This is a genomic window from Nocardia sp. NPDC057227 (assembly GCF_042669725.1).
GTDB lineage: Bacteria > Actinomycetota > Actinomycetes > Mycobacteriales > Mycobacteriaceae > Nocardia > Nocardia asteroides_A.
Map to the genome: position 1 here is coordinate 115,344 of NZ_JBHUXA010000013.1, position 106,346 is coordinate 221,689.

A 106,346-nucleotide genomic window follows, 5' to 3' on the forward strand; every position below is an offset into this window, starting at 1 on the left:
AGCCCGGCGCCGATCTGGCCCGGCTGCACCGCGAGCTGCTGCGCGACGAGCCGCCCCCCGCGCCCGCCGAGCCACCCGCCCCGGTGATCCCCGCGCAGCTCCCCGCCGACCTGGTCGATTTCACCGGCCACGCCGAGGTGGTCACCCAGCTCGCCGCGCGGCTCCGCCGCCCCGACCCGCACGGCGTGCCCGCGGTGGTGATCAGCGGCATGGGCGGGGTCGGCAAGAGCAGCCTGGCGATCCACGTCGCGCACCGGATCCGCGACCACTTCCCGGACGGCCAGCTCTACGCCGACCTGCACGGGGCCTGCTCCGCCCCGGCCGCGGCCGACGTGCTGCTCGGCGGCTTCCTGCGCGGCCTCGGCGTCCCGGAGGGCGAGCTGCCCGCCGCCGTCGTCGACCGGGCGGCGCTGCTGCGCAGCCTGCTCGCCACCCGGCGGGTGCTGGTCGTGCTCGACGACGCCCGCGACGTCGACCAGGTGCGCCCGCTGCTGCCCGGCACCACCGGCACCGCGGTCCTGATCACCAGCCGGACCGCGCTGAGCGAGCTCTCCGGCGCGCACCCGCTCCGGCTGCCGGTGCTCCCCCGCGACGACGCGCTGCGGCTGCTCGCGAAGATCGCGGGCCCGGAGCGGATCGAGGCCCAGCTCGCCGCGGCGCACCGCGCGGTGGAGGGCTGCGGCTTCCTCCCGCTCGCGGTGCGGATCGTCGGCGCGCGGCTGGCCGCCAGGCCCGGCTGGAGCGTGGCCAGGATCAGCGACCGGCTCGCCGACCAGCGCTCCCGGCTGGCACTGCTGCACGTCGGGGAGCTGACCGTCGCGCGCGCCTTCCAGCTCGGCTACGACCAGCTGAACTCCGCGCAGGCCAGGGCTTTCCGGTTGCTGGCGCGGATCGGGATCCCGGAGATCCCGCTCGCGGTCTGCGCCGCCGTGCTGGACTGCACCCTGGAGCGGGCCGAGGAGATCTGCGAGGCGCTGGTCGATCTGAGCCTGCTCGACACCCCGCGCCCCGACCGCTACCGCTTCCACGACCTGATCCGGCTCTTCGCGCTGGAGCAGCCGGAGCCGGAGGGCGCCGCGGCGGTGCCGAGGGCGCTCGACCACTACCTGGCGACGCTGAACCGCCTGCACCGGGTGTTCCGGAGCAGCGCCGTCCGCGACTGCCTGCTGCCGACCACCGCGAGCGGCAGCCCGATCGCCGACAACGAGGCGGGCCAGGCCTGGCTCGACCTGGAACGGGCCAACCTGATCGCGCTGCTGCGCGCCGCCGCGGCGGCGGGCGTGGTCCGGGTGGCCGCCGACGTCGCCTGGGCGCTGGTCAGCCTCTCCGACCTGGGGACCAACCCCGGCGAGACGCTGCGCGCGCTGGAAGCCGTGCTGCACGAGGCGGAGTCGCTCGGCGACCGGCCCGCGCAGGCCAGGCTGCTCGCCGCCGCGGGCGGGTTGCAGACCGTCGGGCTCGGGCAGTTCCTCGCGGCGGTCCCCCGGCTGCGCCGCGCCCGCACCCTGGCCGAGACCGAGGGCAACGGCAGGCTTCGCGCCTGGGCCGACGTGTATCTCACCCTCATCGACTGGCACCTCGCCCCCGCCGCCGAGCTGGCCGACCGGGTGGCGGCCGCCGTCGCGGCCTTCGACGGCACCGGCGTTCCCTGGGCCGAGTGCATTCTCCGGGTCGCCGCCGCGCAGGCCTACCTCGCCGTCGGCGCGCACGAACCGGCGGGCAGCCAGGCCGAGGCCGCCCTGAGGTTGGCGAGCAGGGCGGGGTTCGGCGAGATCGAGGCATTCGCCATGCAGGAGGCTGGCGCCGCACTGTCGGAGGCGGGCGAGCACGACCGCGCCCTCGAATTCTGCACCGCCGCACTGCGGCTCGCCCGCAGCCACGGCCCCCGGTTGCAACAGGGCTGGGCGCTGACCCCGCTGGCCCGCGCCAACCTCAATGCCGGGCACCTGGAGGCGGCCGAGGCGCAGGCGGCCGAGGCGGTGCGCATCCTCACCGGCTGCGCCGACATGTTCAACCGCGGCCGGGCGCTGGTGACCCACGGCCGGGCGCTGGCCGCGCTGCACCGCACCGACGAGGCCGTCACGGTCTTCCTGCGCGCCTGCCGCTTCTACGCCCGAATACGCAGGCGCGACATGGTCGATCAACTCCGTACCCTGCTGATCACCGACTTCGGAGTGCCACCGGACACCGACTTCTCCGGCACGCTTACCCGGCGCCAACCCAGCGCCAACGAGTACTGAGAAACTACCCGGATGCGCCCCCGCCCAGCCCCCGTCTCCGGCACGACGGGGGCTGGGCCGCCCGAACCGGGCGAATCGCCCGAATCGCCTGCATGCCGCGCGAATTCGGGACCACGCGCAGCGTCGCGCACTAGTGTCCGTTGTACACCTGTCGACTGGTTTCCCGGTGTCGGTCGATCAGTGGATACCGGTCCGAAAGGCAAGCCGATAATGGTTCACGACGTCCACCCGAGTACCGAGACGGCGCCGCACCCGCTCGACTGTCCCGCCCGCCCCGGCCTGCTGACGCCGTACCTCGACGCCTGGGCGGCCAACGACGCCGACGCGCTCGCGCACTGCTACACCGAGGGCGCCGTCGCCACCATGCCCGGGATCGTGCTCGCGGGCCGCGCGGCCATCCGCACCGAGATGTCGATCGTCTTCGCCCGCGGGCTGCGCGGGAGCCGCTCGGTGGTCGACCTCGATGACGTCCGCTACCTGGGTGCGCACTGCGACGTCGCGCTGGTCACCGGCCGCAGCAACCTGGTCTTCGCGAGCACGCTGCCGCACCCCGATGCCTGGGCACAGGACACCTGGACCCTCACCCTGCGCGACGGCCGCTGGCTCATCGACGCCCACCACCGCTCCGTCTCCGACTTGGCCTGAATCCTTCCCTGACCCGATAAATCGGCTGCCGTGCAATAGATTCCAGCCTTCCACGACCGGAAGGCCGCCCGTGAAATCCCGCATCATCCGAGTGCCGACCGAAGCCGGGCACGCCCTGTTCCTCGGCGCCCTGCGCGCCGTCGTCGGCCCGTCCCACGTCCTGACCGACCCCGCCGCGACGCGGCGCTACACCACCGACGCGACCGGCCACTGGAGCGGCCGCGCCCTTGCGGTCGTGCGCCCAGGCAGCACCGACGAGGTGTCGGCAGTCGTCGCCGCCTGTTTCGACGCGCGGGTGCCGATCGTCCCGCAGGGCGGCAATACCGGCCTGGTCGGCGGGACAGCGCCCGCCCCAGGGTCGATCTTGCTGAGCACCGGAAGACTGGACCGCATCGAGGTGAACGACCACACCGTCACCGCGGGCGCCGGGGTGACGGTCGCCGCCGCCGACCACGCCGCCACCGCCGAGGGCCTGCGCTTCGGCATCGACCTCGCGTCCAGGGATTCGGCGACGCTCGGCGGCATCGTCGCCACCGATGCGGGCGGCCCCCGCCGCATCCGGCACGGTAGCGCCCGCGCCCAGCTGCTCGGCATCGAGGCGGTGCTCGCCGACGGCTCGGTGCTGTCCCGCTCGACCGCGGCCGCCGCCGACAATATCGGCTACGACCTGCCCGGCCTGCTCGCGGGCAGCGAGGGCACGCTGGCCGTCGTCACCGGGGTCTCGATGCGGCTGGTCGCCCCCGCCCCCGACCCGCACGTCCTCGTCGCCGCGCTCGACACCGTCGACGCCGCACTCCGGCTGCACGACCGGATCCGCGAGTCCGAGCTGATCACCGAGGCGGCCGAGCTGATGACCCGCGGCGGCGTCGCGCTGGTGCGCGCGCACACCGGCGCCGGGCACCCGTTCCCCGTCGATACCCCTTACTACGCGCTGTTCGAGCTGTCCAGCCGGAACGGCACCGAACGCTCCGCGCTCGAACTCCTCGCCGCGAGCGGCGACCTCATCCGCGACGCGGTGCTCGCGCCCGCCCCCGCCCGCCGGCTCTGGCAGCTGCGCGAGGCGCACACCGAGGCGATCGGGCGCGAATCCCGCACCGCACCGGTCAAACTCGACGTCGCGCTCCCGCGCGCCGGGCTCAGCGCCTTCCTGGACGCCCTCCGCCCCCTGCTCGCCACCGACTTCCCCGCCGCCCGCCCGATCCTGTTCGGCCACTTCGCCGAAGGCAGCATCCACGTCAACCTGCTCGACGTCGCCCCGGCAGCGTCCGAGGCCGTGACCGACGCCGTGTTCACGCTCGTCGCCGAGCACGGCGGCAGCATCAGCGCGGAGCACGGAATCGGGCGCGCCAAGGCGCCGTGGCTGCACCTCGGCCGCAGCCCCATCGATGTGCACGCCATGAATCGGATCAAGGCGGCGCTCGACCCGCGCGGAATCCTCAACCCCGGCGTCCTGCTACCACGCTGACCCGGCCGCCCAAACAGCGCTTGAATCACTGATTGAAACATGTTCTACTTCCGGGCGTGAGCGAGAAGAGTGTGTTCATCACCGGCGCGGGCGGCGGACTCGGCGGCGCGACGGCGGCGCTGTTCGCGCAGCGCGGCTGGCGGGTGTTCGCGGCCGACCTGCGCCCGCCCGCACCCGCCCCGAACGTGATCCCGCTCGAACTGGACGTCACCGACGCGGCGGCCACCGCGGCAGTCACCGAGCGGGTCGAACGGGAGAGTCCGGCCGGGCTCGGCGCGGTGGTGACCTTCGCGGGGACGATGTTCGCCGCCCCACTGGTGGAGGCCGACGAGGCGGATATGCGACGGATCATCGACGTCAACGTCCTCGGCACATACCGGGTGGTGAAGGCGACGTTCCCGCTGGTGCGCCGTGGTGGCGGCCGCGTGATCACGATCAGCTCGGAAACCGGCCGGCAGAAGGCGCTGATGCTCAACGGCCCCTACGCTCTGACCAAGCACGCGGTGGAGGCCTACTCCGACGCGCTGCGCCGCGAACTGATGTTCCTCGGCGTCCCGGTGAGCATCGTCCAGCCGGGCCCCTTCCGCACCGACATGGTCGGCGGCATCCGCGCCACCTTCGACCGGGCCCGCGAGCGATCCGGGCTCTTCACCGAGCTGATCGCGAAGGTGGGCGCCCTCGCCGAGGGCGAGCAGCGCCGCGCACACGACCCCGCCGTGCTCGCCGAGGTCGTCTGGCGGGCCGCGACCGCCCGCCGCCCGCGCCGCCGCTACTCGGTGCGCCCCGACCCGCGCCGGGTCGCGATGCACCACACCCCGGACGCGATTCTCGACCCGCTGCTCACCCGCCTCCTCGGTGGCAGGCGATGATGCCGATCGCCGGACGAGTCTTCGTCGTGACCGGCGCAGGCAACGGCATCGGCCGCCGCGTCGCACTGGAACTGCTCGGCAGGGGCGCTGTCGTCGCCGCCGTCGACCGGGACGAGCGAGCACCGGCCTGCCTTGCCGGACACGCGCGATCGTCCACGCACGTCCTCGATATCGCCGACCGCGCGGCGATCCGGCCGAGGTGCTCGCACGGCACGGCCGAGTCGACTACGGCCTGGCCCAGGTCGGCCGCGTCTTCTACCGGCGCGGGTCCAGCAGCGGCGCCGGCTGGTGCTCACACAGACCTATCACTTCTCGGGTCGGGCCATGCCAGGTGTTCCCCCGAGCGCGACGGCTGAGTCACGGGAATTGTCGCGGACGACGGTGGTAGGTATACGGCGTGGATTACAGCGAGGCGCGTGAGCTGGTGCGCCGGGAGTTCGAGCCGACGTGGCAGCTCGGGACGTTCTGTCTCGACGACCGCAGGATCGTCGAAAACGACCGGTTCTGGGTCTTCACCATCGGCGCTTGGGAGTGGATCGTCGAAGTCGACCTCGATTACGCGATACCGGGCCCTGGTGTCGTCGTATACAAGACCGACGGCCGGATCGGCTGGGTACACACGGTCGACCTGGCCTCCGACGACACCATCCGGAGCAGACCGAACCCGAACCCGACCCTGCTCGAACACGGCGCGGGCGAGGTCTCGGAAACCCCCGGAAGAACCACACCGACGCAGGCCCGCACTGCCTCTCGTTCCCGCTGCTCACAGCCGTGAAATCGATGGCTGCGGTGCGCGGTCAGGCCAGTCCGTGCCGGACCGCGTAGACCGCGAGTTGCACGCGGTTGCGGGCACCGGTGCGGGCCATGGCATTGGCGAGGTAGGACTTCACCGTGGTCACCGCGAGGTGCGTGGCCTGCGCGATCTGCTCGTTGGTGAGCCCGGTGCCGACCAGGTGCACCAGTTCGCGCTCGCGGGGCGTGAGGTCGGCGGCGGCCGCGGGCCGGGTGGTGACGGCGCGGGCGACCAGGCGGCGCAGCACGTCCGGGCTGAACGGGCTCTCGCCGCCGGCGGCCTGCCGGATCGCGGCGAGCAGCCGCGGCGGCGGGCAGCCCTTGGCGAGGAACCCGGAGGCGCCGGCCTCCAGCGCCGGGTAGAGGTGATCGTCGTCGTCGAAGGTGGTGAGCACGACGACCCTGGCGCCGGGGTCGGCGGCGAGGATGCGCCGGGTGGCCTCGATTCCGTCCATGCCGGGCAGGTGCAGGTCCATCAGCACCACGTCGGGGCGGGTCTCGCGGGCCAGCCGGACGGCGGCGGCGCCGGTAGCGGCTTCGCCGGCGACCGACAGATCGGGGGCGCTGCGGCAGAGCATGCGCAGCCCGGCGCGGACCAGCTCCTGGTCGTCGACCAGCAGGACGGCGGTCATCGGCCCGGCGCCGGAATCGTCGCGCGGACGAACCAGCCCGACTCTTCGGGGCCGTAGTCGACGGTGCCGCCGACGGCGTCGATCCGCTCCCGCATCCCGGTCAGCCCGAAACCGCCGGGGCGGGGCGCGGCCGCGCGGCGGTCGTTGCGCACCGCGACCGCGACGGCGCCCGCCGCGTCGAGCTCCGCGCGCACCGCAACCGTCGCACCGGCCCCGGAGTGCTTGACCGCGTTGGTGATCGCCTCCTGCACGGTGCGGTGCACCACCAGCGCGCGCACCCCGGTCACGGTGGCCAGCGCCGGGTCGATGACGGCGCTGACCCGCAGCCCGGCGCGGGCGGCCTGCCCGATCACCTCGTCGAGCAGTGCGGGCACCGTGGTGCCGCCGCCGGCCAGCAGGGCGCCGACCCCGCCGGGTTCGGGGTCGCGCAGCAGGTGCAGCAGGCCGTGCAGATCGCGCAGGGCGCTGTCGGCGGTGGCGTGCACGTCGGCGAGGACCTCGGCGGTCTGGGCCGGGTCCAGATCGGGCACGTGCCTGGCGGTGCCCGCACGCACCAGGATGGCCGAGACGTGGTGCGCGACGATGTCGTGCAGGTCACGGGCGATGCGTTCGCGCTCACCGCGGCGCGCCGCCTCGGCCCGCAGCCAGGCACTGCGCTCGGCCTCGGCGGCGCGGCGCCGCAGCGCCTGGATGTAGCCGCCGGTGAGCAGCGGCAGCACCACCAGCACCAGGAGCCGGTAGGGCAGCGGCACCGCGCCCTCGGTCCGGTCGCCGAACTCGAGTGCCACGTACGCGGCGGTCAGGATCGCGGCGCCCGCGAGCTGAGCCTGCGGCCGGGCGCGCAGCGCCAGTTCGGCCAGCGTCAGCGCCGCCCACACCTTCACCCCGCCGCCCGCCGCCTGGCCGAGTTCGTGCGCGGCGACCAGCAGCAGCGCCTGCCCGGCCACCGCGGTCAGCGGCCACCGGGCACCGGCGACGAGCAGCGCGCCGGAGCAGACCGCGAGCACCGGGTCGGCGCTGTTCGGTTCGCGTACCAGCACATACAGCAGGCCGAGCGGGATCGCCGCCGCCCGCACCCACAGCGGCACGATCGATGCGCTCACCCCGGAACGCCCGGCGGCATCCGCATCGCGCCACCACCGAGCGGGCCACCACCCACCAGCACGGTCGAACCGGCCAGATAGCCGAAGTCGTCGGAGCACAGGGCCACCATCGCACGCGCGATCTCCCTCGGTGTCGCCATGCGGGCGAGCCCGGACACGTTCAGCGGGCCCCAGGCGTCGCGGAACTGGTTCCACACCGCGTCCGGCAGGCCGGGCGGGCGCACGAACGCCGTGTCGGTGGTGCCCGGCGCGATGGCGTTGACCCGGATGCCGCGGGTGCCGTAGTCCTGCGCGACCGCTGCCACCAGGCCCTGCAGCCCCAGCTTGCTCGCGCTGTAGGCGGCGCCGCCCGGACGCCGCGATTCCGACGCCGTGCACAGGATGGCGCCACCGCCCGAGCGCAGCAGCAGCGGCACCGCGTGTTTGACGGTCAGGAAGGCACCGCGCAGGTTCGTACCGAGCACATCGTCGAAATCGGCGAGCGCCAGCTCGGCCGCCGGGGCGGTGCGGGTGATCCCGGCATTGGCCACCGCGACGTCCAGCCGCCCGAACCGCCGGTCCACCTCGGCGAAGAGCGCGGCGACGTCGTCCGGCTCCCGGACGTCGGCGCGCACGAAATGCGCCGCGCCGGGCAGTGATCCGGCAACCGCGCGGCCCAGGTCCTCCCTGCGGCCGCAGAAGACCACCGCGGCGCCCTCGGCCGCGAACTCGCGCACCGCCGCCTCCCCGATACCCGAGGTTCCGCCGGTCAGCACGACGACCTTGCCGCTGTAGCGGCCCGCGGCGGCGGTTGCCGGGAGCGGCGCGGCCGGAGTCCGCAGGTAGGCGGGCACCGTGGTGCCCGCGGTGACGGCGACCGCGCCCGCCCCCGCGGCGGCCAGGCCGAGGAAGGCGCGGCGGGTATTGCTGGATCGGCCCGCGGTGTCCTGGTTTTCGCTCATGGCTCGATGGTCACCGTGGCGGTGCGGGCGCCGGTACCTCCTTTCGGCCGGGATTCCACCGCTCAGCCGCCGGTGGCGGAGTCGAGCAACCGGCGCACCTGTTCTGCCACGTGCTCGAGGAGGGACGGGTCGTTGTGCAGTTTGGCGAACAGCAGCGCGCCCTCCAGTTGAGCGAGCACCGCCCGAGCGGTGGCGATCGGATCCTCGGCGTCGAGCTCGGCCACGATGTCGGCGGTGATCGCGGTCTGTTCGCCGAAGATCTCCCGAACCCGCTCGCGGACAAGGGGTTCCCGGTCGGTCAGTTCGATCCCGAGGTTCGCCAGCATGCAGCCGCCGAGGTTGCCGGTGGCCTCCCGGTAGGCGCGCTGGGCCTCGAGCTGGGCGCCGATCAGGGAGTCGAGGCGCGACTTCGGATCGCCCGCGCGGTCTCTCGCCGCCAGCCACGCGGGCCGCTGCCCCTCCCAGTAGGCATCGACAGCGGCGACCGACAGCGCCTCCTTGGAGGCGAAGAAGTGGTAGAAGCTGCCCTTGCGCACGTCCGCGCGCGCGCAGATCTCCGCGACACCGATCGCGGCGTAGCCACGCCGGTGCAGCAGATCCCCCGCCGCGTCGAGCAGCCGCTGCCGCGCATCGCTGGTCCGTCCCATCACCGCAGAGTAGACGACCGGTCAACTTCCTATTTATAGTTGACCGGTCGTCTAGTTCGGAGGTTCGAATGCCCGAAATACCCGATGCCGTGGCCTTTCACAGCGAATACCAGCGCACCAGGGCCGAACAGGGTTGGAGGGACACGGCCCGTCTGGGGCGCCGCGTCGCCGAACACACCAGGACCGTGGTGCGCGGCCGGCGGGCGGTGGCCCGGTGAACCCCTTCGCCGACCTGACCGGAATCGACCATCCCATCGTGCAGGGACCGTTCGGCGGGGGACTCTCGACGGTCGACCTGCTGGCGACGGTCAGCGACGGCGGCGGGCTCGGCTCCTACGGGGCGCACATCCTCGACGGGCAGGCCATCGTCGAACTCGTTGCCGCGTGCCGAGCACGGACCCACCGGCCCTTCAACATCAATCTGTGGGTGCCCCAGCCCGGTGAACCCGCCACCTTCACCGCCGCGGACACCGACCGGCTCCAGCCCTACTACACCGAACTCGGCATCGAACCGCCCCGCGAGATCGCGGCACCGGACTACGCCGGACAGCTCGCCGCGGTCCTCGACGCCGCTCCCCCGGTCGCGAGTTTCGTGATGGGCATCCCCGACCCCGGCTTCCTCGCCGCGGCCCGCGAGCGCGGGATCGTGACCATCGGCACCGCCACCACCGTCGAGGAGGCGATCGCCGTGCAGGCCGCCGGGATGGACGCCGTTGTCGCCTCCGGATCCGACGCCGGTGGGCATCGCGGCGCGTTCCTGCGCCCGGTCCAGGAATCGCTTGTCGGCACCTTCTCGCTGATTCCCCAGGTGGCGCGGGTGGTGTCCATACCCGTCGTGGCCGCGGGGGGCATCGCCGACGCCCGCACGGTCGCCGCCGCGCTGCTCCTCGGCGCGCACGCGGTGCAGATCGGCACCGGCTTCCTGGTCACCGAACAGTCCGGGGCGAGCACGGCGCACCGGACCGCGCTGCGTTCGCCCGCGGCCCGGACCACCGTGCTCACCCGGCTGTTCTCCGGGCGCACCGCCCGGGGCATCGCCAACCGCTTCACCCGCGAGATGGGCGCGTTCGAGGCCGATGTTCCCGCCTACCCCGCCCAGAACGCCCTCATGGCACCGATCCGCGCCACCGCCGCGCACCGCGGCGACCCAGACCTGCTCAACCTGTGGTCGGGACAGGCCGCGGCGCTGGCGACCGGCACCGATGCCGGTGCGTACCTCGCCGAACTCACCGCGCGGCTTCCCGATTCGGCGCGCGCGACATGCTGACGCTCACGGCCGGCAGCCACAGCTCAGTAGACCGCCCAGGGTGGCGGTGGTGCCCCAGCCGTTGGCGGCGTAGAAGTCGGCCGGGTGGTTCCCGAAGTACATCGACGGCACGAACACCAGCTGCAGCGATGTAGGTGCCGCTCACCGTGATGGTCGGGTCGATCGGCTCGGCGGCCTCGAGCACCGCCCCGGCCTCGAGGCCGGTGGAGACGAACGAGACGGTGAGTCACATCAGCCCCGCCGCCGTCGCGAGCCCGCCCACCCACTCGTAGCTCGGCGCGCGATCCCGCACCAGGTAGCGGATGCCGGACGGGAACACGACGAACAGCGTCAGCCCGGTGAGCCCGAACATGCTGCGGGTGAGCAGGGCACCGATCAGGCCCGCGGTACCGGTGACCTGCCGAATCGTGCTGCTGTTCATAGCTTTCTCTCAGTTCGTCCCCCGACCTTCCCGACGATCTCGCCCGTCTCCGGCGGCTCCGGAAGAGCTCCCGGCTCGGCCGTCCCGCCGGTCTGAACGTGGAGCGGGTGGTCCGCGTCGCCATCGACCTCGCCGACCGCGACGGCCCGGCCGGAGCCACCCTGCCCAGGATCGCCGCCGCCCAGCGCCGATCCGACCGGCGACGATTTCCGCTCCGGGCTGGAGCTGTTCCTGGACGGTGTGGCCGTCGCCATCGCCCGACGCCAGCCGGTAGCACTGTTCCGCACGAGCCATCAGTTCATCGCACGGTGTTTACCCCGTTCGCGCTCGGGTAGCGACGAGACAGGAGTTCGGCCCCGGATCAACCGGGCAACCCTGCCCTGCTCACTAAATCTATTGGCAGACAATCGATTACAAACCCAGGGATGGGTTTGAGCGGCAAAGTGCGAGGTAGGTCGCCGGTCCGGGGGAATCCAGGACTACACCCGTGGAGGCCGAATGTTCCGCCATACCGATTACCTACAGTTCGACGCCAAACCGGAGAAGCCCGACCCGGTGTACGCCCGCAAGCTCCAGGAGCTGATCGGCGGCGCCTACGGCGAGATGACGGTGACGATGCAGTACCTGTTCCAGGGCTGGAACTGTCGCATGCCGGGCAAGTACAAGGACCTGATCATGGACATCGCGACCGAGGAGATGGGGCACGTCGAGATGCTCGCGGTCATGGTCGCCCGGCTGCTGGAGGGCGCACCGGCCACGCACTCCACCGAGGCCGCGGCCGGTGATCCGGTGGTGGCCGCGGTACTGGCCGGGATGGACCCGCAGCAGGCGATCGTCTCCGGTGGCGGCCCGACGCTGGCCGACAGCAATGGAATTCCGTGGAACGGCCGCTACATCGTCGCCAGCGGCAACCTGCTCGCCGACTTCAGGGCCAATGTCGCCGCGGAGTCACACGGCCGGTTGCAGACCGCCCGGCTGTACAACATGACCGACGACCCGGGCGTGAAGGACATGCTCCGCTTCAACCTCGCCCGCGACACCTACCACCAGAACATGTGGCTGGCCGCGATCGAGGAGCTGAAGGCCGACGGCGTCGAGGACGTCGTGGTACCGGCGGCGCTTCACGACGAGGAGTACACCGAGCACGCCGAGACGCTGTGGCACCTCTCCGACGGCACCGCATCGGATCAGGGCCGCTGGGCCTCCGGCACCGCGCCGGACGGCAAGCACGCGAATCGGTTCCTGCCCGATCCGCAGCCGCTCGGCCCGAAGGCGTCGGCGCCCGCGCCGGATCCGCTGCTGTACAGCACCTACGACGGGGCGATGGGCAAGCCGCGCTCGACGGCTGTCGGCACCGAGGGCGGCCTGGTCGGCAAGATCAAGGACACCCTGGACCCCAGCAAACCCTGAGGTGCCGCACCTCTGACAGCCCTGGTCCTCACCTTCGGCGGGGCCGGCCTGGCGCACGCCGCACCGGCACCCGCACCGGAGTTGCTCGCCCAGGACGGCACCGTCACCGAGGAGCACGACGACGACAGCGACAAGACCGGGCTGTGGGGCCTGCTCGGGCTGCTCGGCCTGGCCGGACTGGCCGGACTGGCGCGGCGCAAGGAGCACCGCCCCGTCGACAATCCGGGCGCCTACCCCCACCGGCCGGGAGTCTGACGCCTCCGGGCGCCAGGGGCCCGACCCCAGGTATTGCCGGGCACCCCATCTCTTCGATGGGGTGCCCGGCTCGGTGCGTACCGGGAGAAGCGAGATCGGCGCGATGCCCCGGAAACCCCGGCTTCGCGCGGCGACCGACCGGGATCTCGAAAGCTCCGGCGCGGGCGGGGTTCAGGCTGCGGCAGCGGTCATGCCTGCCGGGCTCGTCGAAGGGTCGGCACGCCGATCGAGTCGACCGTTCGCCGGGCGTGCCGGGGCGTGATCGGCAGGCCGCGCACCATGCGGGCCAAGAGCGCGGCGTGGCGCAGGTGGCCGCGCGCCGCGCGCTTGGTCGCGGCCAGTGACCAGACGGTCCTGGTCACACCCGGTCGCAGTTCCGCGCCGTCGAAGCGGTCCGCGATCCAGTCCATGGTCGCGGGCGTGCCCAGGTAGAGCAGGGTGAGGTGCAGGCTGAGCCGGTCGCGCAGGTAGTGGATGTTCGCGCCGGCCCGGCGGTATCGGTCGACCAGGCGGTCCACGTCGGCGACGGTGACGAGTTCGTCGTTGACCGCCTGGATGATCAGGACCGGCATGGCGGGGGGCGAGTCCGCCGGGGCGGATGTCGTCGAGCACCCGCCGCGTCTGCGGGTGCTCGAACAGCTCGGCGAAGGTCGATTCGCTGTAGTTGTCGAGGTTCTTGCCCGCGAGCCGGGGAACCAGCGACAGCGTGGTGCGCGATGCCGCCTGCGCGAGCACAGCGTCGAAGGAGGGTTTGGCGTCGGTACGAAGGACCAGGTCCAGTTCGGGGTACGCCCGCCGCAGCGCCGCGACGCAGATGGTCGAGAACGCCGAGAGCAGCGTGCCGTTGAGCCGGACGAAGGCGGCGCCGGGGTCGCCGACGGGCGATCCGGCCACCGCACCGGCGATATCGAGTTCCGGTGCGTAGCCGGCGGCCATCTCCGCGGCCCATGCCGTGGCGAGCCCGCCGCCGGAGTAGCCCCACAGCCCCACCGGCGTGCTGCGATCGAGCCCGATCGGCTCGAAGTCCATGGCCGCGCGGATGCCGTCCAGGACGCGGTATCCGGGTTCACGGGCGACCCCGAAGTGTCCGCCCATGCCACCGTGGTCGGGCACCGAGACCGCCCAGCCGCGCGTCAGCGCCTCGGCGATGGTGGGTAGCTCCAGCTGGGGAATCGCGCCGAGTGCGCGGGCGCCGCGGCGCAGCGCGTAGGAGGGGAAACAGTTCGAGCTGACGCCGTCGATGGCGGACTGGAACGACAGCAGGGGGCGCCGCGAAGCCGAGCCCGCCCCCGCGGGGAGCAGGACCGTGGTGACGGCGCCTTCCGGGTCGCCGTTCAGATCGGTGCTGCGGTAGAGCAGCTGCCAGGCCCGCAGCTGCTGCGGGATGACGCCGAACAGCGCGACGTCGACGACCCGGCTCCGCAGGACGGTGCCGGGCGCACACCGTTCGAAGCCGAGGGGCGGGCGGTAGAAGTCGTCGTTCTCCGGCCGCGGCGGAGCGCTCGTGCCGGATGGTTCGACGGTCACGGGCACAGCGGGTGCCGGTCGGTGCAGGTCATGTGGTGTTCCCTCTCGCGCGGCGCGGCCGGGTAGTGCCCGCAGGAGACGAACGTCGGCTCCGGAGCTGTCAGCGATGTCGGCACCCGCGGTGATACGTGACTGCCGGGGTCAGGGACAGCAGGAAAGGGTGCACGGTAAACGAACGGTCGTGCCCTCAATACAGCCTAACAGCGATCGCCGCCGGATGAGATCTTCCGGCATTCGGGGGTAATGCCTCCCCAGATGGTGCTGATGGCCGATCTTCGCCTCGGAGCGCCGCGACGAACCGCCTATTGCACGCAGTAGTGCCTCGACACATTTATGTAGCCCTGACCTGCACAAACAAAGTGGTCCCAGCTGGTTTCGAACCAGCGACCTTCCGCGTGTGAGGCGGACGCTCTCCCGCTGAGCTATGGGACCGGGTACGCTCGGCCGCGAGCGGCTGAACGAGTCGAAACATTAGCACGGGCGCCCCGCGCGGCACCAAATCGCGGCCCGACCTGGGGAAATTCGGGAGTTAGGCGTCCGACGTCGGCATTGTCGCCCGCACAAGCCGTCTACCAGCGGATTTGTACCTTGCAGCGCGGGTGGGCTAATGTTCTGCTCGCACCACGGAGCGCCGAAAAGCCTTCAAGGTGGCGAAATGCGGATGTAGCGCAGTGGTAGCGCATCACCTTGCCAAGGTGAGGGTCGCGGGTTCGAATCCCGTCATCCGCTCGAGAGGTAGGGCCAGGTAGCGAAAGTTACCGTCCCCCTTGCGCGGTGGAGTGGCCGAGTGGTGAGGCAACGGCCTGCAAAGCCGTGCACACGGGTTCGATTCCCGTCTCCACCTCGCGCGATTAGCTCAGCGGGAGAGCGCTTCCCTGACACGGAAGAGGTCACTGGTTCAATCCCAGTATCGCGCACCACCAGATCAGCCCCGGTCCTCGGACCGGGGCTGATCTGTTTTCTAGTGCGGGTCGTCCGCGGGGGCGGTCAGCTCGCGCGGGCCGTCGAGCATCTGGACCATGCTGTCGCGGACCTGGACGAGCCCGTCGAGGACGCCGCTCGCCAGGTCGATTCCATCCTCCACCTGGGTGAGGAACAGAATGATGCCCGCCATGGCGGTGGCCGTGCGCTTGGCCAGCGAGGGGCGGCGGCTCATGGTGCTGACGCCGGTGCCGAGCAGCTGGCTCGCGGCGGTGACGACGGGTTCCGCGCCGAACAGCTCCACGTTCTCCAGCAGCCATTCGATGTGGGCGACCTGGTGCCGGATCTGGGTGGCGAGGGTCTCCGGCAGGGCGGTCTCGTCGAGCAGGTCGCGCCAGGCGTGCAAGGATTCGCGGAGCCGCTCGAGGGCCGTCCGGTCGACGGCGGTGCCCGCCTCGCGATCCTGCAGGTCGAAGATGTCGCCGACGCTCTCCAGCAGGCCGAGCACCGGCGACTCGATCAGGTCCGAGGGCGGTACCTCCGGGCTCTGCCAGTGCTCGCGCGGCACCACCACGTCGTACCAGCTGGGCAGGTACTGCAGGCTGCGGCTGCGTGCGCGGTCGCCCTCGGGCAGGCCGAGCAGCCGCTGGTGTACCGCGGTGAAGAGCCGGACCACCTCGCAGTGGCGCTGGATGAACTCGTGCGAACCGATCGGCGCCTCCAGCGCCGCCGACCAGCTCTTCGCGATCGTGCTCTCCCTGGACCGCACGACGCGATTCAGGATCTCGTACAGCGCGGACGCCGGATTGTTGATCGCAATCATTCTGCCCCCTCCGGACTTTCGGACTCGCCCGAGCCGCCCATGCTACGGATAGGGGATGGTGACGGCCTCGATTCCGCTGCCGATCGGGGAGCCGTTCCCCGCCGTGGTGAAGGTGAGCTCGCCGCTGCAGCCGGGCACCCGGTGGCCGCTGTTGATGTTGTCGAACGCCACGGCCACGTTCCCGCGCGGCGGGATCCGGCCCTCGCTCGCCATCCGGACGGCGAGCGTGGCGGTGAAGACCGCGTCGTGCGCGAGGCAGGTGTAGGCGTCGGAGTCGCCGGCCGAGAAGCCCTCGGCGGTGAGCGCGTGCAGGAACGGGTCGTAGCCGGGCGGCCGGGCGGCGGCGCCGACGGGCCAGGTGTGCGGGTCGGTGACGCCGCCGTAGACCAGGGTGAGCCCGCCGTCGCGCAGTTGCTGCTGCTGGGTGCGGTCGACGGTGGTGAGCGCGGCGGCGCCGGTCATGACGAGCAGCGGGCGTTCCCGGCAGGCCCGGGCCGCGAGCGCCTCGATGAAGGCGGGCAGATCGATGACCCGGCCCGCGAACAGCACCACGTCGGCACCGGATTGGCAGGTGTTGATGGTGGGGGTCGCGAACATCTGCGGCCACACCTTCTCGGTGGGGATGCCCGCACCGACGAAGCTCTGCTGGGGGCGGTTGCCGATCCACGGCGCGAGCTGCTCGGCGAAGGCCTTCCGCAGCGAGCCGGCGAAGAGGTCACCGCGCCGGTCCGAGTTCTGGTCCCACACCACGATCGCGCGGCTCTCCGGGCGGTTCGCGCGCAGGTATCCGGCGAGCGTGGAGACGTAGTCGCCGGAGGTCGGCGAGACCCGGATCAGGCCGGGCAGGTCGCGGGAGTTGAACTCCTCGGCGGAGGTGATGGCGCCGATCATCGGCATCTCGGCGCGCGCGAGTTCGGCCGCGGCGGCGCGGGTGTGGTCGAGGCTGGTGCCGAGCAGGACGGTCGCGACCAGCCGCGGGTCGGGGCGATCGGCCCGCTCGATCAGCTCGCGCACCGGCGTCTGCCAGTGGTCCTGGTAGCCGCCGGTGTTGGCGAGGACCAGCCGCACCGCCGGGCGCGGATCGCGGACCAGGGCCGAGGTGTTCACCCGCTGCTGCGCCACGGCGGCGCCGATCAGCATCTGCCGCACCTGGTTCGGGTCGAGCTGGCCGGGGCTGCCCGCCTCCGCCAGCCGGCCGAGCGGGCCGAGCAGAGCGATCTCGACGGCGTCCCCCTCGACCGCGCGGTTCTGCTCGGCGATCCGGTCCACGATCTCGGCGACGGACGGGTCGAGGCCGGGGAAGACGCCGTCGGCCACGCCGACGCACTGGCCGCTCTCCTCGGTCAACCCGGCGGCGGCGCAGTCGCTCTCGTCCGGTAGCGCCGCACGGACGGCGACCGCCGCGCCGACCAGCACCGCGACCGCCGCCCCGATGGCGAGCAGCCGCTTGCCGTGCGGGCGAGGCGGTGCGGCCGTCTCGGCGACGGGTTCGGCCGCGATCACCACGCCGCTGTCCTCGACCTCCTTGGCGGCGCGCCACAACCGGAGCCACTGCGCGACCGCGTCGTCGAGCTCGGCCTCCGAGATCCCGGGGTGCTCCCGCCGCAGGCAGGCGACGATCACCGGTTCGGCCACCTTCCGCCACGGGGGGACGGTGGCGCCCTTGGTGGCGAGCAGCAGCTCGGCGGCGGAGATCGGCACCTCGGCCAGCAGCTCGGCCCTGGTCGCGAAGGCACGCAGGATCAGCCTGCGCAACCGATTCTTGAAGATCTCGATGGCATCGCCCGCACCCGGATTGCTCACCGCACCCCTCCCCCGCGCATAAGGTACCCGCCAACCATGCCCCGGCCACCGACGGTGAATCAAGGGGCGCCGCCCGGCTGCGCGCCGGACGCGGGCTGTCGGCAGCTGCGTCTAGGCTGTGGCCGGTCGAGGCGAGGTGAGGTGCGGGTGGCGGTGTACGCGGAGGAGTGGGGCGAGACCGATATCGCCGGTGCCGTCGGGCTCGAGCACGAGGAGATGGCCGAGGTGGTCGCCGCGCTCGTCGCCGAGCACGCGGAGCGCAGCGCGCGCGAGGCGGAGATCGTCGCGCTCCGGCTCGGTGTCGGGGCGGCGGCACCCGCCACGCTCAGCCGGATCGCCGCGCGGCAGGACATCTCCCGGGATCGGGCGCGGCAGCTGCACACCAGGGCGGTCGGGCACATCCTGCGCGCGCACCCGCCCGGCGGCCCGGCCTTCGCGGTGTTCGCCCGCGGGTATCCGCCGGGCACGCCGGACCAGCGCCTGGTCCGCACCCTGCTGGCCGAGATCTACGCCACCGACGCCGACCTCGCCGCCAACGAACTCGCCTACCTGCGGCTGCGGCTGGCCGGGCACCCGCAGGAGGACGCGCGCCGGATCGCGGGCTTCGTCATGCAGCGGATCCTCGGCTGGCGGAAGAAGACCAGGCGGCTGCTGGCCGGGCTGCACGAACCGGACCCGGTCGGCGGGAGCGTGCTCGGCGGGGTCGAATGGGCGGACGGCGGCACGCAGGCGCCGCTCCCCGGCCGGTCCGCGCGGCCGGATGCCGACGACGACGGGCGCGGGCGGTTCTACCTGGACAGCGTGGGGCGGGACGTGGCCTTCGACTCGGGGTTGCGGGCCCGGCTGCTGCGGCTGCTCGACGCCGATCCGGCGGTGCAGACCTTTCAGGAGGATCCGGTCGCGGTCGAGTTCGAGGGGGTTTCGCTGTATCCGGGGGTGGCGGTGCGGGGTGTCGACGGGCGGGTCGCGCTGATCGATGTGCAGCCGCTGAGCCGGGTGGCGCTGCACCCGAACCGGGTGCGGTCGCGGGTGCTGCGGGCGTGGGCGCACCGGAACGGGTGGGGGTGGCTGGTCTGGACCGGCAGTGAGATCGGGGTGGGCGAGCTGGCCGCGCGGGCGGTGAGCGCGCCGGAGGCGCTGGTCGAACGGTTGCGGGAGGGTCCGGTGGGGTGGGCCGGGTTCGCGGCGGCGACGGGCGGGCTGGAGCTGCTCGACCTGGCGGCGCTGGTCGTGCGCGAAGGGTGGCGCTGGGAGCGGGCGCCGTTCCGGCTCAGCGCGGGAGCCGATCGGTTGCCCGGCCCGAGCTGACGGCTTCGCCTGCGCGAACGGCGTCGCCCGCCGACGGGCTCAGCGCAGGACCACGGCGGCGGCGATGAAGGTGACGATCAACATCATGGCGCAGCAGGTGATGAGCTGCCAGTGGTTGATCGTCTGGCTCACCGTCTTGAGCTGGGCGCGCAGGCTGTCGGTGCGCCGGATGTGGTCGGCGATGGTGCGCTGGGCGCGCGCGAGTTCGTCGGCGCGCTCCTCCTGGGTCTGCTCGGCGCGCTCCAGCCGGGTGTGCAGCTTGCCGATCTGCTTCTGCTTCTCCCGCACCGTCTGCCTGGAGACCGCGAGGGCGGTGCGCTGATCGACCAGTTCCCTGCGCTGGCGGGCGATGATCGCCGCCTGGGTCCTCGTATGGTGCTCCCAGTCGCTCACCGTCGCCCATCCTCCCGTCGAGACGTCCCGATAACCCCACACGATGTCGCCGTCGACCCAGCCGGCGAGGAAGTCGCGCAGCTCGTACGGCTCCTGCCTGGCCGCGACCACGGCGGTGCAGGCGGTGTCGAACATGCCGCTCTCGATCTCGTAGTCGCAGCCCGGCGGGGCGAAGTCGGGGATGCCGAGCGCGGGCAGGTGCGCCACCCAGAAACCGGGCGGGCACAGCCACAGCACGCCGGCCAGCCCGGCATCGCGCAGCCGCTGGGTGTGCTGCAGCGCGAGGGTGCAGTCCAGCGGGCCGCTGCGCACCTCGATCGCGAAGCGGCGCTCGCCGATCCGCCAGTACACATCCACCGGGATGCCGTCGACCCGGTGGCCGACCTCGGCCTCGTCCGCGCCGAGCGCGAGCAGCCTGCCGCGCAGCCAGTACTTGAAGCGTTCCAGATTCCACTGGTTGCGAGTGCAGTCCGGGCAGCGGCAGCCGTACCCGGCCCGTTCGCCGGGGGCTCGGCGCGGGCCGTTCGAGATTCCGAGCTCGGCCAGCAGCGCGCGCCGTCCACACGACGGCGCCTCGACCCGCTGCTCGCTGCGCACCACTCCGACCACACCTCTAAGCCTGCGACCCGCGCGCGGGCAGGGCCACCCGCGCTCACTACCAGAGTGCGCCCTGATGGGTGCATCCCGCCACTCCCCTCCGCACCCGCGGCCGGATGCGCCGCGACCGCGGCGGGATGACCAATGTTGTACCCCAACGGATTCGAACCGGCACGTCGCGCCGCGCCGGGCCGTCCGGGCGAGAACGGCGCTCCACCTGCGGTGGCTTGTTCGGAAACGCACTGCTACAGCATGTTTCGGCATTCGGCGCGGGCCGGGAGGCGAACTTTGCTTCGCCTGCCGAACGGCATCGTGATCACACCGTTAGAATCTCCCCGGCCGCGCGCTCAGCCGGACCGATCGGGGAAGAAGGTAGTGGATGGAGCACGTCGAGGACGGCGCCGAGTCGATCGGCGCGATGCTGTCCGATATCGCGGAGTCCCTCCGGGAGGTGAGCCGGAAGCTGGACCTGGTCGCCGCGCGCGTCGATGTGCCGCTGCCCGTGCCGATGCCGGCCGACGACCGTGACGTCGCGACGCGGCTCGCCACGATCGAGGCGTGGGCCTTCCGCACCGATCGGGATGTCGCCGATCTCGGGCGGCGGCTGGACACGCTGCAGAGCGTTGCCGACGCGCCTGGCACCGGGCGGCGGCACGCGCCCGAGCCCGGCGGGCGGCGGGCGGTCGAATCCGACGCGGCGCCGTCGGGGCGGCGTTCGGCGGAGGACGGCGAGTCGTCGGGGCTGCGGGCGGGCGGTGCCGAGCCGGCGGTGAGCACGGGGCGGCGGGCTGCCCCGGACGACGTCGCGCGGCCGGAGGGCGAGGGCAGCGGGCTGCCCGCTCGGCGGCGGGCCGCCGACGGTGCCGTCGAGCCGGGGCGGCAGAACGGGACGTCCGCGCACCGGGCGGCCGCTGCCACGTCGTCGCCCGCGGACACAGCGGTCCCGAGGCGGCGGGCGGCCGAGAACGGGCCGGCCGATGCCGCGTCGTCGCCCGCGGACACGGCGGTGCCGAGGCGGCGTGCGGCGGAGAACGGGCGGGCCGACGGCGCGGGCGCGCCCGGCGTCGATCCGGCCGGTGCGGGCAGGCGGGCGGCCGAGGCGAACGGGAGCGGTGAGTCCGGCGACATCCCGCGTCGGCGTCGGGCCGCGGAGGAGAGCGCCACCGACACGTCGGGATCCGGCCGCCGCGCGGCCGAGCCGACCCGTGCCGAGAACACCGTGGCCGAGCGGAACACCGTGGCCGAGCGGCCGCCTGCCGCGTACGGCCCGCCCCGCAGCGGCATCCAGCCGGCCGCGGGCCCCGAGGCGCCGAGCGAGACCGCGGCGCCGCGTGTCCCGCGCCCGCGCTACGCCGCGGGCTCGACCAGGCAGCGCATCGCCGAGGCGCGCGCGGAATCCGCGGGCCGGGCCCCGGCGGACCAGAGCGAGCCGTCCGCTCCCGGACACTCGGCAGACCGCAGCGAACCGGTCGGCGGAGCCCGCCGCTCGGCCGACCGGAGCGAGCTGTCCGCCCCCGCCACCCACTCGGCGGACCAGGGTGAACTGCCGCGCCGCGCGGCCGAACCCGGCGAGCACGGCATCCCGTCCCGGCTCTCGGCCCCGGCCGAACCCGAACCGGCCGCGCCGACCACCGACGACGAACCCGCGGGCCCGAACCTGCGCGCGGCGGTGGAGGCGCGCCGCGCCTCCGGACGCCTCCCGCAGCGCGGCACGGCCCCCTCCCCGACCCCGCCGGGCGCGGCGGCGAACCAGGCCACGCCCACCCCGGAGCGCACCGAACTCACCGGAGCGGACGAACCGGACCGGTGGAGCGGCCCGCGCCGCAACGGCAGCTCGCTCGGTCTCGGCGAGACCGTCGCCGCCGCCTACGACCAGGGCCTGCGCGACGGCTTCACCGGCCAGCAGGACGGCTACCGGCAGGCCCCGGCCGCCGGCTACCCGCTGGAGGAACCCGGCGACGACTTCGCCCCGTTCGCCGACCGGCAGACCCCGGACGCGCACACCGAGCAGGTCAGCCGCCCCGGCCTCACCTCCGGCGCGGTCGAGCGCCCCGGCAACGGTCAGGGCGACCGCCCCGCCTACGATGCCCAGGTCGATCGCTCCGGCTACGGCGATTTCGGCAACGGCTTCACCGGCGCGACCGCCGAGGAGACCGCGCACGCGGACAAGGTGCAGGCCATGCTCGACGAGCTGAAGCGCACCGCCGCCGCCATGCCGTTCGGCCCGCCGACCGGGGAGCGCCCGGACCAGCGGTAGTCAGGCGATGCGCTCGGCGGCGTCGTGCGCGGCGCCGGTGATCGCCTTGCCGACGGTCACCCGGTTCTCGGCGCGCAGCAGCCGCCGCGGCCTGGCCTCGGGCGCCCGCTGCGCCAGCAGCAGCCGCTCGACCAGGTCGCGCAGCCAGCGGTGCCCCTCGTCGGCGGTGTGCCTGGGATGCCAGGCCAGGCCGATCGGCACCTCGGGCAGCGGCAGCGGGATCTCGAAGGCGCGCAGCCCGAGCGGGCCGAGCAGCGAGGTCACCGCGGAGGCTGGCGCCGGGCACACCGCGGTGCCGCCGCGCACCGCGAGCAGCGCGGTGGTGAGGTCGGGGACGGTGCCGATGACCCGGCGGGTGCGGCCGTGCAGCGCGAGCCGGTCGTCGATGGCGCCGCGCATCCGCCCCTGCCTGCTCACGCTCAGGTGCGCGGCGGCGGCGTAGGCGGCGACCGTCACCGGCTCGGTGACCAGCGGGTGGTCGGCGGCGGCGACCCCGATCAGCCGGTCGCCGTAGAGCCGCCGCAGCACGGTCTCCGGGTCGCTGCGCTCGATCACCCCGGCCCGCAGGTCGGTGCGGCCGTCGCGGAGCGCGCGTGGATCGTCTTCCGAGCCTGCCACCAGGTTCAGCGTGACGCCGGGCGCCTCGCGGCGGACCGCGGCCAGCAGCGGCCCGGCGAGCTCCGGCCTGACCTCGTCGCCCGCGCGCAGCGTGAACCCGCGGCGCAGCGTGCCCGCGTCGAACGCCGGGCGCGGCGTCAGCAGCCCGCGGCCCTGCTCGACCAGCCCGTGCACCTGGTGCCGCAGCTCCAGCGCGCGCGGGGTCGGCACGAGCGCCCGGCCGGAGCGCACGAGCAGCGGATCGCCGAGCACCTGCCGCAGCCGCGCCAGGGTGCGGCTCATGGCGGGTACCGAGGTCTGCATCCGCTCGGCGGCCAGCGTGACGCTGTTGGTCTCCAGCAGCGCGTCCAGGGCCACCAGCAGGTTCATGTCCAGCCGGTCCACTCCCGAATTATCCCCGCATCCCGGCCGCTGCCGGCGCGTTGCCACGCCGGTCGTTACCCGTCAGTGTTGAACGGCGGCCACGTGGTCGACCGGGCGCGGCTGGGTGTTCAGCTCCGGCTTCGGCGCGCCGATCACCTTCAGGTCGTCCGGGGTGACCGGGCGGAACCACTGGGCGAAGCGCTGCCTGGCCGGGAACTCCGCCTTCAGGTCGGCGAGGAGCTCGTCGATGTGGTGCACGCCGAACGGCCCGGCCTCGGTGCCGTGCGTGCCGCCGCCGGTGCGCTCGGCGAGCCAGCTCAGCCGCTCGTCCAGCGCCTCGCCCATGGCGGTGGGGCCGGGCAGCTCGAGCCGGTGGGTGAGCAGCGCGGCGGTCCAGTGCGCGCCGACCTCGGCGGAGATCGCGCTGAGCGCCGAGCCGCCGTACCCGGCGAAGCTGAGCCGCGGCACCGTCGGCGGCAGGATCTGCCGGTAGAGCCGGAAGTTGCCGTCGTCGTCGGTGAGCCTGCGCTGCACGAACGGGGTGAGGAACGGCACCCGCTGCTGGTACCCGGTGGCGCAGATGACCAGGTCGGCCGGGATGGTCTGGCCGTCCGAGAGGTGCGCGACCGGCACCTTCTCGGCGCCGAGGGAGCTGATCGTGGTGTCCCGCACCACCGTGAGTCGCCCGGCCCAGACCTGCTCGGTGAAGCCGTCGACCGCGAGGTCGACGGTGCCGTGCGCGACGGTGCCGAAGGGCTCGTCGGGGACCAGCTCCAGCTCGCGCAGGTGCAGGCTGCGGATGGTGCGCTCCTGGATGAGGTCCAGGTTGCTGTCGCGCACCGAGCGGGCCGGGCCGTTCAGGAACTTCTCCGGGCGGCGCTGCTGCTGGTAGCCGAAGTGGCTCTCGCCGAAGCGGCTCTGCAGCAGCCGCTCCGCGTCCAGGAACCGGCCCGCGCGGCGCGGCAGCTTCCAGCGCAACCTGCGCGCGACGACGGTGGTGGAGGCGGCGACGTGGCTGACCGCCTCGGCGATCTCGCAGGCGGCGGTGCCGTAGCCGACGACCACCACGTTCCGGCCGCGCGCCGCCCCCAGGTCGGAGAGCAGCGAGCTGTGCCCGAGCTGGCCGCCTGCGCGGTGGAAGTCGGCGCTGCCGGTGAACTCGGGAACCAGCGGGTCGGAGTGCACGCCGTTGGCGATGATCAGGTGGTCACAGGAGGTGCGGTGCACGCCGGTGCCGTCGCGCACCTCGAGCAGCCAGCCGCTGTCCACCGGGTCGGCCGCGACCACCTCGGTGTTGAGGCGCAGCGCGTGCCCCAGGTCGAAGCGGCGCACGTAGCTCTCCAGGTAGGACTGCATCTGCGCGCCGTCGAGGCGGTCCGGGAAGTCGTCGGGCATCGGGTGGTCGGAGAACCGGTACGTACGGCTGCTGCTCTGGGCACGCAACCCGGGGTAACGGCGCGTAGCGCTCCACACGCCACCGACATCCGGCGCCCGGTCGAAGACCTCGACCGGAAAGCCCTCCTGTCTCAGCACTTTCGCGCAGGCCAAACCCGCTATTCCGGCGCCGACGATCGCGACACGGCTCCTGCTGGTCATGCGGCAGAGACTACCGGCTCCCCCGGACCCGCACGGCGCGGCTGCCAGGAAAGCGAGATCGGACAATCCCGCCACCCGTGTTTCACTGGACGAATGAGTGAAACGACGCTCGTCGTCGGCCCGGCCGGGCTGTGGGACGCCGAGGCGCTCGGCGACGTCGCCGCCGCCACGTTTCCGCTGGCCTGCCCGCCGGGGACGGCTCCGGAAGACATCGAGACCTTCCTCGCCGCGATGCTCTCCGCGGAGCGGTTCGGCGAGTACCTCGGCGACCCGGACCGGATCGTGCTGCGCGCCGCCGAGGACGGCGAGCTCGTCGGCTACGCCATGCTGCACGTCGGGACGCCGGAGGACCCGGCGATCGCCGAGGCGGTGGAGCTGCACCCGGCGGTCGAGCTCAGCAAGCTGTACGTGCTGCCGGGCAGGCACGGCAGCGGCGTCGCCGCGGCGCTCATGCGGGCCGCGCTGGAGCACGCGGCCGCGGCCGGTGGGGCCGGGGTCTGGCTCGGCGTGAACCAGCACAACGCGCGCGCCCAGCGCTTCTACGCCCGCAGCGGCTTCGAGCGCTGCGGCACCAAGACGTTCCGGGTCGGCGCGGAGCTGCACGACGACTTCATCATGCGGCTGCGCTTCTGAGGCCCTAGACCGCCGGGACCCGCTCCGCGGCCAGGAAGTCGACGAGCGCCCGGTGGAAGTCCGGGGAGGTGACGGCCATCAGGTGGTCGCCGGGGACGGTGACGAGGTGCGCGTCCGGGAGCGCGGCGGCCAGCCGCTCCGGCTCCGCGGCGAGCGGATCGGCGTCCCCGGCGAGGACGAGCACGGGCAGCGTGAGGTCGGCGAGGTCGCCGATGGGGCGCTCGTCGAGCCCGGTCATCAGCGCGGCCATGGCGTCCCGGTCGGCGTGCACGGCGTCGGCGAGCAGGCGGAACGGCCTGGCCCGCGCGGTGGCGGCGCTGCCGTCGCCCGCCATGGCGGCGCGCAGGTCGTCGGCGTCGACCACCCGGCGATCCACGCCGCCGCAGTCGATGACGCCGGAGCCGACGCCGCCGATCGCGAGCCTGCGCACCCGCGGGTCGTCCCCGGCCACCAGCAGCGAGACCACCGCACCCATGGAGTAGCCGACCTGGTCGAACTGCTCGCCGCCGAGCTCGTCGTAGAGCGCCCGGACGTCACGGGCCATGGCCTGCCAGGAGTAGGCGGCGGGCTCGTGCGGCTTGGCCGACCGGCCGTGGCCGCGGGCGTCGAGCGAGACCACCGGCCGCCCGGTCGCGCGCAGCGCGTTCACCACGCCGGTGCCCATCCAGTTGGCGTTGGTGTCGGCGACGACGCCGTGCTGCAGCACGATCGGAATGCCGTCGCCTTCCCACACGCGATAGCTGAGTTCCAGGCCGTCCCAGGTGTTGAAGGTGGTCATGCCCGCGATGGTAGGCGGCCGCGGGTCAGCTGGTCGGCACCTCGAAGCGGGAGAGCGCGAGCAGGCGGGAAATGGCGCGCAGGTACTTCTTCCGGTAGCCGCCCTCGAGCATGTCGGCGGCGAAGATCTGGTCCAGCTTGGCGCCGGAGACGGTGACCGGGGTGCCCGCGTCGTAGAGCCGGTCGGCGAGCACCACCACGCGCAGCGCGACGGCCTGGTCGGTCACCGGGGCCACGTCCTCCAGGAAGACCGCGGAGACCCCGGCGATCAGCTCGCGGTACTTGGAGGGGTGCAGGGTGGCCAGGTGCGCGAGCAGTGCGCCGAACTCGTCCAGGGTGGCGTCCGGGGTGGCGGCGGCGCGCTCGCGCAGGGCGTCGGTGGCGCTCGGCTCGGGGGCGGGCGGCAGGTCGCGGTGCCGGTAGTCGGGGCCGTCCACCCGGACCGCCTCGAAGATCGAGCCGAGCTTCTTGATCTCGCGCAGGAAGTCCTGGGCGGCGAAGCGGCCCTCGCCGAGCTGGCCGGGCAGCGTGTTCGAGGTGGCGGCGATCGAGACGCCCGCCGCGGAGAGCTCGGTGAGCAGCCGGGAGACCAGCATGGTGTCGCCCGGGTCGTCGAGCTCGAATTCGTCGATGCAGAGCACGCTGTTGCCGGAGAGCCGCTCGACGGTGGTGGCGAAGCCGAGCGCGCCGACCAGATTGGTCACCTCGCCGAAGGTGCCGAACGACTTCGGCGCGGGCGCGCTGTGGAAGACCGAGGCGAGCAGGTGTGTCTTGCCGACGCCGAAGCCGCCGTCCAGGTACAGCCCGGCGCCGCTCACCTGCTTCTTCCTGCCGAACAGGGACTTCTTGCCCGCGGCCTTGGTGATCCGCGCGACCTCGCCGGCGAACTCCTCCGCCCTGCGCACCGCGGCGGCCTGGCTCGGCTCGTTCGGGTCCGGGATGTAGGAGGAGAAACTGACCTCGTCGAACATGGGCGGCGGCACCATTTGGGCGACGAGCTGGTCGGCCGGAACCTCCGGGTGGCGGTCGACGAGGCGTGCTGGCATGGACGAAGCCTAGAGATGTGGTGTGAGCTGTCCCTATGCAGCGTACGCACAATGCGATCCAGCTCACAGCCATCGACGACGACGAGCTGGCGCGGCTCTACGCCTACCCCCGCCAGCTCGACGCGCCGTGGCTGCGGGCCAACTTCGTCTCCAGCATCGACGGCGCCGCGACCAGCGGCGGAGTCTCCGGCGGGCTCGGCACCCCGGCCGATCGCCGGGTCTTCGGCACGCTGCGCGAACTCGCCGACGTGGTGCTGGTCGGCGCGGGCACGGTGCGGGCGGAGAACTACGGCGGCGCGGCCACCGACCCGGAGCGGCGCAGGGCGCTGGCCGCGCTCGGCTACGGCGGCGACGCCGACGGCGCGCCGCCGCCGATCGCGGTGGTGACGGCGAGCGCGTCGCTGGATCCGGAGTCGCGGCTCTTGACCGACACCGATGTGCCGCCGATCGTGCTCACCACCGCCTCCGCGCCGTCGGATCGGGTGGCGGCGCTGATCGCGGCCGGGGCGAAGGTGGTCGAGGTGGGCACCAATGCGATCACCCCGCGCGGGCTGCTGGACGCGCTGGCCGAGCTGGGGCTGTACCGGGTGCTCTGCGAGGGCGGGCCGCACCTGGTCGGCGAGCTGATCGACGCGGACCTGCTCGACGAGCTGTGCCTGACGACGGCGCCGATGCTGGTCGGGGGCTCGGGCGGGCGAATCGCGCTGTCGTCGGGGGAATCCGCGCATCCCATGGTGCGGCGGCACGTCCTGCTCGACGACGACGGGACCGTGCTCACCCGCTGGGCCCGCCGCTGACGCCCGAGGTCAGCGGCGCCGCACTGCCCCGTTCGTGAAAGAACCGTCGGGATACGGCAGGCTGTAACGCATGCGCTGGACCCGGGCCGCCGTGCTCGCCACCTCCCTGACGTTCGTGCTCGCCGGTTGCGGGGCGGGGCCGTCGGATCGGCCGGGCGTCGCCGTCGAGCACCCGGTGGCCCCCGGCGGCGGGGCCGGTACCTCGAGCGCGCCGCCTGCCCCGCCGCGGGCCGAGCCGCCGGTCACCGATCTGGCCTGGTCGGACTGCACCCGGGGCACCTTCGACCAGCTCGGCCTCGGGGCGCCGCCGAACGGTGTGCTCCTGGAGTGCGCCGAGTACTCCACCCCGATCGACACCGCGGGCACCGTGATCGGCAACTTCCGCAATGGCGCGGTGCGTGCCCGGCTCCCGCAGACCCCGGCGGAGGCACCGCCGCTCGTCCTCACCTCCGGCGCCGACCGCGCCTCCTCCGCCACGCTCGCCGCGCTGGCCGCGGGGCCGCCGAACGGCATCCTGGCCACCCGCCCGATCGTCGCGGTGGACCGGCGCGGCATCGGCACCTCGCAGCCGGTGGACTGCCTGCCGGTCGAGGTGCGCCAGGGCTTCGCCGACAATGCCCAGTTCGCCCGGATCGGCGACGCCGCGGCCCAGGCCGAGGCGCTGGTCGGGTTCAGCCAGGACGGCACCATCGCCTGCCGGGACTTCCTGCAGCCCTACGAGAACACCTTCGACGTCGGGCACGCGGCCGACGACATCGAGCAGCTGCGCAAGGAGTGGCAGGTCGACCACATCGATCTGCTCGGCACCGGCAACGGGGCCGAGGTCGCGGTCAGCTACGCCCGCAAGTTCGGCGACCACCTCTCCCGGCTGGTGCTCGACTCCCCCACCAGCCTCGGCGCGGACGCCGCCACCGTCGGCGAGCAGCGCGCGCAGGGCGCCGAGGCGGCGCTCACCGCCTTCGCCCAGCGCTGCACCGCGCTCGGCTGCGCGCTCGGCCCCGACCCGAGGGCCGCGATCACCGACCTGATGAACCGGGCCGCGGCGGGCCAGCTCGGCGATCTCTCCGCGAACGCCGTCACCACGGCGCTCACCGGCTTCCTCGGCAGCCCGCGCGCCGACCAGGCCGACCGGGTGCCCGAGCTGGCCGACGCGCTGGCCGCCGCCGGGCGCGGCAACCGCGGCCCGCTGCTCGCACTGATCCAGCGGCAGTCGGCCGCCATCGCCAACGACGGCGAGTTCGTGAACCGCTGCGCCGACGTCAGGCAGCCGCCGACCCCGAGCCGGGCCGTCGAACTCGCCGGGGACTGGGCAGGCAAATATCCGGTGTTCGGCCGGAGCGCCGCGCTGGCGCTGCTCACCTGCGCCGCCTGGCCGGTGGGGACGCCGCCGTCGGCGATCGCGGACTTCGCGCTCCCGGTGCTGGTGCTCGACGGCGCCGCCGACCCGGTGGCCGGCGGCGTCGGGCAGGCCGCGGTGACCGGCGCGCTGGCCGGTGCGGGCGCCCGCACCGCGGTGCTGCGCTGGCAGGGCTGGGGGCATCCGGTGAGCGCGCGCTCCGGCTGCGGGCAGCGCGCCGTGGTGGAGTACCTGAACGAGGCGCGGCTGCCGCAGGACGGCTCCGCCTGCCCCGCCTGACCCGGGCGTAAGCCGCCGCCGGGCCGATCCCGGCAACCACCCCCGCCCGGTTCCGGTGTACCGTGCCCGGGTGCTCCTTCGACAGCTCGAGCCACGCACGGCTCGCACCACCGCCGAGGTGATCCGGTTCGCCCTGTGGCCGCTGGCGGTCATGACGGTGCTGCACCGGGTCTTCATCAAGGCTGTCAACGGATTCGTCACCGACGACTACCGGCCGGTGTACAACGCGTCGTTCCAGTTTCTCAACGGCAACCCCGTCTACACGGCCAACTTCGACTCCGTCGATCCGCACTACCTGTACCCGCCCAGCGGCACGCTGCTGATCGCGCCGATCGCGATCATCGACTACGAGAAGTCGCGCTGGCTCTTCATCCTGCTGAACGCGGTCGCCATCCTGATCGCCTGGTACCTGCTGCTCAAGCTGTTCCGCTACACCGTGAACTCGGTGGCCGCGCCCGCGCTGCTGCTCGCCATGTTCGCCTCCGAGACCGTGATCAACACGCTGGTCTTCACGAACGTGAACGGCTGCCTGCTGCTCGGTGAGCTGATCTTCCTGCACCTGCTGCTGGCCCGGCGCGACCTGTGGGCGGGCGCGGTGCTCGGGTTGACGATCGCGGTGAAACCGACGCTCGCACCGCTCCTGCTGATCGCCGCGGCGCGCGGGCAGTGGAAGGTGTTCCTCACCGGTTGCGGCGTTCCGCTCGCGCTCACCGCCGCGGCCTGGCCACTCATGGAGGATCCGGAGGGGTTCTTCACCCGCGTCGTGCCCTACCTGGCCGAGACCCGGGACTACTTCAACAGCGCCATCTCGGGCAACGCGGCGTACTACGGGCTGCCGCAGTGGCTCACCGTCGGCATCCAGGCTGTCATGGCGCTGCTCGTGCTCGGCTCGCTGTGGCTGCTCTACCGGTACTACCGCGAGGACGAGCTGTTCTTCGTCTGCACTGCCTCCGGCGTGCTGCTCACCGCGACGTTCCTGCTGACCTCGCTCGGCCAGATGTACTACTCGATGATGCTCTTCCCGTTCCTGATGACGGTGGTGCTGCGCAACTCGGTGCTGCGCAACTGGCCCGCGTGGCTCGCCATCTTCGGGTTCCTGAGCTACGACAAGTGGCTCTCGGACCGCTGGCAGGACGTCGGGCGCAACCTGGAGTACCTGCGCATCACCTTCGGCTGGGGGCTGCTGCTGCTCGTCGTGTTCTGCGTGCTCGGCGACCGATACCTGGCCGCTCGCGCCGCCGGAACCCTGGAAAAGGGGCTGGATCAGGACTGGATGCGCACCGCACCCGATCCGCGCGGGCCGGTCGAGCCGGTCGGCAGCACGCCGAAGCCTCCGGCCGCGCCCGGTCCCGCCGCCGCGAACGGCACGGCTGCCGCGATCGAGCCGACCCCCCCGGCCGAGGTGCCCGCGGGCCACCGCCCCTGAGCCCCGCTCACCTGCGCCGCAAGCGCGGTGCGGGCCCGGCTATTAACCTCGGGGCATGACCGATGCCGACACGTCGCTTCCCGCTCCGCGTATCCAGCTGACCCCGCAGGAGTGGAAAGCCAAGCTGAACCCCGCCGAATTCGCGGTGCTCCGCGAGGCCGCCACCGAGCGCCCCTTCGTCGGCGAGTACACCGACACCAAGACCGAGGGCGTCTATTCCTGCCGCGCCTGCGGCACCGAACTCTTCCGCAGCACCGAGAAGTTCGACTCGCACTGCGGCTGGCCCTCGTTCTTCGACCCGGCCGATTCGGACGCCGTGATCCTGCGCGCCGACGACTCGCTCGGCACACGCCGGGTCGAAGTGCTGTGCGCGAACTGCCACAGCCACCTCGGCCACGTGTTCGAGGGCGAGGGATACAACACGCCCACCGACAAGCGCTACTGCATCAATTCCATCGCCTTGACGCTGCACCCCTCGGACAGCGGCTCGGCACGCTGAATCGGCGCGGCGCCGACCGAAGGGTACCGAGCGGTCCGCGTCCGGCGCATGCCCCGGAAATCCTGGGCACCGGAACTGGGACGCGGGCTCAGGGCAGCGAGGCGACGAGCGCGTCCAGCTCCACCCGCGGGCCGGTGTAGAAGGGGATCTCCTCGCGCACGTGCAGCCGGGCCTCGGTGGCGCGCAGGTCGCGCATGAGGTCGACGATGCGGTGCAGCTCGGGGGCCTCGAAGGCGAGGATCCACTCGTAGTCCCCGAGGGCGAAGGAACTCACCGTGTTGGCGCGCACGTCGGCGTAGCCGCGGGCCTGCTTGCCGTGGTCGGCGAGCATCTTGCGGCGCTCCTCGTCCGGGAGCAGGTACCACTCGTAGGAGCGCACGAACGGGTAGACGCAGATGTAGGCGCCCGGCTCCTCCCCGGCCAGGAAGGCCGGGATGTGGCTCTTGTTGAACTCGGCCGGGCGGTGCAGGGCGACATTGCTCCACACCGGGGTGCTGGCCCTGCCGAGCTCGGTGGTGCGGCGGAAGTCGGCGTAGACGGCCTGCAGGTCCTCGACGCGCTCGGCGTGCGTCCAGAGCATGAAGTCGGCGTCGGCACGCAGGCCTGCGACGTCGTAGATGCCGCGCAGTACCACGTCGCGGTCGTCCAGGCCCTCGAAGAAGGCGGTGGCCTGCTTCAGTGCCGCCTCGCGGTCGTCGCCGAGCACTCCGGGACGCACCTGGAACACCGAGAACATCAGGTAGCGGACGGTGGAGTTGAGGGCCTGGTAATCGAGTCGTGCCATGGGTCCATGGTGCCACTCGCGGTGCCGCCGTTGTTCGGCGCGCCCGGTCGAGCGCGGAGCGGGCGAGATACCGCGTCAGACCAGGACGGACGCGGCGCGGATGGCGGCGGCGGTACCGGAGGCGACGCAGGCGGGGACGCCGACGCCGTGCAGGTAGGCTCCGGCGACGGCGAGGCCGGGGAGGTCGGCGATTCCGGACTCGAGGGCGGCGATCCGCTCGGTGTGCCCCGGCGCGTATTGGGCGAGCCCACCGGGCCAGCGCTGGACGGCGACGCCGTCGGGCACGACGAACACCCCGGTCACGGTCTGTAGGTCCGCGACGGCAGCCGCGACGAGCTCCTCGTCGGTCCAGGAGAGCGGCGAGGGATCACCGAACCGGCCGAACGACCCACGCACCGGCGCGCCACCGCGTGCGGCGAGGTGCGGCCACTTCCGGCTGGAGAGCGTGAACGCCTTGGCCCGCAACCCCTCCCCGGTGCCGATCAGCACCCCGGAGTTCTCCGGCAGCGCCGTGGAACCGGGCAGCGCCAGCGCCACCACCACCGAGGAGGACAGCTCGATGGCCCCGGCCGCGACACTCGCCTCGGGCGCGACCGGCGCGAGCAGCCGCGCGGTCACCGGCGCGGGCGTCGCGAGCACGACGGCATCCACCTCGCCGATGGGGTCGAGCACCCATCCGTCCCCGCTGCGGGCCAGCTCCCGCACCGCGACTCCGGTGCGGATATCGGCATCCGCCCGCGCCGCCAGCGCGTCGAGCAGCACCCGATACCCCTCCCGCAGCCCGCCGAACACCGGCGCGCTCGATGGCGGCGGCAGCGCGGACGAGACCGCCGCGGTGAGGCTCGCGGCCCCCCGGTCCAGCGCGGCGGCGAGCGTCGGCAGCGCAGCACGCACCCCGATCGACCGGGAACTGCCCGCGTACACCCCGCCGAGCAGCGGATCCACCGACCGCTCCGCCACCTGCGCCCCGAACCGCTCGGCCACCAGCGAGTAGACGTCGATATCGCCCCCCGGCCGCCACGCCAGCGGCCGCTCCGGCTCGGTCCGGACCCATTCCAGGGTGGCCGCGTCCACCAGCCCATCCAGCGTCTCCGCCCCGGACGGAATGCCCATCAGGGTGCGCTCCGGCAGCGCGTGCGCCCGCCCCCCGGCCCAGACCAGCGGCCGCAGCCCGGACGGCGTGACGAGCTGCTCCGCCAGCCCGAGTTCGGCCAGCAGCGCGGGCACCTCGGGGCGCCGCCCGACGAAGGCCTCGGCCCCGAGATCGACCGGCCCACCGGCCAGCTCGCCGGTGTGCAGCACGCCGCCGACGCGCGGGCTCGCCTCCAGCACGGTGATCCGCGCCGCGGCGCCGAGCAACTCGCGCAGTCGGAATGCCGCTACCAGTCCGCTGATCCCGCCACCGGCCACCGCGATTCTCATGGCATCGACGGTAGCCCCCCGGCGACTCAGAGTTCGTGCACCAGCTGCACCAGCGCGGTGAGCACGCCCGGGTCGGTGTCCGGCAGCACGCCGTGGCCGAGGTTGAAGATGTGGCCGGTGGCGCCGAGCGCCTTGGCGGCGTCGGCCTCGTCCAGGATCCGCCTGGTCTGCGTGGCGGCGGCGTCGTACCCGGCGAAGAGCACGGCGGGGTCCAGGTTGCCCTGCAGCGCCTTGCCCGGCCCGACCCGGCGCGCCGCCTCGTCCAGCGGCACCCGCCAGTCCACGCCGACCACGTCGGCGCCCGCCTCGCCCATGGCGCCGAGCAGCTCGCCGGTGCCAACTCCGAAGTGGATCCGCGGCAGCCCGCTGTCGGCCAGCTCGGCGAAGACCCGCTCGGAGTGCGGCAGCACGTAGTGCCGGTAGTCGGCGGCGGAGAGCGCACCCGCCCAGGAGTCGAAGAGCTGCAGCGCGTCCACCCCGGCCTCGATCTGCGCGCGCAGGAAGGCGATGGTGACGTCGGTGAGCAGGCCGAGCAGCGCGTGCCAGGTCTCCGGGTCGGCGTACATCATGGCCTTGGTGCGCTCGTGATTCTTGGACGGCCCGCCCTCGACCAGGTAGGAGGCGAGCGTGAAGGGCGCGCCTGCGAAGCCGATCAGCGGGGTGTCGCCGAGCGCGGCGGTGAGCAGCCGGACGCCCTCGCTCACCGCGCCCACCTCCTCCGGCCGCAGGCGGGGCAGCGCCCGCACGTCGGCGGTGCTGCGCACCGGCTGCGCGACGACCGGCCCGACGCCGGGCACGATGTCCAGGTCGATCCCGGCCGCCTTGAGCGGAACGACGATGTCGGAGAAGAGGATCGCGGCGTCGACGCCGTGCCTGCGCACCGGCTGCATGGTGATCTCGCAGACCAGTTCCGGGTCGAAGCAGGACTCGAGCATGCCGACGCCCTTGCGCAGCTCCCGGTACTCCGGCAGCGAGCGGCCGGCCTGGCGCATGAACCAGACGGGTCGGCGGCTCGGCTCGGCGCCGGTCGCGGCGGCCAGGAAGGGGGCATCGGACAACCGGCGGCGGGTATGCGTACTCATCACCGACATCGTAGGCGGCGCGCCTCCGCCCGCGGTGAAACGTCACCGTCTACCGTCGGTCGGTGTGACACCGCTCGACTTCCGCGAGGGCGCCGCACCGGCCGAAGGGCCACACGGCGAACCCGCTTCCTTTCGCGCCGCGGTCGAAGCGATGGGGTCCGCAACCGTGCATCCGCGGATCGAGCTGGCGCCCATTCGCCCGCCGCAGCGGCTCGCGCCGTACTCCTACGCGCTCGGCGCCGAGGTGACGCACGCCGACGCCGCCGCCGTCCCGACCGACTCCGAGGGCGACGCCTTCGGCAGGCTGATCCTGCTGCACGACCCGGAGGGCGACGAGACCTGGCACGGCACCTTCCGGCTCGTCGCCTACATCCAGGCCGACATCGACGCCTCGCTCGCCACCGACCCGCTGCTGCCCGAGGTGGCCTGGAGCTGGCTGGTGGACGCGCTGGAATCCCGGCCGGATCCGTTCACCGCGCTCGGCGGAACCGTGACCAGTACCAGTTCGGTGCGGTACGGCGACATCGCGGGGCCGCCGCGGGCGCACCAGCTGGAGCTGCGCGCCTCCTGGACCGCGGTCACCGCCGAGATCCGCGGCCACGTGGAGGCCTTCTGCGAGGTACTGGCCTACTCCGCGGGGCTGCCACCGGCCGGGATCACGAGTTTGCCACCGCAGCAGCACATCGATCACGAACCGAGCTGACCGCCACGTATTGTTCTGGGCTATGCCGGTAGCCGACGACAGCCCCGCGGAGCCTCTGCTCGCCCCCGCCGACGGACTGCCGCCCGTGCTCGGTACCGCCGCCGAGGTCGCGGCGGCGGCCGCCCGCCTCGCCGCGGGCACCGGCCCGCTGGCCGTCGACGCCGAGCGGGCCTCCGGTTTCCGGTACTCCGCGCGGGCCTACCTGATCCAGTTGCGCCGGGCCGGGGCGGGCACCGTGCTGATCGACCCGATCCCGGTGACCGACGCGCTCGGCCCGCTCGCCGACGCCGTCAACGGGCTGGAGTGGGTGCTGCACTCGGCCGACCAGGACCTGCCCGGCCTCGCCGACCTCGGGCTGCACCCGGACCGGCTCTTCGACACCGAATTGGGCGGGCGGCTCGCCGGTTTCGAGCGGGTCGGGCTCGCGGCCATGGTGGAGAACCTGCTCGGGCGCGGACTGCGCAAGGGGCACGGGGCGGCGGACTGGTCCACCCGGCCGCTGCCGGAGGAGTGGCTGAACTACGCGGCGCTCGACGTCGAGCTGCTGCTGGAGCTGCGGGACGCGGTCGCGGCCGACCTGGAGGCGCAGGGCAAGGCCGAGTGGGCGGCGCAGGAGTTCGAGCACGTGCGGCTCAGCAAGCCCGCGCCGCTGCGGCCGGATCGGTGGCGGCGCACCTCCGGGATCCACACGCTGCGGCGGGCCAGGCAGTTGGCGATCGTCCGTGAGCTGTGGGTGACCAGGGACGAGCTGGCGCGGGGGCGGGATGTGGCGCCGTCGCGGATTCTGCCGGATTCGGCGATCGTGGCGGCGGCCGGAGCCGATCCCAAGACGATCGCGCAGTTGCGCACGCTGCCGGTGTTCGGCGGGCCGCGGCAGCGGCGGTACTCGCGGGAGTGGCTGGGGGCCGTGGATCGGGCTCGGGCGCTCGCCGACGGGGAGTTGCCGCCCACGGCGCAGCCGTACGACGGGCCGCCGCCGGTCAATCGGTGGGAGCGGCGGGATCCCGTCGCCGCCGCTCGGTTGACCCGGGCTCGGGGGGCGATGGCGGAGTTGTCCGAGGAGCACTCGATTCCGGTGGAGAACCTGTTGTCGCCGGAGTTGGTGCGGAGGTTGTGCTGGGACGGGATCTCGTCCTACGAGGAATCCGAGACGTTGCGCGACGCGGTGGAGGCGTTCCTCGCCGCCGGCGCGGCGCGGGCCTGGCAGCGCGAACTGGCCGTCCCCCGTCTGGTGGCCGCGCTCCCCGTGCCCGCCGCGGACTGACCACCCACATCGCATCGCCGCAAGCGGCGGCTCGACTTGTTCTTGCGCGGGTGCGCGGCAGCCCGATTGCACGGACGCCCCCGGCGTGCCAGCAGGCCGGGGGCAGTGGCGGTGCGGGGCTACCCGGCGGGTCCTCGGCGCAGGGTGCGCACACTTGCCGAGCCGCCGCCGGCGGCGATGCGATATACGTGCGGAGCGGTCAGGTGGCGGAGAGCCAGCCGGTGATGCGACGGGCGATGTCGGGGGCGGTGAGGCCGAGCTCGGCGTGCAGCTCTCCGCGGGAGGCGTGGTCCAGGAACTGCTGGGGGACGCCGATATCGCGGGTGGGAACGTCGAGCGCGGCGGTACGGAGCCGGGCGGAGACGGTGGAGCCGATGCCACCGTGCAGACCACCGTCCTCCACCGTGACCACGAGCCGATAGTTCTCGGCCAGCTTCACGACGGTGTCGGAGACCGGAAGCACCCAGCGCGGGTCGACGACGGTGACCGACAATCCGTCGGCGTGCAGGATCTCGGCCGCCGCCAGCGCGGTACCGGCGAAGGCGCCGACGGCGAGCAGCAGCACGTCACCGCGCGCGGTGCGGGCGGACCCGGCCTCCGGATCGGCGAGCCGGAGCACATCCAGCCCCTCCAACCGCTCGACGGCCGGGATGTCGTCACCCACGCTGCCTTTGGGAAAGCGCAGCGCGGTGGGCCCGTCGGCGACGGCGAGCGCCTCCGCCAGCTCCTCGCGCAGCGTCGCCGCGTCCCGCGGCGCCGCCACCCGGATCCCGGGGATGATCCCGAGCACGGAGAGATCCCACATGCCGTTGTGGCTGGCGCCGTCGGTGCCGGTGATCCCGGCCCGGTCCAGCACCAGGGTGACCGGCTGCTTGAGCAGCGCGACGTCCATCAGCAGCTGATCGAAGGCCCGGTTCAGGAAGGTCGAGTAGATCGCCACCACCGGGTGCATGCCGCCGAGCGCGAGCCCGGCCGCCGAGGCCATGGCGTGCTGCTCGGCGATGCCGACGTCGAACATGCGGTCCGGGAAACGCTCACCGAACGCGGCCAGCCCGGTCGGCCCCGGCATGGCCGCGGTGATCGCGACCACATCGCTGCGCCGCTCGGCGTGCGCGATCAACTCCTCGGAGAAGACCGAGGTCCACCCCTGCGCCTTGGGACCGCCGAGCGCCACGCCGGTGAGCGGGTCGATCGGGTCGCAGGCGTGCATCTGGTCGGCCAGGTGGTTCTCGGCGGGGGCGTAGCCGCGGCCCTTCTGGGTGACCGCGTGCACCACCACCGGGCCGCCGAAATCCTTGGCCCGGCGCAGCGCCGCCTCCATCGCCACCACGTCGTGCCCGTCCACCGGGCCGACGTACTTGAGGCCGATGTCGCCGAAGAGCTCCTGCGGGCTGACCGCGTCCTTGATGCCCGCCTTCACCGCGTGCACCATCGAGTAGGCCGAATCGCCCACCCGCGGAATGCTCTTGATCAGCCGCTTGCCCGCGTCCAGCGCGTGCTCGTAGGCGGGCTGGGTGCGCAGCGCGGTGAGCCGCTCGGCCAGGCCGCCGATGGTCGGCGCGTAGGAGCGGCCGTTGTCGTTGACGACGATCACCACCGGCCGGTCCTGCGCGCCCGCGATGTTGTTCAGCGCCTCCCAGCACATGCCGCCGGTGAGCGCGCCGTCGCCGACGACGGCGACCACGTGCCGCTCGCGCCCGCTCAGCGCGAACGCCTTGGCCAGGCCGTCGGCGTAGGAGAGCGCGGCGGAGGCGTGCGAGGACTCCACCCAGTCGTGCGGGCTCTCGGCCCGGCTCGGGTACCCGGAGAGCCCGCCCTGCTTGCGCAGCGAATCGAAGCCGTCCTTGCGGCCGGTCAGGATCTTGTGCACGTACGCCTGGTGCCCGGTGTCGAAGATCAGCGGGTCGGCGGGCGATTCGAAGACCCGGTGCAGCGCGATGGTCAGCTCGACGACGCCGAGGTTCGGGCCGAGGTGGCCTCCGGTCGCCGCCACCTTCTCGACCAGGAACTCGCGGATCTCGGCCGCGAGCTCGCGCAGCTGCGGCGCCGTGAGCCCGCTCAGGTCTTCGGGCGACTCGACCCGGGAAAGCACTCCCACCTGACTTCGCTCCCTCCGGGGACAACCCATGTGATGCGGAACAGTCTACGGACGCCGCCGTACGGGGCGAACCGGCGACCGCGGGGCGCGAACAGGGCTGGGCGCCGCGCGGTGCGTTTCGGTTCACGGTACCCGCTCACCGGTACCCGCCGCCGTGCCGTGAGAATCACACCGACGGCGACCACGGCGAGGGGAGCGACAGTGAGCGGGAAGAAGCACGGCGGCGCGGGGACGATCACGGTGACCGGGCACGGCACCGCGCGCGGTGTGCCGGACGTCATGCGGGTCGACATCGCGGTGGAGACGCGCGCCGACACCGTCGCGGTGGCCTACGGCCAGGCGGGCGAGCGGATCGCGGCGGTCACCGCCGCGCTGCGCGGGCACGGCGTGCGCCCCGCCGACATCGGCACCAGCAGGCTCTCGGTGCGCACCGAGACCACCTGGCAGCAGGAGCACGGCTCGCGGATCGTCGGCTACCTGGCCGACGCGGCGCTGGCGGTGTCGCTGCGCGAGGTCGGCGACGACGCCGACCCCGGCCCGGCGGCGATCATCGCGGCCGCGGTGGCGGCGGGCGGCGACGACGTCCGGCTGGGCGGGCTCACCTTCGGGCTCGCCGACCCGGAGGCGGTGCTGGTCACCGCGCGCGACGCGGCCTGGGAGAACGCGCTGGCCAAGGCGCGGCGGTACGCCGGGAAGGCCGGGCGCGCACTGGGTCCCGTGCGGGACATCGTCGAGAGCTCCGGGGCGGGTGCGCCGGTGCCGCAGCTGAAGATGGTCTCGGCGACGCTGGGCGGACCCGAGTCCGGCGCGCTGCCGGTGGAGCTCGGCGAGCAGGAGATGGCCGCACACCTCCAGGTGACCTGGGAACTCGCGGCGCCCGCCCCGGACCACGCCGAGTAGGACCGCATCGGCGCCGCGTTCAGCGCTCCAGCAGGGCGAGGCACTCGACGTGGTGCGTGCCCGGGAAGGAGTCGACGACGCGCAGCTCGGTGAGCTCGTACCCGCCCTCCCGGTACAGCCCGAGGTCGCGGGCGAAGGCGGCGGGGTCGCAGCCGATGTGCACGATCCGGGCGGGGCCGGCGGCGGTGAGCGGCGCGATCACGTCGCGGCCCGCGCCCGCCCGCGGCGGGTCGAGCACGACGGCGTCGGGCAGCGGCGGGCGGGCCGCGAACCACTGCTCGACCCGCAGCACCTCCAGGTCGACCCAGGGCAGGTCGGCCAGCGCGGCCTGGCCCGCGGTGACGGCGCCGGACGCGGACTCCACCGCGTGCACCGCACCGCCCGGCCCGACCCGCTCGGCCAGCCTGGCCGCGAAGACCCCGGCGCCGCTGTAGAGATCCCACGCCCGCTGCCCCGGCTCCAGCCCGGACCACTCGGCGATCCGGTCGGAGTAGTAGTCGGGCGCGGCGCGGTGCGCCTGCCAGAAGGCGGTGGCGGGCAGCTCCCAGCGCCGCTCCCCCACCCGCTGCACGGCGGTGCCGCTGCCGTGCAGCAACCGGGTGGCGCGCGGGGCGTGCGCGGCGGTGCGCCGGGCGGCGGCATTGCGCCTGGACTGCTCGACCCGGCGCCTGCGCGCGGCCGCGGGGGCCGCCTGGGCAGGCGGCGCGATCTCCACCACGTGCCTGGTCCCGGCGGAGTCGACGGCGACGACCAGGTCGGCGCCCGGGGTGAAGCGCTCCTGCTCCAGCCACTCGACCGCGCCCGCGACCGGCTGCGGGCAGCGCAGGTCGGGCACGATCCCCGAGCTCCGGTAGCCGTGCACCCCGGCGCGGCCGTCGGCGTCGACCACCAGCCGCACCCTGGTCCGCCAGCCGCCGGTCTCGTCCGGCGGGCCGAGCGGCTCCACGGTGATGTCGCGCTCGATCAGCGCGATCCGGCGCAACTGCTCGGCGACCACGCTCGCCTTGAGCTGCCGCTGCAGCGCGGGGGTGGCGTGCGTGAAGTCGCAGCAGCCCGCGCCGCCCGGCCCGGAGACCGGGCAGGTGGCGGGCACCCGGCCCGCGACCGCCTCGACGATCTCGATCGCGTCGGCCCTGGCGAAGGAGCCGCCCCGATCCTCGGTCACCCTGGCGCGCACCAGCTCTCCGGGCAACCCGTGCCGGACGAAGACCACCCGGCCCTCGTGCCTGCCGACGCAGAAGCCGCCGTGCCCGGGCGGCCCGAGCCGCACCTCGAATTCGTCGCCGACGCTCACGAGCGGTCCTCGTATCCGCGGCGCACCGCACCCGGCGCGTTCACCTCACCCTGCTTTCTCGCCTTGGCCGATGAACTGAGCTGCCACGGCACGCTGGTCACCATGACGCCCGGCTCGAAGAGCAGCCTGCCCTTGAGCCGCAGCGCGGACTGGTTGTGCAGCACCTGCTCCCACCAGTGGCCGACCACGTACTCCGGGATGAACACCGTCACCACGTCGCGCGGGGCGTCCTTGCGCACCCGCTTCACATAGTCCAGCACCGGTTTGGTGATCTCCCGGTAGGGCGATTCGACCACCTTGAGCGGCACCGCCATATCGCTGCGCTCCCACTCGCGCACCAGCTTGCGGGTATCGGCGTCGTCCACGTTCACGGTCACCGCCTCCAGCGTATCGGGCCGCATGGCGCGGGCGAAGGCGAGCGCGCGGCGGGTGGGCAGGTGCAGCGTGGAGACCAGCACGATGGCGTGCGCGCGGCTGGGCAGCACACCGTCCCACTCGGTCTCGGCCAGCTCGCGGGCGACCGAGTCGTAGTGCTTCCTGATCAGCTTCATCACCACGAAGATCGCGACCATCAGGAAGATCGCGATATAGGCGCCCGCGAAGAACTTGGTCATCAGCACGATCACCAGCACGGTGCCGGTGGCGGTGAGGCCGATGGCGTTGATCACCCGGGAGCGCTTCATCCGCCTGCGGTGCTCGGCGTCGGTCTCGGTGCGCAGCAGCCGGGTCCAGTGCCGCAGCATGCCGGTCTGGCTGAGCACGAACGAGACGAAGACGCCGACGATGTAGAGCTGGATGAGCTTGGTCACCTCGGCCCCGAAGAGCACGACGAAGGCGATGGCGGCGCCGGAGAGGAAGAGGATGCCGTTGCTGAACGCCAGCCGGTCGCCGCGGGTGTGCAGCTGACGGGGCAGGTAGCGGTCCTGGGCCAGGATCGAGCCGAGCACCGGGAAGCCGTTGAAGGCGGTGTTCGCGGCGAGCACCAGGATCAGCGCGGTCACGATGGTGATGAAGAAGAAGCCGATCGGGAAGCCGGCGAAGACCGCCTCGGCGAGCTGGGCGATCAGCGTCTTCTGGTGGTAGTCGGCAGGTGCGCCGATCAGGTGCGCCGGGTTGTGCGCGTAGACGACGCCGATCCGCTCGGCCAGCAGGATGATACCCATGAGCAGCACGATCGCGATGCTGCCGAGCAGCAGCAGCGTGGTCGCGGCATTGCGCGACTTGGGCTTCCGGAAGGCGGGGACGCCGTTGCTGATCGCCTCGACGCCGGTCAGCGCGGCGCAGCCGGAGGAGAAGGCGCGCGCGATCAGGAAGGCGAAGGCGAGGCCGTAGAGGTGCTCCTCCTCGGCGTCGAGCCCGAAGCCCGCCGATTCCGCGCGCAGGTCGTCGCCGAGCACGTACACCTGGAACAGCCCCCAGCCGAGCATGACGAACATGCCGACGATGAAGGCGTAGGTCGGCACCGCGAAGGCGGTCCCCGACTCCCGGACCCCGCGCAGGTTCACGGCGGTGAGCAGCGCGATCGCGACCACCGCGAAGAGCACCTTGTGCGTGGCGACGAACGGGATCGCGGAGCCGATGTTGGAGGCGGCCGACGAGATCGAGACCGCGACGGTGAGCACGTAGTCGACCAGCAGCGCGCTGCCGACGGTGAGCCCGGCGTTCGGGCCGAGATTGGTGGTGGCCACCTCGTAGTCGCCACCGCCGGAGGGGTAGGCGTGCACGTTCTGCCGGTAGCTGGCGACCACGACGGCCATCACCGCGGCGACGGCGAGCCCGACCCACGGCGCGTACAGGTAGGCGGAGATCCCGGCGGCCGAGAGGACGAGGAAGATCTCCTCCGGCGCGTACGCCACCGACGACATCGCGTCGGAGGCGAAGACCGGCAGCGCGATCCGCTTCGGGAGCAGGGTGTGCCCGAGCGAATCACTCCGGAACGGCCTGCCCAGCAGCACGCGCTTGGCGGCCGTCGTCAACTTGGACACCGGAGCGAGCATAGAGTGCCGTCCGGTCTCCCGCCCGCCCGACCGGGGCGTTTCCGGATGGAGGTGATCCGGCCGCGACGCCCGCCACGCCGGTGTTTGCCGGGGAGGCGCGCGGGGAAACGTGCCGGGAGGACAGTACGGGCGGTACGGTTCGGATGCCGGATCGGCCGCGGACCGGGCGCCACGGTTCAGGAACGAGGTTGTGGTGTACGTAGTGATCATGGGGTGCGGGCGGGTCGGCTCCTCGCTGGCGCGCGCGCTGATCCGGGTCGGGCACGAGGTGACGGTGATCGACCGCGATCCCAGCTCGTTCCTCCGCCTCGGCACCGACTTCCCCGGCAGGCAGGTGATCGGCGTCGGCTTCGACCGGGATGTGCTGACCAAGGCCGGGATCGAGCGCGCCGACGCCTTCGCCGCCGTCTCCTCCGGCGACAACTCGAACATCATCTCGGCGCGGGTGGCGCGCGAGATGTTCGGCGTGGAGCGGGTCGTCGCCCGGATCTACGACGCCAAGCGCGCCGCCGTCTACGAGCGGCTCGGCATCCCGACCATCGCCACCGTCCCGTGGACCACCGACCGCTTCCTGCGCACCCTGATCGCCGACACCAGCACCACCACCTGGCGCGACCCGACCGGGACGGTCGCGGTCACCCAACTGGCGCTGCACGAGGAGTGGTCCGGCCGCACCGTGCGCGACCTGGAGCGCACCGTCGGCGTGCGGGTGGCGTTCGTGCTCCGCTTCGGCCGCGGGCTGCTGCCGGACACCAAGACCATCGTGCAGGCGGACGACGTCGTCTACGTGGCGGTGCCGTCGGGCAGCGTCGGCGAGGCCGTCGCCATGGCCGCCAAGCCCCCCACGAGCGAGGACTGAGAATGAAGGTCGCCATTGCCGGAGCAGGCGCCGTCGGCCGCTCCATCGCGCGCGAACTGCTGCGCGGCGGGCACCGGGTGATGCTGCTCGAGCGCGAGCTGTCGCACCTCGACGAGGAGGCCATCCCGGACGCGATCTGGGTGCACGCCGACGCCTGCGAACTCTCCCTGCTGGAGGAGGCGGGGATGGAGACCTACGAGGTGGTCATCGCCGCGACCGGCGACGACAAGGTGAACCTGGTGCACAGCCTGCTCGCCAAGACCGAGTTCGGGGTGAGCCGGGTGGTGGCGCGGGTGAACGATCCGCGCAACGAGTGGCTCTTCGATTCGTCCTGGGGGGTGGACGTCGCCGTCTCCACCCCGCGGCTGCTGGCCTCGCTGGTCGAGGAGGCCGTCTCGGTCGGCGACCTGGTGCGGCTGATGACGCTGCGCCAGGGGCAGGCGAACCTGGTGGAGATCACCCTGCCGAACGACACCGCGCTGGCCGGGAAGCCGGTCCGCTCGCTGCGGCTGCCGAGGGATACCGCGCTGGTGACGATCCTGCGCGGGGGCCGGGTCATCGTGCCGCAGGCCGACGATCCCTTCGAGGGCGACGACGAATTGCTCTTCGTGGCCTCGGTCGAGGCCGAAGAGGATCTGCGAGTAGCCCTCGCAGACCACGGCATCAGACCCTAAGCGGCGGTCTGCAGTTCCTTGCGGAGCTTGTTGAGCGCGCGGTGCTGCATGACCCGGACCACGCCGGGGCTGGTGCCGATGGCCTCCGCGGTCTCCGCCGCGCTCCAGCCGAGCACGATCCGCATGACCAGCACCTGGCGGTGCGCGGGGGCGAGCACCTTCATCAGCTCGCGGGTCTCGGTCCTGCGCTCGGAGGCCAGCGCCCACTCCTCGGGGCCTGCGGCCGGGCAGGCGGTGTCCGGCAGGTCGGCGGTCGGGTAGGCGGTGAGCTGGCCGCGGCGGAAGGCGTCGGCGACCTTGTTGGCGGCGATGCCGTAGACGAAGGCCAGGAAGGACTTGCCCTGGTCGCGGTAGCGCGGGATGGCGTTCACGGTGGCGATCAGGATCTCCTGCACCACGTCGTCGGCGGTGACCTGCAGGTGCGCGCTGTTGCCGAGGCGGGCCAGGCAGTAGCGGCGGACCAGCGGCTGCACGATCCGCAGGATCTCGCCGACGGCCCGCTGGTCGCCCGCGGCGGCGGGGCCGATCAGCGCGTCCAGCTCGGCGCCGATGCGCCTGCTCTCGGAGTTCACCGCGGTGGCGGCCTTGGCGGGACGGCTCGAAGAGGTCCGGGTGGAGTGCGTCGCGGTGGAGTGCGTCGCGGTGGTGTGCTCGGTGGCCATTGCTCCGAGGTCCTTTCTCGCCGTGTGATATTCGGTGACGAGAAAATCGTCCGTCGGAACGGACCTCGGAAACAGGTACCCCAGGGTGGGGAACACCCCCACCTCCCGGTGGTCCCGGCACCCCCTAGCGGGCGGCGTGCCGCCCCGCGGACTTCGCCGACTTGACCGGGGCGTGCCCGGCCCGGCGCACCGCCCACACGGTGACCACCAGCGCGACAGCGGTGAGCGGCCAGCCCATCCCGATCCTGGCGACCGCGAGCCAGCCGGTGTGGTCGGTGTCGTACAGCTCGGACTGCACCAGGTAGCGGGCGCCGAAGACGACCACCCAGGCCAGCGTGGCGAGGTCGTAGAGCCGGACGACGGCCGGGTCCTCGCGCCAGGCCGAGCCGTGGCCGTTCAGCACGCCCCAGATGACCCCGACCAGCGGCCTGCGCACCACGATCGAGCCGAGGAAGATCCCGGCGTAGACCAGGCTGGTGTAGATGCCGAAGAGGAAGTACCCCTTGGCCTCGCCCACCCGGTAGGCGATGAAGGCGCAGATCCCGACGCCGATGAAGCCGGAGATGGCGGGCTGGATCGGGCTGCGCCGCACCAGCCGCCAGACCAGGATCGCGGCGGCGACGCCGAGCGCGGCCCAGACCGCGGCGGTGAGCCCCCACAGCGTGTTCACCGGCACGAAGACCAGCACCGGGAGGGTGGAGTAGATCAGGCCGCTGATGCCGCCGAGTTGCTCGAGGACGGTCTGTTCGGAGCGCTCCGCCCGCGCTTCGGGTTCGGCGGCGGGCTCGTCCCTGGTCCCGGTGTCGTCACTGGTCGGCATACGTCAGCTGTTCCCACGCAGTTCGTAGTAGGGGTTGAAGATCACCTTGCGGCCGTCCCGCTCGCCGACCCGGCCGCGCACCAGGATCTTGCGGCCCGGCTCGATGCCCGGGATCCGCTTGCGCCCGATCCACACCAGGGTGATGGCGTCGGTGCCGTCGAAGAGCTCGGCCTCGATCGCGGCGCCCACCGCCTTGGAACAGGCTTCGACGCTGCGCAGCCTGCCGAGCATGGAGACCTCTTCGCCGCGGCGGCACTCGGAGGCGCGACACGCACCGGAGGCCTCGGCCGACTCGGCCAGCTCCTCGGCGTCCAAGTGGTCGATATCCGCGGTCAGCCTGCGGCCGAGGCGTCGGAAATATCCCGAGGCAGCGGATGACATGGCACGCTCTCCTGGCATTCGCGACGTGGGTTGCACGCCGTCGTGGTTTCCTCGCGCAGGCCGGTTGTGGCCGCACAACGCCAACTGTAGATGGCGGGGAGTTGCCCCGCTACGCTCGGCCCGATGTTGCTCTCCCCCGAACCGGTCGCGGTGGTGGCCCTGCCGGGTACCGGCTCCGATTCGCACTTCGCGCAGCGCGCCTTCGGTGCCGCGTGCACCGCCCGTGACCTGCGGATCGTCGCGGTGCAGCCGGATCCGGGCGCGGTCGTCGCGAGCTGCCTGGATGCGCTGGATTCGGCCGCCCGCCGGTATGGCCGGGTGGTCGCCGCCGGGATCTCGCTCGGGGCGGCGATCGCGGTCGAGTGGGCGGGTGCGAATCCGGAGTCCGCGGCCGGGGTCGTCGCGGGGTTGCCCGCGTGGACCGGGGGGTCGGGCGTGGAGTCTCCGGCGGCGCTGAGTGCCCGGGTCACCGCGGAGTCGGTGCGGGCCGACGGACTGGAGGCGACCATCGCGCAGATGCGGGCGAGCAGCCCCGCCTGGCTGGCGGAGACGCTGACCCGCTCCTGGCGCGGATACGGCTCCGCGCTCCCGGATGCGCTCCTGGCGGCCGCGCACTACTCCTGGCCCGCCGAACCGCTGCTGCGTTCGCTCGCCGTGCCGACGGTCGTGGTCGGGGCCGTCGACGACCCCATCCACCCGTTCCCCGTCGCCGAGCGGTGGGCGGCCCTCATCCCGGGCGCGGTCCTGCACAAGATGACGCTCGCCGAATTCGGCGCCGACCCGGCGCTGCTCGGCCACCTCGCCCTCGGCACCCGCTGAGGGAGCGGGTCAGTTGCGGTTGAGCTGCTGCATGGCCGAGCCCTCGGCGCCCCGGCGCGGCTGATCCGGCACCGGCTGCGGGACGACGGGGCGCGGCGCGGCCGCGGCGGCCGCGGCGGCCTGGACGGCGGCTTGCGCCTGCGCCGCCTCGACCTGCTGCTGGTGCGCGGCGGCCAGCTGCTCGGCCAGATCCTTCGGCAGCACGACGGGCAGCGGGTCCCGGACCGGAAGCGGCTCGGTGCCCCGCCGGACGACGGTCTCGCTCATGATCGCCCGCGCCGCCCGCACCAGCGGCCCGTCGTCGGCGACCGAACCGGTCGGCCCCGCGGCGACGAGCCGCACCATCCAGCGGTACCCGTCGACACCGATGAACCGCAGGTCGGCGCCCTCGGTGACGGCGACCAGCTCGCGCCCCCACGGCCCGTTCTCGGTGGAGACCTGCGCGCCGTCCTTGCGCAGCGACTCGGCCAGATCGGCGGCGACCGTGCGCCACTGCCCGGATGTCTTGGGCGCCGCGTAGGCGGCGACGGTGAGCCGCCCGTGCTCGGTGGCCAGGTGCACCGCCTGCGGCGTGCCGTCCCCGGCCATCTCCACCTGCAGCTGCCCGCCCGGCGGCACCGGGATGATCACCGAGCCGAGGTCGAGCCGCTGGTCGGCGATCGCCTCCAGCTCCGCGGTGACGTCGGCGTGGTCGTACGGCCCGCGCGGGGTGTCCCCGCTCGCACGGGCGACCGGCACCTCGGCCTCGGCTTCCACGTCGGCCTCCGGCACGCTGTGCTCGGACCGCCGTGGCGCCGCGTCGGCGGGCTCGTCCCCGGCGCGCCCCGGCCCACCGGCGCGCCTGCGCCTGCCCTCGCGGCGCGGCGCGGGCTCCGGCTCCGGCGCGGCGGCGACCTGCACGGGGTGCTCGTCGGTGTCGTAGTCGTCCTCGAACGGCTGGAACCCCGGATCGCCCGGGTACAGCACCGGGATCGGATGCTCGTCGGTGTCGTACTCGTCACCGAAGTCGTCGTCGTAGTCGCCGTGCTCCCCGGCCCGGCCGCTGCCCTTCTTCCCCCGTCCGAAGATTCCCATCACGCCTCCTCGGCGAGGCTCGCGTGCCCGCCGCTCGATCCGTAGCCCCCCGCGCCCCGCGCGGTCTCGTCCAGCGTCTCGACCTCGACGAAATCCACCAGCTCCACCCGCTGCACCAGCAGCTGCGCGATCCGGTCGCCGCGGCGTAGCTCGATGGCGGTGCGCGGATCGTGGTTGATCAGGCAGACCTTGATCTCGCCGCGGTAGCCGGCATCGATCGTGCCCGGCGTGTTCACCACCGAGAGCCCGGTCTTCGCCGCCAGCCCGGAGCGCGGATGCACCAGCCCGACCGTCCCCTTCGGCAGCGCGACCGCGATGCCGGTGCCGACCAGCACCCGCTCCCCCGGCTCCAGCACCAGGTCCTCGGTGGTGCACAGATCGACCCCCGCGTCACCGGCATGGGCGCGGGCGGGAAGGGGGATGCCGGGATCTGTCCGCAGCAGGGGTATCGGTGACAGTGCACTCACGGGGGACGAGCCTACGCGCAGGCGAGGCGGCTCCGTCGCCTAGTGTTGAGTCGTGTCCGACCTGCCCGATCCCGTGAGCAACCCCGCGAACCCGGGTGCCGACCGGCGCGCTTCCGCACCGGCGCCCGACCCGGCGACGCGGCCGCCTGCACCGTCCTACCGGGAGCGGTTGTGGGTGCCGCTGTGGTGGTGGCCGATCGGTTTCGGGGTGGCGGCTCTGCTGGCCGCGGAGATCCACATGGGCGGGCACGGCGTGCGCGCGTGGCTGCCCTACGCGGCGCTGCTTCCGGTAGCGGCGTGGGTGCTGCTGTGGTTCGGCAGGCATCGCCTCGAGGTGGCCGCCGACGAGCGGGGCAACCCCGAACTACGGGTCGACCGGGCACACCTCCCGGTCGAATTCGTCGCCCGTGCGGCGATCGTCCCCCCGGCTGCGAAGAGCGCGGCACTGGGCCGCCAGCTGGACCCGGCCGCGTATGTACAGCACCGCCCGTGGGTGCGGCCGATGCTGCTGCTCGTGCTCGACGACCCGGACGACCCCACGCCGTACTGGCTGATCAGTACGCGCAGGCCCGAACGGGTACTCACCGCGCTCGGAGTGCCGAGCGCGGCCGATTGACCGTGCGCTCGCTCAGGAGCCGCAATCCATGCAGATCAACTGATTGCCCTTCTCGCTGGCGAGCCTGCTCCGGTGGTGTACCAGGAAACAGCTGGAACAGGTGAACTCGTCCGCCTGCTTCGGAATCACCCGAACGCTCAGCACTTCCTCGGACAGGTCCGCGCCGGGAAGCTCGAACGACTCCGCGGTATCGGATTCGTCGATATCCACGACGGCGGACTGCGCCTCGTTGCGACGAGCCTTCAGCTCCTCCAGCGAATCCTCCGACACATCGTCGGATTCGGTGCGCCTCGGTGCGTCATAGTCGGTTGCCATGTCGTCTTCCCCTCGTCCTTACTCCGTATATCCCGGATCGGCGTGGTCACACCGATCCCTGTGGGGGATCGACCTGATCCACACCGCCCCGCCGGTGGCACACATCACACGGCTACCGGCTCTCCACCAGGAGCGGATCCGGGGATCCACGCCCGACGGCGCTTGGTGAACGCGGGACATGCCCTGCTTGTTCCCGCGACCGACCACGCCATTCCACCTGGGTGATTCGATCTGGGCCGCCAGACAATAGCGGACCACGGGGGAAAAGTCGCAACCGAAACACACTCGCCGCGCAACCGACCTTTCACCGACATCGGGCGACCGCTCGTCGTGCGCCGGGCGGCCACACCGTTACGCGTGGCGCTGCCCCGCCGTGACGTTTCGTAGAGTGTCACCGTGGTTTCACTGATCACCGAAGGACGCGCATCCGACCGCAGCGGTCGGCCCTTCATCCGCCGGCGCATCGAACCGTGGCTCATCCTCGTCGGCGTCCTGGCGTTGGTGTCGACGGTGATCTGGATCAAGGCACTCACCATGGAGGACACCGACACCACAGCGATGAGCTGCAACTCCCCCAGTCCCGCCACCGGCCAGGGCGCCACCGCCCAGCCCGTCGCACTCGGCCAGCGGGTCGGCGCGGGCCGGCTCGACGAGGTGGAGCCCGCGCCCCTGCAGAGCACCAAGGTGCGCGTGCTGAACGCCAACAACCAGCGCGGCCAGGCCGCGCACGTCGCCTCCCAGCTCGGCGATCTCGGCTTCGCCGGGGCGCCGGGGCAGCCGGTCGGCAACGACCCGGTCTACGTCAACGGCGACCTGGAGTGCACCGGCCAGATCCGGTTCGGGGTGAACGGCCGCCCGGCCGCCGCCTCGGTGCAGCTGGTGGTGCCGTGCGCCGAGCTCATCGAGGACCAGCGCGGCGACGACAGCGTCGACCTGGTGCTCGGTTCGCTCTTCCGGGACATCCGGCCGAGCACCGACGCCGAGGAGGTGCTGCGCTCGCTGAAGAACCCGGCACCGGGCGGCGCCGCGCTGGACGTCGGGCTGCTCGACGCCGCCCGCAAGGCGCAGTGCTGAGCCGGTAGCGCGGCGCGACAGCCGCCGCGTCCGGCCCGGCGGCGCTGGCGTCGCCGAGCCGGCTCAGGGCTCGGGGATGGGCGCGGCCGCGCCGGTGCGCTCGAAGAGCGCGAGCAGTTCGTCCGCGATCCCGGGTGCGGCGGCGAGCACCAGGTCGCCCGCCGCGCCGCCCGCGGTGGCGGGGGGCAGCACCAGCCGCGCCCCCGCCTCCTCGGCGACCAGGGCGCCCGCCGCCCAGTCCCAGGTGTTCAGCCCGTGCTCGTAGTAGGCATCCAGCCTGCCCGCGCCGACCAGGCACAGATCCAGCGCGGCGGCCCCGAGCCTGCGGATGTCGCGCACCGCGGGCAGCAGCCGCGCCACCAGCCCGGCCTGCTCGGTCCGGCGCGCGGTGCCGTAGCCGAAGCCGGTGCCGACCAGTGCCATCGATGCCTCCCGGACCGGGGTGCAGCGCAGGTGCTCGACGGTGCCGTCGGCGTCGACGCGCAGCGCGCCGAGCCCGCGCGCCGCGCTGTAGGTGGCGGCGCGCTCCACGTCGACCACCGCGCCCGCCACCGAGCGCCCGTTCCGCACCGCGGCCACCGAGACGGCGTACCCCGGCAGGCCGTAGAGGAAGTTCACGGTGCCGTCGATCGGGTCGATCACCCACGAGATCCGGTCGCCCGCTTCCGCGAAGTCACCGCCGCCCTCCTCGCCGACCACCAGGTCGTGCGGGCGCTGCTCGGCGAGCAGGGCCCGCACCAGCTCCTCGGCCTCGGTGTCGACCACCGTCACCGGATCGGTCGGGGTGCTCTTGGCCTGCACCGCGCCGTCGGCGACGATCCCGGCCGGGCCGAAGACCTCGGGGCGGCGGGCGCGCACGTGCGCGGCCGCGCTCTCGGCCAGGTCGACGGCGATCCGGCGCAGGTCGGCGGGGTCGGTGGTGGTCGCGTCGACGGCGGCGGCGTCGAGCGGGGCCGGGTGCGGTGCTGGGGTGGGATGCGGCACGGCACCATGCCATCACAGATCCCGGCCGGGCGCGCGAGGGCGGTCGGCGATCATGGTCGGGCGCGCCCGACTACCCTTGTCGTGCACGACACAGCGCCGTCGTCGGGCAACCCGACGTCACGCGGCACCGGGGACCTGTGCGGCGCGATGTGGACCACGACACCGGCACAGGAACGAGGGGTTGAGAGATGTCCGCTCGGGGGCACGCATTCGGGATCGACATCGGCGGCAGCGGTGTCAAGGGCGCTTCGGTGAATCTGGACACCGGTGAGCTCGCCCAGGAGCGCATCAAGATCGCGACGCCGCAGCCCTCCACCCCGCAGGCGGTCGCGGCGACCGTGGCCGAGCTGGTCGCGAAGGCGGACTGGGACGGCCCGGTCGGCATCACGCTGCCCGCGGTGGTGCTGGACGGCGTCGCGCGCACCGCGGCCAACATCGACCGCGGCTGGATCGGCACCGACGCCCGCGCGCTCTTCGCCGACGCGCTCGGCGGCAGGCAGGTCACCGTGCTCAACGACGCCGACGCGGCGGGGCTGGCCGAGGACCGCTACGGCGCGGCGCGCGAGTACTCCGGCTCGGTCCTGCTGCTCACCTTCGGCACCGGGATCGGCTCCGCGCTGATCTACCACGGCGCGCTGGTGCCGAACACCGAACTCGGGCACATGGAGGTCGGCGGGATGGAGACGGAGCACCGCGCCGCCGCCTCGGTGAAGGAGCGCAGGGAGCTGAGCTTCGAGCAGTGGGCCGCCGAGGTGAGCACGGTGCTGATCGCGCTGGAGAACTTGTTCTGGCCGAATGTCATCGTGGCCGGTGGCGGCATCAGCCGGGACAGCGACCAGTGGATTCCGCTGCTCACGAACCGGACCCCGGTGATTCCCGCGCACCTCAGGAACACCGCGGGCATCGTCGGCGCGGCGATGGCGGTACACGACGGCATCACGCCCTGACGCGGAACGGCGCCACCTGGGCGCGGGCCGCGAATCTGCCCGTCGTTGGCATGGGTACCCTGGTTCGATCGTTACAATGGAACCTGTCCGGCGGAAAGCCGCCAACCCCCACCCGGCACACCGGCTCGCGCCGGTGCGAGCCGACAGCCGGCGCTCCGCCGGCGCCACCCGACAGACCGCTCCGCCGGATCACTCTGGCGTGACGCCGCACGAGACCGTCACGAAAGGGCGTACGTGGTAGCCACGAATACCCGTCAGACCGCCGAATCGGCTGACGCCGACTCCGCGGAAGCAACCGCCGCGCGGCCGGTCCGCAAGGCACCGGTGAAGAAGGCGCCTGCCAAGAAGGCCGTCGCCAAGAAGGCACCGGCGAAGAAGGTGGCCGCCGCCAAGAAGGCGCCCGCGAAGAAGGCGGGCACCAAGAAGGCGGGTCCGGACGGCGAGCCCGGCGCCGACGACGGCACCGAGGAGAACCTCGAACTCGAGGATCTGGAGATCTCCGAGGACGAACTCGTCGAGGACGGCGAGGAGGCCGAGGACCCGGTCGCGGAGGCCACCGAGGCCCCCGAGGCCGAGGGTGCCGCCGAACCGACCCCCGCCGACAAGGCCTCCGGTGACTTCGTCTGGGACGAGGAGGAGTCCGAGGCGCTCCGCCAGGCCCGCAAGGACGCCGAGCTCACCGCCTCCGCCGACTCGGTGCGCGCCTACCTCAAGCAGATCGGCAAGGTCGCGCTGCTCAACGCGGAGGAGGAGGTCGAGCTCGCCAAGCGGATCGAGGCCGGGCTCTACGCCGCGGAGAAGATGCGCGAGTTCGCCGACTCCGGCGAGAAGCTGCCGGTGGCCACCCGCCGCGACTTCAACTGGATCATCCGCGACGGCAACCGGGCCAAGAACCACCTGCTGGAAGCCAACCTGCGGCTCGTCGTCTCGCTCGCCAAGCGCTACACCGGCCGCGGCATGGCGTTCCTGGATCTGATCCAGGAGGGCAACCTCGGCCTCATCCGCGCGGTGGAGAAGTTCGACTACACCAAGGGCTACAAGTTCTCCACGTACGCCACCTGGTGGATCCGGCAGGCCATCACCCGCGCCATGGCCGACCAGGCCCGCACCATCCGCATCCCGGTGCACATGGTCGAGGTCATCAACAAGCTCGGCCGCATCCAGCGCGAGCTGCTCCAGGACCTGGGCCGCGAGCCCACCCCGGAGGAGCTGGCCAAGGAGATGGACATCACCCCGGAGAAGGTGCTGGAGATCCAGCAGTACGCCAGGGAGCCCATCTCGCTCGACCAGACCATCGGCGACGAGGGCGACAGCCAGCTCGGTGACTTCATCGAGGATTCCGAGGCGGTCGTCGCGGTCGACGCGGTCAGCTTCACCCTGCTGCAGGACCAGCTGCAGTCGGTGCTGGAGACGCTCTCCGAGCGCGAGGCTGGCGTGGTCCGGCTGCGCTTCGGCCTCACCGACGGGCAGCCGCGCACCCTGGACGAGATCGGCCAGGTCTACGGCGTCACCCGCGAGCGGATCCGGCAGATCGAGTCCAAGACCATGAGCAAGCTGCGGCACCCCAGCCGTTCGCAGGTGCTCCGGGACTACCTGGACTAGGCACACAGCGCGCCACAGGGCCCCACGGTTTCCGCCGTGGGGCCCTTGTCGCGTTCCGGGGTCAGCCGAGTTCGGCGCGGTCCGCGGTGCCGAGCGGCAGCGAATCGTCCTTGAGGTCGACGCCGGAGCGGCCGAGGGCGCGGGCGCCCTCGATCAGGGCGGCGACGATGCGGGCGGCGCGCTCGTAGCCGAGACCGTCGGGCGGGTGGATGTTGGAGAGGCAGTTGCGCTCGGCGTCGGTGCGGCCGGGGCGCGGGTGGTGGGTGAGGTAGATGCCGAGGCTGTCGGCGACCGAGAGGCCGGGGCGCTCGCCGATCAGCAGGACCAGGGTGGTGACGCCGAGCGCGGCGCCGATGTGGTCGCCGAGCGCGACCCGCGCCTGGGTGGCGAGCACCGGCGGGGCGGTGCTGAGCGCGGGCGGGAGCGCGGCGGTCAGGGCGGCGAGGGTGGCCGGGCCGTGTTCGGCGACGGCGAAGGCGGAGAGGCCGTCGGCGAGCACGAAGCCGACGTCCGCCGAGACCTGCTCGGGCAGCTCGGAGCCGGGGAGCCTGCCGAGGTCGGGGCGGCGCAGGTACTCGTCGCGGTCGCGGGCGCGGCTGGCGACGACGGAGGCTTCGCCGAGGCCGCGGGCGGCGAGGTCGGCGGCGAGCGCGGCGGTGTCGAGGGCGGCGTGCACGGCGTCGCGGGCGGCGGAGTGCGCGGCGCGGAACTCCAGCACCCGCTCGGTCGGTAGCGCGTCACCGGCCCGGCCGAGCCCGATCCGCGCCTGCGTGCTGCGGCGCAGCGGCTCCCAGAACTCCGCGCCGCTCATCGCCCGGCCGCCAGTGCGCGCAGCGGCGAGGCGGCGGCGTCGACCGGGAGGATCCGGCCGCCCGCGTCGAGCATGCCGAGCCCGCGCAGCCACTCCGCGAACTCCGGCGCGGGACGCAGCCCGAGTACCCGCCTGGCGTAGAGCACGTCGTGGAAGCTCAGGCTCTGGTAGCCGAGCATCACGTCGTCGGCGCCGGGCACCGCGATGACGAAGGCGGTGCCCGCCGCGCCGAGCAGGGTGAGCAGGGTGTCCATGTCGTCCTGGTCGGCCTCGGCGTGGTTGGTGTAGCAGACGTCGACGCCCATCGGCAGCCCGAGCAGCTTGCCGCAGAAGTGGTCCTCCAGCCCGGCCCGGACGATCTGCTTGCCGTCGTAGAGATACTCCGGGCCGATGAAGCCGACGACGGTGTTCACCAGCAGCGGCTCCAGCTCGCGGGCGACGGCGTAGGCGCGGGCCTCCAGGGTCTGCTGGTCGACCGGGCGGTCGCCCGCGCCGAGGTGCGCGCCCGCCGAGAGCGCCGAGCCCTGCCCGGTCTCCAGGTACATGACGTTCCCGCCGACGGTGCCGCGGCCGAGCGAGCGCGCCGCCTCCGCGCCCTCGCGCAGCAGCGCCAGGTCGACGCCGAAGCTCCGGTTGGCGCCCTCGGTCCCGGCGACCGACTGGAACACCAGGTCCACCGGCGCGCCGGTCTCGATCAGCCGGAGGGTGGTGGTGACGTGCGCGAGCACGCAGGACTGCACCGGGATGTCGAAGCGGGTGCGCACGTCGTCGAGCAGGCGGAGCAGCTCGCCCGCGGCGTGCGGGGAGTCGGTGGCCGGGTTGATGCCGATCACGGCGTCTCCGCAGCCGAGCAGCAGCCCGTCCAGCACCGCGGCGGCGATTCCGCGCGGGTCGTCGGTGGGGTGGTTCGGCTGCAGCCGGGTGGCGAGCGTGCCGGGGGCGCCGATGGTGGTGCGGAAGGCGCTGGTGACGCGCGCGGCGGCGGCCACGGCGATCAGGTCCTGGTTGCGCATGAGCTTGGCGACGGCGGCGACCATCTCCGGGGTGAGGCCGGGGGCGATGGCGCTCAGGGTGGCGGCGGCGGTGTCGGTCGCGGCGACGGTGAGCAGATGGTCGCGCAGCTCGCCGACGGTCTGCGCGGCGATCGGGGCGAAGGCGGCGCGGTCGTGCCGGTCCAGGATCAGCCGGGTGACCTCGTCGGTCTCGCCCGGCACGATCTGGTCGTCCAGGAACGTCCGGAGCGGGACGTCGGCGAGCGCCCACTGCGCGGCGGCGCGCTCGGCATCGGATTCGGCGGCGCAGCCGGCGAGTTCGTCCCCGCTGCGCCGCGGCGACGCCTTGGCCAGCAGCTCGACCAGGCCGTCGAAGCGGTAGCCGGTGCCGCGCAGCGGCTGCGTGAAGGTCGGCACGGTCACTCCATCCTCCCGGCCGGGTACCGGGATCGCCCCGATTCTCGGCCGCCGGTGTTGCCCGGGCGTTACGGGTCAGCGACGGCGGCAGACCACGGCGACGATCCGGTCACCGAGCGATTCCGCGACGTAGAAGTGGTCGCCGCCGGCCGCGGTCGCCGCCCTGGCGATCTCCTCGACCGCGCGGTGGATGTCGCTGTGGCCGTAGCGGTTCAGCGCCAGCTCGACGGTGCCGATGGCCTCGTACCCGGTGAGATCGGCCCGCTGGATCTCGACTGCCCTCGTGCGCCGCATCACCTCAGGGTAGCTCCGGCACCGGCGCGCGCGAGCGGATTCGGGGCGGGGTTCCGGCAGACTGATCGGGTGCCCGACTCGCCCCCCGCACCGTGGTTGCGCACCCTGGACGCGACCGACTGCGTGCGGGCGGTCACCGGTTGGCTGCGGGCGCCGGGGCTCGCGCGCCGGATCGGGCCCGCGCTGCGGGCGCACTTCGCGGGCGCGCCGGCCAGCACCGCCTACGTGTTCACGCTGCTGGTCACCTGGTGGACGCTGCGCGGGCTGAGCCCGCAGGCCGAGCGGGCGCTGATCCTCTCCGCCTCGACCAACCTGCACAACATGCGCGAGAACCCGATCCAGGTGCTGGTGGCGTCGGCGTTCTGGACCGAGGGCGGCTTCCCGTACTGGGTTCTCCCGCAGTTCCTGGTGGTGACGGCGTTCGCCGAGCGCAGGCTCGGGACCGCGCGCTGGATCGCGCTCTTCGCGATCGGGCACGTGGGGGCGACGCTGCTCACCGTCACCGCGATCTCCTACGGCATCGATCACGGGGTGATCCCGTACCGGGTGGCGGTCGCGGCCGACGTGGGCAGCAGCTACGGCGCCACCGCGATCATGGCGGCGATGTCGTTCCTCTTCCGCGGCGGGTTGCGGCTGGTCTGGGCCGGGACGCTGGTGGCCGTGCTGGCGGCGGCCTACTGGATCGGGCCGACCTTCACCGACTACGGGCACCTGTGCGCGGCCGGAATCGGCCTGGTCGCCGGTGCGGCGGGCAGCGCCTTCCAGCGCAGGCGTGCCCGCCGCGCGGGACAGCCCGTCGAGTGAGCCGCGCGCGCGACATCCGGGGGGAGGTACGGCGGGTCGAGACGACAGCGGGCGGGCCGTGTGCTCGAACGCCGACGGCGGCAGCGGGCGGGCAACGAGCTCACGCGCCGGCAGCGGGTGGCCACGGGGCTCAGGAGCCGATGGCGGCGGGCGGGCCGCGGTGCAGCAGGGCGTACGCGGGCTCGGCGAGCCGCGCAGCGACCGGCCCGATGACCGCCATGAGCAGGACGTAGGCCGAGGCCAGCGCGGCGAGTTCGGTCGCGGCGGTGCCGATGCCGATGGCGAGCCCGGCGATCACGACGGAGAACTCGCCGCGCGCCACCAGCGCCGCCCCCGCCCTGGCCCGCCCCGGCGCCCTGATCCCCTGCCTGCCCGCCGCCCACCACCCGGTGGCCACCTTGGTCACCGTGCTGACCACCGCGAGCGCGACCGCCCAGCCGAGCACCGGCGGGATCGCCGCCGGGTCGGTGTTCAGCCCGAAGGCGACGAAGAAGATCGCGGCGAAGAGATCGCGCAGCGGCTCCAGCAGCTTCACCGCCTGCCGCGCGGTCGCGCCGGAGATGGCGATCCCGAGCAGGAACGCCCCGACCGCCGCCGAGACGTGCAGCGCGGACGCCACCCCGGCCACCAGCAGCGCCGCGCCGAGCAGCTCGAGCAGGAACACCTCGCGGTCGTCGCTGGCCAGCAGCGCCGATACCTGCCGCCCGTAGCGCAGCGCGAGCAGCAGCACGACGGTGACGCAGGCCAGCGCGGTGCCGAGCGCGCGCAACCCGCTGAGCACGCTCAGCCCGGCCAGCACGGTGGTCAGGATCGGCAGGTACAGCGCCATCGCCAGATCCTCGAAGACCAGGATGGAGAGCACGACGGGGGTCTCCCGGTTGCCGAGCCTGCCCAGGTCGGCGAGGACCTTCGCGACGATCCCGGACGACGAGATGTAGGTGACCCCGGCCATCGTGATGGCCCCGGTTGCCCCCCAGCCGAGCAGCAGCGCCACCACCGCGCCGGGCGTGGCATTGGCGGCCAGGTCGACCAGCCCGGCCGGCCAGGAGCGGCGCAGCCCGGTGACGAGCTCGGGCGCGGTGTACTCCAGCCCGAGCAGGAGCAGCAGCAGGACGACGCCGATCTCGGCGGCCAGGTGGCCGAAGTCGTTGGCCGCGCTCAGCTCGACGAACCCGCCCTGCCCGAAGGCGAGCCCGCCGAGCAGGTAGAGCGGGATCGGCGACATCCCGGCCCGCCCGGCCAGCCTGCCGAGCAGGCCGAGGACGAACAGCACCGCACCGAGCTCGAGCAACGCGAGCGCGGTGCCGTCCACCGGTCAGCCGTGGGTGAGGATCTTCGCGGCCGTGTCGAGCCCCTCGGGCGTTCCGACGACCACGAGCAGGTCGTCGGCGCCGAAGGTGAAGTCGGGGCCGGGTGAGGGGTAGACCTGCCCCGCCCGCATCACGGCGACGATCGACGCCTTGGTGCGGGTGCGCATACCGGTCTCCCCCAGCGTGCGGCCCTCGTACGGGGAGTCCGCCTTGATCGGCAGCTGCCTGGTCAGGATGCCGGGCATGTCGCGGTGGTCCTCGCGCAGCTGGGCGACCAGCTGTGGGGCCCCGAGCAGGTTGGCCAGCACCGCCGCCTCGTCCGCCGTGAGCGGGATCTCGGCCGCGCAGGCGTCCGGGTCGTCCAGCTTGGAGACGATGAGATCGATGCCGCCGTCGCGGAGATCGACCACCCCGATCCGGCGGCCGGACCGGGCCTGGAAGTCCTTGCGCACCCCGATCCCGGGCAATGCTGTGACATCGACGTTCACGGACTCCAGCGTAGACCTGCCGACGGCCCCCGTCGCGGGAGACCGTCCGGGTGGTCGGTTCGGCGGATTTCCGGTGCCGGTGCCGTCAGCGCGCGAGCGGCGCGAAGACCCCGTCCCCGTCCGGCCGGTACTCGTCGATGGCGGTCACCGCCCCCGCGGGCAGCGGGCCGTAGAGGTGCGGAAACAGCATGGACTCCGGGTCGGTGGGTACCCCCGGCTCCCACTTCACCGGCGCGCCCAGCCGGGCCGGGTCGATCCGGAGCAGCACGAGATCCCGTCGCCCGGAGAACAACCGGTTGGCGGGCAGGTGCGCCTGCTGCGGGGTCGACAGGTGCACGAACCCGGCCACCTCGAGCGAGGCCGGGCGCAGCTCCCCCGACTGCCGCGCGGCCAGCCATTCCGCCAGCGTGCAGATGTGAACCAGGGTGTGAGTGTCATAGGTCACGGGTAGTCTCCCGATAGACAACTGGATCGGACTGTTCGAGTACGAGATTCGCGCGCTTTCGAAGCTGAGCAGGGGTGTTCGCCCACGGCGGAAATCCCAGGTCGTGTTATCGAAAACACATCGGATCCCCACCGGGAACAAACCCCGGACCGCGAACGTCTGTCAGAGTAGTCATACCCCTGCTGGGAAGTAGCGGATGTGAGCCCGCGGAGTGACCACGGGCCCGACACCAGGTGAACGGACTGTGTGCCGGAAGCCAGGACGGAGGAGTCATGCCAGGAACCCTGACCAGCACCCCACTGACCGCGGTCGATCGCTGCGACCGGTGCGGGGCCGCTGCCCGAGTGCGTGCCGTTCTGCCCGCGGGTGGCGAGTTGCTCTTCTGCCAGCACCACGCGAACGAACACATGGAGCGCCTGCGTGAGCTCGAGGCCGTGATCAACACGGAATCCGCTCCCGCTCTGTAGACCCCGTCCTCGCGTCCGACACAACAGCATCCGACAACAGAATCCGCGACAGCGGGCGATCCGATCCGGATCGCCCGCTGTTTCGTCTCCGGGGTCACGTTCCCGCCGTTCCGCCCGGCTTTCCGCTCAGCAGGATTCCATCGATCAGCGTGCCGAGGCCGTACTCGAAGTCGCCGTCCGGGTCGCCCGGCGCCTGGTACCGCTCGCCCACCGCGGCCCCGACCCGCGCAGCCGTCGGGAACTCGCGCTCCGGCAGGACGGCGGCGAGCAGCGGGCCGTGCGCGGCCCACCAGGCGGCGTTGTCGCCCGCTCGGCGCGCGGCCACCGCGGTCCCGGCATTGCCGGTGGCGAACTCGGTCAGCACCCGCACCGCCCGGTCCAGCGCGACGTCGTCGAGGCCGAGCCCCGTCAGCGCGGCCAGCTGCCGGTCGTAGCGGCGCAACCGGCCGGGGCCGAGCACCAGCCGCCACGGCGAGACCTCCAGCAGCCACGGGTGCGCGAGCAGCTCGGCGCGCACCTGCCGCGCCACCGCCGCCACCCGCTCGCGCGGGGCGCCGCCGGGCAGCGGGCGGTCGCGGGCCGCCAGCTCGTCCACCATGGCGGCGAGCAGCTCGTCCTTGCCAGGCACGTAGGTGTAGAGGCTCATGGGCCGCAGGCCGAGCTCCGTGGCGACCGCGCGGATGGAGACCCCGGCCAGGCCGTCCCGGTCGGCCAGCACCACCGCGGCGTCGACCACGGCGTCCACGTTCACCGTCTGGCGGGGGCCGCGGGTGGGCGGGCGCGGCGGCAGGTGGCGCCGCCAGAGCAGGGCGATGAGCCGCGCGGCGCGCTCCTCGGCGGTCGGCTCGGCCACGGCTCCCCCTCCCGGGAACAAATCCCGTACGGTGTACGTTGTCGGTTTTCCGTACACCTTACGCTGTTCTCCGAAAGGGGCCGTACCCTGTCCGCACTGCAGGCCACCTACCTCCCGGACCGTCACCTCGTCGCGCTGTGGACCTGGTCCGGCGGCCCCGGCGCGGCCCCACCGGGCGCCGGGGAGCGGGAAACGCTTCCGCTGCTGCTGCCCGGCCCGGACGGGCTCGCGGTCACCGCCGTGCCGTGCGCGCTGCTCACCCCGGCCGAGTTCACCGCCGACCCGCGCACCGGCGCGGCCTCGCACGCCGCCTGGGCCGCCGCCTTCGCCGACCCGGCCGCCGCGCCCGCGCTGCCGCCCGCCGCGCACGCCGTGCCGAACGCCACCGGCACCGCCGTGCTGGCCCCGGAGCGCGCGCTGGCCGTCGCCAGGGAGACCGCCGCGGTGCCGGAGCGGCTGGCGGGCAGGCTGCACGCCGAGCTGCGGCCGTACCAGGCGCGCGGCATCGGCTGGCTGCACGAGACGGTCGCCGCGCACGGCGGCGCGGTGCTGGCGGACGAGATGGGGCTCGGCAAGACGGTGCAGGCCATCGGGTTCCTTGCCGACCGGGCGGGCGGGCCGAACCTGGTCGTGGCGCCGACCTCGCTGGTGGGCAACTGGATTCACGAGATCACCCGCTTCGCGCCGGAGCTGAAGGCGCGGGCGTGGCGCGGCGGCCAACCGGCGGCCGAACCGGGCACCGTGCTGGTCACCGGCTACCCGACGCTGCGGCTGCACCACCGCGAGCTGGCCGGATTCCGCTGGGAGACGGCGATCTTCGACGAGGCGCAGGCGCTGAAGAACCCGCGCACCCAGGTCGCGGTGGCCGCGCGCGGGTTGGACGCCGCCGCGCGGATCGCGCTGACCGGCACCCCGGTGGAGAACGACCTGGACGAGCTCTTCGCGCTGCTGCACCTGGTGGCGCCGCGGCTCTTCACGCACCGCAGCCGGTTCCGGCGGCGCTACGCAAAGCCCATCGCCGAGGGCGACGCGGGCGCGGCGGCCAGGCTGCGCGACGCGCTGGAGCCGGTGCTGCTGGCCAGGCGCAAGTCCCAGGTGGCCGCCGGGCTGCCCGCCAAGATCCACAGCGACCTGCTCTGCGACCTCACCGCCGAGCAGGCCGCGCTCTACGACCGGGTGCTGGACGAGGCCGCGGACACCGGGTTCGGCACCGGGCTGCAGCGGCACGGCCGGGTGCTCGCGGCGCTCACCGCGTTGAAACAGGTCTGCGACCACCCGGGGCTGATCACCGGCGACCTGGCCGAGATCGGCGGGCGCTCCGGCAAGATCGACCTCTGCACCGACATCGTGGCCGCCAATCTCGCCAACGACGCCCCGACCCTGCTCTTCACCCAGTACCGCGGCGCGGGCGAGCTGCTGGTCAGGCATTTCGCCGAGACCTTCGGGCTCACCGTCCCGTTCCTGCACGGCGGGCTCGACCCCGCCGCGCGGGCCGGGATCGTGCGGGACTTCCAGCGACCGGACGGCCCGCCGGTGCTGGTCCTGAGCCTGCGCGCGGCCGGCACCGGCCTCACCCTGACCCGCGCCGCCGATGTGGTGCACGTGGACCGCTGGTGGAACCCGGCGGTCGAGGCGCAGGCCACCGACCGGGTGCACCGGATCGGGCAGACCCGCACCGTCACCGTCACCACACTCACCACCGCCACCACGGTGGAGGAGCACATCGCCCGGCTGCACGACCGCAAGGCCGCGCTCACCGACCTCGGCGACAGCGCCGGGATCGCGGCGCTGGCCCGGCTGGACGACGCCGGGCTGATGGAGATCCTGCGCCGCTCGCGGGGGGCAGCCTGATGCCGGAGAACGAGTTCGGCTACACCCGGTGGGGCATGGACTGGGTGCGGCTCGCCGAGCCGCTGCGCAGCACCCGCCCGGAGCCGCTGCTGCCGCGCGCCCGCAGCATCGCCCGCAACAGCGGGGTGCGCACGGTGGTCGAGGGCAGGCTGGTGCGGGCGACCATCCAGCGCGGCGGGCAGGCCTCGGTGACGCACCTGGAGGTCGCGGCGCCCGCCGGGGCGGCGGTGGCGGCGGTGGCCGGGCTGGTGCCCGACCCGGCGCTGCTCGGCGACGACGCGCACGCGGCGCTGCGCGCGGCCGGGATCGACCCGGCCCCCGTGCTCGCCGCCACCGACTGCTCCTGCTCCGCGCGGCGCGAGCGCTGCGTGCACCTGCTCGCGCTCTGCTACGAGGTGGCGCGGCAGGTCGACGCCGAGCCCGCGCTGGCCCTGCGGATCGGCGGCTTCCTCGACCCTGCCGCGGGCGCGCCGGACACCCCGGCGGCCCCGCGCCGCTGGATCCCGCTGGCCGACATGGACGCGGCGGGCTGGTTCGACGCCCCGCCGTGAGCCGTCCTCACGCGTTGGTGCCGCCGTCGACGGTGAGCACCGCGCCGGTGATGGTGCGCCCGGACTCCCCCGCCAGGAACGCCACCGTCTCGGCCACGTCGGCGGCGGTGCCGAAGCGGCCGAGCGCGGTGAGCGCGCGCTGGGCGTCGGCGTGCTCCCCGTCGCCGGGGTTCATGTCGGTGTCGGTGGAGCCGGGCTGCACCACGTTCACGGTGATCTCGCGCGGCCCCAGCTCCCTGGCCAGCGCCCGGGTGAAGCCGTTCAGCGCCGACTTGCTCATGCTGTAGAGCGACAGCCCGGGGAACGGCGCGCGCTCGCTGAGGTTCGAGCCGATGCTGATGATCCTGCCGCCCGGCCCGAGGTGCGGCAGCGCCGCCTGCGCGGCCAGGAAGGCGGCGCGCGGGTGCACCGCAAGCGCCAGGTCGACCTCCGCCACGGTGAACTCGGCGAACGGCTTGGCCGGGAAGATTCCGGCATTGTTGACCAGGATGTCCAGCCCGCCGAGTTCGGCGGCGGTCCGCTCGACCGCGTGCGCGATGTCGCCCGGTTCCGCGCTGTCCGCCCGCACGGCGACCGCCCGGCGCCCGCGCGCCCGCACCTCCGCGGCGACGGCTTCCGCCCTGCCCTCCTCGGCCCGGTAGGTCAGCGCCACATCGACCCCGTCCGCCGCCAGCCGGAGCGCGATCGCCGCCCCGATCCCCCTGCTGCCCCCGGTCACCAGTGCCACCCGCATGCCCCACACCTTTCTTTAGTGATCGATACAGAACTATTCGAGCGGGCGCGGCGGCCGGCGTCAAGGGTTATCTTTAGTGAACGACACAGAAAGGGTTCGCCATGCAGCCACGCGGCCGCCCGCGCGCGTTCGATCGCGCCGCGGCGCTGAACCGCGCCATGGAGGTGTTCTGGGAGCACGGCTACGAGGGCACCTCGCTCACCGACCTGACCACCGCCATGGGCATCGCCTCCCCCAGCCTCTACGCGGCCTTCGGGGGCAAGGAGGCGCTGTTCCGCGAGGCCGTCGAGCTGTACGGCGCGACCTACGGCGGGTACACCGAGCGCGCGCTGCGCGAGGAGCCGACGGCGCGCGCGAGTATCGAGGCCGTGTTGCGCGACAACGCCGCCGCCTACACCGCACCGGAGCTGCCGCACGGCTGCATGATCGTGCTGGCAGGCTCCACCTACACCACCCGCAACACGGCCGTGCGGGACTTCCTGGTGACCATGCGCAAGGGCAATACCGAGGAGATCCGGCGGCGGCTCGACCGCGGGGTGACCGAGGGCGACCTCCCCGCGGGCACCGACACGGCCGCACTGGCCCGCTTCTACACCTCGGTGCTCTACGGCCTCTCGATCCAGGCGCGCGACGGCGCCACCGCGGACGACCTCACCGCCGCCATCGACCTGGCCATGGCCGCCTGGCCCGCCTGACCTACCGGCGGCGCAGGGCCGCTATCCGCTCGTGCAGCTGGTCGGCGCTGGCCAGCGCGGTGGGCGGGCCCCCGCACTCGCGGCGCAGCTCGCCGTGGATCACGCCGTGCGGCTTGCCGGTGCGGTGGTGGTGCATGGCGACCAGGCTGTTCAGCTCGCGGCGCAGCTCGCCGAGCGCGGCGGCGGTGGCGACCCGGTCGGCGGCCGCGGCGGCCTGCGGCGCGGGCGCGGGGATCGCGGTGACGGTGACCGAGCGCTCGGTCACCTGCTTGGACTGCCGCTCGCGCAGCAGCGCGCGCATCTGCTCGGCGTCGAGCAGCCCGGGGATGCCGAGGTAGTCGGCCTCCTCCGCGCTGCCGGTGAAGGTGGCGGTGCCGAACGAGGAGCCGTCGTAGATCACCTGGTCCAGCTCGGCGTCGGCGGCCAGCGCGACGAACGGCTTCTCGTCCTCGCCCGGCTCGTCCTGCTGCTTGTTGGCCTGCTCCAGCAGCGCGTCCTCCAGGCCGTCGGCCTGCCGGTGCGGTTTGCCGATGACGTGGTCGCGCTGCACCTCGAGCTGCGCGGCGAGGTCGAGCAGCACCGGCACCGACGGCAGGAAGACGCTGGCCGTCTCGCCCGGCTGCCTGGCGCGCACGAACCGCCCGATGGCCTGGGCGAAGTACAGCGGGGTCGAGGCGCTGGTGGCGTAGACGCCGACCGCGAGCCGCGGCACGTCGACGCCCTCGGAGACCATCCGCACCGCGACCATCCACGGCTCGTCGCTCGCGCCGAAGCTGCCGATCCGGGCCGACGAGGTCGGGTCGTCGGAGAGCACGAGCGCGGGTCGGCGGCCGGAGATGTGCTCCAGCAGCTCGGCGTAGTCGCGGGCGCGCTCCTGGTCGGTGGCGATCACCAGGCCGCCCGCGTCCGGCATGCCGGAGGTGCGCAGCTGGCGCAGCCTGGTGTCGGCGGCCTGCAGCACCTTGGACATCCAGTCGCCTGCCGGGTCCAGCGCGGTGCGCCAGGCGCGCGCGGTGTGTTCGGCGCTCAGCGGCTCGCCGAGCCGGGCGCTGTACTCCTCGCCCGCGCTGTCCCGCCAGTGCGCCTCGCCGCTGTAGGCGAGGAAGACGACCGGCCGCACGACGCCGTCGGCCAGCGCGTCGGAGTAGCCGTACGAGTGGTCGGCGCGGGAGCGGTCGAAGCCGGACTCGTCCGGTTCGTAGACGATGAACGGGATTCGGCTGTCGTCGCTGCGGAACGGGGTGCCGGTGAGCGCCAGCCTGCGGGTGGCGTCGCCGAAGGCCTCGGCGACGGCGTCGCCCCAGCTCTTGGCGTCGCCCGCGTGGTGAACCTCGTCCAGGATCACCAGCGTGCGCTTGTTCTCGGTGCGCACCCGGTGCTTGAACGGGTGCGCCGCCACCTGGGCGTAGGTCACCACGACGCCGTGGTAGTCGCCGGAGGTGCCGCCGGTGGTGTTGGAGAAGCGCGAGTCCAGCGCGATGCCGGAGCGGGCCGCGGACTGCGCCCACTGGTGCTTCAGGTGCTCGGTCGGGGCGACCACGGTGATCTGGTCGACGGTGCGATCGGCGAGCAGCTCGGCCGCGACCCGCAGCGCGAAGGTGGTCTTACCCGCGCCCGGCGTCGCCACGGCGAGGAAATCGCGCGGCCGCGCCGTCAGGTACTTGGTCAGCGCACGCCGCTGCCAGGCCCGGAGCACGCCCCCGCCGCCGGGGGCCCCCGACGTCGTCGCTCCGGCCGCTGTCGCGGCACCACCTGACCCGGTCACGTCGTAGACCCTAACGGCCGGTCGCGGCGTGTCGCCAAACCGACGCGGCGGCGGGCGATATCCGTCACAGCCGTCGGGTCCGCGCGGGATTCGTCGCACCGGATGCCCCGCCGGTCCGGTGTGCGAGCGACCGGTGAGTAATGCTGTAAGGACCATGACCGACACCACGCCCACCGGCTCCGGCGCGTCCCCGGCAACCGGGCAGCAGCCCGGCGCCGACCCGGCGCCGGTCCGCACCCGGCTGCGCCACGCGCGCGGGCAGGCGCTGCGGCTGATCGTGCGCACCGCGGTCAAGAGCTGGAACGGGTCGATCTTCGCCAAGTCGGCGGCCGCGGCCTTCTGGCAGACGCTGTCGCTGGCCCCGCTGCTGCTCGGCGTGCTCGGCAGCCTCGGCTACGTCGGCGGCTGGTTCGGCCCGGACACGGTGGAGATCGTGGAGGGCAAGATCATCGCGTTCAGCCGGGACCTGTTCAGCCCGGCGGTGGTCGAGGAGCTGATCGAGCCGACCGTGCAGGACGTGCTCGGCCGCGGCCGCGGCGCGGTGGTGTCGTTCGGCTTCGTGCTCTCGCTCTGGGCGGGCTCGTCGGCCATGGCGACCTTCGTGGACGCGATCGTGGAGGCGCACGACCAGCACGAGGCGCGGCACCCGGTCTGGCAGCGGATCTTCGCGCTGCTGCTCTACCTGCTGTTCCTGGTGGCGGCGGTGTTCATCCTGCCGCTGGTCGCGCTCGGCCCGGTGCTCATCGGGCGGGCGCTGCCGGAAGGCTGGCGGGAGCCGGGGCTGCGGCTGCTCGACGGCTTCTACTACCCGGGCGTCGGGCTGCTGCTGATCGTCGGGCTGACCACGCTCTACAAGCTGGCGCTGCACCGCTCGCTGCCCTGGCTGCGGCTGCTCGGCGGGGCCCTGGTGGCCGGGGTCTTCTTCATGACGGCCAGCGAGCTCCTGCGCCGGTACCTGGCCTGGATCACCGCGTCCGGGGTGAGCTACGGGGCGCTGGCCACGCCGATCGCGTTCCTGCTCTTCACGTTCTTCCTCGGCTTCGCGGTGATCCTCGGCGCCGAGTTCAACGCCGCCGTGCAGGAGATGTGGCCCGTCCACGGGTCGCGGCTGGACCGGACCAAGGAGTGGCTGGCGCACCGGGTGCTCGGGGACGGGATCGTGCAGCGTCCACGCTTCGGCGGGCGCCGCGTCGAGCGGAGCGGAGCCCGCGAGCGGGCGCGTCGCGCGGCGGAGCCGCAGCGAGCCGACGACCCGGCGCCGACGCGACCTGCCGAGACACCCGCACCGGGGCACGCGGAGACGACCGGGGCCTGAACGCACCCGGCCTGCGGACGCCGGGTCTCAGTCGCCCTTGCGCAGCTGCTCGTAGACCTTCTTGCAGTCCGGGCAGACCGGCGAGCCGGGCTTGGCCGAGCGCGTCACCGGGAACACCTCGCCGCAGAGCGCGACCACGTGCGTGCCCATCACCGCGCTCTCGGCGATCTTGTTCTTCTTCACGTAGTGGAAGAACTTGGGGGTGTCGTCCGCGGTCGTCTCGTCGGTGGTGGTGTCCGGCCGCGCCAGGGTGTCAGTACTCACGCCCTCCATGATGCCGCACATCTCCCACCCCGGCCGATGCGCGCGGCGTCGAACGGTGGAACACTCGAACACATGCACCAGCACGGCGACCCCCGAGACGCCGACGAGCGCCGCACCGACCACTCCGCCACCGACACCGAGCCCCGCGCCAGAAGATCGCGCGGCTTCTTCCGAGCGGGCGACGACACCCCGGTCCTGATCACCGAGGCCGCGCCCTCCCTGGAGGAGCAGCACCGCGCCCGGGTCCGGCGGTACACCGTGATCATGGCGTTCCGCATCCCGTGCCTGCTCGGCGCCGCGCTGGCCTACAGCCTGTGGGCGAACGCGCTGATCTCGCTGCTGATCATCGCCGTCTCGGTCCCGCTGCCCTGGATCGCGGTGCTGATCGCCAACGACCGCCCGCCGCGCACCAAGGACGAGCCGAGCCGCTGGGACCGCCCGCGCCCGGCGCTGGAATCACACCCGCACCGCGCCGTCGAGTGACGGGGCCTTCGGCCGCGCGATGAGGATCGAGAGCACCGCGGCCAGCCCGCACAGCCCGCCCGCCAGGTACCAGGCCAGCGTGTAGCTGCCCTGCAGGTCCCTGACCACGCCCGCGCCGGTGGCCGCGACGGCCGCGCCGACCTGGTGCGAGGCGAAGACCCAGCCGAACGCCACCGGCCCGTCGGCGCCGAAGATCTCCCGGCAGAGCGCGACCGTCGGCGGAACGGTGGCGATCCAGTCCAGCCCGTAGAAGATCACGAAGACCCACATGCTCGGCTCGGTCTGCGGCGCGAAGAGGTGCGGCAGGATCAGCAGCGAGAGCCCGCGCAGGCTGTAGTAGCCGACCAGCAGCAGCCGCGGATCCACCAGGTCGGTGAGCCAGCCCGAGCAGATCGTGCCGACCACGTCGAAGACCCCGACCAGGGCGAGCAGCCCGGCCGCCGTGGTCACCGGCATGCCGTGGTCGTGCGCCGCGCTGACGAAGTGCGTGCCGACCAGCCCGTTGGTCGAGGCGCCGCAGATGGCGAAGCCGCCCGCCAGCAACCAGAAGCCGGGCTCGCGGACCGCGCGGCGCAGCACCGTGAGCGCGCGCAGCGCACCGCCCGCGACCGCGACCCTTGTCCCCGCCGTGCTGCCGTCGGGGGCGCCGTAGGCGAGCCGCCCCACGTCGCTCGGGTAGTCCCGGACGAAGAAGAGCACCAGCGGCACCACGGCCAGCGCGACGGCGGCCACCACGAGCGCGGGCAGCCGCCAGCCGTGCCGGTCGGCCAGCCCGGCGATCAGCGGGAGGAAGACCAGCTGCCCGGTCGCGCCCGCGGCGGTGAGCACCCCGGTGACCAGCCCGCGGTGCCGGACGAACCAGCGGGAGGTGATGGTCGCGACGAACGGCATGGACATCGAGCCGACCCCGACGCCGACCAGCAGCCCCCAGGTCGCCACCAGCTGCCAGGGCTGGGTCATGAACACCGTGAGCCCGCTGCCGAGCGCGACCAGCACCAGCGCGCAGGCGACGACGATCCGGATGCCGAAGCGGTCCATCAGTGCCGCCGCGAACGGCGAGATCAGCCCGTAGAGCAGCAGGTTCAGCGAGACCGCCGTGCCGATGGTCCCGTGCGACCAGCCGAACTCGTCGTGCAGCGGATTCATCAGCACGCCGGGCACCGAGCGGAAGGCGGCCGCGCCGATCAGCGCGACGAAACCGACGGCCGCCACGGTCCAGGCCGGGTGCGGCCATCGGCCCGCGGCAGCCGGGCGGCGGGCGGTACGCAGTGAGGTCACCGGCAGATCTTGCCGGAGGCGGAGTACGCCCGCGAGTGGCAGTTCTGCCAGGTTCCGCCGATATCCCGCCAGGGTCGACAGCGGCCGCGGCCCCGCTCTACTGTCGGAGCGAATCGAGGCGAGGAGCTGCGAATGATCCAGTGGGTCTGGGCTTTTCTCGACCGTCCCGCCGCCGGATTCGACGAATCCGCCCGGTTCTGGGCGGCGGTCACCGGCACGACGGTCTCCGCGAAGCGGGGCGAGTTCTCCGAGTTCGTCACGCTCGACCCCGCCTCCGGGCCGGGCACGCTGAAGATGCAGGCGGTGCCGGATGGCGGCCGGGTGCACCTCGACCTGGACGTCGCCGACGTGCCGGCCGCGCGGGAGACCGCCACCCGGCTCGGCGCCGAGCCGGTGTTCGAGCACCCGGACTACGCCGTCTTCCGCTCCCCCGCCGGGCTCACCTTCTGCCTCACCCCCGACGGCAGGGCCGAGCCGGGCGAGCGGCCGCCCGTGCGCGGCCCCGGCGGCGTCTCCACCCGGCTGGACCAGGTGTGTCTCGACATCGGGGCGAGCGATATCGAGCGCGAGACCGAGTTCTGGCGCAGACTCACCGGGCTGCCCTACCGGGTCGGCCGCCGCCCCGAGTTCGCGCTGCTGCGCGGCAGGCCCGGCCTCGGCTACGACCTGCTGCTGCAGCGGCTGGACGAGGACCGGGCGGCGAGCGCGCACCTCGACTTCGCCGCCTCCGACCCGGCGGCCGCCGCCGAATACCACGCCGAGCTCGGCGCCCGGGTCGTCGAACGCTTCGAGCACTGGATCGTGATGGCCGCCCCGGACGGCCACCCCTACTGCCTCACCGCCCGCGACCCGCACGGAGTCTGAGCACCGGCGATGGCAGAGTAGCTGCGTGCCAGACGCCCCGAACCTCCTCGCCGCCCGCACCGACACCGCCGCCGCGCCGCTCGTCGCGCTCTGCCCCGGCCTGCGTACCGCGCTGGAGCGGGCGGGGTACGACGCCGACACCCTGCTCGCGGTGCTCGGGCCCGCGGCGCACGCCGCGCTCGGCCGCTCCGAGCCGGTCCCGGTGCGCCGCGCCGCCCGTGCCGCGGGCGACCTCGGCACGCTGATCGCGCTCTTCCTGCTGCACGACGACGTCCCGGCCGCCGCGGCGGCCGCGGCGCTGGCCCCGGTCGAACTCGCCGACGCGGTCGCCGCCGGGCTGCTGGAGCGGGACGGCGACGCGGTGCGCGCCGCGCTCGACCTGCGCCCGCTCGACGCGGGCGCCGGAACCCGCTGGATCATCTCCGACCTGGACGACTCCATGCGCCGCCGCACCCTGACCGAGGAGCACGTGCTCGGCGTCGGACACGCCTCGCTCTCGCTGCTGCGCGCCACCCCCACCGACCCGGCGGGCACCGTGCTCGACCTCGGCACCGGCTGCGGCGTGCAGGCCGTGCACGCCACCTCCTACGCGGGCGCCGTCACCGCCACCGACGTGAACCCGCGCGCGCTCGCGCTGGCCGCGGCCACCTGCGCGCTGAACGGCCTCGAGGTCGAACTGCTGGCCGGCTCCTGGTTCGAGCCGGTGGCCGGGCGGCGGTTCGACCGGATCGTGGCCAACCCGCCGTTCGTGGTCGGGCCCGCCCGGGTCGAGCACACCTACCGGGACTCCGGGCTCGCCCTGGACGGCGCCAGCGAGCTGGTGATCTCCACCGCGCCGGAGCTGCTCGCACCGGGCGGCACCGCGGCGCTGCTCGCCGCCTGGGTGCACCGGGACGGCGAGGACTGGCGGGCCAGGGTCGCGTCCTGGCTGCCCGCGCACGGGGTGGACGCGTGGGTGGTGCAGCGCGACGTCGCCGACCCCGCGCTCTACGTCGGCACCTGGCTGCGCGACGCCGGGCTCGACCCGCGCGAGCCGGAGGCGCAGCGCCGCGCGGAGACCTGGCTCGACGTCTTCGCGGCCGATGGCGTCACCGGAATCGGCTTCGGTTTCGTCTACCTGCGCGCGATCGACGGCCCCACCGAGCTGCTCGCCGAGGACCTCACGCACGGCTTCGACGACCCGCTCGGCCCGGAGGCCACCGCCTGGTTCGAGCGCTCGGCCTGGCTGCGCGCGGTCGCCGCCGACCCGGAGGTGGCCTGGAACACGCGCTTCCGCGTCCCCGACACCACCGCGCTGGAACGCGTCGCGCTGGCCGGCCCGGACGGCTGGGAGCCGCTGGTCGCGCGGGTGCACCGCGGGGACGGGCCGCGCTGGCAGCACGAGGTGGACGAGGCCGGGATCGCGCTGCTCGCGGGAATGCGCCCGGACGGTCTGGCGTTGTCCGATCTGACGGAATTGCTCGCTCTCGCACACGGCTCCGGAGAGACGACCCCCGAGTTCGCGGACGCGGTACTGACCCTGGTGACGGGGTTGGTCCGGCACGGTCTCGTCGTGCCGGCCTAGCCACGCACAGGCGTTCGGGCCGGGGTGTCCTTCTCAGGAACTTCTCAGCCGAAGGTGATGGAAAGCGCAGGCCAGAGCCTGTTTACCCGGACAGTCACCGGGAACTTTCTCACTGTCGGTTCCGTTGATCCGAGTGAGACACCACCGACAGGAGGCAAGTCATGACAAGCCCCGCCACGACTCGTGTGCGCCCCAGCGATGCCGATATCGACGCCCAGAGCCCGGCCGCCGACCTGGTCCGCGTGTACCTGAACGGGATCGGCCGGACGGCGCTGCTCACGGCGGCCGACGAGGTGGAGCTGGCGAAGCGCATCGAGGCGGGTCTGTACGCGCAGAACCTGCTGGAGACCGGCAAGCGGCTCTCCGCCACGCGCAAGCGCGATCTGGCGGTCGTCGTCCGGGAGGGCCAGGCGGCCCGCTCGCACCTGCTGGAAGCCAACCTGCGCCTCGTGGTCTCCCTCGCCAAGCGCTACACCGGCCGCGGCATGCCGCTGCTCGATCTCATCCAGGAGGGCAACCTCGGGCTGATCCGCGCCATGGAGAAGTTCGACTACGCCAAGGGCTTCAAGTTCTCGACCTACGCCACCTGGTGGATCCGGCAGGCCATCACCCGCGGCATGGCCGACCAGAGCCGCACCATCCGGCTCCCCGTGCACCTCGTGGAGCAGGTGAACAAGCTGGCCAGGATCAAGCGCGAGCTGCACCAGCAGCTCGGCCGCGAGGCCACCGACGACGAACTGGCCACCGAGTCCGGCATCCCGGTGGAGAAGATCGCCGACCTGCTCGACCACAGCCGGGATCCGGTGAGCCTGGACATGCCGGTCGGCAACGACGAAGAGGCCCCGCTCGGTGACTTCATCGAGGACTCCGAGGCCACCTCGGCCGAGTCGGCGGTGATCGCCGGGCTGCTGCACCGCGACGTGCGCAGCGTGCTCGCCACCCTGGACGAGCGCGAGCAGCAGGTCATCCGGCTGCGCTTCGGCCTCGACGACGGCCAGCCGCGCACCCTCGACCAGATCGGTAAGCTCTTCGGGCTCTCCCGCGAGCGGGTGCGCCAGATCGAGCGCGAGGTCATGACCAAGCTGCGCAAGGGTGAGCGGGCCGACCGGCTCCGCGCCTACGCCAGCTGAGCACCCGACGTCCTGGGCCGATCCCTCCGATCGGCCCAGTGTCACATCCGGGGACCGCTACTGCTGGTCGACCTGCACGTCGTAGTTGACCGTGTCGCCCTCGACACTGGTCACCGTGACGGTGAGGCCGATGGTGTCGCCGCCCGCGCTCAGCGTGCAGCGCATGGTGGTGCCGACCTTGCCGGTGAGGTCACCGGGGCAATCGATGGAATCGGGGGTCTGCCCGACCTCCTCGGCCAGCGTCTGCGACACCGACTTCTCCAGGTCGGATTCGTCGATCTTCGGATCGCCGCCGATCGACACCGAACAGGCCGACAGCGCACACCCCAACGCGAACAGGGTGGCGGCGCCGGCGAGCCGGGCCGTCCGCCCGCGCGCACGCGGGGCGGTACGAACAGACGGGTCGGTCTTGATGATGGTCATGGGGTTTCCCTCTCCGGTCAGACGCAGTGATCGCGACAAGATCGCCGCACCCGGGCTGGTTGTTACCCCCCGACCCGTGCGACCCAGATTGTGCGACAAGATCGCCCGGCGCGGAGCATTTTCCGACGTCATTCATTCGATGGATACCGCGATGCCGAAAGTTCGCTCCGCGCCCGTCCGGTCAGGCCAATCGGCGCGGGCCGATATCGAAGCGGCTCGGCTCCGGGCCGAAGCGCGCCCGCGCGTACAGGATCGAGGCCTCCCGCGGCGCGGCGAGCACCGGATCGAAGGAGATCTCGCGCAGCTCGGGTAGATCGTCGAAGAGCGCCGAGATGCGCTGCGCCAGCTCGATCAGCGCCGCCTTGTCCACCCGCGGGCTGGCCGGCGTGCCGGAGAGCAGCGGCGCCGCGCGCGGGGCGTCGATCAGTGCCGCCGCCTCGTCCTCGGTGAGCGGAAGCGCCCGGTACGCCCGGTCGCCGAGCAGCTCGATGATCAGGCCGGAGAGCCCGAACTCCAGCACCGAGCCGAACGACGGGTCGTCGGTGACCCGCAGCACGCAGCCGACGCCCTTGGTCGCCATCCGCTGCACGTGCAGCACCGGGTCGCCGCTGAGCCGCACCAGGTCCGCGTAGGCCTGGCGCACCGCCTCCGGCCGCCACAGGTCGAGCCGCACCCCGCTCAAGTCGGCGCGGCGCCGCCACAGCTCGCCGGTCGCCTTGGCCGCGACCGGGTAGCCGAGCTCCTCCGCCGCCGCGACCGCCTCGTCGGCGCTGTGCACCTCGCGGAACTCCACCACCTCGATGCCGTAGCAGCCGAGCAGCCGCACGGTCTCCAGGTCGGTGAGCCAGCGCCCCTCCGGCGCCGCCGCCTGCCAGCCGCGCAGCAGCTCCGCGGCCCGCTCGGCGTCGATGCCGGGCGGGCGCACCACCGCGGAGACCGGGCGGGTGCGCCAGTCGGCGTAGCGCCACACCCGGGCCAGCGCCCGCGCCGCGCGCTCCGGGTCCGGGTAGGACGGGATGGAGCCGCGGGCCGGGATGGCGTTGTCGCCGCGCACCGCGAGCAGGTTCGGCAGCCCCTCCTCGGCCATGAAGGTGGTGAGCAGCGGCTTGCTCGCCTCCGGGACGGCCGCGGCGGCCGAGCGGATGGCGTCGGCGAATCCGGCCATCGGCAGCGGCACCGGCGGGGCGAAGACCACGATCACGGCATCGACCTCGGCACTGCGCAGCGCCGCGACCACCGCGTCGAAGTAGTCGCCCGGCGTGGCCTGCGGGCCGAGATCCACCGGCTCCTGCTGGTCCCCGTGGTCGACCCAGCGCTCGGTCGGCCGGGGCCGCCGCGGCCGGGTGCGGCGGTGCTGCGCCGGCCGCTGCACGCGCAGCCCCTCGCCCCTGGCGGCGTCGACCGCGAGCCAGTTCAGCGCCGCGCTGTTGCCGACCACCGCGACCCTGGGTCCGGCGGGCAGCGGCTGGTAGGCCAGCAGCGCGGCGCAGTCGAAGAGCTCGGAGATGGTGTCCACCTGGACGATTCCGGCCTGCCCGAACAGGTCGCGCACGATCGAGCGGTCCATGTCGCCCTCGGGGGTGGCGCGGGCGGCGAGCCTGCCGCTGCTCACCGCGACGATCGGCTTGTGCCTGGCCACCCGGCGCGCGATCCGGTTGAACTTGCGCGGGTTGCCGAAGCTCTCCAGGTAGAGCAGCACCACCTCGGTGCCGGGGTCGGTGTCCCAGTACTGCAGCAGGTCGTTGCCGGAGAGGTCGGCGCGGTTGCCCGCCGAGACGAAGGTGGAGAGCCCGAGGTTGCGCGCCGCGGCCTGACCGAGGATGGCGACGCCGAGCGGGCCGGACTGGCAGAAGAACCCGATCCGGCCGCGGTACGGCAGCAGCGGGGCCAGCGTGGCGTTCATCGCCACCGCCGGGTCGGTGTTGGCGATGCCGAGCGCGCTCGGCCCGACCACCCGCATGCCGTGCCCGCGGGCCGCGGCGACCAGGTGCCGCTCGGCGGCGACGCCGTCCTCGCCGGTCTCACCGAACCCGGCGGTCAGCACCACCAGCCCCTTCACCCGCTTGGCGAGGCAGTCGTCGAGCACCGAGTCGATGGCGGCGGCGGGCACCGCCACCACCGCGAGGTCGACCTCGTCCGGGATGTCGCGCACGGTCGGGTAGGCGTGCACGCCGCGCACCGAGCGGCGGTTCGGGTTCACCGGGTACACCGGCCCCTGGAACAGCCCGGCCAGCAGGTTGGCCAGGACCACGCCGCCGACCCGGCCGGTGCCGGGCGTCGCGCCGATCACCGCGATGGAGCGCGGGGCGAGCAGGTTGCCGACGCTGCGCGCCTCGGAGGCGCGCTCGCGGGCGTCGCGCACCGAGACCAGCGCCTCGGTGGGGTCGATGGCGAACTCCAGGTGCAGCACCGAGCCGTCCCGCGACCGCTCCACCTGGTAGCCGGCGTCCCGGAAGACCGTGACCATCACGGTGTTCTCGGCCAGCACCTCGGCGACGAAGGTGGCGATGTCGTTCTCCGCGGCCGCGCCGGCGAGATGCTCGAGCAGCACCGAGCCTAGGCCGCGGCCCTGGTGCTCGTCGGCCACCACGAAGGCCACCTCGGCGGCGCGCGCGCCCACTCGGTCCAGCAGCTCGTACCGGCCGACGGCGATGATCGCCTCGCCAAGCTCGCAGACCAGCCCCACCCGGTCGCGGTGGTCGACGTGCGTCGAGCGGTACAGGTCCCGCGGCGAGATCCGCGGGTAGGGGCCGAAGTAGCGCAGGTACCGGGTGCGCTCGGAGAGCCTGCCGTGGAACTCCTGCAGCCGCTCCGCGTCGTCCGGGGTGATCGCCCGCACCCGCACCACGCCGCCGTCCGAGGCGAGCACGTCGGCGAACCAGTGCTGCGGCGGCGGGGGCGGCACCGCGGGCGTGCCGGGCTCGTCGAGGTACGGCTCAGTCACGGGGATCCTCCGGGTCGAGGCCGAGCAGCCCGAATGCGGCGCGGCGGGTGGCGAGCACCGCGGTGTCGACGGCGCGGCGGGCCCGGTCGACCTGGGCGTCGCCGGTCTCGACGGCGCCTCCCGGCCCGTCCCACGGCTGATATCGGGTGTCGCCGCCCTCCCCCATGACCGTGGGCGGCTGCACCCGGGGCGCGACTACCCTTGCCCGCTCCCGCCATGCCTCCGGCAGCGGCGTCTCCGGTGGCAGCGGCCGGTCCAGTGCGGTGGCCAGCAGCTGGGTCCAGGCCCGTGGCACCACCCGGATCAGCCCGTACCCGCCGCCGCCGACCGCGAGCCAGCGGCCATCGGCGTACCGGTCGGCGAGCTCGCGCATGGCGAGGAAGGCCGCCGTCTGCCCGTCCACGGTCAGCTCCAGGTCGGCGAGCGGGTCCTCGCGGTGCGTGTCCACACCGCACTGGCTGATCAGGATCTGCGGCCGGAAGGCGGCCAGCGCGCCGGGCACCACCGCGTGGAAGCCGCGCAGCCAGGCGGCGTCCCCGGTGCCCGGCAGCAGCGCCAGGTTCAGCGCGGTGCCCTCGGCGGGGCCCGCGCCGACCTCGTCCGGCCAGCCGGTGCTCGGCCACAGCGTGGCGGGGTGCTGGTGGATGGAGACGGTCAGGACGCGCGGATCGCCGTAGAAGGCGCGCTGCACCCCGTCGCCGTGGTGCACGTCGACGTCGACGTAGGCGATCCGGTCGAAGCCGTGGTCGAGCAGCCAGGAAATGGCGACCGCGGCGTCGTTGTAGATGCAGAAGCCGGCGGCCGAGTTCGCCATCGCGTGGTGCATTCCGCCGCCGATGCTCACCGCCCTCCTGGTTCGGCCCTCGGCGATCTCCCGCGCCGCCGCGAGCGTGCCGCCGACGATCACCGACGCGGCGTCGTGCATTCCGGGGAATACCGGATTGTCGTCCGAGCCGAGGCCGAAGAGCGGTGCCGACGGGCGATTCCCCGGCGAGCCGGAATCCGGGACGGCGTGTCGCACCGCATCGATGTACTCCGGGGTGTGCACGCGCAGCAGATCCGGCATTCCGGCCGGCTCCGGGCGCACCGTCTCGACCCCGGCGAGCAGCCCGAGTTCCCCGGCCAGCGCCATGGTGAGGTCGAGTCGCGCCGGCTTCATCGGGTGCTCCGGGGTCCAGGAGTACTCCAGGAATCGATCACTCCAGACGACCGTCGCGGAGGGCTCCGCCGATTCAGTGGCCATGCTCGCAACGCTAGCGGGAAGCACGGAACACCGCGAAGCGTTGACATGCAGTAGAAATACACGGGAGTGCGTTTCCAGTGGCGTGGCCGTTCCCGGGTAGAATTCGCGTTGACGAAGGGGTGACTGGTGAAGGATCTGGTCGATACGACGGAGATGTATCTCCGTACGATTTACGACCTGGAAGAAGAGGGCGTCGTACCCCTGCGCGCCCGCATCGCGGAGCGCCTGGAACAGAGCGGCCCCACCGTCAGCCAGACGGTCGCCCGGATGGAGCGCGACGGCCTGCTGCTGGTGGCAGGCGACCGGCACCTCGAGCTCACCGACAAGGGCCGCGGCATGGCGGTCGCGGTGATGCGCAAGCACCGCCTCGCCGAGCGCCTGCTGGTCGACATCATCGGGCTGGACTGGCAGAACGTGCACGCCGAGGCGTGTCGCTGGGAACACGTCATGAGCGAGGACGTGGAGCGCAGGCTGGTCGAGGTGCTCAACAACCCGACCACCTCCCCCTACGGCAACCCCATCCCCGGTCTGGACGAGCTCGGCGTGATCCCGGCGTACCCCGGCGAGGAGCAGCTGATCCGGCTCTCCGATCTGGTGCCGGGCCAGGTGCACGCGGTCGTGGTGCGCCGGCTCGCCGAGCACATCCAGACCGACCCGGATGTCATCGGCAGCCTGCGCGAGGCCGGTGTGGTGCCGGATGCGAGGGTCTCCGTGGAGAACCGCCCCGGCTCGGTGCTGATCACGGTGCCCGGCCATCAGGGCTTCGAACTGTCCGACGAGATGGCGCACGCCATCCAGGTGAAACTGGTCTGATACGTGAAACTTCTGGTCACGGGTGGCGCGGGCTACGTCGGCGGCGTCTGCGCGCAGGTTCTGCTGGAACGCGGCCACCAGGTGGTCGTGGTGGACGATCTGTCCACCGGCAACGCCGAGGGCGTGCCAGCGGGCGCCCGCTTCGTGGAGGGCGACATCGCCACCGCGGGCGTGGAGCTGATCGGCTCGGAGAGCTTCGACGGCGTGCTGCACTTCGCGGCGCAGTCGCTGGTCGGCGAGTCGGTGCAGCAGCCGGAGAAGTACTGGCACGGCAATGTGGTGAAGACGCTGACGCTGCTCGAGGCGCTGCGCCGCAGTGGAATCGGGCGCCTGGTCTTCTCCTCGACGGCCGCGGTGTACGGCGAGCCGGAGCAGGTGCCGATCACCGAGGCGGCGCCGGCCAGGCCGACCAATCCGTACGGCGCCTCGAAGCTCGCCATCGACCACGCCATCACCTCCTACGCGGTGGCGCACGGCCTGGCGGCGACCAGCCTGCGGTACTTCAACGTGGCGGGCGCCTACGGCGGCCTCGGCGAGAACCGCGTGGTGGAAACCCATCTCATCCCCCTCGTGCTCCAGGTCGCGGCCGGGCACCGGGAGTCGATCGCGGTGTACGGCACCGACTGGCCGACCCCGGACGGCACCGCCGTCCGCGACTACATCCACATCCGTGATCTCGCCGACGCGCACCTGCTCGCGCTCACCAGCTCGGAGCCGGGTACGCACCGGATCTACAACCTGGGCAGCGGCACCGGCTTCTCGGTGCGCGAGGTGATCGCGGCCGTCCAGCGGGTCACCGGGCTGGAGATCACCGCGGTGGACGCGCCCCGGCGGGCGGGCGATCCGGCCACCCTGGTGGCCGCCAGCGAGCGCGCCATCCGGGAGCTCGGCTGGCGCCCCGAGCACAACGACCTCGACGAGATCGTCGCCGACGCCTGGGAGTTCCTGCGCGGCCTCGGCGCGCGGGCGCACTCCGCTCCCGCCTCCGCCAGCTCCTGACGTTCTCCGCCACCGGTCATCGGCGCGGCCCGAGGTCGAGCCCGAGATCGGTGGCGGACTCGTATCCGCACAGCACCAGCCTGCGCAGCTGCGCCGGGCGCATCCCCGAGCGCAGCGAGTTCTCCAGCAGGACCGCCATCGGGTGGCCGGGCAGCGCGTCCAGCGCGACATCGAGGGCGATGCCCGCGAAGGGGCCGTCGCCGCGCAGGTAGGCGCTGTAGCCGAGCAGGGCGGCGGCCTCGGCCCGGTCGGCGCCGACGAGGGCGCGGGTGAGCAGCAGCCAGAGCCGCTCGGCGGCGGTGGCATGTGGGCCTGCGGCGAGCGCGAACATGATGTCGCGCACCGCGCGGTCGCGCAGCGCGACCGCGATCCGGGCCAGCTCGCGCGGCTGCGGCTCCGTGCCCGATTCGAGCCCGGAGATCTGCCAGAGCACGAATTCGGCGGTCTGCCTGCTGTATTCGAGGGGGACACCGCGGCGCACGGCGTCGGCGTAGTCGGCCCGGGTGGCCGCCGCGACGGCGGGGAGTTCGCGCTCGACCGCGGCCGTCAGGTCCTGGGCGGTGGCGACCATGTCGGTGAGCTCGGTGCGGGAGCCGCGCAGTGGCTGCCCGGACAGCACGTGCCCGAAGGCCACCGGCGAATCCGCCGGGTCCGCGAGCGTGCCCGAAGCCGCCGGATCGAGCAGGTCCTGCCAGTGGGCTCCGGCTGTGAAGCCGGAGAGCGCGTAGGCGGCGCCGAGCGTGAGCCCGGCCGCGCCGAGGTGCTCGGCCAGCCCGGTCACCAGCGCGCTCCCCCGCTCGCGTTCCCCGCGCTCGTCGACGACGACGGCGATGATCTGCTCGACCCGGCCGGGACCCCGGATGTCGGCGACGCACTCCGCGACGGCGTCGGCGGGCAGCGCGCCGCCGCGCTCGGACTCCAGGTCGAAGCGGACCACCGCGTCCACCCGTGCCGTGCCCGGCGGCGCCTGCTGCCGGGCACCGGGTGCCCGCAGCACCACGATCACCAGCGAGCGCTCCGGGGTGAACCCGACCATGGCGGGCACCGAGGCCAGGAGCGCGCCGGGCTCACCGAGGTAGACGGTGGGCGCGTCGTACGGGGGTTCGGCACCCTCGCCGCAGCGCAGCGGGGGCATCGGTCCGTGCGGCGGGCCGGGAAGGGAGTGTGCTGGAGTGGACATGGGGCCACTGTGGCTCAGCACCCGCGTCCGGAGCCGGCTCCGACCTGGGCGGGAAGGAAGCCTGGGGACAACCGCGCCCCTGTGGACAACTCAGCGCTCGCGCACCCGCTCGACCGCGGTCTCGAACAGCTCCTGCACCGGCCCCGGCTCCGGCTCGGAGCCGCCGAACACCATCCCGGTCACGGTGATGCGCACATCCCCCACCTGCCCGATCACCGTGCGCATGGTCTGGGTGAGCGCGGCCCCGCCGCGATCCGGCAGCACCGTGCGGAGCAGCGCGAGCGCGTCGTCCGGGGCGGGCGCGGCGGCGGGCGGGTCGTCGAGCAGGTCGGTGACGACGGTGGCGCCCGCGCCTGCCCGCTGCACCCGGATGCTCCCGCAGTCCGCCAGCCGGGTGCGCAGCCGGGCCAGCGGCTGATCGGTGCGGCTCAGCTCCACGGTGAGGCTGGCCCGCGACTCCTCGTCGGTGCCGACGGCGACGGCGGTGCTCCCCGGGTCGGCGCGGGCGGCGGGCGGGGTGCAGCGGGCCGGCTCGACGGTCGCGCCCGGCCCCACCCCGTCCAGGTCGCCCGCCGCCTGCACCGCGGCCTCGGCGGGCAGCCGCACCGCCGGGTACCCGTCCGGGAAGGACTCCGGCGCGGGCACCAGTTCGGCCAGCTCCGCGGTGATCGGCGCGCCGATCCTGGTCTGCTCGGCCGACCCGGGCGCCCCGGGCACCACCGAGCCGCAGCCGGCCAGCAGCACCGCACCCGCCGAGAGCCAGCAGGCGGGCAGGAGGCGGTGCCGGGGCAGCGAGACGGGGGTCACACCCCCACTCTGCAACACCCGTGCGGCGCGCCGCGTCCTGCCACGCCGCGAATCGCAGGTGCGGAACGGGGATCCCCGGGTACTCCGGCAACAGATCAGGGAATGTCCCGGCACCGTCGGGGCGTTGACCGGAGCAGGTGCGCGACGACCGGGAACGGCCCGGTACGCGGCACGAGTTCCATGAGCGACAATGGAACAGGGTTCGCAGCACGGCAGGCGGGCGTGTGAGCCGGAGAGTTCCCCCGCCCCTGGTGTGGCGGATCGCTCAGGAAGGAGTACGCGATGGACAACGAGTCGCGGATGTACGAACTGGAGTTTCCCGCTCCACAGCTGTCGGCGGCCGACGGCTCGGGGCCGGTCCTCGTGCACGGGCTGGAGGGCTTCACCGACGCGGGTCACGCCGTGCGGCTGGCCACCACGCACCTGCGGGAGAGCCTGGAGAGCGAGCTGGTGGCCTCCTTCGACGTGGACGAGCTGCTCGACTACCGCTCGCGCCGCCCGCTGATGACCTTCAAGACCGACCACTTCGCCGACTACGCCGAGCCGGAGCTGAACCTGTGGGCGCTGCGCGACACCGCGGGCACCCCGTTCCTGCTGCTCGCCGGGATGGAGCCGGACCTGCGGTGGGAGAAGTTCACCACCGCGGTGCGGCTGCTCGCCGAGCAGCTCGGCGTGCGCCGCACGGTGGGGCTGAGCGCGATCCCGATGGCGATCCCGCACACCCGCCCGCTCGGCGTCACCGCGCACTCCTCGGACCGCGCGCTGATCGGCGACCACCAGCGCTGGCCCGGTGAGCTGCAGGTTCCCGGCAGCGCCTCGTCGCTGCTGGAGTACCGGATGGGACAGCACGGCTACGAGTCGGTCGGGTTCAGCGTGCACGTGCCGCACTACCTGTCGCAGACCGCCTACCCGGAGGCCGCGCAGACGCTGCTGGAGAACGTCGCCGACAACGCCGGGCTGACCTTCCCGCTGGCCGCGCTCGGCGAGGCCGGGGCGCGGGTCCGCGAGCAGGTGAACGAGCACATCGCGGGCAACCCCGAGGTGGAGACGGTGGTGCAGGCGCTGGAACGGCAGTACGACAGCTTCGTCACCGCCCAGGAGCGGCAGTCCAGCCTGCTGGTCGGTGAGGGCGAGCTGCTGCCGAGCGGTGACGAGCTCGGCGCCGAGTTCGAACGCTTCCTCGCCGAGCAGACCGGCACCGACGACAAGGACGATCCGGGCGCCCGCTGACCCGCCGACCGAGCCGCCGCACCGGAAACCCCGGTGCGTAGGGTGGTCGGAGTGGATCTGACCGAGCTGCTCGACATTCCGGGCACCGACGCCGACGCGCTCTACGAGTCGTTCGGCGCCTGGGCCGCCGAGCGCGGGACGGAGCTCTACCCGGCGCAGGACGAGGCGCTGCTGGAGCTGGCCTCCGGCTCGAACGTCATCCTGGCCACCCCAACCGGGTCGGGCAAGTCGCTGGTCGCGGTTGGCGCGCACCTGTTCGCGCTCACCCGCGGGGTGCGCAGCTACTACACCGCACCGATCAAGGCGCTGGTGAGCGAGAAGTTCTTCGCGCTCTGCGAGCTGTTCGGCGCGGAGCGGGTCGGCATGGTCACCGGCGACGCCGCCGTGAACGCCGACGCCCCGATCATCTGCGCCACCGCCGAGATCCTGGCCAATCTGGCGCTGCGCGAGGGTTCCGCGGCCGAGGTCGGCCAGATCGTGATGGACGAGTTCCACTTCTACGCCGACCCCGATCGCGGCTGGGCCTGGCAGGTGCCGCTGCTGGAGCTGCCGGGCGCGCAGTTCCTGCTGATGTCGGCCACGCTCGGCGAGGTCGACTTCTTCGCCGACGACCTGCGCCGCCGCACCGGGAACACCACCGCAGTGGTGAGCGGCACGGAACGCCCGGTGCCGCTGACCTTCTCCTACGCCCGCACGCCGATCACCGAGACGCTGGAGGAGCTGGTCACCACGCACCAGGCCCCGGTCTACGTCGTGCACTTCACCCAGGCCGCCGCGCTGGAGCGGGCACAGGCGCTGACCAGCGTCAACTTCGCCACCCGTGCGGAGAAGGACGCGATCGCCGCCGCCATCGGCCACTTCCGCTTCGCGGCGGGCTTCGGCCGCACCCTCTCCCGGCTGATCCGGCACGGCATCGGCGTGCACCACGCGGGCATGCTGCCCAAGTACCGCAGGCTCGTGGAGCGGCTGGCCCAGGACGGGCTGCTCAAGGTGGTCTGCGGCACCGACACGCTCGGCGTCGGGATCAATGTGCCGATCCGCACCGTGCTGCTCACCGGGCTGACCAAATACGACGGCACCCGGACCCGCCGGCTCAAGGCCAGGGAGTTCCACCAGATCTCCGGCCGGGCCGGGCGCGCGGGCTTCGACACCATGGGCACCGTCGTGGTGCAGGCCCCCGACCACGAGGTGGAGAACACCCGGCTGCTGGCCAAGGCGGGCGACGACCCCAAGAAGCAGCGCAAGGTGCAGCGGCGCAAGCCGCCGGAGGGCTTCGTCTCCTGGAGCGAGGAGACCTTCCTGCGCCTGGTCGACGCGCAGCCCGAGCCCATGGTCTCCCGCTTCCGGGTGACGAACTCGCTGCTGCTCAACGTGATCGCGCGGCCGGGCAACTGCTTCGCCGCCATGCGGCACCTGCTGGAGGAGAACCACGAACCGCGCCCGGCGCAGCGCAGGCACATCCTGCGCGCGATCCGGCTCTACCGCGCGCTGCGCGACGCCGGGGTGGTGCAGCAGCTGGACGAGCCGGACCGGTACGGCCGGATGGCGAGGCTCACCGTCGATCTGCAGCGCGATTTCGCGCTCGACCAGCCGCTCTCGCCCTTCGCGCTGGCCGCGCTCGAGCTGCTGGACCGCGCGGCCCCGAGCTACACCCTCGACGTGGTCTCGCTGATCGAGTCGACGCTGGAGGACCCCAGGCAGCTGCTGATGGCGCAGCAGCACAAGGCCAGGGGTGCGGCGGTGGCCGAGATGAAGGCCGACGGCATCGAGTACGAGGAGCGGATGGAGCTGCTCGAGGAGGTCACCTGGCCCAAGCCGCTGGCCGAGCTGATCGAGCCCGCCTTCGAGACCTACCGCGCCGGGCACCCGTGGGTCTCCGAGTTCGCGCCCGCGCCGAAGTCCGTCGTCCGGGACATGATCGAGCGCGCCATGACCTTCGCCGAGCTGATCGCGTACTACGAGCTGGCCCGCTCCGAGGGCGTCGTGCTGCGCTACCTCGCCGACGCCTACCGCGCGCTGCGCCGCACGGTGCCGGAGGCGGCGCGCACCGAGGAGCTCGACGACCTCACCGAGTGGCTCGGCGAGCTGGTGCGGCAGGTGGATTCGAGCCTGCTGGACGAGTGGGAGCAGCTCACCGCGCCGGGCGCCGAGGCCGATCAGCAGCAGCTCGCCTACGGCGCGGAGTCGGTGCGGCCGATCACGGCCAACGAGCGCGCCTTCCGGGTGCTGATCCGCAACGCGCTGTTCCGCCGGGTGGAGCTGGCCGCGCTGCGGCGCTGGGCCGCGCTCGCCGAGCTCGACACCGAGCCGGACTGGGAGACCGAGCTGGCGCCGTACTTCGCCGAGTACGGCGAGATCGGCACCGGGCCGGATGCCCGCGGCCCGCAGCTCTTCCGGGTCGAGCAGCGCCCCGAGTTCTGGCACGTCCGGCAGACCCTGGCCGACCCGGCCGGTGACCACGGCTGGGCGATCGAGGCGGTCGTCGACCTCGCCGAGTCCGATGCCGCGGGCGAGGTGGTCTTCGACGAGGTCACGGTGGCCGCCGGGTGATCGACGGCTCGACCTCGCCGTACCTGGTCCTCTATCCCGGCCGGGTCACGGCGGCCTACCGCGCGCTGGGCGCGGCCCTGCCGGGGGCGCGGATTCGCTACGCGGTCAAGGCCACCCCGGTACCCGAGGTGCTCCTGGCGCTGGCCGCCGCGGGCGCGGAGTTCGACGTCGCGAGCCCGGGCGAGATCGAGCTCTGCCTCGGACTCGGGATCGCGCCGGAGCTGCTCTGCTACGGCAACACGGTGAAGAAGGCGGCGCAGATCGCCGGGGCGCACGCGCGCGGGGTGCGCCGGTACGCCTTCGACACCGCCGAGGACCTGCGCCGGATCGCACTGCACGCACCGGGCGCCGAGGTGGAGTGCCGGTTCCTGCCCGCGACGCCGCCCTCCCGCACCCCGTTCGGCAGCAAGTTCGGCTGCGCCCCCGCCGAGGTGGCCCCGCTGCTGAGCACGGCCCGCGATCTGGGGCTGGTGCCCGCGGGGCCGTACTTCCACGTCGGTTCGCAGCAGACCGACCCCGCCGCCTGGCGGATCGGGCTGGAGCAGGCGGGCCGGATCGCCACCGAACTCGCCGCCGCTGGGATGCCGGTGCGCAGCGTGAACATCGGTGGCGGGCTGCCGATCCCGTACGCCGACCCGGCGCCCGGGCTCGCCGAACTCGGCGCGGTGATCACCGCGGCGGCGCGCGCGCACCTGCCGCCCGGCACCGCGCTGGTGGTGGAGCCGGGGCGGGCGCTGACCGGCGCGGCGGGCGAGCTGCACTGCGAGGTCGTCGCGGTGCGCATCGCCCCGGACGGGCGGCGCTGGGTGTACCTCGACGTAGGCCGCTACAGCGGGCTGGCCGAGACGGAGAACGAGTACATCGTGTACCGGATCGCCACCGAACGCGACGGCGATCCGGTCGCCGAGGCGGTGCTGGCCGGGCCGACCTGCGACGGCGACGATGTACTGTATCAACGCACGCGCGTCCTGCTCCCGGCCACACTGCGAGCGGGCGATCGCGTCCGAATCCTCGACGCCGGCGCCTATACGGCGAGCTATGCGTCGGTGTCCTTCAACGGTTTTCCGCCCTTGACGGTGCATGTCACGGGCGCTGAGCGAGAGTGGGTGCAGTCATGACGGCGGAGTTCACCGGCAGGCACGTGCTGGCCGAGTTCGGTGGAGTCGACCCGGCACTCTGCGACGATCCCGAACGCCTGGAGGCCGCGCTGCGCGCGGCGCTGGCCGAGGCGGGCGCGACCGTCTGCGACGTGCTGCGCCGCAAGTTCGAGCCGCAGGGCGCGACGGTGCTCGCGCTGCTCGCGGAGTCGCACGCCTCGCTGCACACCTACCCGGAGACCGGCGACATCTTCGTCGACGTCTTCACCTGCGGCAGCCTCGGCGCGGGCGCCGAACACGCCGTCGAGCTGCTGCGCAAGGCGCTCGACCCGGCGGAGGTGCGGATGTCGACGGTGCCGCGCGGGCGCGCCGGGCAGCGGATCGAGGAGCCGCTGGCCCCGGGGCTGACCCGGGTGTGGGACATCGCCGAGGTCGTCGTCGACACGCACACCCCCTACCAGCACATGGTGATCGCGCGGACCGAGCAGGGCATCACGCTGTTCTCCGACAACGACCGGCAGTCCACCGAGACCGCGCAGCTCACCTACCACGAGGCCATGATGGTCCCCGCCTTCGTGCTGGCCGAGAAGCTGGACACCGTGCTGATCATCGGCTCCGGCGAAGGCGTCGCCAGCGGGATGGCGGTGGCAGCCGGTGTCACGCGAGTCGACCATGTCGACATCGACCGGCTGGAGGTCGAGCTGTGCGCGCGGCACCTGTCCTACGGCTACACCCCGGACGAGCTGGACGCCGCGGTCCGCGGCGACGGCCCGGTCACCGTGCACTACGCCGACGGCTGGGACTTCCTGGCGCGGGCCGCCGCCGCAGGCACCCGCTACGACATCATCGTGATCGACCTCCCGGACGAGCGGCCGGAGGAGGCGCAGCACAACCGGCTCTACGAGGCCGAGTTCCTGGCCCGCTGCCGGGAGCGGCTCGCCCCCGGCGGGGTGCTCACCGCGCAGGCGGGCTGCGCGACGCTGTGGCGCAACGAGACCCTGAAGCGCTCCTGGCAGCGCTTCCACGAGCACTTCGGCACCGTCGTGCACTACGGCAGCGACGAGCACGAGTGGTCGTTCCTGTTCGGCCTGGTCGACCGGATCGGCGACCCGGTGCCAGGCATGATCGACCGGCTCGCCACGCTGCCGTACCGGGCAAGCACCGTCGACGCGCGGGCGCTGTGGCGGGGCACCATCGAGCCGCGCTCGCTGCGGGGCTGAACCGCTCAGCGCGGACGATACTCGCGGATCAGCGCGGCGAGCTGCTCGTAGTCGTCGCGGCGGCCGGTGGAGGAGCGGAAGACCAGCCCGATGGTCCGGCCGGGCGCGGGCGCGGTGAAGCGCGCGGTGTCCAGCGTGCCGCGCGCGGTCTCGGCGGCCACCGCGGACTCCGGGATGAGCGTCACGCCGAGGCCGCCCGCGACGCACTGCACCACCGTCGCGAGCGACGCCGCCCGGGTATCGCCGACCGAACCGGGGTGCGCCTCGACGGTGCGGCACAGCTCGAGGGTCTGGTCGCGCAGGCAGTGCCCCTCGTCGAGCAGCAGCAGCGGCAGCGCGTCGAGCGCGGCGGGCGGCAGGTCGGCGCGCCCGCCCAGCTCGTGCCCCGTCGGGGTGACCAGCACGAATTCCTCGAAGTAGAGCTCGATCTCGCGGACGCCGGGCGCCTCGGTGGGCAGCGCGAGCAGCGCGACGTCGAGCACGCCGGTGCGCAGCCCGTCCAGCAGCCGGGCGGTCTGGTCCTCGACCACCTGCGGCAGCAGCCCGGGCATGTGCTCGCGCAGCCGGGGCAGCAGCGCGGGCAGCAGGTAGGGGGCGACGGTGGGGATGATGCCGAGCCGCAGCGTGCCACCGAGCCCGTCGCCGGTGGCCGAGGCGAGGAAGCGATCGGCCGCATCCAGGGTCGCGCGGGCCTGCGGCAGCAGCCGCAACCCGGCCGCGGTCACCAGGACCCTGCGGGTGCTGCGCTCGATCAGCTGCAACCCGAGGCCGTGCTCCAAAGCGGCCAGTGCCTGCGACAACGTGGGTTGGCTCACACGTAGCCGGGCAGCGGCCGTGCCGAAGTGCCGGTACTCGGCGACCGCAACGAACGCACGCAGCTGTGACAGGGTGGGCTGATAAATCTGATCAGACACGCCTATCAGTGTAGTGCGACCGATCACCTTTACCTTTAACTGGCAGCGCGGCAAGATCGGCGGTGAGCTCTTTCCATTCCGAACAATTCCGAGGAGACCGAGCATGGCCCTGCTGACCATCGGCGACCAGTTCCCCGCGTACAACCTCACCGCCGTCATCGGCGGTGACCTGTCGAAGGTCGACGCTCAGCAGCCCGACGACTACTTCACCCGGGTGACCAGCGACGACCACGCGGGCAAGTGGCGGATCGTCTTCTTCTGGCCCAAGGACTTCACCTTCGTGTGCCCCACCGAGATCGCCGCCTTCGGCAAGCTGAACGAGGAGTTCGCCGACCGTGACGCGCAGGTGCTCGGCGCCTCGGTGGACAACGAGTTCGTGCACTTCCAGTGGCGGGCCCAGCACGAGGATCTCAAGACCCTCCCCTTCCCGATCCTGTCCGACCTGAAGCGCGAGCTGGCCACGGCGACCGGCGTGCTCAACGCCGACGGCGTCGCGGACCGCGCCACCTTCATCGTCGACCCGAACAACGAGGTCCAGTTCGTCTCGGTCACCGCGGGTTCGGTCGGCCGGAACGTGGACGAGGTGCTGCGCGTGCTGGACGCGCTGCAGTCCGACGAGCTGTGCGCCTGCAACTGGAAGAAGGGCGATCCGACGATCGACGCGGGCGAGCTGCTCTCCGCCAGCGTCTGACCGCCCCGCCCCCGCCCTTCCCCGAACCACGAAAGAGGAGCTCCCGCATGAGCATTGAGAACCTGAAGAGCGCCCTGCCCGAGTACGCCAAGGACCTCAAGCTCAACCTGTCGTCCATCACCCGCAGCACCGTGCTCTCCGAGCAGCAGCTGTGGGGCACCCTGCTGGCGGCGGCGGCCGCGACCCGGTCCGCCACCACCCTGCGCGAGATCGCCGAGGAGGCCGCCGACACGCTGTCGGCCGAGGCCTACAACGCCGCGCTGGGCGCCGCCTCGATCATGGGGATGAACAACGTCTTCTACCGCGGCAAGGCGTTCCTCGGCGGCAAGTACGACGACCTGCGGGCCGGGCTGCGCATGCAGATCATCGGCAACCCCGGGGTCGCGAAGGCCGATTTCGAGCTGTGGTCGTTCGCGGTCTCCTCGATCAACGGCTGCCAGCACTGCCTGGAGGCGCACGAGCACACCCTGCGCGAGGAGGGCGTCTCCCGCGAGGTGATCTTCGAATCGCTGCGCGCGGCCGCCATCGTCGCCGGTGTCGGCCAGGCCGTGCAGTCGACCGAGGCGCTCGCCACCGCGGCGGTCTGACCCGCGTCCGAACGGGCTTCGTCCACGCCGTGGACGGGGCCTGTTCGCGGGTAGGCTGGCCCGGCATGGGCATTCGAGTGGAAGTGGTCCGCGTGTTCACCGACCCGAGCGGCCGGTTCGGCAACCGGCTCGGAATCGCCCGCGCGGCCGACGTCGCCGAGCCGGAGCGGCAGGAGCTGGCCCGGCGCGCCGGGTACAGCGAGACGGTGGTGGTCGCCGAACCGGTCGACGGCATCGCCCCGCTGCGGATCTACACCCCGGCCGTCGAGCTGCCCTTCGCCGGGCACCCCTCGGTCGGCACCGCCTGGTGGTTCCTGCGCCGCGGCATCCCGGTGACGGCGCTGCGGGTGCCCGCCGGGCTCGTCGCGGTGGCGAGCGCCGACGGCCGCACCTGGATCACCGCCAAGGCCGACTGGACCCCGGATTTCGTGTTCCACCGCTACCCGACGGCCGCCGAGGTGACCGCGCTCGACCCCGCGGACTTCCCCGGCGGCCCGCACTACGTGTGGGCGTGGAGCGACGAGCATCGCGGCAGCATCCGCAGCCGGATGTTCGGCCCGACCATGGGGATCACCGAGGACGAGGCGACCGGCGCCGCGGCGGTGGCGATCACCGCGCAGCTGCGCCGCGGGCTGCACATCACCCAGGGCGCGGGGTCGCACCTGTTCACCCGGTGGGATTCGGACGGCTGGGTCCGGCTCGGCGGGCGGGTCGCCGACGACTCCGTCGCCGAGTTCTGATCAGCTCCGCGACCGCGGGTGCCGCAGCTCGCCGATCCCCGCCACCGCGGCCGCGAGCAGCACGAACACCACGGCGAGCAGGACAAGGCCGAGGGTCAGCGAGACGTACCCCTGCTGCCTCGGGTCCAGGAACGGGTACGGATACCAGTCCACCGCGGGGCCGCGCAGCAGCGTGTACACCGCGTACGCCGCCGGGTACACCAGCCAGGCGCCGATCAGGCCGGGGGTGATCCCGAGCCGGCGCGGCACCAGGATCCAGTCGGCAAGCAGCACCAGCGGCAGGATGCGGTGCAGCACGTCGTTGATCCAGCGATCGGTGAGCATGACGTCGATGTTCGCCAGCAGCACCGCGTACACGACGCCGGTGATCACCAGGTAGAGCGTGGCGGCGCCGCGCAGCAGCTGCCAGCGCCTGCCGTCCGGGTCGAGCGCGCCGCCGACCAGCAGCACCAGCACGCCGATCACGTTCGACTGGATGGTGAAGTAGCTGAAGTAGTTGCCGATCGAGAACTCCGGCACATCCAGGTTGCGCAGCGGGACCCAGAGCAGCGCAAGCACCCCGAGCGCGCCGAGAGCGAGCCGTGCCGCACGGATCCACCCGGCCGTCCCCGCAGCTGTCATCCGCCGATGATCGCACGCGGCCGGACCGGGCGACGCCGTTCGGCGAATCCCCGGCTAACTCGGGCGCGCTGTGCCGCTGATCACCGGAGGGAAACGCAGGCGCGGGAACAGCACCGTCTTCGCTAGGCTGGTGGACGCAATGAGCAGGACAACCGCCACCGGACGCCGCGAGCTCCGCACCCGCCTGGCGAACCTCTCGCTTCGCGACGAGTACCGGCTGCGCCGAAGGCTGGATCGGGCCGATGGCCCCGAGACGGCCGCGTTGGAAGCCGAGATCACCGCCGCCGAACAGCGGATCGAGGCGCGCCGCTCCGCCGTGCCCGCGATCAGGTACCCCGAGCAGCTGCCGGTCACCGCGCGGCGGGAGGACATCGCCGCCGCCATCGCCGCCAACCAGGTGGTGATCGTGGCGGGCGAGACCGGCTCCGGCAAGACCACCCAGATCCCGAAGATCTGCCTGGAACTCGGGCGCGGCATCCGCGGCACCATCGGGCACACCCAGCCGCGCAGGCTCGCCGCCCGCACCGTGGCCGAGCGGATCGCCGATGAGCTCGGCACCGAGCTGGGCGACGTCGTCGGCTACACCGTGCGCTTCACCGACCATGCCTCGGACCGCACCCTGGTCAAGCTCATGACCGACGGCATCCTGCTCGCCGAGATCCAGCGCGACCGGATGCTGCGGCGCTACGACACGATCATCATCGACGAGGCGCACGAACGCAGTCTCAATATCGACTTCCTGCTCGGCTACCTGGCCCAGCTGCTGCCGCGCAGGCCCGATCTCAAGATCGTGATCACCTCCGCGACCATCGACCCGGAGCTGTTCGCCAGGCACTTCGCCGCGCCGGACGGCACCCCGGCGCCGATCGTGGAGGTGTCCGGGCGGTCGTTCCCGGTGGAGATCAGGTACCGGCCGCTCTCCCTGGAGCTGCCGTCGGCGCGGGACGACGAGGACGACGAGGAATCCACCGTGGTGGATCGCGACCCGGTGGACGCCATCGGCGACGCGGTGCGCGAACTCTTCGCCGAGGGCGACGGCGACGTGCTGGTCTTCCTCTCCGGCGAGCGCGAGATCCGGGACACCGCCGACGCGCTGCGCGAGCTGAAGCTGCCGCGCACCGAGATCCTGCCGCTGTACGCCCGGCTCTCCGCCGCCGAGCAGCACCGGGTCTTCGCCCCGCACACCGGGCGGCGCGTCGTGCTCGCCACCAATGTGGCCGAGACCTCGCTGACCGTGCCCGGGATCCGGTACGTGATCGATCCGGGCACCGCGCGGATCTCCCGCTACTCCATGCGCACCAAGGTCCAGCGGCTGCCGATCGAGTCGGTGTCGCAGGCGTCGGCGCGGCAGCGCTCCGGGCGCTGCGGGCGCGTCGCCGACGGCATCGCCATCCGGCTCTACAGCGAGGACGACTTCGAGTCCAGGCCCGCCTTCACCGAGCCGGAGATCCTGCGCACCAACCTGGCCGCGGTCATCCTGCAGATGACCGCGCTCGGGCTCGGTGACATCGAGAGCTTCCCGTTCCTGCAGGCGCCGGAGTACCGCGCCATCCGCGACGGCATCGCGCTGCTCCAGGAGCTCGGCGCGCTCGGCGCCGCCGACGCGGAGACCGAGGCGGCGGTGCGCACCGAGGCGCGGCGGCTCGCGCTCACCGCCGTCGGGCGGGAGATGGCGCAGCTGCCGGTCGACCCGCGGATGGCGCGCATGCTGGTCGAGGCGCAGCGCACCGGGTGCCTGGCCGAGGTGCTGGTGATCGTGGCGGCGCTCTCCATCCAGGACGTGCGGGAACGTCCGGTGGAGCAGCAGCAGGCGGCGGACGCCAAACACGCGCGGTTCGTCGTCGACGGCTCCGACTTCCTCGCCTTCCTGAAGCTGTGGGACCACCTCGGGGAGCAGCGGAGGTCGCTCAGCGGCAATCAGTTCCGCCGCATGTGCCGCGAGGACTTCCTGCACTACCTGCGGATTCGGGAGTGGCAGGATCTGCACGGGCAGTTGCGCACGATCACCAGGCAGTTGGGGTGGGATGCCGCGGGCGAAGGCGCGGTGCCCGAGTCCCGGCGGCGCGGGGCCGGTGCCGACGGTCCCGGCATCCAGCGCGCGGACGACCGCCGACCGGCGCGCGAAGGCTCGGCGCAGACTCGCAGCGCACGCGGCGCTGCCGGCGACCCGAGCAACGGCGTGGCACAGGTCGACAGTGCGCGTGCGGGGACGACACCGGTCGACAGCTCGCGCGCGGACGCGGCATCGGGTGGCAGCGCGCCGGGAGCCGCGGGCTCCAGAAATCCTCGCCGCCGTGGCGGCCGACCGGCGCGGACAGCGGAACCGGCACCGAACCCCGCCGCGCAGGACGGCGAGGCCACCTACGACGCCACCTCGATCCACCAGGCCCTGCTGGCGGGAATGCTCTCCCACCTCGGTCTCCGAGAGGCCGAGACCCGGGAATTCCTCGGCGCCAGGAACGCCAAGTTCATGATCTTCCCCGGCTCCGCGCTCGCCAAGAAACCCCCGCGCTGGGTGATGGCCGCCGAGCTCGTCGAGACCTCCCGTCTGTGGGGCCGGATGGCGGCGAAGGTGGAGCCGGAGTGGGCCGAACGCCTCGCGGGCGACCTGGTGAAGCGCACCTACTCCGAGCCGCACTGGTCGGCCAGGCGCGGCGCCGCGCAGGCGTACGAGCGGGTCACGCTGTACGGCTTGCCGCTGGTCCCCCGCCGCGCCGTCGATTTCGGCCGGATCGACCCCGAGGTCTCCCGCGAACTGCTCATCCGGCACGCGCTGGTGCAGGGCGAGTGGCAGACGAAGCACGAATTCTTCCACCGCAACCGCGCCCTGCTGGAGGACGTCGCCGACCTGGAGCACCGGGCCCGCCGCCGCGACATCCTGGTCGACGACGAGGTGCTGTTCCAGTTCTACGACGAGCGGCTGCCCGCCGACATCGTCTCGGTGCGGCACTTCGACACCTGGTGGCGCACGGCCCGCAGGACCGAGCCCGCGCTGCTCGACTTCGACACCGCCACCGTGGTCAACGAGGGCGTCGCCACGCTCGACCCCACCGACTTCCCGGACACCTGGCGGCAGGGCGAGCTCACCTTCCCGCTGACCTACCAGTTCGAGCCGGGCACCGAGGAGGACGGGCTGACCGTCCGGATCCCGGTGGAGCAGCTGGCGCACGTGCGCCCGGTCGGCTTCGACTGGCTGGTGCCCGGCATGCGCGCCGAGCTCGCCACCGCGCTGATCAAGACGCTGCCGAAGTCGCTGCGGCGCACCGTCGTTCCGGCGCCGGATTTCGCCGCCGCCGCGCTGGCCGCGCTCACCCCGCGGGCCGAACCGCTGGTCACCGGGTTGGCGCGGGAACTGTCCCGGCTCGGCTCGGTGACCATCGCACCGCGCGACCTGGACACCGCCGCGCTCCCGCCGCACCTGCGCGCCACTTTCGCCGCGCTGGACCGGGCGGGCCGGGTGCTGGACCGGGACAAGAGCCTGTCCGCGCTGAAATCGCGGCTGGCCGAGGATGTCTCGCGCTCGGTGGCGAAGGCCACCGCGGGCGCCGAGCGCGCACCGGCGGCGGTGTGGACCTCGGAGTCGCTCGGCACCCTCGCCCCGACGGTGCGGCGCGAGGTCGCGGGCCAGACCGTCACCGGCTACCCGGCGCTGGTGCCGGAGCCCGCCGGTGTCGCGGTGCGGGTGCTGAGTTCACCCGCCGAGCAGGCCGCCGCCATGCGCGCGGGCACCCGCGCCCTGCTGCTGGCGGCGCTGCCCGGCAGTACCAAGGCGGTCACCTCGGGGCTGGCCCCCGCGGACCGGCTGGCGCTGGGCCGCAACCCGTACGGATCGCTGGACGCCCTTGTCGAGGATTGTCGCGCGGCGGCCGCCGACGAGTTGCTCGCCGCCGAGGGCGGGCCGGTGCGGGACCCGAAGGAGTTCGAGGCCCTCGTCGCCCGGGTGCGGCCGCGCTTCACCGGCACCGTCGCCGCGATCGTGCGGTTGGTGGCACCGGTGCTGGCCGCCGCCACCGAGGTGGAGGCGGCGCTCGCCGACACCGCCGAACGCGACATCGCCGACGACGTCCGGCGGCAGCTCGACGACCTGGTCTATCCCGGCTTCGTCGCCGAGCACGGCAACCAGCGGCTCCGCGAACTCCCCCGCTACCTGCGCGCCGCCACCGCCCGGCTGCACACCCTCCCCGCCTCCGCCGTCCGCGACCGCCAGGGCATGGACCAGCTCGACCGGGTCCTCACCGCCTACGACCGCCTGCTGACCACCCTCCCCGAAGCCCGCCGCCGCACCCGCGCCGTCACCGACGTCTGGTGGATGATCGAGGAGCTCCGGGTCAGCCTCTTCGCCCAGAAACTCGGCACCCCCTACCCGATCTCCGCCAAGCGGATCGAGAAGGCGATCGCGAGCATCCGGGCCTGAGCGGCACGCAGGACCCGGCTCAGTCCTTCCACTTGTACTTGCAGTCCTGGCACTCGTAGAGCTGCCGCCCCTGGTGGTCCTTGTCACCGATGTCCATGCCGGTCTTCTTCGAACACTGCGGGCACTTCTCGGCCATAGCCGACTCCTCACGCTGGTGCTGGATCGAACTCGATCAGCGTAGAAATCCGGGCGAGTGTGCGCAGTCGGCCGTTCCGCCGACAACCGTTCGGGCAACGCGGCCGAGGTCTCGGCCGACGGATACCCGCCGACTGCTCCGAAGCCGTCAGTCGGCGGCGAGGGCGCGGGCCTCGCGCATCTGGGTGATCTCGCGTTCGAAATCCGCTGCGGAGGTGAAGGAGCGGTAGACGGAGGCGAAGCGGAGGTAGGCGACCTCGTCGAGGTCGCGCAGCGGGCCGAGGATGGCGAGGCCGACCTCGTGGCTCGGCACCTCGGGAGATCCCTTGGCGCGCACCGCGTCCTCGACCTTCTGGGCGAGCAGGTTCAGGGCGTCGTCGTCGACTTCGCGGCCCTGGCAGGCGCGGCGGACGCCGCGGATGACCTTCTCGCGGCTGAACGGCTCGGTGACGCCGCTGCGCTTGACCACCGAGAGGATGGCGGTCTCGACCGTCGTGAAGCGCCTGCCGCACTGCGGGCAGGAGCGGCGGCGGCGGATGGCCGTGCCTTCCTCCGCCTCACGGGAGTCGACGACCCGGGAGTCGGGGTGCCTGCAGTACGGGCAATGCATCCGGGAGTCCTTCGTCCGAGCGGGTGCTCGCGGCCGGGCCGGGTGGGGAGCGCGCTGTCGCGACCCGGCGAGCACATGTGCCGGGCGCGTCCGCCGCGACACGGGGTGAACCGGCGCCACCCGGCGCGTTCACCGCTATCACAGGCAGGATACCCGGCCGGAGGCGGTGGCGGGTCGGCTCCACCCCTGCTCGGCGCCGGATACCGCACCGCTCATCCCCCGATCCGCCACTGGCCGGACAGGTCGGCGAGCAGTTCGGGCAGCCGGGCGACCAGCCTGCCGCGGGACAGCTTGGTCGGGAACGGCTCGGCCAGCACCCCGGCGGCGAGCGCCGGGTCGCGCTTCAGGTCGATGTGCCTGAGCACCAGGTCCTCGGTGATGTAGCGCCAGCGATCGTCCCGATCGGCCCAGTTGAAGCCGGGCAGCGGGGTGCGCAGCACCAGGTCGCCCGCCCGCACGGTGGCGGGGGCGAAGGTGCCGGGCGCCCGCACGCCGGGGACCGCGGGCTTGGCCGCGATGGTGCTGACGTAGGTGAGTACCCGGCCGATGCCGTCCCTGGCCGCGGCGGTGGCGTCCCACTGCTCCGGGACGATGACGTTCTGTTCGCGATCGGTCATCCGGTACAGCGCGTCGATGTGGCCGGCGGTGCCGCCCGCGGCGATCCCGGCCCAGGCGGCGCGCAGGTTGCGGTCGATCGCCCCCGCCGCCGCCAGCTCGTCGATGCCGGCCAGGCCGCGCGCCAGGTAGGCCTCGTGCTGCGGGACCAGGTCGATGAAGATGTGTTTCTGCATGGCCATCAGCCGGGTCTGGTACCAGCTGATGTCGGCGGCGGTGAGCCGCGGCCCGACGCCGGCGAGCAGCGTGATGTCCTCCGGGGTGCGCTCGACCAGCTCCGACGGGGTGCGCTGCAGCAGGTCGGCGACCGCGGTGCCGAGCGCGTGCAGGCCGGGCAGGTCGATGACCCGGCCCGCGTCGTCCATGTCGAAGTAGCCGGAGGCGAAGGAGCCGCCGGCGAGCCCGGCCAGCCCGGCCCACCAGAACTCCGGGTGCGCGCTGGCCAGCCGCAGGTAGTTCACGTAGACGAGGTTGAAGGTGTGCGCGTTGACCGCGGGGCCGCGCTGCGGATCCCAGCCGGCGAGGTCGATGCGCGCGTTGCCCGCGGCGACCACGAGCCAGTACTGCCGCAGCAGCGCGGTGTAGCGGCGGGCGGGCACCCCGGCCGCGCGGGCCTGGTCCAGCGCGGCGCCGAGCACCGCCGCGTCGGACGGCAGCCCCGGGTGGACGCCGCCCGCGCGCTCGCCGTCCGCGTCGACCACGGGCAGGTCGAGGTAGCCGGCGTACAGCGGTGCGGCGCGGACCGGGGCGAGCGTGCCGGGCAGCACGAGCAGACAGGCGAGCAGGACGGCACGGCAGAGGAGTCCGAGCGCGGGAAACTCGGTGCGGGAGCGCGTCATTGCGGATCCGCCTCTCGGTCGCGGCACAGGTGCGCGGGCGTGTGTGCCGCGACGATAGCAACCGGTTCCGGTCCGCGAGCAAGGTTCCGGCGAATCGCGCTATGCGAGCGGCACACTCCCCACCGGCACCGCGACCACCGCTGCGGCGCCGGACATCCCGGGCTCGGGGGCGGGGGCGGAGCGCCACTGCGCGAGCAGCAACATCGCGACCACGATCAGCGCGGTGACGAGCGCGGTGACGGCCAGCGTGGCCAGCCCGGCCCGTGCCTGTTCGACCCGGCGCAGCGGATGCGCGCCGCGGGGCCTGCGCGGCGGCGGCCGGTGGTCGGCGAGCGCGCCGCGGCGGGGCCGCCCGTCCGCGGGGCGGCGCTCGTCGATCCGGCGCGGGCGCCTGCGGACGGGGGCGCCGCGGCGCACGACCACGCCGCGGCGAGCCGCGGGCACCTGGCAACCCTCGGCTCGACCCGGCCCTGGCCGCTCGGGATCTCCCGTGCTCCTGTCGAATTCGAGCGCTGTGCTCATCGGACATTCCTCCGTGTACCGGCACCCGCCGGTCGAGTTGCTGACTGTGGCTCGTCAGGGCCGTCGGGGGGACGGCGATGTTGCGCTGCTGCAACTGCCGGAACCGGCTCCGGCGTGCGGTTTCCCCGCCGCCGAGCGAACCGGTTCGCTCACATGTTCGAAAGAACGTATGTTCGATTTCTACCATGCGGGGCGGGTGCGCGCCAGCCGCGACACGGACTCGCGTCGAACAGGTGTTTGATACTCGGCCCGCGGCAGTCTAGGTTTGGAGCAACACCCGGGCGCGAGGCCCGGAGACGGACGCCCCGGGCGGCATCCGGGCGGGGCGCGGACAGGAAGGCGGGTTGCGGTGGGCCACAGGGACGACGCGGGTGACGAGGGCGGTCCCGGTACCCGGACTCGCGGTACCGACACGATCGGTGCCGAGAGCAACGGGGTGGGAGCGGATCTCACCGCGCGTCAGCGCCGGGTGCTCGACGTCATCCGGTCGTCGGTGAGCGAGCGCGGGTATCCGCCCAGCATCCGGGAGATCGGCGACGCGGTGGGGCTCACCTCCACCTCGTCGGTGGCGCACCAGCTGCGGGCCCTGGAGCGCAAGGGCTACCTCCGGCGCGACCCGAACCGCCCGCGCGCGGTCGACGTGCGCGGGCTGGACGAGGCCGTGCGCGCGGTGACGAGCCTGCCAGCGAGCGGCGCGGTCGACGCCGACGAGGTGCCGGAGAGCGCCACCCCGACCCCGGCCTTCGTCCCGGTGCTCGGCCGGATCGCCGCCGGTGGCCCGATCCTGGCCGAGCAGGCGGTGGAGGACGTCTTCCCGCTGCCGAAGGAGCTGGTCGGCGAGGGCTCGCTGTTCCTGCTCAGGGTGGTCGGCCAGTCCATGGTCGACGCCGCGATCTGCGACGGCGACTGGGTCGTGGTGCGGCAGCAGAACGTCGCCGACAACGGCGACATCGTGGCCGCCATGCTGGACGGCGAGGCCACCGTGAAGACGTTCAAGCGCACCGGCACCGACGTCTGGCTGATGCCGCACAACGCGCACTTCGAGCCGATCGCGGGCAACGACGCGCAGATCCTCGGCAAGGTCGTCACCGTCATCCGCAAGATCTGACCCCGTGCCGGGGCCGGCCGAGCTCCCGGCGCCGCGCGACGCGGCGGCGCCGGACCGGCTCTGGTACGCGGCCTACGGCTCGAACATGCACGCCGACCGGATCCGCTGCTACCTCGCGGGCGGGGTCCCCGTCGGCTCCACGCACCGCTATCCGGGCTGCCGGGATCCGCGCGACCCCGAGCGGTCGGAGCCGGTGTGGCTGCCCGGCACGCTGTACTTTGCCACCGAATCGCTGGTCTGGACCGGCGGCCGGGCCTTCTACGACCCGGACGGCGACGGCACCGTCGCCGCCAGGGCGCATCTGGTGACCGTCGGGCAGTTCTCCGACCTCGTGGCGCAGGAGATGTACCGCCCGCCCGGCACCGACCTCGACCTGGCCGCGGTGCTCGCCGTCGGCCGGTACGCCATCGGCCCCGGACGCTACGAAACGCTGGTCCGCGCGGGCGACAGGGATGGGCTGCCGGTGCTCACCTGCACCGCACCCGCCCGCTACCGAACGCTGCCGGGCAACCCGCCGTCGGCGGCCTACCTGCGGCACCTCGGCGCCGGGCTCGCCGAGGCACACGGCTGGCCGCCGGAACGGGCAGCCCGCTACCTCGCGGCCGCGCCCGGCGCACGCGGGCACTGGACCGCCGACGCGGTGGAAGCGGTGCTGCGCGGGCATGATCCCGCGCCGCGGGGGTAGCACCGCCGGATGAACCGGACACGCCCCCGCGCCCTGGTCACCGGAGCATCGACGCCGTGCCCGCGCTGAACCGCGTCGTCGGGACGCGCCTGCTCTACTTCTTCATCCTCGGCGACGTGCTCGGCGCCGGGGTGTACGTGCTGATCGGCGAGATCGCGGGCCGCTCCGGCGGCGCGGTCTGGCTGCCGCTGCTCGTCGCGCTCGGGCTGGCCTGCCTGACCGCGGGCTCCTACGCCGAACTCGCCACCAAGTACCCGCGCGCGGGCGGCTCCGCGCACTACACCACGCTCGCCTTCGGCCCGGCCGCCGGCTCGCTGGTCGGGTTCTGCATGCTCGCCGCCGGGGTGGTCTCGGTCGCGGCGCTGGCCCGCGGCTTCGCCTCCGACTACCTCGCCGAACTGGTCACGCTGCCCACCGTCGCCGTGGTCGTGGTCTTTCTGCTGGTGCTGGCGGCGCTGAACATCCGCGGCGTGCGGGAGTCGCTCGGCGCCAATGTGGTCGCCACCCTGGTCGAGCTGGGCGGGCTGCTGCTGGTGATCGGGCTCGGCGCCTGGATCCTGCTGCGCGGCGACGCCGACCCGGGCAGGCTCACCGCCCTCGGCACCGCCGAACACGGTGCCGCCGGGGCGATCCTGGCCGGAGCGGTGCTGGCCTACTACTCCTTCGTCGGCTTCGAGACCTCGGTGAACCTGGCCGAGGAGGTCGCCGATCCGCGCCGCAGCTACCCGCGGGCGCTCTTCGGCGCGCTGCTCACCGCGGGCGTGGTCTACGTGCTGCTCGGGCTGCTCACCTCGGCGGCGGTGCCGACCGACGTGCTGGCCGGGTCGTCGGGGCCGCTGCTGGAGGTGGTGCGGATCGCGGGCGGCGTACCGGAGCGGCTGTTCGCGGTGATCGCGCTGGTCGCGGTGGCGAACGGCGCGCTGCTCACCGGGATCATGGGGTCCCGGCTGGCCTACGGCATGGCGCGGGACGGGCTGCTGCCCGCCGCGCTGGCCCGGGTGCTGCCGCGGCGCCGAACCCCGTGGATGGCGGTGCTGGTCACCACCGCCGCATCGGTGGCGCTCGCGCTCACCGGCGAGATCGACGCGCTCGCCGAGACCCTGGTGCTGCTCCTGCTCGTGGTCTTCACCGGGGTGAATGCCGCTGCCATCGCGCTGCGCAGGGACGCGGGCACCGGCGACCACTTCCGGGTGCCGATCGCGGTGCCCGTCCTCGGAATCGCCTCCTGCCTGCTGCTCGCCACGCAGGTGGCGGCGGAGGTCTGGCTGCGCGGGCTGGTCCTGATCGGCATCGGGGTGCTGCTCGCCGCGGTCAACGAGGTGCGGCGGCGGCGCGGCGGCGAACTGGCCGACACCGCCGATCAGGCGTCGAAGAGCAGGTAGAGCCCGGCGAAGGTGAAGCCGACCATGACCAGCATGAGCGCCAGCTGACCGGTGGCCCGGTGTGCCTTCGGCAGCACCCGCAGGCTGCGGTCGTGCGCGGCGGCGACGCCGAGCACATGCCCGGTGACCACCGCGAGCACCTTGATCGTGCCGAGCACCGCCGGATGGTTCGAGAGCAGGTAGGCGACGTCGCGGTCGGCGAGGCCGAGCAGGTTCCAGCCCCGGTCGAAGGGGTCGGCGAAGAGGATCGCGGTCGCCTGGCCCTTCTCGACCAGGAAGGTCAGGTAGTGCGCCACGATGTAGCCGGCCACGATCGGGGTCAGGCTGTGGGCGAGCGTGCCCGGCAGCAGGCGGCGCTCCGCCCCGCTGACACCGCCGGTCGCGCGCGCGGCGCCCCAGAAGAGCACCGCCACGATCAGCACGAACCCGAGCAGCGCCGCGGTCTTCAGCAGGGTCGGCTGGCCGGCGTCGACGAGCTGCCTTCGCCAGACCGGGAACTGGGAGAAGCTGTCGAAGGCGGTGGAGCCGAGCAGCACCGCCGCGACCGCCACCGAGCCGGGGAGCACCGGGGTTCCCGCCAGGTTCGCGAGCGGCGCGCGCAGCACGAGTTCGCCGGTGCCCGCGCGCCTGCCGACCGGGCTGAGCCTGCCGATCAGCGCGCTGTACACCTCGAGCGGGTCGGCGCGCTCGGCCCACACGGTGCCGAAGACGACCAGCCCGGCCAGGGTGGTCAGCAGGTAGAGGCCGAGCCAGGTCGCCACCGCCCCGACCGCGCCCGGGTCCGGCGCGGCCAGCTCCAGCCAGACGAGGGAGAAGAGCCCGAGCACCGCGGGCCGGATCCCGAGCCGCTCCGGGTACGCCAGGAATCCGCGCTCCGGCGGCCGCCGCAGCAGCGCGCAGAGCGCCCGGTGCAGCGCCCGCGCCGGGGAGAGCACCTTCCACACCGGCCCGGCCAGCAGCGAGAGCACCGCGACCCCGACCCACAGGTACACGTAGAGCACGCCGGGCACGGGGTTGCGCGCCGGATCACCCGAGCCCCCCAGCGCGACCGCCGCGACGAGCGCCGTCGCCGCCACGCTCAGCACCGCGAGCACCGCGCGCGTCCACCGGGAATCGGCGGCCGCGCGCAGCGCCGCGGGCAGCGGGCGGCCGGGCGAGTCCGGGTCGAGCCGCGGCTCGCGCCAGGCGAAGAGCAGCAGCGCGAAGGAGAAGGTGAGGGCCCAGGCGGCGCCGATCAGGGCGTAGGTGAGCGGGATCGGCAGATCGGTCGCCCCGCCGAGGCCGTGGGCGAGCAGCGTCATCGGACCAGGATCGTCGCCACCGTGCGGCCGGCGTCGTGCAGCTCGATCTCCACCCGGCCGGGCACGCCGACGGTGAAGGAGAAGCGCTGCCCGGCGGCGGGTTCCACCTCGAAGGTGTGGTCGGGGTCGGCGTGCACGTGCAGCTCGTCACTGGTGTCGCTGTCCACCACCAGCTCGATGGGCTGGCCGACGGCGGCCTCGACCCTGGTGTCGTCGGGAGTCACGGCACCCCCGGCGAGCCGCACCGCGATGACTACCGCCTGCGGCCCGGCGACGACCGACGACGCGGGCGCCGAGCTCTGGTGGGCGGCACCGTGATCGGCGTGCTCGCCCTCGTCGGCGCTCGCGCAGCCCGCGGTGAGCAGCCCGGCCAGCAGCACGAGGCCGCAGCCCCGGCGCACGTTCCTCACGTGTCCTCCTCGGTCGGTTCGGTGTCGTCGTCGCCGGCCCTGCGGTCGCGGACCGCGATGAACACCACGACGCCGACGAGCGCGAAGGCGGGCAGGAAGGCCGGGATGGCCAGCAGGATCGAGTGATCCGCGAGCACGTCCACGCCGTCGTACCCGGCGATCATGCCGATGCCACCGGCTCCGCAGTCTCGCTGCGGGTGGTGTGCGGGTAGCGGTCGTTGATCCGGCCCGCACCCCAGGAGAGCGCCGCGACCAGGATCAGGCTGCACGCCAGCACCACCAGCGAGGCCGCGCCGAACAGCCAGGACGGGTAGTCGAAGCTGCGCTCCCGCTGCAACACCGTGATCTCCGGGACGAACGGCCTGGTGAAGGTGTTCAGTGCGGGCACCTCCTGGGCGTTGATGCCGGGGTCGGCGGGCATGAACACCGGCAGCGCGGTCTGGATGCGGCCGTCCTGCACCCGGAGCACCGTCTTCCAGCTGCCGGAGACCGGCACCGGCGCGGTGGAGACGTAGTGCCCGGCCTCGACCCGCTCCAGCCGGTCGACGACGAGGCCGCGGCCGGGGCTCTCGCTGCCGACGCCGCCCTGCCAGCCGAGGATCTCGATCCACTCGGGATCGTCGCCGACCAGGTCACTCGGGTTCAGCCGGACGTCGGCGAAGACCATGCGCTCGCCGTTCTGCGACGGCGCCTCGCTGAGCGTGACGATCGCGGTGGCGTTCTCCGGCACGGTGTGTGCGAGGCCGTTGGCCACGGCGGCGCCGACGATCAGCACGGCCGCCACCACCAGGGTGCGGCGCACCGCCGGTTTCGGCAGCGGCTCGCCGCGCAGCACGGTGCCGAGCATGCCGCCGATGACGCCGCCCGCGATACCGACCGGCACCGACATGGCCAGCAGCTCGGGCCAGATCGATGCGGGCCACGGATTCACGAACATGGCGCCGACCCACAGCGATTCGAGCCACAGCCCGACGGTGGCGGCGGCGAGGCCGCAGAGCGCGCCCCACAGCACCGGCCTGCGCACCAGCGGCAGCAGCGCCAGCGCCTCGACCACCAGCGCGATGCCGAGGTACAGCGGGAAGACATTGCGCGGGGCGTCGATGATCGGCCCGCCGACCAGCAACGCGACGACGGTGCGGACCACCACCGCGAAGCCGACCACGACGAGCGTGCTGAACCGGCCGAGGACCAGCCGCGCCGCGACCAGGCTGACGGTGGCGGCGGCGACGATCAGCATGGGCTGGAACACCATCCGGAACTGCTGCACGCCGAAGTCGAACTCCACCTGGAAGACCGAGAGCCCGATCAGCAGCCCGCCGAAGGCGAAGGAGCGGAGCAGCCACATCTGCCTGCTGTCCGCCTCGTCCGGGCGCGGGCGGTTGTGCCTGCCCTCGAACTCCAGCAGCAGCACGCCGATCAGGGAGAACCCGGCGCCGCCGATCAGCATCAGGTGGGTGGGGCCCCAGAGCGTCACATCCTGGCCGAAAATGCGATGCCAGACGTCGTCCAGCGGAAAGCCGATGAGCGCGTAGAGCCCCGCGCCGGCCAGCAGGATGCCGCCGATCGGCGCGTACCAGGTGCGGGTGATCCGCACCGCGGCCGGGCCCGGCTTCTCGTCCAGCGGCAGCACGATCGCGGCCATGCCCGCCATGAACAGGAAGAACAGCCCGACCAGGATGAAGTAGTGCGCGGGGTTGGCCAGCGGCCCTGCGTCCCTGCCCTTGCCGACGTGCAGGCTGACGTCCCAGATGAAGCCGAGCAGCGCGGTCAGGATGGTGGCGAGGAAGAGCGCCAGCGGCAGCGCCACCCAGCCGGGCTGGTTGAAGTAGGTGCCGAGGCGGTCGGCCACGGCCTGCAGCCAGGTGATCCGGCGGGTTCGGTGCAGGTAACCGATCCACAGCAGGACCAGGGCGAGCACGCCGGCGGCGCCGGTCATGATCAGAACCTGATCGAGCGCCGCACCCCCACCTTCCCCTCCGGTCTGGGCGAACACTGACAAATCGGGCGCGGCGCTCGGCACGGCAGACCTCCAGTCGTTGAGACCTGTACTAAGTGTGACGAAAAGTAGCACGAACCGGACCACACAGGTATGGCCCGGACGTGCGAGACATACCCACCGGAGTCCGGGTCATTCTCGCGTTCCGTGTCGGTGGTCACACCGGCCCGGGCGACCCTTCAGCGCGCGGACGCCTGCGCCGATGCGGGCACAGCGTGGCGGGCGAAGAGCCCGGTCCAGAGCGCGATCCCGACGAGGGTCGTGCCCGCGCCGAGCGCGCAGATCAGCAACCAGCCGCCCACCTGGTAGGCGAAGCCGGCGACCACCGAGCCGACCACCCCGCCGGCGAAG

The 106,346-nt window shown here is 73.2% G+C and carries 99 protein-coding genes, 4 tRNA genes and 1 pseudogene (1 of these 104 only partly in view); 51 read left to right on the forward strand and 53 right to left on the reverse strand.

Translation table 11 applies throughout. The features are described from left to right. The 5 genes from ACFUJ1_RS19565 to ACFUJ1_RS19585 form a co-directional block, all read left to right on the forward strand. Positions 1-2,240, forward strand: the 3' portion of a protein-coding gene (locus ACFUJ1_RS19565) for a BTAD domain-containing putative transcriptional regulator (protein WP_378647488.1). It extends 751 nt beyond the left edge of the window; 2,240 of the gene's 2,991 nt are visible here — the last part of the coding sequence; the start codon falls outside the window, past its left edge; its stop codon occupies positions 2,238-2,240. Positions 2,241-2,450: 210 nt separating this feature from the next. After that, entirely contained in the window at positions 2,451-2,885 is a 435-nt protein-coding gene (locus ACFUJ1_RS19570; RefSeq protein WP_378647490.1) for an SgcJ/EcaC family oxidoreductase, read from the forward strand. Between the two features lie 70 nt (positions 2,886-2,955). After that, entirely contained in the window at positions 2,956-4,350 is a 1,395-nt protein-coding gene (locus tag ACFUJ1_RS19575; protein ID WP_378647492.1) for an FAD-binding oxidoreductase, read from the forward strand. 56 nt (positions 4,351-4,406) lie between these two features. Next, positions 4,407-5,219 (forward strand): SDR family NAD(P)-dependent oxidoreductase, encoded by an 813-nt coding sequence (locus ACFUJ1_RS19580; protein ID WP_378647494.1) that lies wholly within the window; start codon positions 4,407-4,409, stop codon positions 5,217-5,219. Positions 5,220-5,643: 424 nt separating this feature from the next. Next, positions 5,644-5,994, forward strand: a complete 351-nt coding sequence (locus ACFUJ1_RS19585; RefSeq protein WP_378647496.1) for a hypothetical protein — start codon at positions 5,644-5,646, stop codon at positions 5,992-5,994. 22 nt (positions 5,995-6,016) lie between these two features. On the opposite strand, the gene ACFUJ1_RS19590 is transcribed toward ACFUJ1_RS19585, so the two are convergent. The 4 genes from ACFUJ1_RS19590 to ACFUJ1_RS19605 form a co-directional block, all read right to left on the reverse strand. After that, complete coding sequence (locus ACFUJ1_RS19590) at positions 6,017-6,643, reverse strand: response regulator (protein WP_378647498.1); 627 nt, start codon at positions 6,641-6,643, stop codon at positions 6,017-6,019. Further along, positions 6,640-7,746 (reverse strand): sensor histidine kinase, encoded by a 1,107-nt coding sequence (locus tag ACFUJ1_RS19595; RefSeq protein WP_378647500.1) that lies wholly within the window; start codon positions 7,744-7,746, stop codon positions 6,640-6,642. The genes ACFUJ1_RS19590 and ACFUJ1_RS19595 overlap by 4 nt, the downstream gene beginning before the upstream one ends. Further along, on the reverse strand, positions 7,743-8,687 hold the full coding sequence (locus ACFUJ1_RS19600; protein WP_378647502.1) for an SDR family NAD(P)-dependent oxidoreductase: 945 nt from the start codon (positions 8,685-8,687) through the stop codon (positions 7,743-7,745). Before ACFUJ1_RS19600 ends, ACFUJ1_RS19595 begins: the two co-directional genes overlap by 4 nt. 62 nt (positions 8,688-8,749) lie before the next feature. Next, entirely contained in the window at positions 8,750-9,334 is a 585-nt protein-coding gene (locus tag ACFUJ1_RS19605) for a TetR/AcrR family transcriptional regulator (protein ID WP_378647504.1), read from the reverse strand. Positions 9,335-9,548: 214 nt separating this feature from the next. On the opposite strand from ACFUJ1_RS19605, the gene ACFUJ1_RS19610 reads away from it, so the two are divergent. Further along, positions 9,549-10,601 (forward strand): NAD(P)H-dependent flavin oxidoreductase, encoded by a 1,053-nt coding sequence (locus ACFUJ1_RS19610; RefSeq protein WP_378647506.1) that lies wholly within the window; start codon positions 9,549-9,551, stop codon positions 10,599-10,601. 226 nt (positions 10,602-10,827) lie between these two features. On the opposite strand, the gene ACFUJ1_RS19615 is transcribed toward ACFUJ1_RS19610, so the two are convergent. Beyond that, the gene (locus ACFUJ1_RS19615) at positions 10,828-11,022 is read right to left on the reverse strand and encodes a hypothetical protein (protein WP_378647508.1); all 195 of its coding nucleotides are present in this window, start codon (positions 11,020-11,022) and stop codon (positions 10,828-10,830) included. A 498-nt stretch (positions 11,023-11,520) separates the two neighbouring features. Here ACFUJ1_RS19615 and ACFUJ1_RS19620 point away from each other — a divergent pair, with 498 nt between their 5' ends. Both ACFUJ1_RS19620 and ACFUJ1_RS19625 read left to right on the forward strand, forming a co-directional pair. Beyond that, positions 11,521-12,432, forward strand: a complete 912-nt coding sequence (locus tag ACFUJ1_RS19620; protein WP_378647510.1) for a manganese catalase family protein — start codon at positions 11,521-11,523, stop codon at positions 12,430-12,432. Positions 12,433-12,453: 21 nt separating this feature from the next. Continuing rightward, positions 12,454-12,687 carry a WGxxGxxG family protein gene (locus ACFUJ1_RS19625; protein ID WP_378647635.1) on the forward strand — a complete coding sequence of 78 codons (234 nt, stop codon included), beginning with the start codon at positions 12,454-12,456 and terminating at the stop codon, positions 12,685-12,687. A gap of 188 nt (positions 12,688-12,875) precedes the next feature. Here ACFUJ1_RS19625 and ACFUJ1_RS19630 read toward each other — a convergent pair whose 3' ends face one another. From ACFUJ1_RS19630 to ACFUJ1_RS19640, 3 genes and pseudogenes are all read right to left on the reverse strand, one after another. Further along, complete coding sequence (locus ACFUJ1_RS19630) at positions 12,876-13,259, reverse strand: lipase family protein (protein ID WP_378647637.1); 384 nt, start codon at positions 13,257-13,259, stop codon at positions 12,876-12,878. A 100-nt stretch (positions 13,260-13,359) separates the two neighbouring features. After that, positions 13,360-14,220 (reverse strand): annotated as a pseudogene (locus tag ACFUJ1_RS19635) (lipase family protein); the annotation flags it as partial. A gap of 354 nt (positions 14,221-14,574) precedes the next feature. Then, positions 14,575-14,646 (reverse strand) — tRNA-Val (locus ACFUJ1_RS19640). A 225-nt stretch (positions 14,647-14,871) separates the two neighbouring features. Between ACFUJ1_RS19640 and ACFUJ1_RS19645 the strand changes: the two genes are divergently transcribed. From ACFUJ1_RS19645 to ACFUJ1_RS19655, 3 genes are all read left to right on the forward strand, one after another. Beyond that, positions 14,872-14,943: transfer RNA gene (locus ACFUJ1_RS19645), tRNA-Gly, on the forward strand. Between the two features lie 44 nt (positions 14,944-14,987). Next, a tRNA-Cys gene (locus ACFUJ1_RS19650) sits at positions 14,988-15,058 on the forward strand. A gap of 1 nt (position 15,059) precedes the next feature. Then, positions 15,060-15,134 (forward strand) — tRNA-Val (locus ACFUJ1_RS19655). Positions 15,135-15,175: 41 nt separating this feature from the next. Here the strand turns inward: ACFUJ1_RS19655 and ACFUJ1_RS19660 are convergent. Both ACFUJ1_RS19660 and ACFUJ1_RS19665 read right to left on the reverse strand, forming a co-directional pair. Further along, on the reverse strand, positions 15,176-15,958 hold the full coding sequence (locus ACFUJ1_RS19660; RefSeq protein ID WP_378647513.1) for a hypothetical protein: 783 nt from the start codon (positions 15,956-15,958) through the stop codon (positions 15,176-15,178). A 42-nt stretch (positions 15,959-16,000) separates the two neighbouring features. Beyond that, positions 16,001-17,761: a hypothetical protein gene (locus ACFUJ1_RS19665; RefSeq protein WP_378647515.1), complete on the reverse strand. Its 1,761-nt coding sequence runs from the start codon at positions 17,759-17,761 to the stop codon at positions 16,001-16,003. Positions 17,762-17,908: 147 nt separating this feature from the next. Between ACFUJ1_RS19665 and ACFUJ1_RS19670 the strand changes: the two genes are divergently transcribed. Then, the gene (locus tag ACFUJ1_RS19670) at positions 17,909-19,069 is read left to right on the forward strand and encodes a sigma factor-like helix-turn-helix DNA-binding protein (protein ID WP_378647516.1); all 1,161 of its coding nucleotides are present in this window, start codon (positions 17,909-17,911) and stop codon (positions 19,067-19,069) included. Positions 19,070-19,108: 39 nt separating this feature from the next. Here ACFUJ1_RS19670 and ACFUJ1_RS19675 read toward each other — a convergent pair whose 3' ends face one another. Beyond that, entirely contained in the window at positions 19,109-20,071 is a 963-nt protein-coding gene (locus ACFUJ1_RS19675) for a hypothetical protein (protein WP_378647517.1), read from the reverse strand. Between the two features lie 367 nt (positions 20,072-20,438). Here ACFUJ1_RS19675 and ACFUJ1_RS19680 point away from each other — a divergent pair, with 367 nt between their 5' ends. Then, positions 20,439-22,316: a hypothetical protein gene (locus ACFUJ1_RS19680; RefSeq protein WP_378647519.1), complete on the forward strand. Its 1,878-nt coding sequence runs from the start codon at positions 20,439-20,441 to the stop codon at positions 22,314-22,316. Here ACFUJ1_RS19680 and ACFUJ1_RS19685 read toward each other — a convergent pair whose 3' ends face one another. Beyond that, on the reverse strand, positions 22,317-23,318 hold the full coding sequence (locus ACFUJ1_RS19685; protein ID WP_378647521.1) for a LysR family transcriptional regulator: 1,002 nt from the start codon (positions 23,316-23,318) through the stop codon (positions 22,317-22,319). Between the two features lie 60 nt (positions 23,319-23,378). Then, positions 23,379-24,968, reverse strand: a complete 1,590-nt coding sequence (locus ACFUJ1_RS19690; RefSeq protein WP_378647523.1) for a flavin-containing monooxygenase — start codon at positions 24,966-24,968, stop codon at positions 23,379-23,381. Positions 24,969-24,986: 18 nt separating this feature from the next. On the opposite strand from ACFUJ1_RS19690, the gene ACFUJ1_RS19695 reads away from it, so the two are divergent. Continuing rightward, the gene (locus ACFUJ1_RS19695) at positions 24,987-25,526 is read left to right on the forward strand and encodes a GNAT family N-acetyltransferase (RefSeq protein ID WP_378647525.1); all 540 of its coding nucleotides are present in this window, start codon (positions 24,987-24,989) and stop codon (positions 25,524-25,526) included. Positions 25,527-25,530: 4 nt separating this feature from the next. Here the strand turns inward: ACFUJ1_RS19695 and ACFUJ1_RS19700 are convergent, their stop codons facing one another. Then, positions 25,531-26,304 (reverse strand): alpha/beta fold hydrolase, encoded by a 774-nt coding sequence (locus ACFUJ1_RS19700; RefSeq protein WP_378647528.1) that lies wholly within the window; start codon positions 26,302-26,304, stop codon positions 25,531-25,533. A 25-nt stretch (positions 26,305-26,329) separates the two neighbouring features. Then, entirely contained in the window at positions 26,330-27,349 is a 1,020-nt protein-coding gene (gene zapE / locus ACFUJ1_RS19705) for a cell division protein ZapE (RefSeq protein WP_378647530.1), read from the reverse strand. A gap of 35 nt (positions 27,350-27,384) precedes the next feature. Here zapE and ACFUJ1_RS19710 point away from each other — a divergent pair, with 35 nt between their 5' ends. The 4 genes from ACFUJ1_RS19710 (at position 27,385) to msrB (ending at position 31,707) form a co-directional block, all read left to right on the forward strand. Further along, positions 27,385-28,146, forward strand: a complete 762-nt coding sequence (locus ACFUJ1_RS19710) for a pyrimidine reductase family protein (protein ID WP_378647532.1) — start codon at positions 27,385-27,387, stop codon at positions 28,144-28,146. A 70-nt stretch (positions 28,147-28,216) separates the two neighbouring features. Then, positions 28,217-29,782 carry an alpha/beta hydrolase gene (locus tag ACFUJ1_RS19715; protein WP_378647534.1) on the forward strand — a complete coding sequence of 522 codons (1,566 nt, stop codon included), beginning with the start codon at positions 28,217-28,219 and terminating at the stop codon, positions 29,780-29,782. Positions 29,783-29,852: 70 nt separating this feature from the next. Beyond that, positions 29,853-31,208, forward strand: coding sequence for a glycosyltransferase family 87 protein (locus ACFUJ1_RS19720; protein WP_378647536.1), 1,356 nt, complete (start codon positions 29,853-29,855; stop codon positions 31,206-31,208). Positions 31,209-31,263: 55 nt separating this feature from the next. Continuing rightward, positions 31,264-31,707, forward strand: coding sequence for a peptide-methionine (R)-S-oxide reductase MsrB (msrB, locus tag ACFUJ1_RS19725; protein WP_378647538.1), 444 nt, complete (start codon positions 31,264-31,266; stop codon positions 31,705-31,707). A gap of 88 nt (positions 31,708-31,795) precedes the next feature. Here the strand turns inward: msrB and hemQ are convergent, their stop codons facing one another. From hemQ to hemE, 3 genes are all read right to left on the reverse strand, one after another. Next, entirely contained in the window at positions 31,796-32,491 is a 696-nt protein-coding gene (gene hemQ / locus ACFUJ1_RS19730; RefSeq protein WP_378647540.1) for a hydrogen peroxide-dependent heme synthase, read from the reverse strand. Between the two features lie 75 nt (positions 32,492-32,566). Then, complete coding sequence (locus tag ACFUJ1_RS19735; protein WP_378647542.1) at positions 32,567-33,913, reverse strand: protoporphyrinogen oxidase; 1,347 nt, start codon at positions 33,911-33,913, stop codon at positions 32,567-32,569. Between the two features lie 26 nt (positions 33,914-33,939). Continuing rightward, a complete protein-coding gene (gene hemE, locus ACFUJ1_RS19740; RefSeq protein WP_378647544.1) occupies positions 33,940-35,004 on the reverse strand; it encodes a uroporphyrinogen decarboxylase in 1,065 nt (354 codons plus the stop codon). Between the two features lie 55 nt (positions 35,005-35,059). On the opposite strand from hemE, the gene ACFUJ1_RS19745 reads away from it, so the two are divergent. Both ACFUJ1_RS19745 and ACFUJ1_RS19750 read left to right on the forward strand, forming a co-directional pair. Further along, positions 35,060-35,698: a DUF3000 domain-containing protein gene (locus ACFUJ1_RS19745; RefSeq protein ID WP_378611856.1), complete on the forward strand. Its 639-nt coding sequence runs from the start codon at positions 35,060-35,062 to the stop codon at positions 35,696-35,698. A gap of 22 nt (positions 35,699-35,720) precedes the next feature. Next, positions 35,721-36,962 carry an HRDC domain-containing protein gene (locus ACFUJ1_RS19750; protein ID WP_378647545.1) on the forward strand — a complete coding sequence of 414 codons (1,242 nt, stop codon included), beginning with the start codon at positions 35,721-35,723 and terminating at the stop codon, positions 36,960-36,962. Between the two features lie 199 nt (positions 36,963-37,161). On the opposite strand, the gene dxs is transcribed toward ACFUJ1_RS19750, so the two are convergent. Further along, complete coding sequence (dxs, locus tag ACFUJ1_RS19755) at positions 37,162-39,060, reverse strand: 1-deoxy-D-xylulose-5-phosphate synthase (protein ID WP_378647547.1); 1,899 nt, start codon at positions 39,058-39,060, stop codon at positions 37,162-37,164. 201 nt (positions 39,061-39,261) lie between these two features. On the opposite strand from dxs, the gene ACFUJ1_RS19760 reads away from it, so the two are divergent. Then, positions 39,262-39,960, forward strand: a complete 699-nt coding sequence (locus tag ACFUJ1_RS19760; protein WP_378647549.1) for an SIMPL domain-containing protein — start codon at positions 39,262-39,264, stop codon at positions 39,958-39,960. A 19-nt stretch (positions 39,961-39,979) separates the two neighbouring features. On the opposite strand, the gene ACFUJ1_RS19765 is transcribed toward ACFUJ1_RS19760, so the two are convergent. Both ACFUJ1_RS19765 and ACFUJ1_RS19770 read right to left on the reverse strand, forming a co-directional pair. Continuing rightward, positions 39,980-41,254 carry a class I SAM-dependent RNA methyltransferase gene (locus tag ACFUJ1_RS19765; protein ID WP_378647551.1) on the reverse strand — a complete coding sequence of 425 codons (1,275 nt, stop codon included), beginning with the start codon at positions 41,252-41,254 and terminating at the stop codon, positions 39,980-39,982. Further along, positions 41,251-43,239, reverse strand: coding sequence for an APC family permease (locus ACFUJ1_RS19770; RefSeq protein ID WP_378647553.1), 1,989 nt, complete (start codon positions 43,237-43,239; stop codon positions 41,251-41,253). Before ACFUJ1_RS19770 ends, ACFUJ1_RS19765 begins: the two co-directional genes overlap by 4 nt. A 205-nt stretch (positions 43,240-43,444) precedes the next feature. Between ACFUJ1_RS19770 and ACFUJ1_RS19775 the strand changes: the two genes are divergently transcribed. Both ACFUJ1_RS19775 and ACFUJ1_RS19780 read left to right on the forward strand, forming a co-directional pair. Then, on the forward strand, positions 43,445-44,110 hold the full coding sequence (locus ACFUJ1_RS19775) for a potassium channel family protein (RefSeq protein ID WP_378647555.1): 666 nt from the start codon (positions 43,445-43,447) through the stop codon (positions 44,108-44,110). A gap of 2 nt (positions 44,111-44,112) precedes the next feature. Beyond that, positions 44,113-44,784 carry a TrkA family potassium uptake protein gene (locus tag ACFUJ1_RS19780; RefSeq protein WP_233019483.1) on the forward strand — a complete coding sequence of 224 codons (672 nt, stop codon included), beginning with the start codon at positions 44,113-44,115 and terminating at the stop codon, positions 44,782-44,784. On the opposite strand, the gene ACFUJ1_RS19785 is transcribed toward ACFUJ1_RS19780, so the two are convergent. The 3 genes from ACFUJ1_RS19785 to ACFUJ1_RS19795 form a co-directional block, all read right to left on the reverse strand. Further along, positions 44,781-45,446 carry a sigma-70 family RNA polymerase sigma factor gene (locus tag ACFUJ1_RS19785; RefSeq protein ID WP_378647557.1) on the reverse strand — a complete coding sequence of 222 codons (666 nt, stop codon included), beginning with the start codon at positions 45,444-45,446 and terminating at the stop codon, positions 44,781-44,783. The two genes, ACFUJ1_RS19780 and ACFUJ1_RS19785, sit on opposite strands and share 4 nt — an antisense overlap. Before the next feature lie 124 nt (positions 45,447-45,570). Next, a complete protein-coding gene (locus ACFUJ1_RS19790) occupies positions 45,571-46,266 on the reverse strand; it encodes a DUF3159 domain-containing protein (RefSeq protein ID WP_378647559.1) in 696 nt (231 codons plus the stop codon). 3 nt (positions 46,267-46,269) lie between these two features. After that, the gene (locus ACFUJ1_RS19795) at positions 46,270-46,647 is read right to left on the reverse strand and encodes an OB-fold nucleic acid binding domain-containing protein (protein WP_233019486.1); all 378 of its coding nucleotides are present in this window, start codon (positions 46,645-46,647) and stop codon (positions 46,270-46,272) included. A 123-nt stretch (positions 46,648-46,770) separates the two neighbouring features. On the opposite strand from ACFUJ1_RS19795, the gene ACFUJ1_RS19800 reads away from it, so the two are divergent. Beyond that, on the forward strand, positions 46,771-47,466 hold the full coding sequence (locus ACFUJ1_RS19800) for an alpha/beta fold hydrolase (RefSeq protein WP_378647561.1): 696 nt from the start codon (positions 46,771-46,773) through the stop codon (positions 47,464-47,466). Positions 47,467-47,475: 9 nt separating this feature from the next. Here ACFUJ1_RS19800 and ACFUJ1_RS19805 read toward each other — a convergent pair whose 3' ends face one another. Together ACFUJ1_RS19805 and dut are read right to left on the reverse strand one after the other, a co-directional pair. Continuing rightward, positions 47,476-48,540, reverse strand: coding sequence for a DUF3710 domain-containing protein (locus ACFUJ1_RS19805; protein ID WP_378647563.1), 1,065 nt, complete (start codon positions 48,538-48,540; stop codon positions 47,476-47,478). After that, positions 48,540-49,007, reverse strand: coding sequence for a dUTP diphosphatase (gene dut, locus ACFUJ1_RS19810; RefSeq protein ID WP_378647565.1), 468 nt, complete (start codon positions 49,005-49,007; stop codon positions 48,540-48,542). The genes ACFUJ1_RS19805 and dut overlap by 1 nt, the downstream gene beginning before the upstream one ends. A 61-nt stretch (positions 49,008-49,068) precedes the next feature. On the opposite strand from dut, the gene ACFUJ1_RS19815 reads away from it, so the two are divergent. Continuing rightward, positions 49,069-49,623, forward strand: coding sequence for a DUF3093 domain-containing protein (locus tag ACFUJ1_RS19815; protein WP_378647639.1), 555 nt, complete (start codon positions 49,069-49,071; stop codon positions 49,621-49,623). Positions 49,624-49,635: 12 nt separating this feature from the next. Here the strand turns inward: ACFUJ1_RS19815 and ACFUJ1_RS19820 are convergent, their stop codons facing one another. Further along, positions 49,636-49,938, reverse strand: a complete 303-nt coding sequence (locus ACFUJ1_RS19820) for a DUF4193 domain-containing protein (RefSeq protein WP_233019489.1) — start codon at positions 49,936-49,938, stop codon at positions 49,636-49,638. A 396-nt stretch (positions 49,939-50,334) separates the two neighbouring features. Here ACFUJ1_RS19820 and cei point away from each other — a divergent pair, with 396 nt between their 5' ends. Further along, the gene (cei, locus tag ACFUJ1_RS19825) at positions 50,335-51,012 is read left to right on the forward strand and encodes an envelope integrity protein Cei (protein ID WP_378647567.1); all 678 of its coding nucleotides are present in this window, start codon (positions 50,335-50,337) and stop codon (positions 51,010-51,012) included. A 63-nt stretch (positions 51,013-51,075) separates the two neighbouring features. On the opposite strand, the gene ACFUJ1_RS19830 is transcribed toward cei, so the two are convergent. Then, positions 51,076-51,996, reverse strand: coding sequence for an inositol monophosphatase family protein (locus ACFUJ1_RS19830; protein WP_378647569.1), 921 nt, complete (start codon positions 51,994-51,996; stop codon positions 51,076-51,078). 188 nt (positions 51,997-52,184) lie between these two features. On the opposite strand from ACFUJ1_RS19830, the gene ppgK reads away from it, so the two are divergent. Then, positions 52,185-52,943, forward strand: coding sequence for a polyphosphate--glucose phosphotransferase (gene ppgK, locus ACFUJ1_RS19835; protein ID WP_378647571.1), 759 nt, complete (start codon positions 52,185-52,187; stop codon positions 52,941-52,943). Positions 52,944-53,177: 234 nt separating this feature from the next. Then, the gene (locus ACFUJ1_RS19840) at positions 53,178-54,545 is read left to right on the forward strand and encodes an RNA polymerase sigma factor (RefSeq protein WP_378647573.1); all 1,368 of its coding nucleotides are present in this window, start codon (positions 53,178-53,180) and stop codon (positions 54,543-54,545) included. A gap of 61 nt (positions 54,546-54,606) precedes the next feature. Here the strand turns inward: ACFUJ1_RS19840 and eutC are convergent, their stop codons facing one another. The 3 genes from eutC to ACFUJ1_RS19855 form a co-directional block, all read right to left on the reverse strand. Next, complete coding sequence (gene eutC / locus ACFUJ1_RS19845) at positions 54,607-55,356, reverse strand: ethanolamine ammonia-lyase subunit EutC (RefSeq protein WP_378647575.1); 750 nt, start codon at positions 55,354-55,356, stop codon at positions 54,607-54,609. Next, positions 55,353-56,765, reverse strand: coding sequence for an ethanolamine ammonia-lyase subunit EutB (locus tag ACFUJ1_RS19850; protein ID WP_378647641.1), 1,413 nt, complete (start codon positions 56,763-56,765; stop codon positions 55,353-55,355). The genes eutC and ACFUJ1_RS19850 overlap by 4 nt, the downstream gene beginning before the upstream one ends. A gap of 75 nt (positions 56,766-56,840) precedes the next feature. Further along, the gene (locus ACFUJ1_RS19855; protein ID WP_233019496.1) at positions 56,841-57,059 is read right to left on the reverse strand and encodes a hypothetical protein; all 219 of its coding nucleotides are present in this window, start codon (positions 57,057-57,059) and stop codon (positions 56,841-56,843) included. Positions 57,060-57,128: 69 nt separating this feature from the next. On the opposite strand from ACFUJ1_RS19855, the gene ACFUJ1_RS19860 reads away from it, so the two are divergent. Then, the gene (locus tag ACFUJ1_RS19860; protein WP_378647577.1) at positions 57,129-57,863 is read left to right on the forward strand and encodes a rhomboid-like protein; all 735 of its coding nucleotides are present in this window, start codon (positions 57,129-57,131) and stop codon (positions 57,861-57,863) included. 130 nt (positions 57,864-57,993) lie between these two features. Here ACFUJ1_RS19860 and ACFUJ1_RS19865 read toward each other — a convergent pair whose 3' ends face one another. From ACFUJ1_RS19865 to ACFUJ1_RS19875, 3 genes are all read right to left on the reverse strand, one after another. Then, positions 57,994-59,175: a cation:proton antiporter gene (locus tag ACFUJ1_RS19865; RefSeq protein ID WP_378647578.1), complete on the reverse strand. Its 1,182-nt coding sequence runs from the start codon at positions 59,173-59,175 to the stop codon at positions 57,994-57,996. Between the two features lie 3 nt (positions 59,176-59,178). Next, on the reverse strand, positions 59,179-59,661 hold the full coding sequence (locus ACFUJ1_RS19870; protein WP_378611837.1) for a cation:proton antiporter regulatory subunit: 483 nt from the start codon (positions 59,659-59,661) through the stop codon (positions 59,179-59,181). An 85-nt stretch (positions 59,662-59,746) separates the two neighbouring features. Then, on the reverse strand, positions 59,747-60,106 hold the full coding sequence (locus ACFUJ1_RS19875) for a DUF952 domain-containing protein (RefSeq protein ID WP_233019500.1): 360 nt from the start codon (positions 60,104-60,106) through the stop codon (positions 59,747-59,749). A gap of 272 nt (positions 60,107-60,378) precedes the next feature. Here ACFUJ1_RS19875 and ACFUJ1_RS19880 point away from each other — a divergent pair, with 272 nt between their 5' ends. Next, the gene (locus ACFUJ1_RS19880; protein WP_233019501.1) at positions 60,379-60,573 is read left to right on the forward strand and encodes a hypothetical protein; all 195 of its coding nucleotides are present in this window, start codon (positions 60,379-60,381) and stop codon (positions 60,571-60,573) included. A gap of 94 nt (positions 60,574-60,667) precedes the next feature. On the opposite strand, the gene ACFUJ1_RS19885 is transcribed toward ACFUJ1_RS19880, so the two are convergent. Next, entirely contained in the window at positions 60,668-61,426 is a 759-nt protein-coding gene (locus ACFUJ1_RS19885; RefSeq protein WP_378647580.1) for a TetR/AcrR family transcriptional regulator C-terminal domain-containing protein, read from the reverse strand. Positions 61,427-61,561: 135 nt separating this feature from the next. Between ACFUJ1_RS19885 and ACFUJ1_RS19890 the strand changes: the two genes are divergently transcribed. Both ACFUJ1_RS19890 and ACFUJ1_RS19895 read left to right on the forward strand, forming a co-directional pair. Beyond that, positions 61,562-63,277 carry a DEAD/DEAH box helicase gene (locus ACFUJ1_RS19890; protein WP_378647643.1) on the forward strand — a complete coding sequence of 572 codons (1,716 nt, stop codon included), beginning with the start codon at positions 61,562-61,564 and terminating at the stop codon, positions 63,275-63,277. Then, a complete protein-coding gene (locus ACFUJ1_RS19895; RefSeq protein ID WP_378647582.1) occupies positions 63,277-63,828 on the forward strand; it encodes a hypothetical protein in 552 nt (183 codons plus the stop codon). Before ACFUJ1_RS19890 ends, ACFUJ1_RS19895 begins: the two co-directional genes overlap by 1 nt. Before the next feature lie 7 nt (positions 63,829-63,835). Here ACFUJ1_RS19895 and ACFUJ1_RS19900 read toward each other — a convergent pair whose 3' ends face one another. Further along, positions 63,836-64,561: an SDR family oxidoreductase gene (locus ACFUJ1_RS19900; RefSeq protein WP_378647584.1), complete on the reverse strand. Its 726-nt coding sequence runs from the start codon at positions 64,559-64,561 to the stop codon at positions 63,836-63,838. Between the two features lie 101 nt (positions 64,562-64,662). Between ACFUJ1_RS19900 and ACFUJ1_RS19905 the strand changes: the two genes are divergently transcribed. After that, positions 64,663-65,256, forward strand: a complete 594-nt coding sequence (locus tag ACFUJ1_RS19905) for a TetR/AcrR family transcriptional regulator (protein ID WP_378647586.1) — start codon at positions 64,663-64,665, stop codon at positions 65,254-65,256. A gap of 1 nt (position 65,257) precedes the next feature. Here ACFUJ1_RS19905 and ACFUJ1_RS19910 read toward each other — a convergent pair whose 3' ends face one another. After that, positions 65,258-67,021 (reverse strand): DEAD/DEAH box helicase, encoded by a 1,764-nt coding sequence (locus tag ACFUJ1_RS19910; protein ID WP_378647588.1) that lies wholly within the window; start codon positions 67,019-67,021, stop codon positions 65,258-65,260. Between the two features lie 154 nt (positions 67,022-67,175). Between ACFUJ1_RS19910 and ACFUJ1_RS19915 the strand changes: the two genes are divergently transcribed. Then, entirely contained in the window at positions 67,176-68,336 is a 1,161-nt protein-coding gene (locus ACFUJ1_RS19915) for a YihY/virulence factor BrkB family protein (protein WP_378647590.1), read from the forward strand. A gap of 27 nt (positions 68,337-68,363) precedes the next feature. Here the strand turns inward: ACFUJ1_RS19915 and ACFUJ1_RS19920 are convergent, their stop codons facing one another. Continuing rightward, the gene (locus ACFUJ1_RS19920; RefSeq protein WP_233019508.1) at positions 68,364-68,600 is read right to left on the reverse strand and encodes a DUF3039 domain-containing protein; all 237 of its coding nucleotides are present in this window, start codon (positions 68,598-68,600) and stop codon (positions 68,364-68,366) included. Between the two features lie 72 nt (positions 68,601-68,672). On the opposite strand from ACFUJ1_RS19920, the gene ACFUJ1_RS19925 reads away from it, so the two are divergent. After that, entirely contained in the window at positions 68,673-69,083 is a 411-nt protein-coding gene (locus ACFUJ1_RS19925; RefSeq protein ID WP_378647592.1) for a DUF3099 domain-containing protein, read from the forward strand. On the opposite strand, the gene ACFUJ1_RS19930 is transcribed toward ACFUJ1_RS19925, so the two are convergent. Beyond that, a complete protein-coding gene (locus ACFUJ1_RS19930) occupies positions 69,057-70,361 on the reverse strand; it encodes an MFS transporter (protein WP_378647594.1) in 1,305 nt (434 codons plus the stop codon). The genes ACFUJ1_RS19925 and ACFUJ1_RS19930 overlap by 27 nt on opposite strands. Positions 70,362-70,493: 132 nt before the next feature. Here ACFUJ1_RS19930 and ACFUJ1_RS19935 point away from each other — a divergent pair, with 132 nt between their 5' ends. The 3 genes from ACFUJ1_RS19935 to ACFUJ1_RS19945 all read left to right on the forward strand — a co-directional run bounded on the left by ACFUJ1_RS19935 (position 70,494) and on the right by ACFUJ1_RS19945 (position 73,919). After that, entirely contained in the window at positions 70,494-71,225 is a 732-nt protein-coding gene (locus tag ACFUJ1_RS19935) for a VOC family protein (RefSeq protein WP_378647596.1), read from the forward strand. Between the two features lie 25 nt (positions 71,226-71,250). Further along, on the forward strand, positions 71,251-72,789 hold the full coding sequence (locus ACFUJ1_RS19940; RefSeq protein ID WP_378647597.1) for a methyltransferase: 1,539 nt from the start codon (positions 71,251-71,253) through the stop codon (positions 72,787-72,789). A gap of 161 nt (positions 72,790-72,950) precedes the next feature. Beyond that, a complete protein-coding gene (locus ACFUJ1_RS19945; RefSeq protein ID WP_233019513.1) occupies positions 72,951-73,919 on the forward strand; it encodes a sigma-70 family RNA polymerase sigma factor in 969 nt (322 codons plus the stop codon). A 57-nt stretch (positions 73,920-73,976) separates the two neighbouring features. Here the strand turns inward: ACFUJ1_RS19945 and ACFUJ1_RS19950 are convergent, their stop codons facing one another. The 3 genes from ACFUJ1_RS19950 to ACFUJ1_RS19960 all read right to left on the reverse strand — a co-directional run bounded on the left by ACFUJ1_RS19950 (position 73,977) and on the right by ACFUJ1_RS19960 (position 78,529). Further along, the gene (locus ACFUJ1_RS19950) at positions 73,977-74,342 is read right to left on the reverse strand and encodes a DUF4333 domain-containing protein (RefSeq protein ID WP_378647598.1); all 366 of its coding nucleotides are present in this window, start codon (positions 74,340-74,342) and stop codon (positions 73,977-73,979) included. 181 nt (positions 74,343-74,523) lie between these two features. Further along, on the reverse strand, positions 74,524-77,286 hold the full coding sequence (locus ACFUJ1_RS19955; protein WP_378647599.1) for a GNAT family N-acetyltransferase: 2,763 nt from the start codon (positions 77,284-77,286) through the stop codon (positions 74,524-74,526). Then, complete coding sequence (locus tag ACFUJ1_RS19960; RefSeq protein ID WP_378647600.1) at positions 77,279-78,529, reverse strand: acetoin utilization protein AcuC; 1,251 nt, start codon at positions 78,527-78,529, stop codon at positions 77,279-77,281. Before ACFUJ1_RS19960 ends, ACFUJ1_RS19955 begins: the two co-directional genes overlap by 8 nt. 126 nt (positions 78,530-78,655) lie before the next feature. Between ACFUJ1_RS19960 and ACFUJ1_RS19965 the strand changes: the two genes are divergently transcribed. Continuing rightward, positions 78,656-79,342, forward strand: coding sequence for a metal-dependent transcriptional regulator (locus ACFUJ1_RS19965; RefSeq protein ID WP_233019517.1), 687 nt, complete (start codon positions 78,656-78,658; stop codon positions 79,340-79,342). Positions 79,343-79,345: 3 nt separating this feature from the next. Continuing rightward, entirely contained in the window at positions 79,346-80,341 is a 996-nt protein-coding gene (gene galE, locus ACFUJ1_RS19970; protein WP_378647601.1) for a UDP-glucose 4-epimerase GalE, read from the forward strand. 16 nt (positions 80,342-80,357) lie between these two features. Here the strand turns inward: galE and ACFUJ1_RS19975 are convergent, their stop codons facing one another. Both ACFUJ1_RS19975 and ACFUJ1_RS19980 read right to left on the reverse strand, forming a co-directional pair. Then, complete coding sequence (locus ACFUJ1_RS19975; RefSeq protein WP_378647602.1) at positions 80,358-81,521, reverse strand: DUF4192 domain-containing protein; 1,164 nt, start codon at positions 81,519-81,521, stop codon at positions 80,358-80,360. A gap of 90 nt (positions 81,522-81,611) precedes the next feature. After that, positions 81,612-82,328, reverse strand: coding sequence for a sensor domain-containing protein (locus ACFUJ1_RS19980; RefSeq protein WP_378647603.1), 717 nt, complete (start codon positions 82,326-82,328; stop codon positions 81,612-81,614). Between the two features lie 282 nt (positions 82,329-82,610). On the opposite strand from ACFUJ1_RS19980, the gene ACFUJ1_RS19985 reads away from it, so the two are divergent. The 4 genes from ACFUJ1_RS19985 to speD all read left to right on the forward strand — a co-directional run bounded on the left by ACFUJ1_RS19985 (position 82,611) and on the right by speD (position 88,425). Further along, positions 82,611-83,558 carry a PAC2 family protein gene (locus tag ACFUJ1_RS19985; protein ID WP_378647604.1) on the forward strand — a complete coding sequence of 316 codons (948 nt, stop codon included), beginning with the start codon at positions 82,611-82,613 and terminating at the stop codon, positions 83,556-83,558. A gap of 75 nt (positions 83,559-83,633) precedes the next feature. After that, positions 83,634-86,108, forward strand: a complete 2,475-nt coding sequence (locus tag ACFUJ1_RS19990) for a DEAD/DEAH box helicase (protein WP_378647645.1) — start codon at positions 83,634-83,636, stop codon at positions 86,106-86,108. Then, entirely contained in the window at positions 86,105-87,226 is a 1,122-nt protein-coding gene (locus tag ACFUJ1_RS19995; protein WP_378647605.1) for a type III PLP-dependent enzyme, read from the forward strand. Before ACFUJ1_RS19990 ends, ACFUJ1_RS19995 begins: the two co-directional genes overlap by 4 nt. Beyond that, positions 87,223-88,425: an adenosylmethionine decarboxylase gene (gene speD / locus ACFUJ1_RS20000; protein WP_378647606.1), complete on the forward strand. Its 1,203-nt coding sequence runs from the start codon at positions 87,223-87,225 to the stop codon at positions 88,423-88,425. Before ACFUJ1_RS19995 ends, speD begins: the two co-directional genes overlap by 4 nt. A gap of 5 nt (positions 88,426-88,430) precedes the next feature. On the opposite strand, the gene ACFUJ1_RS20005 is transcribed toward speD, so the two are convergent. Further along, a complete protein-coding gene (locus tag ACFUJ1_RS20005; RefSeq protein WP_378647607.1) occupies positions 88,431-89,339 on the reverse strand; it encodes a LysR substrate-binding domain-containing protein in 909 nt (302 codons plus the stop codon). 103 nt (positions 89,340-89,442) lie between these two features. On the opposite strand from ACFUJ1_RS20005, the gene ACFUJ1_RS20010 reads away from it, so the two are divergent. The 3 genes from ACFUJ1_RS20010 (at position 89,443) to ACFUJ1_RS20020 (ending at position 91,357) form a co-directional block, all read left to right on the forward strand. Next, positions 89,443-90,030, forward strand: a complete 588-nt coding sequence (locus ACFUJ1_RS20010; RefSeq protein WP_233019525.1) for a peroxiredoxin — start codon at positions 89,443-89,445, stop codon at positions 90,028-90,030. A gap of 47 nt (positions 90,031-90,077) precedes the next feature. Beyond that, entirely contained in the window at positions 90,078-90,617 is a 540-nt protein-coding gene (locus ACFUJ1_RS20015) for a carboxymuconolactone decarboxylase family protein (RefSeq protein WP_378647608.1), read from the forward strand. Between the two features lie 65 nt (positions 90,618-90,682). Next, complete coding sequence (locus ACFUJ1_RS20020; protein ID WP_378647609.1) at positions 90,683-91,357, forward strand: PhzF family phenazine biosynthesis protein; 675 nt, start codon at positions 90,683-90,685, stop codon at positions 91,355-91,357. On the opposite strand, the gene ACFUJ1_RS20025 is transcribed toward ACFUJ1_RS20020, so the two are convergent. Beyond that, a complete protein-coding gene (locus tag ACFUJ1_RS20025; protein WP_378647610.1) occupies positions 91,358-91,978 on the reverse strand; it encodes a Pr6Pr family membrane protein in 621 nt (206 codons plus the stop codon). 139 nt (positions 91,979-92,117) lie between these two features. On the opposite strand from ACFUJ1_RS20025, the gene hrpA reads away from it, so the two are divergent. After that, on the forward strand, positions 92,118-96,392 hold the full coding sequence (gene hrpA / locus ACFUJ1_RS20030) for an ATP-dependent RNA helicase HrpA (protein ID WP_378647611.1): 4,275 nt from the start codon (positions 92,118-92,120) through the stop codon (positions 96,390-96,392). A gap of 283 nt (positions 96,393-96,675) precedes the next feature. Here hrpA and nrdR read toward each other — a convergent pair whose 3' ends face one another. The 3 genes from nrdR to ACFUJ1_RS20045 all read right to left on the reverse strand — a co-directional run bounded on the left by nrdR (position 96,676) and on the right by ACFUJ1_RS20045 (position 99,113). Continuing rightward, on the reverse strand, positions 96,676-97,137 hold the full coding sequence (nrdR, locus tag ACFUJ1_RS20035) for a transcriptional regulator NrdR (protein WP_378647612.1): 462 nt from the start codon (positions 97,135-97,137) through the stop codon (positions 96,676-96,678). 212 nt (positions 97,138-97,349) lie between these two features. Then, entirely contained in the window at positions 97,350-98,591 is a 1,242-nt protein-coding gene (locus tag ACFUJ1_RS20040; protein WP_378647613.1) for a hypothetical protein, read from the reverse strand. Between the two features lie 99 nt (positions 98,592-98,690). After that, the gene (locus tag ACFUJ1_RS20045) at positions 98,691-99,113 is read right to left on the reverse strand and encodes a hypothetical protein (RefSeq protein ID WP_378647615.1); all 423 of its coding nucleotides are present in this window, start codon (positions 99,111-99,113) and stop codon (positions 98,691-98,693) included. A gap of 349 nt (positions 99,114-99,462) precedes the next feature. Here ACFUJ1_RS20045 and lexA point away from each other — a divergent pair, with 349 nt between their 5' ends. Genes lexA through ACFUJ1_RS20060 form a run of 3 tightly spaced genes read left to right on the forward strand, consistent with a single transcriptional unit; the run spans position 99,463 to position 102,288 of the window. Beyond that, positions 99,463-100,221: a transcriptional repressor LexA gene (lexA, locus tag ACFUJ1_RS20050; RefSeq protein WP_378647617.1), complete on the forward strand. Its 759-nt coding sequence runs from the start codon at positions 99,463-99,465 to the stop codon at positions 100,219-100,221. Between the two features lie 4 nt (positions 100,222-100,225). Next, positions 100,226-100,906, forward strand: a complete 681-nt coding sequence (locus ACFUJ1_RS20055) for a histone deacetylase (RefSeq protein ID WP_378647619.1) — start codon at positions 100,226-100,228, stop codon at positions 100,904-100,906. 56 nt (positions 100,907-100,962) lie between these two features. Then, positions 100,963-102,288, forward strand: coding sequence for an APC family permease (locus ACFUJ1_RS20060; protein ID WP_378647621.1), 1,326 nt, complete (start codon positions 100,963-100,965; stop codon positions 102,286-102,288). Here ACFUJ1_RS20060 and ACFUJ1_RS20065 read toward each other — a convergent pair. From ACFUJ1_RS20065 to ACFUJ1_RS20080, 4 genes are read right to left on the reverse strand one after another with little or no spacing between them, the layout of a single operon-like run. Next, positions 102,267-103,589 (reverse strand): hypothetical protein, encoded by a 1,323-nt coding sequence (locus ACFUJ1_RS20065; protein ID WP_378647623.1) that lies wholly within the window; start codon positions 103,587-103,589, stop codon positions 102,267-102,269. The genes ACFUJ1_RS20060 and ACFUJ1_RS20065 overlap by 22 nt on opposite strands. Then, positions 103,586-103,999, reverse strand: coding sequence for a hypothetical protein (locus tag ACFUJ1_RS20070; RefSeq protein WP_378647625.1), 414 nt, complete (start codon positions 103,997-103,999; stop codon positions 103,586-103,588). Before ACFUJ1_RS20070 ends, ACFUJ1_RS20065 begins: the two co-directional genes overlap by 4 nt. Next, entirely contained in the window at positions 103,996-104,163 is a 168-nt protein-coding gene (locus tag ACFUJ1_RS20075; protein WP_378647627.1) for a hypothetical protein, read from the reverse strand. Before ACFUJ1_RS20075 ends, ACFUJ1_RS20070 begins: the two co-directional genes overlap by 4 nt. Further along, positions 104,160-105,935 carry a hypothetical protein gene (locus ACFUJ1_RS20080; protein ID WP_378647629.1) on the reverse strand — a complete coding sequence of 592 codons (1,776 nt, stop codon included), beginning with the start codon at positions 105,933-105,935 and terminating at the stop codon, positions 104,160-104,162. Before ACFUJ1_RS20080 ends, ACFUJ1_RS20075 begins: the two co-directional genes overlap by 4 nt. Positions 105,936-106,346 lie beyond the last annotated feature (411 nt).

What these genes read in the sequence shown, in the direction of transcription:
- ACFUJ1_RS19570 (WP_378647490.1), top strand. Translation starts at nt 2,451, where the DNA reads ATGGTTCACGACGTCCACCCGAGTACCGAGACGGCGCCGCACCCGCTC.
- ACFUJ1_RS19590 (WP_378647498.1), bottom strand. Translation starts at nt 6,643, where the DNA reads ATGACCGCCGTCCTGCTGGTCGACGACCAGGAGCTGGTCCGCGCCGGG.
- ACFUJ1_RS19600 (WP_378647502.1), bottom strand. Translation starts at nt 8,687, where the DNA reads ATGAGCGAAAACCAGGACACCGCGGGCCGATCCAGCAATACCCGCCGC.
- ACFUJ1_RS19605 (WP_378647504.1), bottom strand. Translation starts at nt 9,334, where the DNA reads ATGGGACGGACCAGCGATGCGCGGCAGCGGCTGCTCGACGCGGCGGGG.
- ACFUJ1_RS19615 (WP_378647508.1), bottom strand. Translation starts at nt 11,022, where the DNA reads ATGAACAGCAGCACGATTCGGCAGGTCACCGGTACCGCGGGCCTGATC.
- ACFUJ1_RS19620 (WP_378647510.1), top strand. Translation starts at nt 11,521, where the DNA reads ATGTTCCGCCATACCGATTACCTACAGTTCGACGCCAAACCGGAGAAG.
- ACFUJ1_RS19630 (WP_378647637.1), bottom strand. Translation starts at nt 13,259, where the DNA reads ATGCCGGTCCTGATCATCCAGGCGGTCAACGACGAACTCGTCACCGTC.
- ACFUJ1_RS19660 (WP_378647513.1), bottom strand. Translation starts at nt 15,958, where the DNA reads ATGATTGCGATCAACAATCCGGCGTCCGCGCTGTACGAGATCCTGAAT.
- ACFUJ1_RS19680 (WP_378647519.1), top strand. Translation starts at nt 20,439, where the DNA reads ATGGAGCACGTCGAGGACGGCGCCGAGTCGATCGGCGCGATGCTGTCC.
- ACFUJ1_RS19695 (WP_378647525.1), top strand. Translation starts at nt 24,987, where the DNA reads ATGAGTGAAACGACGCTCGTCGTCGGCCCGGCCGGGCTGTGGGACGCC.
- ACFUJ1_RS19700 (WP_378647528.1), bottom strand. Translation starts at nt 26,304, where the DNA reads ATGACCACCTTCAACACCTGGGACGGCCTGGAACTCAGCTATCGCGTG.
- zapE (WP_378647530.1), bottom strand. Translation starts at nt 27,349, where the DNA reads ATGCCAGCACGCCTCGTCGACCGCCACCCGGAGGTTCCGGCCGACCAG.
- ACFUJ1_RS19710 (WP_378647532.1), top strand. Translation starts at nt 27,385, where the DNA reads ATGCAGCGTACGCACAATGCGATCCAGCTCACAGCCATCGACGACGAC.
- ACFUJ1_RS19715 (WP_378647534.1), top strand. Translation starts at nt 28,217, where the DNA reads ATGCGCTGGACCCGGGCCGCCGTGCTCGCCACCTCCCTGACGTTCGTG.
- msrB (WP_378647538.1), top strand. Translation starts at nt 31,264, where the DNA reads ATGACCGATGCCGACACGTCGCTTCCCGCTCCGCGTATCCAGCTGACC.
- hemQ (WP_378647540.1), bottom strand. Translation starts at nt 32,491, where the DNA reads ATGGCACGACTCGATTACCAGGCCCTCAACTCCACCGTCCGCTACCTG.
- ACFUJ1_RS19735 (WP_378647542.1), bottom strand. Translation starts at nt 33,913, where the DNA reads ATGAGAATCGCGGTGGCCGGTGGCGGGATCAGCGGACTGGTAGCGGCA.
- hemE (WP_378647544.1), bottom strand. Translation starts at nt 35,004, where the DNA reads ATGTCGGTGATGAGTACGCATACCCGCCGCCGGTTGTCCGATGCCCCC.
- ACFUJ1_RS19750 (WP_378647545.1), top strand. Translation starts at nt 35,721, where the DNA reads ATGCCGGTAGCCGACGACAGCCCCGCGGAGCCTCTGCTCGCCCCCGCC.
- ACFUJ1_RS19780 (WP_233019483.1), top strand. Translation starts at nt 44,113, where the DNA reads ATGAAGGTCGCCATTGCCGGAGCAGGCGCCGTCGGCCGCTCCATCGCG.
- ACFUJ1_RS19785 (WP_378647557.1), bottom strand. Translation starts at nt 45,446, where the DNA reads ATGGCCACCGAGCACACCACCGCGACGCACTCCACCGCGACGCACTCC.
- ACFUJ1_RS19790 (WP_378647559.1), bottom strand. Translation starts at nt 46,266, where the DNA reads ATGCCGACCAGTGACGACACCGGGACCAGGGACGAGCCCGCCGCCGAA.
- ACFUJ1_RS19795 (WP_233019486.1), bottom strand. Translation starts at nt 46,647, where the DNA reads ATGTCATCCGCTGCCTCGGGATATTTCCGACGCCTCGGCCGCAGGCTG.
- ACFUJ1_RS19800 (WP_378647561.1), top strand. Translation starts at nt 46,771, where the DNA reads ATGTTGCTCTCCCCCGAACCGGTCGCGGTGGTGGCCCTGCCGGGTACC.
- ACFUJ1_RS19805 (WP_378647563.1), bottom strand. Translation starts at nt 48,540, where the DNA reads ATGGGAATCTTCGGACGGGGGAAGAAGGGCAGCGGCCGGGCCGGGGAG.
- ACFUJ1_RS19820 (WP_233019489.1), bottom strand. Translation starts at nt 49,938, where the DNA reads ATGGCAACCGACTATGACGCACCGAGGCGCACCGAATCCGACGATGTG.
- ppgK (WP_378647571.1), top strand. Translation starts at nt 52,185, where the DNA reads ATGTCCGCTCGGGGGCACGCATTCGGGATCGACATCGGCGGCAGCGGT.
- eutC (WP_378647575.1), bottom strand. Translation starts at nt 55,356, where the DNA reads ATGAGCGGCGCGGAGTTCTGGGAGCCGCTGCGCCGCAGCACGCAGGCG.
- ACFUJ1_RS19855 (WP_233019496.1), bottom strand. Translation starts at nt 57,059, where the DNA reads ATGCGGCGCACGAGGGCAGTCGAGATCCAGCGGGCCGATCTCACCGGG.
- ACFUJ1_RS19880 (WP_233019501.1), top strand. Translation starts at nt 60,379, where the DNA reads ATGCCAGGAACCCTGACCAGCACCCCACTGACCGCGGTCGATCGCTGC.
- ACFUJ1_RS19895 (WP_378647582.1), top strand. Translation starts at nt 63,277, where the DNA reads ATGCCGGAGAACGAGTTCGGCTACACCCGGTGGGGCATGGACTGGGTG.
- ACFUJ1_RS19900 (WP_378647584.1), bottom strand. Translation starts at nt 64,561, where the DNA reads ATGCGGGTGGCACTGGTGACCGGGGGCAGCAGGGGGATCGGGGCGGCG.
- ACFUJ1_RS19905 (WP_378647586.1), top strand. Translation starts at nt 64,663, where the DNA reads ATGCAGCCACGCGGCCGCCCGCGCGCGTTCGATCGCGCCGCGGCGCTG.
- ACFUJ1_RS19915 (WP_378647590.1), top strand. Translation starts at nt 67,176, where the DNA reads ATGACCGACACCACGCCCACCGGCTCCGGCGCGTCCCCGGCAACCGGG.
- ACFUJ1_RS19925 (WP_378647592.1), top strand. Translation starts at nt 68,673, where the DNA reads ATGCACCAGCACGGCGACCCCCGAGACGCCGACGAGCGCCGCACCGAC.
- ACFUJ1_RS19935 (WP_378647596.1), top strand. Translation starts at nt 70,494, where the DNA reads ATGATCCAGTGGGTCTGGGCTTTTCTCGACCGTCCCGCCGCCGGATTC.
- ACFUJ1_RS19945 (WP_233019513.1), top strand. Translation starts at nt 72,951, where the DNA reads ATGACAAGCCCCGCCACGACTCGTGTGCGCCCCAGCGATGCCGATATC.
- ACFUJ1_RS19950 (WP_378647598.1), bottom strand. Translation starts at nt 74,342, where the DNA reads ATGACCATCATCAAGACCGACCCGTCTGTTCGTACCGCCCCGCGTGCG.
- ACFUJ1_RS19960 (WP_378647600.1), bottom strand. Translation starts at nt 78,529, where the DNA reads ATGGCCACTGAATCGGCGGAGCCCTCCGCGACGGTCGTCTGGAGTGAT.
- ACFUJ1_RS19975 (WP_378647602.1), bottom strand. Translation starts at nt 81,521, where the DNA reads ATGTCCACTCCAGCACACTCCCTTCCCGGCCCGCCGCACGGACCGATG.
- ACFUJ1_RS19985 (WP_378647604.1), top strand. Translation starts at nt 82,611, where the DNA reads ATGGACAACGAGTCGCGGATGTACGAACTGGAGTTTCCCGCTCCACAG.
- speD (WP_378647606.1), top strand. Translation starts at nt 87,223, where the DNA reads ATGACGGCGGAGTTCACCGGCAGGCACGTGCTGGCCGAGTTCGGTGGA.
- ACFUJ1_RS20010 (WP_233019525.1), top strand. Translation starts at nt 89,443, where the DNA reads ATGGCCCTGCTGACCATCGGCGACCAGTTCCCCGCGTACAACCTCACC.
- ACFUJ1_RS20015 (WP_378647608.1), top strand. Translation starts at nt 90,078, where the DNA reads ATGAGCATTGAGAACCTGAAGAGCGCCCTGCCCGAGTACGCCAAGGAC.
- ACFUJ1_RS20020 (WP_378647609.1), top strand. Translation starts at nt 90,683, where the DNA reads ATGGGCATTCGAGTGGAAGTGGTCCGCGTGTTCACCGACCCGAGCGGC.
- ACFUJ1_RS20025 (WP_378647610.1), bottom strand. Translation starts at nt 91,978, where the DNA reads ATGACAGCTGCGGGGACGGCCGGGTGGATCCGTGCGGCACGGCTCGCT.
- hrpA (WP_378647611.1), top strand. Translation starts at nt 92,118, where the DNA reads ATGAGCAGGACAACCGCCACCGGACGCCGCGAGCTCCGCACCCGCCTG.
- nrdR (WP_378647612.1), bottom strand. Translation starts at nt 97,137, where the DNA reads ATGCATTGCCCGTACTGCAGGCACCCCGACTCCCGGGTCGTCGACTCC.
- ACFUJ1_RS20040 (WP_378647613.1), bottom strand. Translation starts at nt 98,591, where the DNA reads ATGACGCGCTCCCGCACCGAGTTTCCCGCGCTCGGACTCCTCTGCCGT.
- ACFUJ1_RS20045 (WP_378647615.1), bottom strand. Translation starts at nt 99,113, where the DNA reads ATGAGCACAGCGCTCGAATTCGACAGGAGCACGGGAGATCCCGAGCGG.
- ACFUJ1_RS20065 (WP_378647623.1), bottom strand. Translation starts at nt 103,589, where the DNA reads ATGACGCTGCTCGCCCACGGCCTCGGCGGGGCGACCGATCTGCCGATC.
- ACFUJ1_RS20075 (WP_378647627.1), bottom strand. Translation starts at nt 104,163, where the DNA reads ATGATCGCCGGGTACGACGGCGTGGACGTGCTCGCGGATCACTCGATC.
- ACFUJ1_RS20080 (WP_378647629.1), bottom strand. Translation starts at nt 105,935, where the DNA reads ATGACCGGCGCCGCCGGCGTGCTCGCCCTGGTCCTGCTGTGGATCGGT.